This window comes from Citrobacter sp. On2M (assembly GCF_018035235.1).
In the GTDB taxonomy this organism is placed as follows: Bacteria; Pseudomonadota; Gammaproteobacteria; order Enterobacterales; family Enterobacteriaceae; genus Citrobacter; species Citrobacter meridianamericanus.
Map to the genome: position 1 here is coordinate 1 of NZ_WPCV01000003.1, position 115343 is coordinate 115343.

Consider the following 115343-nt stretch of genomic DNA (forward strand, 5'->3'; position numbering starts at 1 on the left):
AACAGAATTTGCCTGGCGGCTGTAGCGCGGTGGTCCCACCTGACCCCATGCCGAACTCAGAAGTGAAACGCCGTAGCGCCGATGGTAGTGTGGGGTCTCCCCATGCGAGAGTAGGGAACTGCCAGGCATCAAATTGCAGTAAACCGGGATGTATAATCCGGGTAGTGACAAAGAAATTCGGTGGAGCGGTAGTTCAGTTGGTTAGAATACCTGCCTGTCACGCAGGGGGTCGCGGGTTCGAGTCCCGTCCGTTCCGCCACTTATTAAAAGCCCTGAGCATTAGCTCAGGGCTTTTTCTTTTCCTGCAATTTAATTATTGCTACATCTGCAAAAATCTTCTGCATTTATCACTCTTTTCTATAAAGAGCTGAAGGCCATAATCTTTTTAATTAACGAACATAGTGATTATAAAGAGGAATTCTATGGCTATCCCTGCATTCGGTTTGGGCACTTTCCGCCTGAAAGATGACGTGGTTATCGCTTCTGTTAAAACGGCGCTTGAGCTGGGCTACCGTGCTGTCGACACTGCGCAAATCTATGATAATGAAGCGGCTGTGGGGTAGGCGATTGCCGAAAGCGGCGTACCGCGTAACGAGTTGTACCTCACCACCAAGATCTGGATTGAAAATCTTAGCAAAGACAAACTAATCCCAAGCCTGAAAGAAAGCCTGAAGAAACTGCGTACAGATTATGTTGATCTGACGCTGATCCACTGGCCATCTCCGGGCGATGCGGTATCCGTTAAGGAGTTCATGCTGGCGCTGGATCTGCATCTGGATGGCGAAGATAAAAAAGCGATCGTAGCACTGGACTGCAACGATCGCCTTGTCAGCCCGGAAGGACTGGCTCCTGCCTGGGATTAATTGCTCGATCCTTTGTACTCTTTAACCCTCTTTCACAGCTCCTTCGGGAGCTGTTTTTATATATTCACTTAAAAAGTCTATAAATGCCCGAATGCGTGTACTGACCGCACGATCGCTGTAATAAACGGCGCTGAAAGGCATTTTGACCGGCAGACGTTTATCGGCCAGCAGTTCCACCAGTTCTCCCCGCGCAATCTCTTTATCAATCATATAATCTGAAAGACATGCGATGCCGTTACCGCTCAGACAAAGCTGTTTTAACGTTTCCCCGCTGTTGGAAGAAATCCCGCACTCAACCTCATGGAGCTGTCCATCGCTACAGGCAATCGGCCAGGTATTGAGTGAAACGGGTTCGGAAAACCCCAGACACAGATGCTGTTTTAGCTGTTCGATGGTCTCGGGCTTGCCAAAACGGGCAATATAGTCAGGGGACGCGATAATCTTGCGATAGCTGCTAAATAACGGGCGCGCACGCAGGCTCGAGTCAGTCAGGGTACCTGCTCGTATCGCGACATCCACTTTTCTTTCAATAAGATTGATGAACGTTTCTGAGGAGACAAGAGACAACGTCATCTCAGGATATCGCTCACGGAACGGTTTGATTAGCGGCATCAGGAAATGCAGCATCACCGGCGTTGCCGCATCGATACGCAGCAGACCGCGCGGAGTATTACGCGACTCCATGATTTCCGTTTCTGCGGCTGCCATCTCTTGCAGTATCTGCTGCACACGTCTGAAGTAACGTTCTCCTTCTTCAGTGAGACTTAGCTGCCGAGTCGTGCGATTAAGCAAACTTACGCCCAGTTTCATCTCCAGTTTTTTTACTGCCCGACTGATCGCAGAATTAGCCTGTCCGAGCTGTTCTGCTGCCCGGCTGAAACTGCCGCTTTCCACAACGGCCACAAAAATCGCAAGTTCATCGGATGTCGCTTTCATTTTTGCACCTGAAGCAAAATTATATTGAGATTTTGAATATTTTTGTCATTAAAACATCCCGGCATACTGCGTGTCATCTGATTACTGATGTTATGGAGTTATTTATGCCTCTCGCTTTATTTGCACTCACAATTAGTGCCTTCGCTATTGGGACGACTGAGTTTGTGATTGTTGGCCTGGTACCGACTATCGCGCAACAGCTGGGGATCTCGTTACCTTCCGCCGGACTGCTGGTTTCAATTTACGCGCTGGGTGTGGCGATTGGCGCACCGGTGCTAACCGCTCTCACCGGACGTCTGCCGCGTAAACAGTTACTTGTAGCGCTGATGGTCCTGTTTACGGCAGGGAATTTGCTGGCATGGCAAGCTCCCGGGTATATGACACTCATTGTCGCCCGTTTGCTGACGGGACTAGCTCACGGTGTATTTTTCTCGATTGGCTCTACTATCGCGACCAGTCTGGTGCCAAAAGAGAAAGCGGCTTCCTCCATTGCCATTATGTTTGGCGGCTTAACGGTGGCGCTGGTAACGGGTGTGCCGCTGGGTACGTTTATCGGTCAGCACTTTGGCTGGCGTGAGACTTTCCTTGCAGTATCAATGTTAGGCGTGATTGCGCTGATCAGCAGTCAACTGCTGATCCCCGCCAACATTCCCGGTCGTGCAGCCGCCAGCATTCGCGACCAGTTGAAAGTGCTGACTCATCCCCGTCTGTTGCTGATTTACGCTGTTACGGCACTGGGCTACGGCGGCGTGTTCACAGCATTTACCTTCATGGCACCGATGATGCAGGATCTGGCGGGATTCTCTCCGGCAGCAGTAAGCTGGATCTTACTGGGTTACGGCGTATCAGTGGCTATCGGCAATATCTGGGGCGGTAAGCTGGCGGATAAGCATGGTGCGGTTCCTGCGTTGAAATTCATTTTCGCCGCGCTGTTTGTTCTGCTGATGGTTTTCCAACTGACGGCTTCCACGCAATACGCCGCGCTGGTTACCATTCTGGTGATGGGGATCTTTGCCTTTGGCAACGTACCAGGGTTGCAGGTCTACGTGGTACAGAAAGCGGAACAATTTACGCCTAATGCTGTTGATGTGGCGTCAGGGTTGAATATTGCGGCGTTTAACATTGGCATTGCACTGGGTTCAGTGATTGGTGGACAAACGGTCGAGCATTATGGTCTGGCGCAGACGCCGTGGATTGGCGCACTTATTGTCCTGGTTGCTTTCCTGCTAATTGGGTTCAGCGGTCGTCTTGATAAGCCCGCGCGTGTTGTTTTGGGGTAAATCATTGATGTAAGCGCCCACTTACAAAACAAACTGCAATTGTTCGTTGAAAGTGACTGCTAAAATCCCTATAACAGAAGAACCAGTCCGGCTGCGGACTGGTTGACGTTACAGAGGTTTGAAAGTCTAAAGTGCGAAAAAACACCTATGCCATGCGTTATGTTGCCGGACAACCCGCCGAGCGGATTTTACCGCCAGGGTCGTTTGCGCATATTGGCCAGGCATTACCCGCAGGCGTACCGTTGAGCAGTGAAGATCGCATTCGCGTGCTGGTATGGAATATTTTTAAACAGCAGCGAGCTGAATGGCAGTCGGTGTTGAAGAATTTTGGCAAAGACGCGCATCTGGTGTTATTGCAGGAAGCGCAAACCACGCCAGAACTGGTGCAGTTTGCGACCGCTAATTATCTTGCGGCCGATCAGGTTCCGGCCTTTGTGCTGCCTCAGCATCCCTCTGGCGTTATGACGCTTTCCTCCGCTCACCCAGTATACTGTTGCCCATTGCGCGAGCGTGAGCCTATTTTACGGCTGGCGAAATCGGCGCTGGTGACGGTGTACCCGTTGCCTGACACTCGGTTGTTAATGGTGGTGAATATCCACGCGGTTAACTTTAGCCTTGGCGTTGATGTCTATAGTAAGCAATTACTTCCCATTGGCGATCAGATTGCTCATCACAGCGGCCCGGTGATCATGGCTGGCGATTTTAATGCCTGGAGCCGTCGACGGATGAATGCGCTGTACCGCTTTGCGCGTGAAATGTCGCTGCGCCAGGTGCGCTTTACCGACGATCAGCGTCGCCGCGCGTTTGGTCGTCCTCTCGATTTTGTGTTCTATCGCGGTCTGAACGTGAGTGAAGCCTCAGTGCTGGTTACCCGCGCATCCGACCATAACCCGCTACTCGTTGAATTCAGTCCCGGCAAACCTGAACAATAACGGTGTGTCAGGTCTGCCGTAGGGCAGGCCTGTGATGGTTGCCCTTCATTTTTCACAACAACCGAAGGACAACACAATGACAACACGCTCTCATCATGACAACGTCGAAAAGCAGTTTGGCTCTCAGGCAAATGCCTATTTAACCAGTGCGGTGCATGCCTCTGGTCGTGACTTGCAACGTCTGGCAGAAAGGCTGTCGGCATTTCCGCTGGCCCGCGTACTGGATATGGGATGCGGAGCGGGGCACGCCAGCTTTGTGGCTGCGCAACACGTAAAGCAGGTCGTGGCTTATGATTTATCGTCACAGATGCTTGAAGTGGTCTCTGAAGCGGCAAAAGACAGAGGTCTGGAAAATATCGTCACACAGCAGGGGTATGCTGAAAGCCTGCCATTTGAAGATGACGTATTTGATGTAGTGATTAGCCGCTATTCCGCGCATCACTGGCATGATGTCGGGAGTGCGCTGCGGGAAGTGAATCGCGTTCTGAAGTCCGGCGGTGTGCTGATTGTGATGGATGTGATGTCGCCAGGCCATCCTGTACGTGATATCTGGTTGCAAACCGTGGAGGCGTTACGTGATACCTCGCACGTCCGCAACTATTCCAGCGGAGAGTGGCTGTCATTAATCAATAACGCCAATCTGATTGCCGATACCTTGTTAACCGATCGTCTGCCGCTGGAGTTCAGTTCGTGGGTGGCGCGGATGCGCACGCCTGCAGCGTTGAGTGACGCGATTCGTGTTTACCAACAGAGTGCTTCTGCCGAAGTGAAAACCTACTTTGCGTTGCAGGAAGATGGCTCGTTTACCAGCGACACGATCATGGTTGAGGCGCATAAAGCGGGATAAATAAAAAAGGCACTGGGGGGAAGCCAGTGCCTTTATTTCTACAATACTATCAGGAGTCCGGCATGCCGTTGTTTTTCACAAACAACGTTAGCTGATCGCCAGGCTGCAGATTGTCCGTATCGTTGTTCCAGCGCATCACATCCTTGATGTTAACCCCGTGACGCTTGGCAATGCTCGACAGTGAGTCGCCTTTACGCACACGATAGGTGATGCTATCGCTGTTATTAGCTAACCGTTGTGCGCTGGTACCCGCACCTACCGTCAGACTTTGGCCCACTTTCAGCGACGACCCACGCAGATTATTCCACTGCTGCAGATCCTTCGTGCTCACGCCAAGACGTGCAGCGACGCCGGAAAGCGTATCGCCAGAGCGAACTTTGTAGCTACGGCTGTTCAGCGGCGTGTTATCCGCAACCAGCGTTGACTGTACGGCCGCAATCTCGCCTGAAGCCAGAGACTCACGCAGCTTCTCTGCATGCTTCTTTGGCACCATCACATATTGCGGGCCGCTTGCACCCAACGTGGAGCCTTTCACGCCAGCATTGAAGGTCTTCAACTTGCTGACGGAGATACCCGCCATATCGGCAACCTGAGCCATTTCAACCGGGCTACTCAAGCGAACACGTGCCAACGCGCGGCTTTCGTCTGTTGTTGGCAGACGCACGCCATAGCGTTTGCTGTTTTTGAGTATATCGCTCAATGCCAGCATTTTAGGCACATACAGCTTTGTTTCCTGAGGCAATGGCAACGACCAAAAGTCAGTGGGTTTACCACGGGCTTTGTTCGTTTTAATCGCCTTCATGACACGTCCTTCACCGCTATTATAAGCAGCTACGGTCAGCAGCCAGTCGCCATCAAACATCTTGTTCAGACGCTGCATCATGTCCAGTGCGGCGGTGGTGGAAGCCACAACGTCGCGACGTGCATCATAATTGCGGGTCTGTTTTAAACCATAATTGCGCCCCGTGCTCGGAATGATCTGCCAAATACCTGCGGCATTGGCGCCAGACGTTGCGTGAGGATCAAAAGCGCTCTCCACTATGGGTAGTAGTACCAGTTCCATTGGCATGTTACGTTTCTTAACCTGCCCGGCTATCCAGTACATATACGGCTCTGCCCGTAAAGTTACATCGTGGAGATAGCTCTTATTGCGTAAATACTTCTGTTTCTGTTCGCGAATCCGGCTGTTTTCCGGAATTCCCATCTTTAGCTCGTCACCAATGAAAGCCCACAAATCTTGATCAGCAGCGATAGACGTTCCGTCGTCCATCCATCGCGCCTGACTTGTAAACTTTCCTGCTTCCCCTTGACCAGCTGCAGAAAGGCTCTGTGCGTGTTGTTGGACGTTACCAGTATTCTGGCACCCAACAAGCAGGACAGAGGCGAGTAATATCGCTTTTGCCTTCATGTGTGTGTCAATAGTTGCTTAAAAGACGACCGATCATAACGGCGAAGTTTTCAAAAGGCAACCCGGAATTGTCAGAACGTATCTTTCTTTGACCTTAACCAGGCAAAACGCTCTTCAGGTTGTTGCAATATTGTTTCTTTGTTTATTTCATTAATTAAATCAATATCTTCCGTTCTTAAGAAAAGATTATTTCGTCGCTCATTTTTCAGAATTACGGGTAGTGTCATTTGTTTTTTTACCCGTAACTCATTAACTTTACGATAATATTCATTAATAAACGAATCGTGAGGCAGAATGCTTAAGGCAAACTTCATGTTTGCTAATGTGTATTCATGTGCGCAACAAATTAACGTATCGTCAGGAAGTGAGTTTATTTTTTTAAGTGATTGATACATTTGAGATGCCGTTCCTTCGAACAGACGTCCGCAGCCGCCGGAAAAGAGCGTGTCGCCGCAAAATAAATAAGGGTGACTAAAATAACAGATATGTCCTAAAGTGTGACCCGGCGTAGCAATTACCGTAAATTCATGCCCCAAAACCAGTGCAATATCGCCATCTTCAACTACGTGCGTCGTTCCCTTATCTTGCGTTTCAGCCGGTCCATACACCACTATTTGTGGGAAGTGTTGTAAAAGTTCTTTCACGCCGCCCACGTGATCCTGATGATGGTGGGTCAGCAGAATGGCATCAGGAACCCAGTTATGTTCTGCAATAGCTTTCAAAACGGGAGCTGCTTCGCCCGGGTCCACAATCAGACAATGCTTGTCATTATTCGACAGGACCCAGATGTAATTGTCCTGAAATGCAGGAATACTGTTAAGATTCATAGATTACCTCTCAATGCGTAACGGAAGGTTGTGATGAAACCGGCAAGGATCCCTCAAACTGTCGTAGCGCCCGTTAGCTGGAATGATTTGCCATGGGGCGAATACTATCGTGAGGCGCTGGAGTATCAGCTTAACCCGTGGTTCGCAAAAATGTACGGTTTTCATCTGCTTAAGATTGGTAATTTAAGCGCAGAAATCGATTCCGAAGCGTGCGCGGTTTCTCATCAGGTTAATGTTTCTTTGCAAGGGTCTCCCATGCAGGTGACGGCCGATCCTTTGCATCTACCTTTTGCCGATAAGTCTGTGGATGTCTGTTTATTGGCCCATACGCTACCGTGGTGTTCCGATCCCCATCGCTTATTGCGTGAGGCCGATCGCGTGCTTATTGATGACGGCTGGTTGATTCTGAGCGGTTTTAACCCGGTAAGCCTGATGGGATTGCGTAAACTGGTGCCCGTATTGCGTAAAACATCACCCTACAACAGCCGGATGTTTACGCTCATGCGGCAATTGGACTGGCTTTCATTGCTGAATTTTGAAGTGCTGCACTACAGCCGTTTTCACGTCCTGCCCTGGAATAAGAAGGGCGGAAAAATGTTAAGCGCCCATATTCCCGCGCTGGGATGTTTGCAACTGGTGGTTGCGCGTAAGCGAACCATTCCGCTCACGCTCAACCCGATGAAACAAAATAAAAGCAAAACGCCTATCCGCCAGGCCGTCGGCGCGACCCGGCAATACCGCAAACCCGACGCTTAAGCCTCAGCCTGATACCCAATATCATCCTGAGTTGGACGCATGGCTGCGGCGCGCGCAAGCTCATCGCAGCGTTCGTTTTCCGGATGACCCGCATGGCCTTTCACCCACTCCCATTTGATTTGATGCGGCCCCAGCGCGGTATCCAGACGTTTCCATAGATCGACGTTCTTCACCGGCTTTTTATCTGCGGTTTTCCAGCCGCGCTTCTTCCAGTTGTGGATCCACTGCGTAATGCCCTGACGCACATACTGGCTGTCTGTGCTGAGTATCACTTCACACTGTTCTTTCAGGGCTTCCAGCGCAACGATTGCCGCCATTAGCTCCATGCGATTATTGGTGGTGAGGTTGTAGCCTTCGCTAAAGGTTTTTTCGCGCCCGCGATAGCGTAAAATCGCTCCGTAACCACCTGGCCCCGGATTTCCCAGGCAAGAACCGTCGGTGAAAATTTCTACCTGTTTAAGCATCTCTGGTAGACTTCCTGTTTTAGCAAATCGAAATCAAACGATAAGTCTGACATAAATGACCGTTATGAGCACTGGAATTACACGACAGGTAGTCCTCGATACCGAAACCACCGGTATGAACCAGATTGGTGCCCACTACGAAGGCCACAAGATCATTGAGATCGGTGCGGTTGAAGTGGTGAACCGCCGCCTGACCGGGAATAACTTCCACGTTTACCTGAAGCCGGATCGGCTGGTGGACCCGGAAGCATTTGGCGTGCATGGCATCGCTGACGAGTTCCTGCTCGATAAACCTACGTTTGCCGATGTGGCCGATGAGTTTCTCGACTACATTCGCGGCGCGGAGCTGGTCATCCATAACGCATCGTTTGATATTGGCTTTATGGATTACGAATTCGCTAAGCTCAAGCGGGATATTCCGAAGACCAACGAATTCTGCAAAATAACCGATAGCCTGGCGCTGGCGAGGAAAATGTTTCCTGGCAAGCGCAACAGCCTTGATGCATTGTGCTCACGCTATGAAATAGACAACAGTAAACGTACCTTGCACGGCGCATTGCTCGATGCTCAGATTCTGGCCGACGTTTATCTGATGATGACCGGTGGGCAGACAACGATGGCGTTCTCAATGGAAGGTGACAGCCAGCAGCAGAATGACACGGGGATCCAGCGCATTGTGCGACAGTCCAGCAAACTACGCGTTGTTTTCGCCACTGATGAAGAGTTAGCGGCCCATGAGTCGCGCCTTGACCTGGTGCAGAAGAAAGGCGGAAGTTGCCTCTGGCGGGCATAGTTTGTACGTTTTTCGTATGGAAATGACCATTCGGGTGATTTTTGCAGCAAACGATTAAAAATCGTGAGAAAAAGCGTTGACGAGGCGCGAGGCAATCCGTAATATTCGCTTCGTTCCCAAGCGGAACACAACGCGGAGTGGTAGTTCAGTTGGTTAGAATACCTGCCTGTCACGCAGGGGGTCGCGGGTTCGAGTCCCGTCCATTCCGCCAATATTCAGAAAGCCTGAGTCAGAAATGATTCAGGATTTCGTCGTTTTAACCCAGAAAAATAAAAGCCTGCAACCATGTGTTATTGCAGGCTTCGTTGTTACTCGCTCAGCGTCTGCGCGATATCTTTTTGTACCTGCTGGCGCTGTGCTGGAGTCAGCACTTTGTTCAGATCAAAATAGTATTTCACGCGGTAATAACGCGCTTGCTGTTCGATATTGCTGAACGCGGAAAGCTGTTTTTTGACGGCCGCTTCATCCCATTTCCCGGACTTGATGACGTCAATCAACGCGCCGTCTTTCACATCCTTCACCGAAATCTGCCCGACATTGGTTTCAAGCTGCTGGTGCAGTTTTTTAATCTGCGCAACCTGGTCAGTGCTCAGCTTAAGATGCTGTACTATCGGATCCTGGGCAGGAGCCGGAACATTAGATGTGGTTGCTGCAAACGTGCTAAAAGACGCGCCAGCCACGGTAACTGCCAGCAAAGTCATGCGTACGGAGTTCTTCATTATTGCAATCCTGAGAAGGGAATTATCGACAATATTTGCCACTTGTCGGTTACGAGTAATTATCCCTGGCAGGATACGTTGCCAGAAGCGTGTCGCCACGCGAATTTGTTTTGCGGTTGGTTACGGAGTGAAACAATCCCGCCACGGAAAATGTTCCGCAGCGGGAGGGGTGGCGATATTTATAGTGTGAACGGGTCGGCATCCTGCCAGGCGGGAAACTTTTCGCGATACTCACGCAGCGCCGAGAGAGACAGTTCAGCGTCAATACGCGCGGCCTGATGCGGTTCGGCGGTGGCAATAATCTCACCCTGCGGATTAATCACCCGGCTGTCGCCGCGATAATGATGTCCGTTACCGTCAGTGCCCACGCGGTTACATCCTGCTACATAAGCCTGGTTCTCAATCGCCCGGGCGGTGAGCAAAACCTGCCAGTGCAGCGAACGCGGCGCCGGCCAGTTGGCAACATACAATGCCAGGTCGTAGTCGCCGCGGTTGCGTGACCACACCGGAAAACGCAGGTCATAACAGACCAACGGCAGAATACGCCAGCCGCGCCATTCAATAATCACCCGCGCGTCACCGGCCTGATAATACTGATGCTCATCCGCCATACGGAACAGATGACGTTTGTCATAAAAATGGACATCACCTTCGGGGTCGACCAATAAAAAGCGGTTAACCGGGCCGCGTTCAGACTGGAGAGCCGCGCTACCCGCTATCAGGGCATTCGTCTGTTGCGCCTTAGCGCGCATCCAGCTTACGACCTCTTCCTGTGCCAGCGATTTGCCTGCCGCTTCCATGGCAAATCCGCTGGTAAACATCTCGGGCAACACAATGACATCACGTCCGTTGACGGTTTCCAGTTGGCGGTCGAAATGGCGCAGGTTGGCTGGGCCATCCATCCAGCTCAGTGGTTGTTGCAGCAGCGTAATTTTCAAACCAGGCACGATCGAGGCTCCTCGTTGAATAACATTTTGACACTGTAGCATGAGCTCTTACGAAAATGTGGCAATAAAAAGCCCCGCATTAAGCGGGGCTAAACGTTGTGCGTGTGTCGTTATGCGGCTTCGACTTTACGCACCTTCTCTGGCAGCTTTACCGGCTGAGTCGCCAGCTCCTCGGGTTCAAAGTCATCCACGTTGATGCTGCGCAGACGACTCGCCTCGGCTTTCACCAGAATTGCAGCTTCGTCTTTATCAATCAGTCCTTTAGCCAACGCATTGTGCGCCAGTTCATCCAGACGGGTAAACGGCAGGTTTTTACCCAATTCTTTGCAGATCCGCTGGTGGATAGGGTCGGCTGCAATCACATCCAGCAGAGCCTCTTCCAGCAAACCAACCGGGTTATGCTCGCTCGGCGTCAGGTATTGACCGCGACCAAGGCGAGAACGGGTGGCGCTCGGAACCTGCAAAATCTTCGCAACCTTATGATCCAGCTTGTCAGACGGTGCATGGTAGTGGCGACCGGTAGGGAAGATAACCACACTCAGCAGGCCTGCGACCAGACGGTTCGGGAAGTTTTTCAGCAGATCGTCCATCGCCTGTTCCGCTTTGTACAACGCATCCTGAACGCCCCAGTGAACCAACGGCAGGTCGGCTTCATTACGGCCTTCATCGTCATAACGCTTCAGCACCGCAGAGGCCAGATACAGCTGACTTAACACATCACCCAGACGCGCGGAGATGCGTTCGCGGCGCTTCAGGCTGCCACCCAGTACGGCCATGGACACATCTGAAAGCAGTGCCAGGTTGGCGCTAAGACGGTTCAGATGCTGATAGTAACGTTTGGTTGCATCGCCAGTTGGCGTGCTGCTGGTTAAACCACGCGTCAGGCCAAGCCAGAAGCTACGCACTTTGTTACTGCCGACGTGACCAATGTGTTTGAACAGCAGTTTGTCGAAGGCATTCACATCGTTACTCTGTGCCGCCGCCATTTCTTCCAAAACGTACGGATGGCAGCGAATCGCACCCTGACCGAAGATCATCATGCTACGGGTCAGAATGTTGGCGCCCTCAACGGTAATGGCGATCGGCGCGCCCTGATAAGCACGAGCGAGGAAGTTGCTTTCCCCAAGCATAATGCCTTTACCGCCAGTAATATCCATTGCATCGATGATTGATTGCTGCCCACGGTGGGTACAGTGATACTTCACGATGGCCGACAGCACAGCCGGTTTTTCACCCAGCATAATGCCGTAGGTAATCAGCGATGCCGCAGCATCCATCACGTAGGCGTTACCCGCAATACGTGCCAACGGTTCTTCAATACCTTCCATCTTACCGATAGAGATTTTGAACTGGCGACGAATGTGCGCATACGCACCGGTTGCCATCGCGACCGACTTCACGCCGCCCGTCGAGTTAGACGGCAGGGTAATACCGCGTCCTACGGACAGACATTCCACCAGCATACGCCAGCCCTGACCGGCCATTTTTGGGCCACCGATGATGTAATCAATCGGTACGAAGACATCTTTACCCAGCGTTGGGCCGTTCTGGAAAGGTACGTTCAGTGGGAAGTGACGACGTCCAATTTGTACACCCGGCGTTGAGGTTGGGATCAGCGCACAGGTAATGCCAAGATCTTCTTCGCCACCCAGCAGTTTTTCCGGGTCGGAGAGTTTAAATGCCAGACCCAGCACGGTAGCGATAGGCGCTAGCGTGATATACCGTTTGTTCCAGGTCAGGCGCATACCCAGCACCTGCTGCCCCTGCCAGTCACCCATACAAACCACGCCGGTATCCGGGATCGCGCCTGCGTCGGAACCCGCTTCCGGGCTGGTAAGGGCGAAGCATGGGATTTCCTGACCACGTGCCAGACGCGGCAGGTAATGATTCTTCTGCTCTTCGGTGCCGTAATGCTGCAGCAGTTCGCCAGGGCCTAATGAGTTAGGTACGCCAACGGTGATCGCCAGGATCCCGGAAACGCCGGAGAGTTTTTGCAGAACGCGAGCCTGAGCGTAGGCGGAGAATTCCAGCCCGCCGTACTCTTTCTTAATGATCATTGCGAAGAAGCGGTGTTCTTTTAGATATGCCCACAGCTCCGGCGGTAGATCCGCGAGTTCGTGGGTGATCTGGAAGTCGTTCGCCATGCGGCAGGCCTCTTCCACCGGGCCATCAAGAAACGCTTGTTCTTCAGCAGTCAGATGTGGCTGAGGATAGTTATGCAGTTTTTTCCAGTCTGGCTTGCCCTGGAAAAGGTCGCCTTCCCACCAGGTCGTACCGGCATCAATCGCTTCTTTCTCAGTGCGCGACATCGGTGGCATGACTTTGCGGAAACCGCGGAACACCGGCGCAGAGATCATGGATTTGCGCATAGGCGTAAAGTTAAACGGTACGAGGATAATGGCCAGAGGAACCAGCAGCCAGACTGACCACAGGCCAGCTACGCCAAGCGCAGCCGTCCAGGCGAGCAAAATTAAGCTGCTGAGGAATAAGCTCACGCGGTGATAAAACAGAACGCTGAGCAGGACAACCGTAGCGATAATACTCAAAATCATCATAACGAAAAGCTCCCTTGCTTGTAGGAGGTCTGACCACTTGTGATGATATGGTTGTAGTGGATGTGAATTCTTTTAGCAATATGTTTACAAAATAATTACAACAAAGCTCACATTGTTGTCGTTTTAACCGGCACAAAAAATCAAAAGCCGCCGCCATTCCTGTGGCTTGGACTTCTCGCTGGTAGCGCTATCCGGTACACTGCATCTTGTCATTTACATTCATGCTGAAGGATATCCTCATGTACCAGGATCTTATTCGTAACGAACTGAGCGAAGCGGCGGAAACGCTGGCTAATTTTCTTAAAGATGACGCCAATATTCACGCCATTCAGCGCGCGGCGGTCCTGTTGGCAGACAGCTTCAAAGCGGGCGGTAAGGTACTTTCTTGCGGTAACGGCGGCTCCCATTGTGACGCGATGCACTTCGCCGAAGAGCTGACCGGACGCTATCGCGAAAACCGCCCTGGCTACCCGGCGATCGCTATCTCTGACGTTAGCCATATCTCCTGCGTCAGCAACGATTTCGGTTACGATTATGTGTTCTCCCGTTATGTGGAAGCTGTGGGTCGCGAGGGCGATGTCCTGTTAGGCATCTCCACTTCGGGTAACTCCGGTAACGTGATTAAAGCGATTGCTGCGGCGCGTGAGAAGGGAATGAAAGTCATCACCCTGACCGGCAAAGATGGCGGTAAAATGGCAGGCAGCGCGGATATCGAAATTCGCGTGCCGCACTTTGGCTACGCTGACCGCATTCAGGAAATTCATATCAAAGTTATTCATATCCTGATCCAGTTGATCGAAAAAGAGATGGTTAAATAAGACTTCGCTGGGGGCTCGTCGCCCCCGCTGTTGTGGAGGTGATATATGTGCGAACTGCTCGGGATGAGCGCCAATGTGCCAACCGATATCTGCTTTAGCTTCACCGGGTTGGTTCAGCGCGGCGGAGGTACCGGTCCGCACAAAGACGGCTGGGGGATTACTTTTTATGAAGGTAAGGGCTGCCGTACGTTTAAAGATCCGCAACCCAGCTTTAATTCGCCTATCGCCAAACTGGTACAAGACTATCCCATCAAATCCTGTTCTGTGATTGCCCATATTCGTCAGGCGAACCGTGGCGAAGTGGCACTGGAAAATACCCATCCATTTACGCGAGAGCTGTGGGGACGTAACTGGACGTACGCTCATAACGGCCAGCTCAGCGGCTATAAATCGTTGGAAACCGGTAATTTCCGTCCGGTCGGGGAAACCGACAGCGAAAAAGCATTTTGCTGGCTACTGCATAAGCTGACTGAGCGCTATCCACGCACGCCTGGCAATATGACGGCAGTATTTAAGTATATCGCGGTGCTGGCAGGAGAACTGCGAGAGAAGGGGGTCTTCAACATGCTGCTGTCTGACGGGCGTTATGTGATGGCCTTCTGTTCGACCAACCTGTTTTGGATCACCCGGCGTGCGCCATTTGGTGTAGCGACGTTGCTGGATCAGGATGTGGAAATCGATTTTAGCTCAGAGACCACACCCAATGATGTGGTCACCGTGATTGCCACGCAGCCGTTAACCGGCAATGAAACCTGGCAAAAGATTATGCCAGGCGAGTGGGCATTATTTTGTCTCGGGGAGCGCGTAGTTTGATGCCAGCTGCGGCTGGACCACTTCGTGACTCAACGGCTTGCTGATAACGTAACGGCCATCTACGACGGAAACTGTTGGTGGCTTACGCGTTTGTTCGAAGTAATCGTATCCCGGTTTTAGCTGTGACCAGAACTCTTTGTAATACGAGAATTTATGGCGCTGCATGTTGGCGTCGGTCATACGGAACGGATAAATGCTGACCTGCACGCTGGACTGCCCAAACACCAGCGCACCGGTGACAAACTGGAAAATCTCATCAATGCCGTTATCGGTCATCGCGTAGCAGCCGACGGAAACGCAGGCACCGTGAATCATCAGGTATTTACCTTCATAACCGTGTGCGCGGTCGTAGGCGTTAGGGAAACCAATGTTAATCGCTTTGTAAAAGCGGCTATCCGGTTTCAGCTGTCCGCGCTGTACGCTGTAAAATCCTTCCGGACTTTTGAAATCACCCTGACGCTGTTTCGGCCCTAAGCCGCCGGAATAATTGCAGATCTTATAACTGTCGAGCAATTGATACTGTTCGCCCATCTTGACGTACAGATCCAACGTTCGCTCTTCTTTGAAGATCTGGATATAGACAGGGGAGCCCATTAATTGCTGCTTATATTCTTTGCTGACAGGCGTAGTCGGGCTGCTGCTGCTCAGCAAACCGGCAAACGAAACGCACGGCAATAAAAGCATCGCAAGAAAAAATGCGATTTTACGCATACTACATATTCCTTGATAAAACGATTACACACGCCAGGACGGCAAAAAGAGTCCCCAAATCGGATAAATCTGGATCTGGAGCGCTCACATTATCACCCAGAGAGTTTTTCGCAAGTCTCTCGTGCTGCGTTTACACTTTAGATTTTCTTTATACGGAAAATTGTGCTTAAAGTCTGTCAGGCGTGGCGTATTTTGTGGGTTAGCGAACTTTATGGTACACCGAACCTCATGAGTTAAATGAGACGCTGCGCGAGCGTGTGTACGCGACGGACAATTTGTGCGTTATCTGTGTGATGCGCGCTTTGTGATGAATGGACACGCACTGACGTTGCAGAGGAGCTGACTTCTCATGTCGCAAAAATACTGTATACTTAAACAGTGTTGTGAGAGGTGAGTCATGCGCAAAATCATACATGTCGATATGGACTGCTTTTTCGCGGCGGTGGAAATGCGTGATAATCCCGCCCTGCGTGACATTCCCATTGCCATTGGCGGCAGTCGTGAACGCCGCGGGGTTATCAGCACAGCCAATTATCCGGCGCGTAAATTTGGCGTGCGCAGCGCAATGCCAACCGGAATGGCGTTAAAGCTGTGCCCGCATCTTACCCTGTTACCCGGTCGTTATGAGGCATACAAAGAAGCGTCATGCCAGATTCAGGCGATCTTCTCCCGCTATACCTCGCTGATTGAACCGCTTTCGCTGGATGAAGCCTACCTGGATGTCACCGACAGCGTATACTGCCACGGCTCCGCGACGCTGATCGCCCAGGAGATCCGCCAGACGATCTTCAATGAACTACAGCTAACCGCCTCTGCGGGGATTGCGCCGGTTAAATTCCTGGCAAAAATCGCCTCCGATCTCAATAAACCCAACGGGCAATATGTGATAACCCCTGCTGATGTCCCTGAATTTCTCAAAACGTTACCGCTGGGGAAAATTCCCGGCGTCGGTAAAGTCTCCGCCGCTAAGCTGGAGTCGATGGGATTGCGTACCTGCGAAGATATTCAAAAATACGATCTGGCTACGCTGCTCAAACGTTTTGGTAAGTTTGGCCGCGTGTTGTGGGAGCGCAGTCAGGGAATTGACGAGCGGGACGTCAACAGCGACAGGCTGCGCAAATCCGTCGGCGTCGAGCGGACACTGGCGGAAGATATTCATCAGTGGTCAGAGTGTGAAGCGATTATTGAGCGGCTCTATCCCGAACTGGAACGGCGTCTGGCAAAGGTTAAGCCGGATCTCCTGATCGCCCGCCAGGGAATAAAACTCAAGTTTAATGATTTTCAGCAGACCACTCAGGAGCATGTCTGGCCGCGCTTAAATAAAGACGACTTAATTGCGACGGCACACAAAACCTGGGAAGCACGTCGGGGAGGGCGAGGTGTGAGGCTGGTGGGGTTACACGTCACGCTGCTGGATCCACAAATAGAAAGGCAGCTGTTATTGGGGTTGTGACATACATGTATTGCCGGATAAGCACAGCGCCATCCGGCATTTAACGCAGACTTACTTCGCCGGAATAGACTTCAGCAGTTCAGTCAGCAGCGTCCAGTAGTGGCCGACGCTTTCGATATGAACCTGCTCATCCGGGGAGTGCGGACCGGTGATGGTTGGCCCGATGGAAACCATGTCCATTTCCGGATACGGTTTTTTGAACAGGCCACATTCCAGACCAGCATGGATGATCTGAATGTTCGGCGTTTTATTGAACAGACGCTGATAGGTTTCACGAACCAGGTGCATAACCGGAGAGTTTGCATCCGGCTGCCAGCCTGGATACGCGCCTTTGGCTTCAGTTTTGGCGCCAGCCAGTTTACCCAGTGAATCCAGCATGCTCACCACGTAGTCTTTACCGCTGTCGATCAGCGAACGTACCAGGCAGTGGATCTGGACATTATCGTCAGTCATGGTTACCACACCGACGTTCAGGGAGGTTTCTACCACGCCTTTGGCGACGTCGGAGTTGCGGATCACACCGTTAGGGGTGGCGTTCAGCAGACGTACAAAGCTGTCGCGAGACTGCGCGGTTAGCGCGGCTTTGTCGTTAGTAACGGCATCCAGCAGCAGAGCCAGATTTTTCTCTTTAGCTTCCAGCTCGTTTTTCAGGATTTCCTGGTAGGTGCTGACCAGCGCTTTTAACGCATCAACTTTATCTGCAGCCACGGCGAGGGTAGCGAAGGCTTCACGCGGAATCGCATTGCGCAGCGTACCGCCGTTGAAATCAACCAGACGCAGATCCAACTCTTCAGCGTGACCCGCCAGGAAGCGTACCAGCAGCTTGTTCGCGTTGCCGAGACCCACGTGGATTTCACCGCCGGAGTGGCCACCTTTCAGACCTTTTAACGTCAGCTTAAAGCTCTGGAAGCCAGCCGGGATTGCTTCACGGGACAGCGGCAGGTTAGAGGTAAAGTCGATCCCACCTGCGCAACCCATATAGATCTCACCTTCTTCTTCTGAGTCGGTGTTGATCAGGATATCCGCCTGCAGCCAGTTAGCCTGCAGACCAAATGCGCCATCCATACCTGCTTCTTCGGTCATGGTCAGCAGGACTTCCAGCGGACCGTGTACCACATTGTCATCAGCCAGAACGGCCAGCGCGGACGCCATACCGATACCGTTATCCGCACCCAGCGTGGTGCCACGGGCTTTTACCCATTCGCCATCAATATAAGGCTGGATAGGATCTTTGGTGAAGTCGTGCACGGTGTCGTTGTTTTTCTGCGGGACCATATCCAGGTGCGCCTGCAGAACGACCGGCTTGCGGTTTTCCATTCCTGCGGTAGCGGGTTTGCGAATCAGGATATTACCGACTTGATCGCGCTCGACGTGGAAACCTTTCTCTTGGGCCCAGCTCAGAATGTGTTCAGCGAGCTGCTCTTCATGGTAGGACGGATGAGGAATAGAACAGATTTTGGCAAAAATATCCCACAGCGGTTGCGGGGATAACTGAGACAGTTCAGACACGTTGAGTCTCCTTGGCGATGTCCTGCAAAACTTGCTTGCAGGCCACAGGGTTAGCAGAATTAAAAACACCACAAGTCAGGCTTGCGCGATGCGATTGAGAATACCACTTTCTCCGCCGACGGCTAGCATAAAGCATGCAAAAAGAGGCGCGGATTCCGCGAAACACTGGTTTTTAGTGCGTCAGATCTCTATAATCTCGCGCAACCTATTTCCCCCTCGAACACTTTTTAAGCCGTAGATAAACAGGCTGGGACACTTCACATGAGCGAAAAATACGTCGTCACCTGGGACATGTTGCAGATCCATGCACGTAAACTGGCAAGCCGCCTGATGCCTTCTGAACAATGGAAAGGCATTATTGCCGTTAGCCGTGGTGGTCTGGTGCCGGGCGCATTGCTGGCGCGTGAATTGGGTATTCGTCATGTCGATACCGTATGCATCTCCAGCTACGATCACGACAACCAGCGCGAACTGAAAGTGCTGAAGCGTGCCGAAGGCGACGGTGAAGGTTTTATCGTAATTGATGACCTGGTTGATACCGGTGGTACCGCCGTTGCGATCCGCGAAATGTATCCTAAAGCGCATTTCGTCACGATCTTCGCTAAGCCGGCCGGTCGTCCGCTGGTGAATGGTTATGTTGTTGATATCCCTCAGGATACCTGGATTGAGCAGCCGTGGGATATGGGCGTTGTGTTTGTCCCGCCGATCTCTGGTCGCTAATCAATAACGTTTTCGACGCCTGGCAATGCCGGGCGTTGTTCTTTTTTTGCGGTGTCAGGTTACACTATGCCTTAGTGAGTATTCATGGAGGCTGCAATCATGTCACAGGCTAACCTCAGCGAAGTCCTGTTTAAACCCCGCTTCAAACACCCTGAAACGTCAACGCTGGTTCGTCGTTTTAATCGCGGCGCGCAGCCGTCCGTACAATCGGCTCTTGATGGCAAAACAGTTCCGCACTGGTATCGCATGGTGAATCGCCTGATGTGGATCTGGCGTGGCGTCGATCCGCGTGAAATTCTCGAAGTGCAGGCCCGCATCGTCATGAGTGAAGCCGAACGTACGGATAAAGAACTCTACGACACGGTCATCGGGTATCGCGGCGGGAACTGGATCTACGAGTGGGCGAAGCAGGCGATGGACTGGCAACAGAAAGCGTCTATGGAAGCGGATCCGCAGGTGAGCGGACGCCACTGGCTACATGCCTCCACGTTGTACAACATTGCCGCTTATCCCCACTTAAAAGGTGATGAGCTGGCAGAGCAGGCGCAGGCTCTGGCCAACCGTGCCTATGAAGAGGCCGCACAGCGTCTGCCGGGTACGCTGCGTGAGATGGAATTTGCCGTTACCGGCGGCGCGCCAATCACTGGCTTCCTGCATATGCCAAAAGGCGACGGTCCGTTCCCGACGGTGCTGATGTGCGGTGGCCTCGACTCTATGCAAACGGATTACTACAGTCTGTATGAGCGCTACTTTGCCCCGCGCGGTATCGCCATGCTGACGCTGGATATGCCGTCGGTCGGGTTCTCGTCAAAATGGAAACTGACCCAGGATTCCAGCCTGCTGCACCAGCACGTATTAAAAGCGTTGCCAAACGTTCCCTGGGTGGATCACACCCGCGTGGCGGCCTTCGGTTTTCGCTTTGGCGCTAACGTGGCGGTACGCCTGGCGTATCTGGAATCATCGCGTCTGAAAGCGGTGGCCTGTTTGGGGCCAGTGGTTCACGCGCTGCTTAGCGACCCGCAGCGCCAGGCAAGCGTTCCGGAAATGTATCTTGACGTTCTGGCAAGTCGTCTGGGGATGCATGACGCCTCCGATGAAGCGCTGCGTGTAGAGCTTAATCGCTATTCATTAAAAGTGCAGGGTCTGCTGGGCAGACGTTGTCCGACGCCAATGTTGTCGGGGTTCTGGAAAAACGATCCATTTAGCCCGGAAGAGGAGTCGCGTTTAATCACATCTTCATCTTCTGACGGTAAGTTGCTGGAGATTCCATTCAACCCGGTGTATCGCAATTTTGACAAAGGGCTGCAGGAAATAACCGGTTGGATCAATCAGAGATTGTGTTAAAAGTTTGCTAAATTTTATCGATTTGGTAAAACAGGTGCTTCACCTAAGGAGATCGTAATGACGTTACCGAGTGGGCATCCGAAAAGTAGATTGATCAAGAAATTCACCGCGCTGGGTCCGTATATCCGCGAAGGACAGTGCGAAGATAATCGATTTTTCTTCGATTGTCTGGCTGTTTGCGTCAACGTGAAACCCGCCCCCGAGAAACGCGAATTCTGGGGCTGGTGGATGGAACTGGAAGCGCAGGAAAAACGCTTTACCTACAGCTATCATTTTGGTTTGTTTGATAAAGATGGTAACTGGACTGCGGTGCCAGTGAAAGAGACCGAAGTGGTCGAGCGACTGGAATACACCTTGCGTGAGTTTCATGAAAAATTACATGGATTGTTAACGTCGCTGAATCTGGCGCTGGAGCCTGCTGATGATTTTAAGGATGAACCGGTTAAATTAACGGCATAACGAACAGCAAAATGCCGGATGGCGGCGCAACTCCATCCGGCATTTTTTATGCTAGACCCTAAATAATTCGCGTTGCAGGAAGGCCAACGCACATGCAGCTTGAAGTATGAAGGGTATAATCAAAACTGGTAGGTCATACCGACGGCAACGATATTATCGTCATTGATACCCAGCTTATTATCGCTATCAAGCTGGTTGATTTTATAATCAACAAACGCAGACATATTTTTGTTGAAATAGTACGTTGCACCCACGTCGATATAATTCACCAGGTCCTCATTCCCAACGCCTTCAATATCTTTACCTTTCGACAGCACATAACCCAGTGACGGACGCAGACCAAAGTCAAATTGGTACTGAACAACCGCCTCGAAGTTTTGTGTTTTATTGGCAAAGCCGCCGGAAATTGGCGTCATATTGCGTGTTTCGGAGTACATGGTCGCAATATAGATATCGTTAGCATCATATTTTAAACCGGTCGCCCAGGCTTCTGCCTTATCGCCCGTACCGCGCGTTTGCAGATTCTGCTGGTTGGTACGATCGGAGTTGGTATACGCGCCGCTTACCGCGAAATCGCTTCCGCCAAAGTCATAGGTCACGGAAGTACCAAAACCGTCTCCGTTCTGTTTTTTCACATCGCGGTCCTGGTTTTTACCCTGATACTGCAGGGTGAGATCCAGGCCATCCACAACACCGAAGAAGTCAGTGTTGCGGTAGGTCGCCAGGCCGCTGGCGCGTTTGGTCATAAAGTTATCGGTTTGCGCAGAGGAGTCGCCGCCGAATTCCGGGAACATATCGGTCCATGCTTCCACGTCGTACAACGCGCCCAGGTTACGACCATAATCAAATGAGCCAAGATTTTTTAATTTCAGACCAGCAAAAGCCAAACGCGTTTTTTGCTGGTTGGAGTCACTTTCGGCTTTATTACCGGCAAACTCCGCTTCCCAACGGCCATATCCCGTCAGTTCATCGTTAATTTGCGTTTCACCTTTAAAACCTAAACGGACATAGCTCTGGTCGCCGTCTTTGCTGTCATAATCCGTCATGTAATGCATGGCTTTTACTTTGCCATAGAGATCCAGTTTATTGCCGTTCTTGTTATACACTTCCGCTGCCTGTACGGATGCCGACGCAACAATTCCCATCACCACTAATGCCAGAGTGCTCTTTTTCATTTTCATTCCTGATTAAAAAGTACGCGCTAATATTTACTGGGTGTGATCCCCGCTAAAAGACAGGAAGGTTTTTAACGTCTGGCAATGAACGTTTTATGACAAAGTAAGAATAATTTTAAAAAAGGATGTTTTTTTGTTTCTGTAATAAAGGCGTCAAAATCAGCCGCTACGCTTGCTGATCCTGCGCAATAAAATTTCATGCTTTGTACGCTGGTTGTTGGCAACCGGGGCCAGTCCTGCTAAAACGTTCGTTTGATATCATTTTCCCCAATTTTGAATGGCAGAGAATCATGAGTGACAGCCAGACGCTGGTGGTAAAACTAGGCACCAGTGTGTTAACGGGCGGATCGCGCCGCCTGAACCGCGCCCATATCGTAGAACTGGTTCGCCAGTGCGCGCAGCTCCATGCCGCAGGGCATCGTATTGTTATCGTTACTTCGGGCGCGATTGCTGCCGGACGTGAGCATCTTGGTTACCCTGAGCTCCCGGCAACGATAGCTTCGAAACAGCTGTTGGCGGCGGTAGGGCAGAGCCGATTGATTCAACTGTGGGAACAGCTGTTCTCGATATACGGTATTCATATCGGGCAGATGCTGCTAACGCGTGCGGATATGGAAGACAGAGAGCGCTTCCTCAATGCCCGCGATACGCTGCGCGCGCTGCTCGATAACAACATTGTTCCGGTCATTAATGAGAACGATGCGGTGGCTACCGCCGAAATTAAAGTGGGTGACAACGACAACCTTTCGGCGCTGGCAGCGATTCTGGCCGGGGCCGATAAGCTGCTGTTGCTGACCGATCAGCAGGGACTGTTCACCGCCGATCCGCGTACTAATCCGCAGGCGGAGCTGATCAAAGACGTGCACGGTATTGATGATGCGCTGCGCGCTATTGCCGGGGACAGCGTCTCTGGCCTGGGAACCGGCGGCATGGGGACTAAACTACAGGCCGCCGATGTCGCGTGCCGCGCCGGGATCGACACCATTATTGCCGCAGGCAGCAAGCCAGGCGTGATTGGCGACGTGATGGAAGGCGTTTCCGTTGGGACGCGTTTTCATGCTCAGGCTTCTCCGTTGGAAAATCGTAAACGCTGGATTTTCGGCGCGCCACCTGCCGGTGAAATTACCGTCGATGAAGGCGCAACAGGAGCTATTCTGGAGCGCGGCAGCTCGTTGCTGCCAAAAGGTATTAAAAGCGTGACAGGTAACTTCTCTCGTGGTGAAGTGATCCGCATCTGCAATCTGGAAGGGCGCGATATTGCCCACGGCGTAACCCGCTATAACAGCGACGCGCTGCGCCGTATTGCCGGACACCACTCACAACAGATTGATACCATCCTGGGCTATGAATACGGCCCGGTTGCTGTCCATCGCGATGACATGATTACCCGTTAAGGAACAGGCATATGCTGGAAAAAATGGGCATTGCTGCCAAAGCCGCGTCATACAAGTTGGCGCTGCTCTCCAGTCGCGAAAAAAATCGCGTACTGGAAACAATCGCTGATGAGCTGGAAGCACAAACCGAAAGCATCCTCAGCGCAAATGTACAAGATGTTGAGCAGGCGCGAGCCAACGGCCTGAGCGATGCGATGCTCGACCGCCTGACCCTGACGCCGGCGCGTCTGAAAGCGATTGCTGACGATGTGCGCCAGGTGTGTCATCTCGCCGATCCGGTCGGGCAGGTGATTGACGGCGGTCTGCTGGACAGCGGCCTGCGTCTGGAGCGTCGTCGTGTCCCGCTGGGTGTGATTGGCGTGATTTATGAAGCGCGTCCAAACGTCACCGTCGACGTGGCTTCCCTGTGCCTGAAAACCGGCAATGCGGCGATCCTGCGCGGAGGAAAAGAGACGTACCGGACGAATGCCGCAACCGTGGCGGTGATCCAAAAGGCGCTGGAAGCCTGCGGTTTACCCGCCGCAGCCGTGCAGTCGATAGACAACCCGGACCGCGCACTGGTCGCTGAAATGCTGCGTATGGATAAGTACATCGACATGCTGATCCCTCGCGGTGGCGCGGGTCTGCACAAGTTATGTCGTGAGCAGTCGACCATTCCGGTGATCACCGGTGGTATTGGCGTATGTCATATCTATGTAGATGACACGGCAGAGATCGCCCCTGCGCTGAAGATTATCGTCAACGCCAAAACCCAGCGTCCGAGCACCTGTAACACTGTAGAAACTCTGTTAGTGCATCAGGACATCGCGCCACGTTTTCTGCCTGCACTGAGCGAGCAGATGGCGCAAAGTGGCGTCACGCTGCATGCCGATGAGATGGCGCTGGCTACATTGCAGTCAGGGCCCGCTAACGTGGTCGCGGTGAAAGCCGAAGAGTATGACGACGAGTTTCTGTCGCTGGATTTGAATGTGAAAGTCGTTACTGACCTGGACGATGCCATCGCCCACATTCGCGAGCATGGGACCCAACATTCCGATGCGATCCTGACGCGCACGCTGCGTAACGCCGATCGTTTCGTGAATGAAGTAGACTCTTCTGCCGTGTACGTTAACGCTTCTACGCGTTTCACCGATGGCGGCCAGTTCGGATTGGGTGCGGAAGTAGCGGTAAGTACGCAAAAACTGCACGCGCGTGGTCCAATGGGGCTGGAAGCACTGACCACATATAAGTGGGTTGGCTTCGGCGACGACACGATCCGAGCGTAATTGAAACCGGGTGATGCACAAGCAGGCGTTGATGCGCAAGGTTAATGCATCTCCCGGTTAGTTTTATCTGTTGCTTCTGGTACGTGGTTGTTTTCCGTTCTGCAATTTATTAATCATCTTTGCTCTCCTTCGTCGCGTCAGAAGTCTGCATATCGCAGAATTTTCCGTGCCCACATGAATTTTCCTGGACCGCAATTCACGTCTTGTTCCTGATGGTAGTACACCGGTCACAGATTACTCCGCGTCTGCCAGACGGCTACTGGACTGGGGATGTAAAAATACAGTTCAATGCAACCCTTATTCTTTCTGGTCAGGCCAAGGACGTTTTTCGCTTCTTTTATAAAAGTCCAGCAGATGATGTCGAGCGTTATTATCGTTTGCAATGGATAGATGAGCCGGTCACCGAAAGGGCGGAGACTCGGGCTAATAAAGTGGCTGTTGTGACAGCGTCAGCAGGGAATTGGCGCGATTTTGGTAGTCGCGCCGCGTAAAGAGCGCTTTGAATACAGCCGTAATGGCGACGTTATCAGCAATACCGGCAATGTTTCATTTCGTGTGATCGACTATGGCGCTTGCAAAGATAAAGCCCACGAGCAGGGACGGGGCTGTCGTGAACGTTATTACATTATGCCGGGTACGCGAATAAAACTGCCGTTCACGCATCGGAATCTGGCACGGTAAGCGGTCATAACAGTGAAATGATGGTTAATAGCAGCCATCTGTACGGGGTAAATAAAAATACCGGGTTGTAAGGATGCACAAGACAACAAAAAATATTGTCGGCGGTAGAATTTGTTTCTTTCTTGCACTGATATCAGGAACTTCACATGCTGGTCCCGTAAAAGTGGGTAATTACGTTATTCCCAGCGCTTTTGCTCGTTCACTGGAGCAGAAAATGACAGTGTAAATAGACCCATTTTAGTTCCATGCGTTTTTTGAGAACCCGGTCAAATTGACTCATTTCTGGGAGGAAATGGCAAAAATATGGCACAAGGCACTTTTGCTGAACATCGCGTGAAGTCGCGTAGATAATGGTGCCGATAATAGGAGTCGAACCTACGACCTTCGCATTACGAATGCGCTGCTCTACCAACTGAGCTATATCGGCCCTGAAAAGGACATGTCCACGAATGTGAGCACGGGGTAGAAGGTTAAAACTAACCGGGCGACGCGTCAATGGCCTTGCGAATCAAACGCCTATTTTTGCATCATCCGGTATCAATTAGGCACGAATCGTGTCGTCACAGGAATGCTTGTACGCGGTCGGGTAATTCTATAACCGGCGACAAACACGCAGCTCATAGTGTTCCCATTCCAGCCCAAAATGTATCCGCAGTTGCTCCTCTTCAAAATCAATATGCAATCTGGCAACCGCCAGCATAAACAGCGGTACAACCCGTATCCCAACCAGACTGACGTTCTTTGGGCGTGACATGGAATTTTGTTTTTTCACCGCGAAGAACCGTAACCAATGCACGAAGATTCATGGCGAACAGTGAAAGATAGGACGATTTGCCATCCCATGCGGATATCCCCCACATACCGAACATAAATGCTAGCTCGGAGAATAGAAAGAAGGGTAAAAAGTGGAGATAAAATGGCGTGGAGTAGGCCGAAACAGGAAGGATCCCGGTAAAAAGATACACCAGCGGCGAGATTAAAAAGACGGTATTCCACAAGCAAGCAAGGTACGACCAGAAGGTAGTACCGTACATTAACGTCTGCGCAATGCTCAGTTTAATCTTACTATTCCTGAATATCGTGTCGTGAAGGAGGATATCGAGGGAACCTGCCGCATATTTAAAACGCTGGATCATCCAGGTCAACAGATCCTGCGGCGATAACATTTTTGATTCAATCTCAGGATGCATGACCGAGCGCCAGCGATGTTCGCGATCCCCGTGCAGCAGAATAGAGGTATAGATATCTTCAGAGACATGGAATTTATAGGGGGTTAGCTCAGTGTCATAAGCCACATGCATTTTCATGGCCTGGCGTTGCTATTCCCGCAGCGCACTGTCCGGCACCTCCCGGGTGTAACGCGCGATTTCCGATTCCACTGTATGAGCATAATGACGTAACGCACTTTGCATGATGGCTTCCCGGCGATGAATGGACGCAGCTCCACAGCAAAATGCGGTATTAGCCCAGTTTCTGCGCCGCAGTATGACGTCGTAAAATATCTGCGGATCGTTAAAAAAGGGGGTCACGACCAATGGTGTGCAGACCCACCAATTTTTCCACAAACCTGCCAAATGCGTGGCCCGGTCGGCCTAACTTTTCTCGCAGTACTTTGGGCAGACGCCTCCCGGCAGGGAGATCATAAAACCACTGGGGAGTCTGAACCCAGGCGACGGCCGGGGCGCGAAAATAACCCAAGGTATTGGTTAGGATGGTGGAGAAAACGCGAGTGTCTGCATCGCATATGACGATAAAATCGCCGTAGGTGTGCTCCATACCGTTGCGTAGGTTATCGGCCTTAAAACCAACATTATATATTGTTGATATTGTCATTATTCTCACTATTCTTATTTTACGGCATTTTAGCTTTGTTGATACATTCGAGTTGACACATTTTACTGATCGCTATTCTGGCGTGGCTTACGCTATGTACCCGGTCAGTGAACAGGTAAAAGAAGCTTGGTATAATGAAATTAATTTTTTACAAATAGGCCCACATCAGTCACAGATCCTGGGGTTATATTTTTATCTACTCATTCTTAGGGTGAAAGCAGCATTCCGTGCCTGAGAATAGGGGTTCGCTAATAATTTCTGTGGGCTTTTTCTAAATGTGTTTCATTTTCACCTTTTAGAATGAATTAACCAAGTCTGGTTGATTCCCTGTTTAACATTTTTTAGTCTGGATTATATTATCCTCACTATCTTGAACTATTGGGGTACTAATGAGGATTTATGGGGCTCAATGAAAATAAATGCAATGATAACGAATATCATAATCGTTCTTTGATGGCGAAAAAAAGTACGATGGTGAGTGTGGTTGTTAATATATTCTTATCCTGCGCTCAGATTTTGCTGGGAATATTTTCTGGATCACAGGGGCTAATCGCTGACGGTATACATTCGTTTTCTGATTTGGTTTCGGATTTTGTCGTTTTGATTGCCAATAAAAAAAGTCGCAAACCTTCTGACGAAGATCACCATTATGGTCATGGACGCTATGAAAATGGGGCTTCGTTGATTATTGGCGCAATCCTGTTCCTTGTCGGATCCATTATGATTTGGTCCGCAAGCGGCAAGCTGTGGCACCCTGAAGCCATTTCAGAGGTGCATATTATTGCGTTGTGGGTAGCACTGTTCGCGCTGGTAACTAAGGAACTGCTATTCCGCTATATGCTGGCTGTCGCGACACGCATTCAGTCGTCTCTGCTCATTGCTAACGCCTGGCATGCACGATCTGATGCCGCATCATCAGTAGTCGTGTCTGTCGGGATTGTCGGCAATTTACTTGGTTTTCCATGGGTTGATCCGGTAGCAGCAATGGTGGTTGGTGTTCTGATTGCCCGTATGGGCTACACTTTTGCCGCCAGTGCACTTCATGACCTGATGGATCGTTCAGCAAGCACGGAGATGGAAACCGCAATTAAAGCAACTATTCTCGCTGTCTCTGACGTCCTCGGAGTACACGATCTGAAAACACGAAAAACGGGCGATCTCATACTGGTAGATGCACATATTGAAGTTGATGGAGGGCTTTCTGTCAGTGAAGGGCACAATATTGCCAGAGCAGTACGCAAGGCAGTGCTGGAAAATAAAAATGTGCTGGATGTCATGATCCACACAGACCCTTATCAGGGAAATGGATTGCCCGTTTGTTAATTATTCCAGGCTTATTGTTTCCTCCATAAACACGTAGTCAAGATGACATCTTGAAATATAGAGTGATCTGACTACGCTATTTTTCATGACCGCGCCGGATGTCCGTCAGCAACAGGTTGGCGGACGCCATACTCAGAGAAAGTCTGTCCTGCACTACAAGTACATCTGAATTGCGCTCTTTCCTGAACCGGAAATTATTCATACGACCTGTGCCATGACATAACGGCGAGTAGTTTTGCCATCCCGCACCAGCCTATCATTTCGGCAAGCATCAGACCCGTTCCCACAAATCTGGGATAACATACAGCACAGGGGGGGGCAGGAATAGTCCTGCCCAGTTGAGATGTTCATCTCGAGGATGCGGATGTTTTCATGGACGGTTTTATTGCGCGATGCTGAGTTGTCGTTGGTACATTTCCTGGCTGAGTGCTCCCAGCGATAACTTGATACGATGTTCGTTATACCATAGTATAATCATCTGAATTTAAAATTCCTATTAAATAGCATCATGGAATCATTGAGGTAACTCTTAAATATCCACTATACGGTCCTGCCGTAGTGTTTTTATTCGTAATTGATATATTTCGCATCAGTGTCACCGGTGAGTTTTTGACTCCTGGCGAAGTTATCGTGTCGGATAAGCCATCAATGCCAGTTGCATTTATTTTTAAATTCGCCTCCCCCACGTCATCAGTAAACTCATACTCAAGGTTTATTTTTGTATTGAGCACATTACTTTTTGTCGTTATGGTAACAGGAAGGGACTTAACCTCATCAAACAATACTTGACCAAAAGCAAGACTTGCAGGAGATATTTCAACAGAAACATCAGCTATTTCAGTGTAATTTACTGTACCAACGGCAATGCCAGCAGAATATGTACCCCACGGAGCGGTCCATAATATATTTCCGTCAGCATCCCGTATCTGAGGCGGCGGATGTCCGCCCTGGTTTCTGTCACTCAGATACACTTGAAAGGTATACGAAGTCCCGACAGGGACTGAGGGATGGCACATTCCATCCTCAATCCCGAAGTAACGCCCTGCGGTCATAGTTGTATCTACGATATAACCATATCCGATCTTTTTTCCTGAGAATCTTGAGTCTATCGGCACCTTAATTTCCGGTACGTTATTTCCCAGGCCCACACTCTCATATCCATACTCAGTCATCTTAACTATTGGTTCTAACCTGGCGGACTCATGACTATAGTTATTTATCTCATCCCAGGCAGTTTGCTTAACCGACATGGTAAATGGACCATCATGGCTGAGAATATTTTTCCAACCAGTTAAATAATAAGGGAGTTGATTATTATTGACGCTCGAAAACACCGGTCCGACAGCTCCCGCATTTAATACATAGACTAAACCCGGCACGGATAAATCAATATCTGGTGGGATAGTCCACCAGGAATCGGTAACTTCTTGTCTAGTGTTTGCCGGAAGTCCTGCTGTGACAACGACACCACACACAGCCTCGATATAGAAGGGGATAATTCCAGTAGCTATGAAAATAATAAAAGATAATTTGTTTTTGCTCATTCTGACATATCCAATCAGGGATTATTTATTGTAAATATGATAGCGGCTGTGAGTTTAGTGCCGGCCACAATTCCCGCTCCTGACCTCACCGTTGTTACCGGTGTGATAATACAGGTTCTGGTTGAATCACCGGGGCAAAATGGTTTACCCGTATCAGCTCCGGATATTGTGTTAAACTCAATAGCAGATGACTGACTATCCTTAAGAGAAAGATACACTGGGGTAACGTTACCTGTCATTTCATCCTGCATCTGAATTAATCTTTTGTCATCCACTGACAAGCTACCAGTGACCACCCCAGCATTTATCGAGGATCCCCTGCTGTATTTGCATTCAATTTTTAAGGAAAATGGCGCGTGTATTTTCTCCCCCAAAGTAATATCACCAAGGTTAACTTCCTGCGTGTTACTGCCATCAGAGAAACTTACATTGCAGGGTGGAGCAACAAAAGTAGCGGTGATGGGTATTAATTTTGTGGCTGATGAAGTAGCTGCACTGGAGCATAAAGGCATCACAGTAAAAAAAAGGGAAAGGAGGTTATAGTAATTTATTTTCATGACCACTTTACTCATTTTAATTTCAGAAATAGACACCCAGAACACTAGCCATTTACATAGAACACTGTGTTTATTTATTTCTTTTCATTATAAAAATATTCTTCTGTCAGTTCAGGGTCAGCGTGACCAGCACATTTGCTGCAGCCTGTCCGGCACGCGCTGTGGATGCGTCAAGAAACACAGTGAAATCCATATTCTTTCCCGTCAGTGCAAGGGGTTCGTTGAGTCTGGCAGACATCCCGTCACTGACCCGCTGAAAACTGACTCTCCCCCCATTCAGAACCAGTTTTCCATCATCTGAGTCCGCATGGCTGAAAGTCAGCGTGGCGGAGGGTAGAATGGCCGGTGCAGTCACAATACTGAAGCTGAGGGGGCGGGTAAGTATCTGGCTACTGCCTGTCGGCACATCGCCAAAATCAATGGTATCCGGCGTCAGTATAAATTTCACTGGCGTAGCCTTTCGCGTGCAGGTGACAGAGGGCCATGGCTGAGCTGACTCGGTTGTCAGGTCCCCCTGCAGGGAAAAACTTCCAGTATAACCCTGGATATAAGTCACCGGTCCGAGCGTCCAGGTGATAGTGTGGTCCTGAAATTCATCCGGAGGTGCTACCGGAAAATCCAGAGGCGTCGCCTTATTACTGGTCACTCCATTCAGTGCCAGCGTGCTGTAAACCAGGGTATTGAGTATCTGTGAATTACCTGTAGTCTCGGTAACTATCACATCATTGGTATAATTCACAGGACACTTGCTGCCAAAGCTGAGGGTTCCGGGTGTGCTGTAAACGCAGGCTGTAAGCACAGTCTGCCCTGTTCCTGTTGACATCCTGTCCGCATCAAACCAAATGCCAATGTAAGACACTCCTCCTTCCTGATTAACAAAAGCCCTCACAAAAGAATATCTGGTGTTATTTCTTATCACTTCATCATTAGCGTAAGCCGGAAGTCCGGGTGACTGTGAATCATTTGTCCGGATGATGCGGTTTTTATTGAGAGTGACTGTACCCATCCACAACGTCCCAGTGGCAGATGGCGGCAAAGTAAACGTTCTCCCCCTTATACTGATGTCTCCATTTTTGAGGGTACAGTCATATGTCCATGCCGCCCGGGCAAACGGAGAAGATAAAATCAGCAACGTCAGTACTGCGCAGCGTATCTGTTTATTCCTTTTCATTACCTTCCTGTCCAAAGCCTTTTGAAACACCATCATGGATACATCACGCTGAACCGTACGGTGGCCGTGGTCTGCCCCCGGGGCGTGTCTGGCATCACCCGTGTCGATGGCGTCACCGTGCAGCTGCGGTTGTCCGTCCCGGCACAAAATCCCAGTGTTCCATCGGTCGCCCCGCCACCTGTCAGGTCGATGTCCTTATTCCCCGCGCTCAGCCAGAACGCAGCCGGCGTGCCACTGCCTCCTGCCGGACCGGTCATCGCCATTTGTGTACTGCTCCCTGCGACCAGCACACTCCCCACCTGCTCACCGTAAATCACCGTGGAGACCGGGGCCGGGCAGCTGATATCGATCTTCACCGGATAATGGGTCTGTGTCCCGTTTAGCAGACTGCCAAGAAATACCGTGTCCGGCACCGTCAGCGTGCAGGGAGGTACCGTGAAGGTCGCCTTTATTGTCACTGTCGCCGAGGCCGTCGTCGCCGCCCGCACTGGATGCAGACCGGCTATCAGAAGCGCCAGCGAGGAGGACAGCGCCAGAAGTACGGCCTTACTTAACGTCATAACTCACCGCCCCGCCCCAGTCGTTGAGTGCATCCACGCTGACCCCGCTCAGGCCGCTGTGTCCCGTACTGGCTTCTGAATACGGTGCCAGCTGCGCCAGCGCCCGCTGGGCAACGCCGCTCAGCACCACCTCTTTCCCCTGGCTTTTCACCTTCGTCACCGCAAAGTAATAGGGTGTCGGATTCTTTATCCATACGCTGCCGTCCCGGTTCACCAGCGTCAGCTGTTTCTCCGCATCCTTTCTGCCCTCCACCAGAGCCTTTGGCCGGTAGAGCAGCTTCACCTGGGTGTTCATGGCTATCGCTATCACACTCCCGTCCGTCTCCTTCGGCTTCGGCGGGATTTCCTGCACGTTGAGGCGGAACAGGGATTCCCGGTCAGACGGCAGGGTGGGATTCACATTCATCAGGCGGACTATCTGCCTGCCTTTCGGACCCACTCTGAAAAAAGGCGGGGACGGCACCATGAACACATCCGCTTTATTCTGAGAGACATTATCAATCCACACCTGGCCCCCATAGGTCTCCTGCGAACTGCTGCTCACCTCAAAGGAGATGCTCTTCTTCCCCTCGTCATAGATAAAGCGCGTCCCGTTCAGGGTGAACGCCGCCATTGCGGAGCTGATCAGGGTCGTACCCAGTACGACTGCCAGCGCTGCCTGCAGTACCATTTTTTTTCTGTTATTCACAACGAATCTCCTGAACGGTTCCGGTATTTTCTTTTAAGCCTGCCGCGCTGAAGCGGCACTGTTTCCCGCTGCTCTGGCTGACGGTAATGGTTTTCGGGATGGACAGCAGGTTCATCAGCAGCACACCGTTGCGGGTGATAAAACCGGCATCCAGACCCTGCTCCGTGGTGGCACTTCCTCCGGTGAGCGTGTTGCCCTGCGCATCCCGTACGCGCACGATGTAACGCAGTACGTTCTGGAAGCCAAACTCCCGGTAAATAATTGCTTTCTCTGTCGGCACCACGTCATACGAGGTGTTAAGCAGCTCGGCGCTGTCCGGAACGTTTTCCGGATTGATGCTGATGGTTGTCGGGTTATACCCGGTCAGGTACAGTACCGTGCTGCCGCTGCTGTTGGTCGGCAGGGAGCCGTTAAAGGTCACCCCCGGGGTGTCCTTAATCCGCACCACCGCCACGGTATCGGATGCCTCTTTGGTCAGCAGCAGCCCGGTCTGTGCCGTGGCAATCGCCGACCCGGAAAGGTTGCCGGACAACGTGGTGGTCTCGCGGCTTTTTGACACCGCCAGGTTGGTCTGTACCCGGTCAAAGGCATAGCTGACCGACGCCCCGGCTGTATTGTTGCTGCGTTCATCCGTCCCGGCATTGACGCTGTAGTTCAGACGCTCGTTCAGGGTCGCTGATGTGCTGGTATTGAATGACGTGCCGCTGTAGCGGTTGTAGCCTACCGAGTTACTGCTGTAATGGCGCACCCCGCCCAGGGTGAACGGAATACTGACCCCCAGCGAACCGGAATATTCATCCGACGTGGACCAGGCGCTGCGGGAATAGTTGCCGCTGAGGTACAGCGAGATGCCGTCCAGAACCGTGGTGCTGGCGGACAAAGACGCCCCGATGGCATCCCTGTCCCGGTTCCAGTAGGACTGCTGCCAGAACGACCCGCTGAGATACACACTGTCCAGCCGGTGGGACAGACGGGCTTCATAGCGGGCCTTCTCCCGGCCATCAAACCAGATGTAGTGGTCATTGAGCCCCAGGCCGTCCGGGTCATATATCTTGCGCCCGTACCCGTACTTCGGGTTCCAGTTCGCAAACTCGGTATACCCGGGACTCTGGTAACGGTAGGTCAGCAGCTGGATGTCGGTTTTACTGGTGAAACTTTTGGCATACTTCACCGTGGCGCTCACCCCCTGGCGACGCGGGCCGTCATCATATTCTGCCCGGGAGCCATTCACACTGAACGCCAGCGCGCCCCACATGCCCATGGACTGCGTCACCCCGATGCCGGCAGCCTGATACCCGCTGTGCAGCAGGGTGGCCATATTCAGCGTGGTGGATGACAGCCCCCAGTCCAGACTGGCCAGCCCGAAAGTACCGTTCCCGGAACTGAACGCATCGCTCAGCCGGTTCGTGTCGTTACGCTGTCCCACGGCCAGGTTATAGTTATAGTCACCCGGTCGCAGCAGGGAAGGCAGGGTGGCTACCGGGTATTCGGTCACCGTTTTACGGCCACCATCGTCTTCCACCGTCACCACCAGATTCCCGTTACTGGTGGAGTTCAGGTCATCCAGACGATACGGCCCGGACGGCACCACCCGGGAATAGATGGTATAGCCTCCCTGGGCCACCGTGATGCGGGAGGTGGTGGAAGCCACCCCGGTAATCACCGGGGCGTAACCCCGGGTCTGCCAGGTGCGCATATTGTTGTTGGAGCGCAGGGCAGCACCGTAGAAGCCGAAATCGCTGAACAGTTCAGTCCGCGTCTGCGAACGGCCAATCAGCAGGTCGCCCTTCACCTGACTGATGGCCGTGGACAGGGTCAGGTTGTTGGTGGTGAATTCATTGCCCCACGCATTGCGGGTGGCATTCATGTCACTGGATAAAATCCAGCGCCCCACATTCAGGCTGGTATTGAAACTGCCATAAGCATTGAGGGTATCGTCCCCGTATCCATTATTATTCCGGGTCTGCACGTTCTGGTTAAAGTTGCCGTTATATTTCAGACGCAGACCGTTAATGCCGTAGTCCCAGCGGGCGGCATCGTTTTTTTCCGCCAGCCAGGCCTGGGGAATACCAAAATCCAGCGTCTGGCTGCCGGCGTCGTAACTGACTTTTGTGCTGTCCTTTTTCCCCGGCTGATAGCAGCCCCGGATGCTGTCAAAGGTGTCCTGGTAGGCCTGCGGCTTAAAGAAAATACCTGCATTCTGCAGCCACTCCGGGCTCAGGCAGAGCTGACCTGCCTGCTCATCCTCCAGGCTGATAACCAGCGTCGAACGCCCGGTCCGGGTGCCGTTGAGCGAGACATCGACATAGTACTGACCCGCAGGGTATTTCACACCGTCCTTCAGGACTGAGGGGACATCCGTGGTTCCCTGCAGGAATGCCGTGTTGAGTTCCGTGGCAGACGCAAAGGAAGAACAAATGCTCAGTGCCAGAAGTGACAGCGCAGGTTGTTTTATTATTGTGGAGGTTTTTGTATTCACACCGACCTGCCTTCAGAGCAAACAAGAAAGAACAAGACAAAAAAACAGCGAAAACCGGTAAAAGGCCCTGCCGGGCGCGCACGGAGTTGTGCGCGGGCAGGACCTGATTTATATCCGGTGGGGATTAGTTGTAAGCCACTACATAAGCCACAGCAGAGTTGTAATCACCCGCCTGAGCACCACCAATCAGCTGGGCGCTGAACTGGGCACCTTTGGCTGCGTCATTCAGGTCGGTCAGGGTTACCTGAGACACGCTCTGGGTCTTGTTAATGTCGTGAGCACCGCCCGTGGCGTTTACCGCGCTCAGTTTCACCATAGCGTCAGTGGCAGCACCACTCTGCGGCGCCAGGCCGGTTACTTCCAGCGGGCCGGCAAACGCAAAGGATGCGTTGGTCATACCCGCAGGGTTACAGGTGGTTCCCGCTTTCGGTTTCAGGGCAAAGTTCACGACAGCCCCCTGGTTGGATGTGTCACCTGCCGCTGCTGCAGCAGTGGAGGTGGCCACGTTGCCCAGCTGAACCACGTTGCTTACCGCCCCGTTGGCTTCAGGCACGATGTCACAGGTGGTGTCAGTAACAGTACCAATAAACTGAACATCTCCACCGTTTGCAGCCAGTGCAGAGCCAGACATCACAGCCAGAGCCAGGGCAGAAACAGTCAGTAAATGCTTTTTCATTTTATATTCCTTGTTTTGCGCCAAAATAAGCGCATTTGTTATCACTGATAATATTTTTCCGTTGATGGCAGAAACCATCATTAACACCGCCCGGACGGACAGCGTTAATGATGAATGCTGCGTTTTAATTAAGCCCGGCAGCAATTTTGATGACCTTATACAGCCTGTCATGTTTATATGCTGCTCATGTTTATATACTGCACTTATATGGCTTATTCAGCGCAGATTGCTTTTATATTCAGCTCGTTATTTTACTGTTCATTTCACGGAACTGTTCAGAACAGAGATAACAGACATAAAATTAATATCAGTCTCATGCCGGACCATGGCTACCGCACGAAAATAACAAGTGGTTAATTCCGTCATTACGAAAGATAAATATATAGAGGCGCCGCCCGAACAACAAAAAAATAGATTTAATCAGTCATTAAAATATAAGAAAAGCAGAGGCCGTATTCTCTCCCGGAAGTAAAGAGAAACCTATTACTCTGTCATTCGGATATCGCTCTCTATATACGGGTACATTCTCACCACGGTCTGATTCACCATCTGCAGTCGCCGGTATTTTACCGAGAAATGGCTCTGCGACACACCGTGACGCTCACAGGCCTCCCGCCGTGTCAGCCCCCTCACCAGCACCTCCTCCAGGGCGTCCTGCATGTTCTTTTTTCCTGTTATGCCCATGGCAATCAGGAGCCGGAAATGGCAGATATTCACCCGGCCAGGCTCCAGCGTTCCGGGGATAAAGTGCCTCCCGGACCGGGAGGCAGAATATTTTGATTGCTGTGGTCGCTGTATACACATCTTTGTACCTCCCGTTTGATAATTCAGTTTCCCGCGCACGCCCGCATCAAACACTCGGATGAACACCCCTCAGGCACCGGCCCCGCATTAACAGTGATGGAAGGGATAAATTCCAGCGCGGTGTTTCTTATCCCCAGTTCCCGCATAATCTGCCACCGGTAGTGATAAATCAGTTTGTCCGTTCGGGCGATGCTGGCCCCCATTTCACGGGCACTCCCGCCCATCTCCAGCCACTCCAGGGCCACACTAACCGCTTTACGTGAAGACACCCGGCCTCGCAATCGGTGAGCCAGCCAGAGCCGCAGGGGGTGAAGAATCTGCGACCCGTCTGTCCGGCCTGTGCAACACTGTCCGCAGGCTCCTGTACTTTCAGGACCGGACAGGCTGATATTACTGACACAGTCTGTGGGTGCCATGTCCTGTCGCTCTTCCATCAGGGCATCATAGTCCCTGAGCCAGATATTCCCGAACCATGCCGCCGTGATGTAATCCGAAAATAAATGACGCTTACGGGTAATTATCAGCGGCAGTGCCGGAAACTGCCGGCGAATGGCACATAATAAATAGGCATGGTTATGTGCGCTAATATCAAGAATAACGCTCTGTGTTTTCTTTTCTGTCACAAAAGAAAACAACTCCCCGATATTTTCAGCCATACAGGTTTCTTTTTCTTTTGTCTTTCTCTGGAGCCCCTCAAGAGCCCCCCTCATAATAAAATCGGGAGAATAAACTATTACCACTCCAGCCTCACCCTGAAGATTCTGATACTGCATTAATAAACTCCATCAGAGACAACGCTAATAATACTAATTTAAGTGCGGCTTTATGGGGTTAATCCTAAGACGTTAATAGTTATTACAACAACCAATAAAATCGATCGATAAGATCTTGAAAACTAATCAATATATTTCATTGATTGACTTCCTTTACAGATAACATCTCAATTTTCAGGATAATAATAAATTTATATAAAAATTATAAAACCACACAAAAACAATATGATTAATCGTGTAATTAAATATATTCTGTAATTTCACTCATGGAGTAAAAATCAAATTTTACATGTAGTTACCGGGGGATTGGGTAAAACATGCGCAATCCAACCGTTACAGGTGACACCAACATATTGATGAATTTTATGAATCAGTCATGAAGACAATTGCTTAAAGGAGAACAAAAATATAGGACTTAGTAAATTTCGTTAATTGTCGGTATTATCACAAAGCAGTGACTTATTGTGATCCCGATCGGTTCCGGATAGCATTTTAAAGAGAAATCTGTATTCACTGACACCTACAGAAAGAATGCCGGACATCCGCAGCCCGTCAGCATCATCAGGCCGTTTCTGAAATGGGCCGACTCTAAAACCCGCAGCATGAAGATACTGTTATCCGCGCTTCCCTCACCTAAGGAGGTGGACTGTCTGATTGAACCGTTCGCCGGCAGTGCATCTGTGTTTCTCAACACGCGCTACCGGCAGTAAGTGCTGGCTGACAGTAATGCCGACCTGGTTGATGCATAGCGCCATGTCACTTTTTTCCATGCCGGATTTGTGGTAACGCTGCGGACTGCAACTGAAGGGATGTTTTTGGGGTCCACTTGGAAAACGGAAAATATCCTACGCTAAACCTGTTTGTTGAGCTGGCATGACGGGCAGCTGTGAGTGAGGAGATGAAGTTGCCGCTAAAAAGCTGACTACCGATACTGTGTCGATTCACCGCCATCAACATCGATAACCTCAATAGGCTCAAGGAGTTCACTGACGATTTTATTCATCGGACTACGATTTCCCATCCTTGCCATCTTTGCGGTGTCTGATTGGGATAATCCTTCTTTCCCTGATTTCCTCATCGATATCGAATAAGCACTCGTCGCAAAATTCTTTATCGAGAGAGAGCCACCGCTCAAGAACGCTTCTTTTTTTGTTGCAACGTGCACATCTCTTCATCTTTCTGCGCCTTGGTGACTTCATTATGTGAGTTACATGGAAAATGGACGCAGCAAGCCTCGGCCAGATAACTAACCGTTATGAAAGGCTTTTCTGCGAGCAATATAAGACAAGGATAACCAGGCCTGACGCATGAAAGATAATCGTTTTGATAGATCAGTTTCTCGATATTGATCGTTAGTGCCGATCGATAAGAAGTGCGGGAACGTTAGACTCACCTCTGTTGCTTCATCATGATGATGGGACTGATGGCCCTCGAATCTATATGTCTATTAGCATCGGCATGACAAATACCAAGCATTAACAAAACAAAAGGCAATCAAAAAAATACATGTGTATAAAAATAAGTGCAATTTATTCTGTTAATTCAATACTTCCTTTCGCCTAAGATTGCCTGCAATACCCCCATTTTAATACTATTTATTACTACATAACTAAATGAATTATATAGAATAAATTGGCGATTGTCTCTACTGTTCCTTGTAAAAGTCATGGCTCCATACAACATTATTTTTAATTTTCTCCAGTTCAAAAAATCTACATACGTCACAAATGATTTTACATTTGATAATGTATAGTTGTCATATGACAAGTTGATTATCATTCTGTGTAGACAAGGAGAACTGTTATGACGGATTCGATTCCATCAGGTTACAAGCCGCTGACATGTGACACGCTGCCGGGTTATCTCTCATCCAGACTGACCCCTTCATGCGAACCGGGAGGTTTACCTGAAGAGTGGAAAGTTTCAGAAGTGGGGGACGGAAACCTGAACATGGTGTTTATCGTTGAAGGGACGCATAAAACCATCATTGTAAAACAAGCTTTGCCCTGGCTTCGTGCAGGAGGCGAAGGGTGGCCCTTATCTCTTAGCCGAGCAGGCTTTGAGTACAACGTCTTATGCCAGGAAGCAAAGTACGCAGGTCACAAACTGACACCGCAGGTCTATTTTTATGACCCGGAGATGGCACTGTTTGCCATGGAGTATCTGACACCTCACGTAATATTGCGTAAGGAGCTGATTAACGGCAAAAAATTCCCTAATCTTGCTGAGGATATCGGGACGTTTTTAGCCCAAACTCTCTTCAGTACCTCTGACATTGGCATGCCGGCCGATCAGAAAAAAGCACTTACCGCCGAGTTCGCGTTGAATCATGAGCTGTGCAAAATCACGGAAGACTTGATTTTCACTGAGCCCTATTACAACGCTGAACGGAATAACTGGACTTCTCCTGAGCTGGACGATGCCATCCATAAGGCCTGGGCTGATGTAGAGATGCTCCAGGTTGCCATGCGTTATAAGTACAAATTTATGACAGAGGCACAGGCATTGTTACATGGTGACCTTCATTCAGGGTCTATCATGGTTACCGATACGGATACAAAAGTGATTGATCCAGAATTTGGTTTCATGGGGCCAATGGCATTTGATATCGGCAACTATATCGGCAACCTTCTGATGGCTTTCTTCTCACGCCCTGGGTGGGATGTGAATGAACAACGTCGCATTGCCTATCAGGAATGGCTGCTTCAACAGATTGTTGAGACCTGGTCCGTTTTCACCCGGAAGTTCCGCCAGCTGTGGGACAACAAAACACAGGGGGACGCATGGCCGACAGAAATGTATCAACAGAACAGGGCCGCACTGAAGGACGCACAGGATCAGTTTTTTGCCACGCTGCTTGAAGATTCCCTGGTGAACGCCGGCATGGAGATAAATCGCCGAATTATTGGTTTTGCTGGCGTTGCTGAGCTGAAACTGATTGAAAATAAAGAGCTTCGCGCAGAATGTGAACGACGCGCTTTGACCATGGCACGCGATCTTATCGTCAATGCCCGCCAGTTTAAAAATATGGATTCCGTCATCCAGTCTGCAAAGGTTAAATAAGAGGTCATTATGAATATTAAAGGTAAACACTACCGTACGGTCTGGGTTTCCGGGGATGGAAAGGCGGTTGAAATCATCGATCAGACTAAGTTGCCTTTTAAGTTTGAGGTGGTGGCGCTTACCTCTGCAGAGATGGCCGCAGCGGCTATTCAGGAAATGTGGGTTCGGGGCGCTCCACTTATTGGTGTTGTTGCGGCATATGGTATTGCACTGGGAATGAACCACGACGCCAGTGACGTGGGTCTGCAGCGTTACTATGACCTTCTTATCAAAACCCGACCAACTGCAATTAACCTCAAATGGGCTCTCGACAGGATGATAGCTACATTGAAGGTTCTCTGTGTATCTGAGCGCAAGAATGCGGCCTGGGCGCTGGCGGCAGAAATTGCCGAAGAAGATGTCGCGTTATGTGAACAAATTGGATTACATGGCGCAGAACTCATTCGCGATATAGCCCAGAAAAAACCGGCCGGGAGAGTGGTAAATATCCTGACGCACTGCAACGCAGGATGGCTGGCGACTGTAGACTGGGGAACAGCGCTTTCTCCCATCTATAAAGCGCATGAAAACGGAATCCCTGTTCACGTCTGGGTGGATGAAACGCGGCCACGTAATCAGGGCGGACTCACGGCATTTGAACTGGGCTCACACGGTATTCCTCACACCCTGATCTCCGACAACGCGGGTGGCCACCTGATGCAACACGGTGACGTTGATCTCTGCATTGTGGGGACCGATCGCACCACGGCCAGAGGGGATGTCTGTAATAAAATAGGCACCTATCTTAAAGCGCTGGCGGCCCATGATAACCATGTTCCCTTCTACGTCGCGTTACCTTCTCCCACTATTGACTGGACTATCGAGGACGGAAAAACCATTCCGATTGAACAACGTGACGGAAAGGAACAGTCCCATGTCTACGGGATAAATCCTCATGGAGAGTTGAGCTGGGTGAATACCGCTCCTGAAGGAACACGTTGTGGAAACTATGCTTTCGACGTCACGCCTGCCAGGTATATCACCGGCCTCATTACTGAACGGGGAGTCTGTGCCGCCAGTGAGTCTGCGCTGGCGGGGATGTTTGCTGACCTGAAGAGTAAAGCACTCCAGGACGAGTAGCATTAAAACGACGACCACTGCTGTTAAGGAGCAGGAATGGAAAGGATTAAGTTAGCAGAAAATATCATTTCCACTTGTCGGGAAATGAATGCGTCAGGTCTTAATCAAGGAACATCAGGTAATGTGAGTGCCAGATATACCGGTGGCATGTTGATTACACCGAGTGGGATCGCTTATTCAAAGATGACGCCGGACATGATTGTCTTTGTAGACGATAAGGGAATACCAGAAGCGGGTAAAATACCATCAAGTGAATGGTTATTCCATCTGGCGTGTTATAAAGCCAGACCAGAATTGAATGCTGTCATACATACGCATGCGGTGAATTCCACGGCGGTGGCAATACATAATCATTCGATTCCGGCCATTCATTATATGGTGGCGGTGACGGGGACGGATCATATTCCCTGTATTCCTTACAATACCTTTGGCAGCCCTGAACTGGCCGACGGTGTATCTAAAGGGATCAAAGAAAGTAAGTCCTTGCTGATGCAGCATCACGGTATGCTGGCCATGGACGTCACGCTGGAAAAGACGTTGTGGCTGGCGGGTGAAACCGAGACGCTGGCTGATTTATACATCAAATGTGGCGGATTACATCACGATGTTCCCGTGCTGTCTGAAGCCGAAATGACTATCGTTTTTGAAAAATTCAAAACGTATGGTTTGAAAGCGTAATTACAGCTGTATTTTAATTAATAACATATAACAGCCATTCGCGGAATGGCTGCTATCCCCTCTGCCCACAACGATTGATTATAACTACCACAAGGAGTTATTTATGTTTATCGTGGAATCGTATGCTGTTGCTATAATAATGTGTTTTATTACCATGATTTGCTGGGGGTCATGGGCGAATACAACCAAACTTGTAAGTAATAAAAAATGGGAGTTTCCTCTATTTTATTGGGATTACTCAGTTGGATTATTGCTGTGCTCTTTGTTATTTGCCTTCACTTTGGGGTCTACGGGGGAAGCCGGTCGTAGCTTTATACCTGATATTCAGCAGGCGAGCAGTGGTAGTCTGATGTCGGCAATACTTGCAGGGATTATTTTTAATATTTCCAATATCCTTCTGGTCGCTTCTATTAATCTTGCCGGTATGGCGGTAGCTTTTCCTGTGGGTGTGGGGCTGGCACTGGCTCTGGGTGTGATCACCACTTATATCGGCAATCCGAAGGGCGATCCGCTCATTCTGTTCCTCGGTGTCGCCTGCGTTGTGATCGCCATTATTTTTACCGCGATAGCCTATGGTCGTGTCACTCAGGAGGCGGATAAATCCCGTCGTAACAAAGGTCTCATCACTGCTATTCTGGCGGGTATCATCATGGGATGGTTTTTCCGCTTCCTGGCTGACTCCATGTCAGACAATTTCAGTCAGCCTGCCAGCGGTCTGATGACGCCGTACTCAGCACTTGTCCTGTTTGCCATAGGGCTGTTTTTGTCGAACTTTATCCTTAACACGCTGGTTATGAAAAAGCCTATTTCAGGAGAACCTGTCAACGGGAAAATGTATTTTTCCGGAAGTTTACGGGATCATGTTTGTGGCTGGTTGGGCGGTATGATTTGGTGTGTCGGTCTGGCATTTAGTCTGATTGCGTCTGGTCAGGCGGGTTATGCTATTTCCTACGGTCTGGGACAGGGGGCAACAATGATTGCCGTGATCTGGGGGGTATTCATCTGGAGAGAATTTGCCAGTGCGCCAGCCGGAACCAATAAACTGCTGCTGACCATGTTTATTTCATACATTGTGGGTATTATTTTAATTATCGCCGCTAATCAATAAAATACTGCCCCAACTATGGGGCAGTTATTCATTCTTTTACTGCGGTAATTCACACGCCAGCAAAAACTCAGCCGTTCCTTCATCAACAATCAGGTCTGTGACATATCCCCCCAGCAGGGCACCCAGCGTCGCGTCATAGCCTCTTTCCCCACCAGCAAGAAAGATCTTCCGTTCAATCTGCCTTAACTGAGCCAGACTTATGCCAAGAATACGCTGGTCAACATCAGCCACGACGGGTACTCCTTCCTTGTCATAGAAGCGACCACAAATGACACCTACCGCACCTAAATCCCGATAGGTCTGCATTTCCTTCTTATTCAGCACACCCACTCGAATAAGGGGATTTTCATCAAGAGCATTACCTACGACGAAAAAGGCTTTCGTACAACGAGTCAGAACGTCAAAATTCGAGCGAATAATAGGTTCGGCCTGTAACTCCATTGCCAGTCTGGCACTTGATACCACGGCAGGAACATGAAGCGAAGCGACACGTCCTGAAAGCTTGTAAGCGATTTGTGATGAGGATTCAATAATCGTCAGGTCTGGTTGAGAGGGCATGGAACCGAGCATCTGAATAACGGTGACATTTTTACATGACTTCGGCGTCATGGTTTTGCTCATCTGATGGATTGTTCTTCCCCAGGCAACTCCCAGCACATCACCATTCTCAATTACCTGATTCAGATACATGCCACCGGCACGTGAAAGACGAGTACGCATCAGCTTTGTATCATCACGCTTTCCGGCATGTTCGCCATCAGGCACGATGATCACTCTCTGGAGATTGAATTTATCGCGAATTTGCAAAGCAGCGTCGATAGATCCAAAGACATTCACGTCCAGGTTGATATGAACCAGTCCATTTTCCCGGGCTGTTTGCAGGTATTTGACGACCGTGACGCGGGACACCCCCATGATAGCTGCAACTTCAGTCTGGCTTTTGCCTTCCTGATAGTACAGCCATGTTGCATGAAGTACGGGATCATCATTGAACAGGCTGCTGTTTGTTTGATCTCTATCCACTTTGTATACCTGTATTAAACCGGGGAAATGCTTATCTTAACCCTGTTTACCCGGAGAGTTGATGCAGATTGCCAGTGGCATGATTTTATACAGATATTTTATTCTTTTACATGAAATAAACCAGCATACCATTTGAGCGGTCGCCTTCTGTTCCTCTATGCTAAAAAGCCGGAGGCATGCTCCGGCTTTATCAGTATTACTGAGGGTAAACTCCTTCAGCACAATAAAACGGTTCAATATCACCCCTTTTTGATCGTCAGCGATTCGTCACCGCGCAGACAGTTACCGCCACTCACTAAATGATGAGGGCCAGTGAACCGACAGGTTGGCTCACTGGCGAGAACCTGATTATAAAACTAAGCTGGCGAACAGAATAAAAATCAGCCCACTGATGGATAAGAGTGTGGACATCAGCGTCCAGGATAACAGCGTTTCTTTGGTGGTAAGGCCAAAAAAGTCTTTAATCATCCAGAAACTGGCATCGTTAACGTGAGAACAAATACAGGATCCGGCACCGGTAGCCAGCGTAATCAAGGCCAGGTTGGTATTGGGATGTACTGCCAACAGCGGGATGACCAGACCGGCGGTAGAGATCGCCGCGACGGTGGCTGAACCCAGACAAATACGCAGGAATGCGGCCACGCCCCAGGCCATCAGGATCGGGTTAATATCCATACCCGAAACCAGGGTGGAAATATACTGACCGACGCCAGAATCGATGAGAACTTGCTTGAATGCACCACCACCACCGATAATCAGCAGCAGACCAGCAATACCCGCGATAGCTTTTCCGCAAGAATCCATCAGGTCAGGGATTGTTTTCCCGCGCCCCAGGCCCATGGTATAGATCGCGAACAGCAGTGAAATCAGCATGGCGATCGTCGAGTTACCTAAGAACAGTATCACGTTGTAGAATAAGCCTGAATCCGCAGCACTTTTGGCATGAGTCATCTGGATGATGGTGACAACCGCCATCAGGATCACCGGCAGCATTGCCGTGAGAAAACTTATCCCAAAGCCAGGCATTTCGCTTTCGCTGAATCGGCGGGTCGAGCCGAGAGAGGCAATATTCCCCTCTTTTTTAAAGGCGTCTGGAATAATGCGCTGGCAAAATTTATTCAATATCGGGCCGCAAAGAATAAAGGTTGGAATGCCGACAATGATACCGTATATCAGTACCAATCCTACATCAGCGCCATATTCTCTGGCGATAACTGTCGGGCCGGGGTGCGGCGGCAAAAAACCGTGCGCGACCAGCAAACCGGAAAGCATCGGCACACACATAAACATCGGTGATATTTTTGCTTCACGGGCAATAGCGAATAAAATAGGTACCAGAAGAATTAAACCGACTTCGAAAAAAAGTGCAATACCGACAATAAACGCCGAACAGACCACTGCCCAGTCAAGTTTATTTTTCCCGAAATAATTCAGCATGGTCAGCGCTATTCGCTGTGCACCACCCGCATCGGCCAGCAAGCGACCGAGCATAACACCGAAACCAAATATCAAGCCAATATGTCCCAACGTACCGCCAAGTCCGGATTCGACTGAGGTGACGACTTTACTCAAATCCATACCACTGGCGATGGCGACAGCAATCGATACAATAATTAACGAAACAAACGTATTAAGCTTAATTTTTATGGTTAAAAGCAGGAGTAAAGCAATCCCTGCCACAACGATAATTAGTGGCATAACGTCCTCTCATAACAGGGTAGCGACCCGTCATTATCCGACTGAGTAAATAACGAATGATGTGTAGCCGGATAATTCAGGTGTCTGGATGTTTTTATTTATGCTTTCAGTTTTTATTCATAAAATCGCGCAAAGCCGCGCCAATTTTGTTTACATCATAAATACAACCCGTCCATGTCCCGCCACTCACGGCCTGAAGCATTGCCCATAGCCGGGTATCATCTGGCAATTCAGGATCGGGAAGTAAATCCTGATGGCTGGGTCTGGCATTTAATATTGCAGTTGCCTCCTCCTGTGAAGGTAATTGTTCATCGCGACGGGTGCCGAGGAAATTGACTTCGCCGTGAAGCTCGCGACAATCAATTTTAATTTCAATGATATCCCCGGTGCGTAATTTACCGATGGGCCCTCCGGCCAGTGCTTCTGGCCCCACATGGCCGATGCATGCGCCAGTAGAAACGCCCGAGAAACGTGCATCGGTGATTAACGAAACATGCTTACCGTATGACAGATGCTTCAGGGCACTGGTAACCTGGTAGGTTTCTTCCATCCCGGTACCGGAAGGTCCAACGCCGATAATGACCAGAATATCGCCCGCCTTGATCTTGTCATGCTTGATATCGTAAATCGCACTTTTCTCGGACAGATAAACCTTCGCCACACCTTTATGGTAATAGATACCTCGTTCATCAATCACCGAGGGATCAATGGCGGTGGATTTGATCACCGATCCTTCTGGCGCAATATTGCCCACCGGGAACGTGATAGTTGAGGTCAACCCGCGCGCTTGTGCTTGCTGTGGCGACATGATCACGTCGTCAGCGTTGATTTGTTCCTGCTCGAGAAGGAGTTGCTTGAAGTGCTGACGCCGTTCGGAGTGCTCCCACCAGTCGAGGTTTTCCTTCAGCGTGCTGCCGGTAACCGTCATAACATCTTCATGCAGCAACCCGTGGCTTCGCAGATGCAACATGACTTCCGGCACACCGCCTGCCATGAAGGCATTGACCGTTGGATGATAAACCGGGCCATTAGGCAGTACGCTCACCAGTCGGGGCACGCGCTTGTTGATGCGGATCCAGTCGTCAACGGTCGGGATACGGCAACCTGCCTGGTGAGCGATTGCCGGGATGTGTAACAACAGGTTTGTTGAACCACCGAACGCGGCATGGACCGTCATCGCATTCTCTATTGCTTTATCGGTGAGAATTTCCCGGGTGGTGATGCCTTTTTGACACAGGTTCAGTGCCGCTCGTGCAGAAGCTCTGGCGATCTCCTGCCACACAGGCTCGCCGGAAGGAGCCAGTGCTGAGTGTGGGATTGCCAGCCCTAATCCTTCGGCCACCACCTGAGATGTTCCGGCGGTGCCTAAAAATTGACAACCGCCACCTGAAGAGGCACAGGCTTTACAGCCCGCACGGCGTGCGTCCTGTAGAGATAATTCGCCATTGGCGAAGCGTGCGCCAATAGTCTGCACCTTGCCGTTGTCTTCTCCGTCCTTTGCGGGTAGCGTCGCGCCACCGGGCACCAGCACCGTCGCTATGTTGTGCTGTGCGGCGAGCGCCATCATAGTGGCTGGCAGCCCCTTGTCACAACTCGCCACGCCAATGACAGCTTTCGCGCCGGGCAGAGAGCGAATAAGACGGCGCATCACCATTGAGGCGTCATTACGGTATGGTAGCGAATCAAACATCCCCGTTGTGCCCTGAGTGCGTCCGTCACAAGGGTCGGAGACGTACACGGCATAGGGCAGGGCATGGTTGGCTTTAATGACTTCGGCCGCCGCTTTCATCTGGATATCCAGCTCGTAGTGCCCCTGGTGTAGCGCCAGCGCCACGGGCTTACCCTCTGCGTCGCGTAATCCACCGAGTGTACTGAGCAGTAAAATACCGTCCCGATCCAGCTCGTCCGGAGACCAGCCCATTCCGGCATTCATGGTCATACCGAACAGATCCCCGCTCGGGCGATTGATAAGCATCTCTGCGGTTAATGGCAGTTCGCCGTCCGGGCCATCGGCGTGCGTTCTGACGGTGTAGATATCGTGACTCTCGTCAGCAAAAATATTGCGAACAGACATGAGTTTCTCCTCAGACTGGTAAAATGCCCTGCGCGGTAAGTAGCGCGCGGACTTTATCTTTTGCTTCTTCTGATGCTTCAAGAATCGGTGGCAAGCAATACGTCTCTACAGGCAACCCGACACACTGCATGCTGTATTTGATCAGTGAGACAAACGGTGTTTCCAGGGCGTAAATAGCGGGCAGTTGTAGTAGTTTTTTATTCAGCGTCGCGGCGGTAGCCAGATCGCCTTCACGCCAGGCGCGGTAGATGCCGACGGAGAGTTCCGGAGCAAAGTTAGCGCTGGCGGTTATCGCACCGTCGCCGCCCAGCAGCATCGTATTCAGCAAATGGTCGTCATAACCGCAGAATACAGAAAACGACGGGCGTATCGACTTAACTGTGTTGATCATCGTACGCAAGTGACCAACGCTGTCGATGGTGTCTTTGATGCCAACGATATTCTCGTTTTGCAGAGCCAGCCGTGTCACGGTCTCCGGGGTTAAGTCCTGACCCGTCAGATCCGGAAAGTTGTACAGGATCACCGGCAGAGTGACACTACGGGCGATCTGCTGGTAATAGTCGTCAAGATTGCGTGGTGCGACTTTCCAGTAGTAGGGGTTGATAGCGACGATACCATCAGCGCCGCAGGCTTGTGCATGCTGCGCAAGTTTCACCGCTTCGTCAGTGGAGGGCGAACCGACGCCAATCAATACCGGCACTCGCCCACCCACAACGGCCACGGCTTCTTCGGCGAGCGCCATGCGCTGGGCTGTATTCATCTGGCTAAATTCACCACCGGTACCCAGGTAAAACAGTCCGTCGACCCCTTTATTAATCAGGAAGTCGGCAACTTCGCGCATTGCCGTTTTATCAAGGGTTCCGTCACGATGAAACGTGCTGGATACCGGTGGAATAATGCCGCGGAATTTTTTCATTACCTCAGTTTCCTTTTCGTAAATGCTCATTTTCGTTTCTGTATCCCAGCCCATATGATATTTGCCCGGCGCATTTCCGGAGCAATTCCAGATAGCTGTCTATCTTATTTCCTGAATAAACCACTGGATCGCCAGAAAGAGAGATTGCATAGTTAACCCTGTTATACATATTGAATACCGGCATACTTAAACATACCGCTCCATAGGTTGATTCTTCGTTGTCTATGGCCCATCCCCGAAGTCGTGTTTTTTGTAATTCTTCCAGAAACAACTTTTTATCGGTAAATGTGTTGTGCGTATGCGGGGTTAACGTGAGTGCCTCTAAAAAATAATCCAGTTCTTCTCGTGTCTTCCAGGCTAATAACGCCTTACCTAACGCAGTAATATGCAATTCAAGTTTTTTACCAATCCAGCTTTTGCTCGTCGGTACCGAGTCCGGACTTTCGACCTTGTCGAGATAGATAGCTGAAATGCTCTCCATCGCCCCAAGATGACAAACCAGTCCACTTTTCAGCGACAACTCCTGCATTGGCCGCTTAGTCACCTCAAATATATTTTGACGGTGTAACGCCTGACAACCCAACTCGTAGTTTTTTATTCCCAGTGAATAGTAGCCGTTTTTGTTTTTAATTAAGAAACCGCATTCCACCATTACATTTAATAAATTAAGCAGGCTGCTTTTTGGATACTGGAATTTATTTAATAACTCCATATAACTGGCCATGCCAACCCATGCAATGTGGGTTAATATTTTTTCGGCACGGACTAATGAATTACATCCTTTGCGAACCATAATGGCTCCTCCTTGCTCATGGAATAAATGGTATCGACATTACATAATGGAAAATATGCTTTGTTCAGCATGCTGAACCGTAATGGAGTGATTAAATGTGATCTTGTACGCAGTTTGAATAATGAATCCAGTACAGTCACATTTAGTAAATGAGAATAAAAAGTAGATGGAGTGTTCTTGCAACATAGTTGAGTGTGGATCGCGTATAGGACTTCTTTATTCTTTCGAGTGCATCGTCAATATTTTTCAACGGGTGCCATTGAGCATTTTTGCTTGAAATCCCTCTCGAACGAACCTGCTTATCATTTTATTGAATGAGGCAAAAACAACTGACATCCGGCTCGCTGATAACGCCGTGCAATAGTCTCAGGTAACCCGCTGTCACTGATGATCGTTTTAATACATGAGAGTGTTGCTACAGCATGCGGCTCAACGGCATCAAATTTAGAGTGATCGGCCAGGAGAATAACTTCACGCGAGCGTTGAATAATCCGTGTTTTCACCCCGACTTCAAACATGGTGGCATTGGTGATACCCGTCTCCAGCGACAGCGCATCGCAGGAGATATACGCACGTTCTACGGAAAAGGCATTGATCATCTCCAGCGCCAGACTCTCTCCTACCGAAAAATAACCCGGGCGAATCAGTCCACCGATAATGTAGCTTTCCACATGGGGAAAACAGCCCAGCTCATTGGCGATTTTAATGTCGTTGCAGATGACCTTTACCCGCGCATCGGCCAGGCATTTCGCCAGTTCGAGGCAGGTTGAGCCGGAGTCGAGAAAAAAGCAGTCGCCATCTTTGATCATTGTTCGGGCAAGGGCGGCTATTTCTCTCTTCGCCACAGATTGCAATGTGCGTTTCACATCGAAGACGTACTCTTTGTCGTCGGTACTGTCGTCGAAGTCGAGACAACCGTGACCGCGGATCATGCCCGGGTACTGGTTGGCAATATACTGAAAATCACGGCGAACAGTCGCTTCCGCATAGCCAAAAAGTTCCATGGCCTGCTGTGTGGAGAGGTGACGATGTTGCCACAGGTAATGCAGCATCTGTTTGATACGGTCAGGTCTCTGTTGGCTCATCAGAAACAATCTCCTCTTACAGGGGGGCGAATTGGGCTAAGGTCGCGCGATAGTCAGATGAAGAGAACAGGGCGCGCCCAATCACCATATGTTGCGCCCCAACTGCTGCCAGTTGCTGTGCCGCCGCCAGCGTAATTCCACCGTCGGCCCAGCACTCGGTTTCAGGAAAAGCCGTGCGTACTTTTTGGATTTTCTCGCACATGGAGGGAATAAACCGCTGTCCCTGCCCATCGGGCTCACTGGTCATCACCATCACCCCGTCCAGTTCAGACGCCAGATATCGCCAGGCGTCGATCGGGGTTGCCGGATTAAATGCCAGCCCGGCTCGTGCGCCGGTATGGCGGATCTCTGCTAATGTTTCCGAGGGATAGTCCAGCGTTTCCGCATGAACGAAGATCCACGCGGGTCTGATTTCAGCCAGCGCGTTAAACCAGAACTGTGGCCGGGCAACCATAAAATGAAAGGAAAGTGGATGAGGCGTCTGTCTGGCAACGGCCTGCACCGTTTTCATCCCAAACGTAATGTTGTTAATGAAGCTGCTGTCCTCAATATCCAGATGCAGGGACCCAAAATCCAGGTTGTCTAATGCCGTTAACTCGCGACCATAGTGCAGAGGATTTGCGCTGGCGAGAGAAGGGTGCAGGATCATAAGCGCCTCCGTTAACCTGATACCAGCGCAAAAAGTGCATCGTCGGTGCTGGCATTTCGCACTGCCGCTAACCATTGTGGCGAATCAATAAACTGGCTGATGCGCTGAATGGTCAAAATATGTGCGTTGGCATCCGTGGCACTGACGCAGAGAAGCAACCAGACGGGGTCGCACTCTTCGTTACCAAAGGCGACCGGAGTGCGTAGCGTGGTGATGCTGACCTGATTATAGTTTGCGCCTTGCTCTGGTCGGGCGTGAGGCAACGCAACGCCCGGGGCTATCAAATAATAAGGCCCCCAGTTAAGGGTATTTTCGATGATCCCATCAACGTAGCATGGCTGCGCGGCACCATAGGCTACCAGCGGGCGGGCGGCGATTTCTACGGCCTGACGCCAGTCTGTGGCTTCAAGTTGTGACTGTACCCATTTAATATCGTTAATCATCCGTCGTTGACTCCATGCCGATTCGGGTTACTCTGGTAGCGATCCCCGTCGATACTTTTGACGAAGGCGGCAGGGATCGCAGAAGGGTTATTGCTCTCTGCCGGGGATAAGCGCTCTGCTTATCCCCATCTTATCGGCGTATATGATGCACTTTCTCCATAAACTGACTGACTCGCGCCTGGTCAACGAAATTGGCAAAAACGCCGTCCTTTTTAAAGGTGGTTGCGGTCACACAGCCATCGGCGATACTGAGTTGTTCCTCCACGTTTTCCAGGCAGACGCCCGTGTTGGCCAACACGACGGTGTCAGGCACCGTTTCTTTGACCCGTTTTAACAGCGCGCTGTCGGTACGTGCCCCGGCGGTCAGGCCTGAAACGCAGAGCGCATCGGGATGGTTGTTAAATACCGTCGATTTAGCAATGGAACAGATATCGCGATTGCCCAGATAGACGGCAGCTTCAGGGACGATATTGAATAACGTTTTCACTCCGCCTGCGCCAATGCGGTGCTGATGGCGAATGGTTTCACCGACGTTAGTGTCCCAAACGCCAAAGTCGCTGGCATAGGCTCCGGTAAAGATCTCGCGGATAAACTTAGCGCCGGTAGCCATCGCCAGGTCGAATGAGGCGACCGGATCCCACAGTACATTCACGCCAAATGGGATGCGGATATCGTTCATCAATTGCCCGATGATTCGTGCCATTGCCGCAGTCGTTTCCGGACGCACCTTCGTGAGATAGGGAAGACTAAATTCGTTGGAGAACATGACTGCATCTACCCCACCATTTTGCAGCGCCATCAGATCGTCCCAGGCTCTGTCGATAACCCAATTCATCCCCAGTTGCGCATCAAAACTCGGGTCGCCGGGCAATGCACGTAGATGGCACATGGCGATGACCGCTTTTTCCGTCCCAATAACCTCTTTCAGCCAACTCATTGAAAGTACTCCTTATTCCGATAATTCACGTTTACGTAAGAACAGAACGACGCTGGCGACAATACCGACCGCCACGACAACGCCAATAATGCCAAGCGACATCAGTTCAGAAATCGACCAACCGAACATATTGCCCACGGACAACGCTGAGATTTGCGCACTTTCACCGGCAAAACTGAAACCGCCTTTGAGCGCCATTTCGGTGAAGTAAGGCGCGAACTGGGTGGCGATCAGCAGGACGGTAATCATCACGATGATCCCGCTTATCAACGTCCTGATCAGGTCTCCGCGGTGGATAACCGTAGCCATACAGATAAAGAACGGCGCTACCGGCAGGTCTGCGAGGGGTAATACTTTGTTGCCCGGTAAAATGCTGGCCAGAATTAACATAATGGGAATCAGTAGTAGGCCAACGGCAATGGTGGTTGGATGGCCCAGCGTCACCGCGGTATCCAGACCGATATACACTTCACGTCCTTTGAAATACTTCTGGAAGAATTTTCTTGCGCCGTCGGAGATGGGCATTAAGCCCTCAACAATCAGGCGGATCATGCGTGGGAACAGCACCATGATTGCCGCAACGGTAATCATCAGACTGGCGCAACCTTTAAAGCCTTCGCCAGCTGCCAGGCCAAAAATCAGACCGAGCACTACGCCGATGATCACCGGATCGCCGACCATGCCGTAGCGTTTCTGGATCTCCTGAGCATCGATATTGCGTCCCTTCATGAAAGGGATTTTTTCATAGATAGCATCAAGTAGAACGAAAAGCGGTACTGAACTGGAACCGTAGCCTTGCGGTATCGAAATACCTTCCAGCCCGACGATGTTCTGTACCCGTTTTGCCGTCCAGTCGGCCATTTTTAACGATAGCGCCGCATGGCAGATTGCCCCCAACACACCATAAATCAGGCTACCGGTCATAAGCTGGACCACCGTACCCGTAATGGCGTAGTGCCAGTAATTGTAAATATCGACGTTCATCGTTTTGGTCAGACGGGTGACCAGCATGGCGACATTGAGAAGAAAAATAACCGGGATAATCATGGCGCCAATGGCAGTCGCATAACCAACGCCGGAGGCGGGGCCTGCACCAACGTCAAAGACATGCAGGGTCAGGCCGAAGCGTTCAATCATCACTTTAATAGGGGGACTGAGGCTGTCGATCGCCATGACGATCACCAGTCCCATACCGACAAAACCGATCCCGACCGTTACCCCTGCCTTAATCGCTTGCAGCCAGGGGATGCGGAAGATAAGGCCAATCACGATCATGATGATAGGGACGAAAACGGTACCGCCGAGAGACAGGATGTAATCAAACATAATGCCTCCTTTTATTGGGTTAACAGAGCCTTGATTTGTTGTTTTAACGCGTCGTCGTTGATCCCTGTGAGCAGGGCGGCGCCATTAAGCGTAGGGATGCCGTAATCACTGTTGGTTCGCATGGAGGTAACAATAAGGTCCATACCGTTACAGTTAAGAGGGATCTCATTCAGACAGCATTGGGCGGTAGTGGCTGCAATGCCCTGTTCAGTCAGGAACTCTTGCAGCTTGTGTGCAATCATGGTTGAAGTCGACATGCCGGTACCGCATGCCACAAGGATCTTTTTCATAATGGATGTGCCTCTTGTGTAGCGCCTGAATCAGGCTCAATGGGGAAATGTGCTGCTGGCATACCTGCCAGAGCAGTCAATAAGCGGATGCAGTCAGTCAAATCACGCAGGCTGGCAACCTCCGCCGGAGAATGGGTATAGCGACAAGGAATAGAGAGACTGGCGCAGGGAATACCATCCTGCTCAACCTGGATATAACCGGTTTCTGTTATCACGCCGGGAGCCACTTCTCGCTGCACCGGAATGTTGTGTTCAAGAGCCGTCTGTTCCAACATCCGTATCAGGCGAGGAGGCGTGATTAATCCTGCCAGCGTTCCCCGACCATGGTAGTTCAGGCAGGTGATCCCAACGCCCTGATTAATCCTGACTTCGGAATAATCGTGTAAATCAGGGGTATCACACGATGGCGTGATATCAATACCAATCGCCAGATCTGGTTTTACACGGCGTAATACGGGAACAATGCCACGGATATTAAATTCTTCCTGTACCGAAGCCACCAGATAAACAGCGATATCAAGCTCCGTAGTACTGATAGCATCCGCTACACCGAGCAGCGCAGTACAGCCCAGACGATCGTCAAGCGCTTTACTGCACACCAGATCGTTTGCCAGGAGTTGGGGCGGGTTATACAGAGTGACAGGCGTACCGACCTGAATGCCCATCCGTAAGGCGTCGTCTTTGTCTTTGGCGCCAATATCAATCCACAATTTATCGACGGAAGGTGACTGCGTGCGCTCGTCGCCTTTGGCAAAGTGGTATGACTTAATCCCGATACATCCCATCACCGGCCCATTGTCCCCGGCGAGGGTGACGACGGAACCAGCCATAGTGACTTGCGCAGGACCGCCTACGCGTTCAAAACGTAAAAATCCAGACGACTCTATTTTGCGCACCATAAAACCGACTTCATCCATATGCGCAAAAATCATCAGTCTCAGTGCATCAGGTTTATCACTACCGTAGCGTGCGACGACATTCCCAAGCCTGTCTCCCCAGACCTCTTTTGCATGACGCCTGAATTCGCGCAGCATGACATCAGCGACTGCGTTTTCGTGTCCTGAGATCGCATTATGCTGCAAAAGCGAGAACAGGGTTTCCTGAACAGAAAATGACATAGCTATCTCCGTAGAACGTAAAACAATCACTCGTTGAGCGTTTTATAGGCGCTCACTGGTCGAATAATTGTGAGAACGCTCACGTGAAAACGCGCAAAGCTGCACAAATAAAAAATAATGTGAACCGGGTGGAATAAAAACGCTCAACGTTTGTGAAAGTTACGGGCTGGAGAGACCAGTATTTATGCTTGAAATAATGAGGATGAATAAAACGCGGTAACTGTTATCGCCCACTTTGTTGCAGGACGCTCCCTCTTTATGCCTGTGTATATCCAGGTTTTCTACCAAGGGAGCGTAGAACTTAATGGCATGTGGTAAATCGTTAGTATCCTGGTGATAAAAGAAAATATAGCAGTACTTATTGCGCTGAATGAATTGTAGCGAGCCAGTGAGAGATATTGTCCGTCAGAGCATCGTTCCTGAAGAGTGCGCTGCCGGATACTACACGATCCACTCCGCTGGCGATGATCTCTGGAAGTTCTTCCAGGTTTAGCGAACCATCAACTGCCAGCAGAATGGCGTCTCGCTTGCCGGCTGCATTGAGTAATGCGACAACCTGCGCGATGCGTCTCAGTAACGCTGACTTGCTGAGTTTGCTACCGTAGCCGGGATTTACCGCCAGAATTTGTATTATTTCAACGTCTTCAATGACCGGTAGAATATATTCCAGTGGTGTTGCAGGGCACAGGCTAATCCCTCGCAAAAGCGGCATAGTGCCACCGGAAACTTCAGCATTTTGCTCACCAAGCCAATGAAGCATATGGTGTAGATGCGGCGTGTTTTCCACCTGCAACGTGACGCAGTGTGCTCCTGCCTTTACGCTTGCCTGCACAACGGGCCAGGGATTATCCACCATAAGGTGGACATCCTTAATCATCTGCTGTGGCAACTGTGCGATAGCCCAGGGGCCAACGGTGAACTGAGGGCAAAAATGTCCGTCCATCAGATCCAGGTGAATAACGGGTTGTTCAAGCGCGCGAAGATTTTGCTGATACTCCCCGAGTTTGAGCCACTGACCGGCAAGAATGCCGATGCTTAACGGGTAGTGCTTCATTAACGATACGCACTCTGTGCGATTCAAACCGGAAAAGGAACGGTTCATTTTTAGATCCTTATGGCATCAATCCATTGAAGACGCGTTTTTTTCGTGGGCAGCTCATCAGTGATTCCAGTTTTTCCACACAGGCAAGGTAGTGGGGTGTAGTTTTATGGAACGCAACGGCGGCTTCATCCTTATAGGCTTCATAAATATAAAAGCGGCTCTCAACTTCCGGATCCTGCAACACATCGAAGCGGAGATTCCCCTCTTCACGCACCGACCCCAAATGATTGAGGCGAAATACCTCGATAAACTCGTCGACTTTATCTTCGTGGACGTTAATTTCCACCAGAGTGACATGCATACTTTTCTCCTTAAAACGCATGGGCCCACCAGGGCAGGCCCATACCCTTTTTAGTTTTTTTCGCTCAGATAGAGTTCGTACGCGCGTTCAGCGGTTTCATTACGATGCACCACCGCGTGGACGGCCTTCATCATGGCGACTGGGTGCTCGGACTGGAAGATGTTACGCCCCATATCGACGCCGGATGCGCCCTGATCGATGGCCTGCCAGCACATCTCAAGCGCTTCACGTTCAGGTAATTTTTTACCACCCGCGATAACAATCGGAACCGGACAACCCGCGGCGATGCGCTCAAAACCTTTATCGACATAGTAGGTCTTGATGATCTGCGCCCCCATCTCTGCGGCGATACGGGTAGCGAGTGAGAAGTAGCGCTGATCGCGAACCATGTCTTTCCCCACGCCGGTCACCGCCATTGTTGGCATGCCGACTTTAATGCCGGCATCGATCAACTGAATGATATTTTTGATCGACTGATGTTCATACTCACTGCCGATATACACCTGTGCCGCTACGGCGCAACTGTTGAGACGAACGGCATCATCCATGGAGAGCGCGACCGCCTCGTTGCTTAACTCGGTGAGAATTGAGTTAGCGCCTGAGGCGCGCAGGACTACCGGTTTGTTGGTGGCGGGGGGGACCACACTGCGCAGGATGCCGCGTGTGCACATCAGTACATCAGCGAGAGAGAACAGGGGAGCGATATTGATATCAATACGCTCCAGTCCTGTTGTTGGTCCCTGAAAATAGCCATGGTCAAACGCGAGCATAACCGTTCTTCCGGTCTCAGGATTAAAAATGCGCGACAGTCGGGACTGCATCCCCCAGTCAAGTGCGCCGCATCCCTTAAGTGTGAACGGGGTATTGCGTTGCGGCGTATCGGTATGGAAATCCTTACCATCTTTGATGTCATCTAAATCAGCCATTTTTTACTCCACGGTTACGGAATGAAAATCAGAAATCGTATTTATCGATGTTATCTTTAGTGAACACCACGCGTTCAGGCAGAAGCACAATGCCATTTCCCTTCGCCTCGTAGCTGTAGCCCTGCACGCTGTTCGGCGAGACTTCAACTTGCCCAACACCCGGAATCTCCAGCTTGTCCCCAATGTTCATGTCGCCTTTTTTCAGCAAGGCATCAGCCACGTATATGGAAATCTTGCCCTGCTGGACCACGTCCCAGAGGCCAAATTCTTTTACCGTGCCGCGTTCAACATAAGGACGCATTACGTTTGGTGTGCTGAAACCGACAATCGCCACGCTGGTATTCTTCAGGTTCTCAGCGGCCTGAGCTGCAGCAGGAAGGGCGTTGGCATCCGGCGCAATGATGGCGTCGAGATCGGCATAAGCTTTAATAATGCCTTCTGCGGTTTGCAGCGATTTGGTGGCGTCGTTATAGCCAAACTGAGTGGTGACAACTTCCCAGCCCGGATGATCTTTGGAGATCTTATCTTTGGCCTCTTTCACCCACTGATTCTGATCGGTTACGGTCGGGCTGGAGTAGAAGAAGGCCACTTTGGCTTTCTCTTTTTTGACCTGGTTTGCGGCCATATCAACCAGCATGCCGCCTAACTGCGCTGGTGTACCCTGGTTGATGTAGTACGAGCGACATTCCGGTTTGGTGTCAGAATCCCATGTCAGGACTTTCACACCGCGTTGCATGGCGCGCTTTAACGCCGGGCATAACCCATCAGGTGAAACAGCGGAAACCACAATGGCGTTATACCCCTGGTTAACAAAGTTATTGATGAGTTGAACCTGACCAGAGACGCTGGGCTCTGTCGGACCGTCATAGGTAACATCGACACCAAGCTCTTTACCGGCCTCCAGGGCACCGTTACCACCACTGGTAAAGAACCCCACCCCAACCAGTTTCGGGATAAATGCGATTCGCTCTGCGGCATAAGCGTTGAGGGTGAACGCCGCTAGGCTAAGGGTACTGATTACGGCAATTTTTTTAATGCTCTGAATAGTCATGTACTTTTCCTTTAGGGCAATGGGTTTCAGGCCTGCCGAACAGCGCGACGACGTGCCATCCAGTCTTTAATTTGCTGACGATGCAGGCTGACGGAACGACCTACGACAACGACAATAAGTAATGCACCAGAGAGGGCGCTGGATATCTGGTTAGGCACGCCAGCCATCTGCAACCCCTGCTGCAGATAGCCCACTAACAGCGCGGCGATGGCTGTGCCGAGAATTGACCCGGAACCGCCATAGATGTTGGCACCGCCCAGGACGACCGCCGTAATGGCCGGCATCAGGAAGGAGGCCCCCAGATCGGAGCGAGCAGAGCCAAAGTAAGAAACCAGCAGCACCGCTGCGACTGCCGATGCAAAGCCGGTCATCGCGTACAATGCGTATAGCGTCTGATTCACCGGGATAGCGCTATACAGCGCCACGCGGGGGCTTTGCCCAATCAGGAAGACATTTCGTCCGGCGTGGGTTCGGTGCATCAACAGCCAGAAAAAGAGCACGCTGACGAGAAAGAAGATCAGTGGCACGGGTAGGCCCAGCACATCAAGGTTGGCAAAATCGGTGAAGCCCTGTGGGAAGCCGCCAATACCTTCATAACCGGTCGCCCCTGCCATCCCCGACAGCAACAATGCGCTGCCGCCAAACAGGTACAACGTTCCCAGCGTGATAACCAGAGGATTCACGCCCGTGTAGATAATCAGCCCGGCGTTGATCAATCCGCACAGCGCGCCCAGCGCGAGCGTCAGGATAATGGCCAGCGGCAACGGTACGCCCCCCTGGAACATCACGCCCAGCGCGATAGCGCACAGCCCCATCGTGGAGCCAAAAGAGATATCGATCCCGCCGCTGACGATCACCATGGTTAAGGGGAGGGCAACAATACCAATGCAGATAAAGTCGCTGGTGCTGAACAGCAGTACGTTCAGATCCAGCAGTCGAGGGTTCAGAGCGCCAAATCCCAGAATTTCAATCACCAGTAGCGCGGCGAGCGCCAGTTCCCAGCCGTAACGATGTAAACGAGTCATCAGGCAACCTCACGTTTTTTAGCGGTGCGCACAGTATCCGCGGCGCTTTTTGTCGACGGACACGGCTGAGGCTGCGGAGTGAAGCGGGCATATTTTTGTCGGCGGATATTACGTTCCAGCGCGCAGCGCAGTCGGCCGTCAAATACCAGCACCGCCAGCAGGACCAGACCGGCAATAAAGTCATTCCACCAGGCCGGAATGCGCAGCAGGACCAGTACGCTATCGATTTGAGTCAGGAAATAGGCACCAAGCACGGCGCCAATGATTGTCCCGGAACCGCCCAGCAGACTGATTCCACCCAGTACGCAGGCAGCAATGGCTTTCATTTCCAGCCCGGTTCCGGTCTGATTAGGGATGAAGCCAATCTGAGAAGCAAAGACGATCCCAGCCAGCGCCGCCATGCAACCGTTGAGCGAGAAGGCCAGAATACGGATGGCTTCGGTACGTACTCCCAGTTGCCGTGCGCCCTGCAAATTATCCCCGGTGGCATAAAAACAGCGACCAAAGGCGGTTTTTGCCAGTAGCCAGGCCATCAGCAGCATCAGGAGTAGGGTCAGCCAGCCGATGGCGGAGATCCCGAGGAAAACCGGGGCGGAGAGTTGCTTAAGCTGTGCAGGCAGTCCTTCAATCCATTTACCGCCCGTCCAGAGCAGCATGACGCCGCGATACAGACCCAGCGTTCCTAACGTGGCAACAATTGCCGGGATTTTCAGCCAGGCGACCAGCACGCCATTAATAACCCCCGCCAGCAATCCCAGTAGCAGCGTCGCTACGCAGGCCACGGGCAAGGGATATCCCGCGTTCAGCAGCAGCCCCAGCAGCACGGCGCACATCCCGGTTATCGAGCCGACCGATACGTCGATGTTGCGGGTCAGCATCACCAGCGTCGCCCCCATCGCCAGCAGCATGAGAATTTGGGCGCTGCTGAAGATCATCGTCAGCGTCTGAACACTGAGGTACTGGCTGTCAAGCATCCCCGGCAGAACGAACAGCAACAGCACTGCCAACAGTGCGGTTGCCTCGCGATTATTCTGAATAAATTTCAGCATGGCGCCTCCCCGGTATGTGGCGTAGTCCCTGACGGGCGGTCGCCAAACGCAACGTGCATGATGGTGTCGACATTAATCTCGTCGCCCTGCAGGGCATCGTTGCCTGTTTCCCCCTGGTGCATGACGTAAACGCGATCGGCCATCTGTTCGATCTCCTCCAGATCGGACGAGATGAACAGCACCGCGACATTCTGAGCCGCAATACTGCGGAGCAACTGGTAGATGTCGTTACGGGCAGAGACGTCCACTCCGCGCGTCGGCTCATCCACGATCAGCACTTGCGGCGAGGCTTCGAGGCATTTGGCGATCAAAATTTTTTGCTGATTACCACCGGAGAGCGTGCGGGCAGGTTGTTCGGGATCGTTCAGCTTGATATTGAGCGCGCGGCGATAACGTTCGAGCGTGGCGCTGTCTTTTGCCGGATTTGCCCAGAAACCGCTGTGGTTATGGGTTAATGCGCAAACATTCCACGCCAGCGAGGCATCCAGATTCAGTCCTGATGATTGCCGATCCTCCGGTAGATATACCAGACCATGCTGCAGACGCTCGCGTGTGGAAAGCGTGGAGATATCCTTGCCGCCGAGTACGACGCGTCCGGCCCGCAGAGGTCGTAGCCCGTAAAGCGTTTCTGCAAGTTCGGTGCGCCCGGCGCCGACCAGGCCAGCCAGACCTAAAATTTCCCCGGCACGAACCTCGAAACTGACGTTCATGAATCCTTCACCGGTGACATTTTCGAGGCTCAATACTGGTGTGCCTGCATCGTGCTGCGGACGGTTGCCAGGCAATTCCAGCCACAGTTTCTGGGTCGCGCTCAGCGTGTTAGTACGTGACGCTGGCGTAATGGCCTGGATAATTTCGTCTGTGCTCAGGTCCGCCGTTTTACCGGAGAGCGCAATGGTTCCGTCCCGCATCACGCTAATGTAATCCGCAATCTGGCGTATCTCAGGCAGCTTGTGGGAGATGAAAACGATCCCTACGCCGGCACTCAGCAACTCACGCAGACGACTGAACAACCGATCTGTTTCTGCTGGTGTGAGTGAGGCTGTGGGTTCATCAAGGATCAAAATTCGCGAATCGCGCATCAGCCCGCGCAGGATTTCGACCATTTGCCGGTCGGCGACATCCAGTGAACCGGCCTGGCTGTTGATATCAAACTGGCAGCCCAGCGCGGCGAGCATCGCGCTCATTTTTTGCGCCGAGCTTTGGTGTTTGGGCAGACCAAACAGGACATTCTCTTTTACCGTCAGGCTGGGGAAGAGCAGTGGCTCCTGTGGTACAAGGTAGATCCCCAACTGATGCGCCAGGATCGGCGTCAGTTTTGTACAGCGGGATCCTTCAATCTCAATGCTTCCGCTGTCCGCCGGAGTAATACCGGCGATAATTTTCATCAGCGTGGATTTCCCGGCACCATTCCCTCCCAGCAGCGCATGGACTTCGCCTTTACGCAAGGTAAAGTTAATACCTTTCAGTACCTTAACGCCGGAGTACTGCTTACAGACAGACTGTGCGCTGAGTAGCGGAGCGATTTTTTCGTGACTCATTTACGTGCCACCTCCGTTCGGCCTGGGTAGAATCAGGTTGAACAAATGTATTGAGCGATTCGAATTGTTCATAACCTTATGACCTAACTGCTCATAAAACCGACGAATAGATCACGTTTTATGCTAAAATGATCGGAGTAATTAAATTTGTTCAATAAAAAGCCACCGAAATGTGGGTTTAATCACAGTTATTAACTACCAATGAATGAACAATTGCGTTCAGAAATTCGATATGTTCAAAGTGAAGACAGAATGATGACTATTAACGACCCGATGATTTCCGGGCAAGGGATGTGTGAAGAAGAGCTGGTGGCACGCATTGCGTGGTTCTATTACCACGACGGTATGACGCAGAGCGACATCAGCAACAGGCTGGGGCTGACGCGGCTTAAAGTGTCGCGCCTGCTGGAGAAGGGGCATCAGTCCGGGATTATTCGTGTACAGATTAATTCTCGCTTTGAAGGCTGTCTGGAATATGAAACTGAATTACGTCGTCGCTTTGAGCTGAACAATGTACGGGTCATCCCGGGACTTCCCGGAGCAGATGCCTGCGTTCGCCTGGGGATTGGCGCCGCGCATATGCTGATGGAGTCACTCCAGCCACAGCAGATTCTGGCGGCCGGTTTCGGCGAAGCGACCATGAACACGTTAAAGCGACTGAGCGGATTTATCTCTGCTCAACAAATTCGCCTGGTGACGCTCTCGGGTGGCGTGGGGCCTTACATGACTGGGATTGGACAACTCAACGCGGCCTGTCCGGTCAGTATTATTCCGGCTCCGCTTCGCGCCTCCTCAGCAGAGATTGCCCGGACGTTAAAAAATGAAAACAGCGTCCAGGATGTCCTGCTGGCTGCCCAGGCTGCCGACGCGGCCATTGTCGGTATCGGCGCAATCAACCAGAAAGATGAGGCCACCATTATTCGCTCAGGCTATATCACTCAGGGTGAACAGCTGATGATTGGCCGCAAAGGCGCTGTGGGCGACATTCTGGGCTACTTCTTTGATGGCGAAGGGCAGGTGATTCCGGATATGAAGATCCACGATGAACTTATCGGGTTAACCCTCAATACCCTGAAGACGATCCCGACGGTGATCGGTGTTGCCGGAGGCGTGAATAAAGCGGAAGCGATCGCTGCGGCGATGAAAGGGGGTTATATCAACGCATTGGTCACTGACCAGGAAACTGCCGCCGCCATTGTCAGCGGGCAGTAATGCGTATCTGCCGTGCAGTCGCGCGGCAGGGAAGTAACAGAATTTCCGTTTGTACTGTGGAGAAAGCATTGACGACCTGACAAATATAATAAGCCGAGGACAAAAACGATGGCCCGACTCTGTACCCTCTCTGAATCAGCACATTACCTGATGGCACTGGACGCCGGAACCGGAAGCGTTCGCGCCGTGATTTTCGACCTGGAAGGTAAACAAATCGCGGTGGGGCAAGCGGAATGGCGGCATCTCGCCGTACCGGATGTGCCCGGCTCGATGGAGTTTGATCTGGGGAAAAACTGGCAACTGGCCTGTGAGTGTATTCGTCAGGCGCTGCATAACGCCGGGATTGCGCCAGAAGCGATTGCTGCCGTTTCAGCCTGTTCGATGCGTGAAGGCATTGTGGTCTATGATGCAGAGGGGACGCCTGTCTGGGCCTGCGCAAACGTGGATGCCAGAGCGGCACGGGAAGTCAGCGAACTTAAGGAGATCCACGATTACACCTTCGAAAGTGAGGTCTATCGCAGCACGGGACAGACGCTGGCGCTGAGCGCCATCCCACGCCTGCTCTGGTTGGCGCATCATCGTTCGGATATCTATCGTCGCGCCTCAACGGTCACGATGATCAGCGACTGGATGGCCTACATGCTCAGCGGTGAGCTGGCGGTGGATCCTTCCAATGCCGGAACAACGGGCCTGTTGGACCTCAAAACGCGAGACTGGAAACCGTCATTGTTGCAGATGGCAGGATTGCGGTCGGATATTCTCTCACCGGTTAAAGAGACAGGAACGCTCCTGGGAAGGGTGACGGCCCAGGCCGCTGCACAGTGCGGGTTGAAAGCAGGTACGCCAGTGGTAGTAGGCGGCGGAGATGTTCAGTTGGGCTGCCTTGGCCTTGGGGTCGTACGTCCGGCGCAAACCGCCGTGCTGGGCGGCACATTCTGGCAGCAGGTGGTGAATTTACCCGCTCCGATTGTTGATCCGGAGATGAATGTGCGCATTAATCCGCACGTCATTCCGGGAATGGTGCAAACCGAATCCATCAGCTTTTTTACTGGCCTGACGATGCGCTGGTTTCGTGACGCTTTCTGTGCAGAAGAAAAGCTGATCGCTGAGCGTCTGGGGGTAGATACCTACACCCTTCTGGAGGAGATGGCTTCCCGGGTACCGGCAGGTGCATGGGGAGTGATGCCAATTTTCTCTGACCGGATGCGTTTCAAGAGCTGGTATCACGCCGCTCCTTCGTTTATCAACCTGTCCATCGATCCGGAAAAATGCAATAAAGCTACGCTGTTTCGTGCGCTGGAAGAGAATGCGGCCATTGTATCGACCTGTAATTTGCAGCAAATCGCCGATTTTACCGGCATCCATCCTACTTCACTGGTATTTGCTGGGGGGGGCTCGAAGGGCAAACTCTGGAGCCAGATTCTGGCGGATGTATCAGGGCTGACGGTTAATGTGCCGGTCGTCAAAGAGGCAACGGCGCTCGGCTGCGCCATTGCTGCCGGTGTCGGGGCAGGGATCTGGTCATCTATGGCCGAGACCGGTGAACGACTGGTACGCTGGGAGCGGGAACATGTGCCGGATAAAGAGAAGCACGAGCTTTATCGGGAATCACGTGAGAAATGGCAGGCGGTATATCAGGAGCAGTTAGGTCTGGTCGATCACGGGTTGACGACCTCTTTGTGGAAAGCGCCGGGTTTATAACAGGAGATCGCAATGATTAAATCGAACGAAGCGCAGCATGAGTACCGTTTTGGTGATAGCGGCCCGAAATATCTCATTCGCGGTCCGGTATGTGACATGGGCGTCGTCATGCTCCAGCCCGGTCAGTCTTTTCCCAACCATCGTCACATCGAAGCCTGCGAGATTTTTTATACCCTGGCAGGTGAAGTGACGTTATATCTGAACGGTGAGCCCTACACGTTAGGCTCGGGGGATGTTTTGCACTGCGATCCCGGTGAAGCACATTTTCTGGTGAACAGAGGTGAGGTTCCGTGGAAAGGCGTCTTTGTTAAATCTCCGCATATTCCGGGAGACAGTCATCCGGTTGAGCCGACGACGTATTAGCCACTGGTATTTTAAGTAAATCGACTCCATTAGATGAAGGCTGGGGCGGGTGATGTTACTCGCCTTGCTCCATTTATCGAATGTAGACATGGTCGAATCCTACCAACTTGCCGGGCCTCTGGCATATTGCTACCGCGCTATTGTCTATACCTAATCGCGACCGCGGGGCTTTTCTTGCCGCCGTAATAATACAAAGTAAATTTAAAGAAAGTCTTAATTATGAAAATCAGCCTCTTCTCCAGCTTGATTTTCACCAATACATCCTCTGAGTATATCTACTCAGAGGCTAATCTTTGATTTTAAGTACTGAATAATTAAAGTTTGCTCAGAGTATCATTTCCCTCACATACGATATTCGATCATCCCGCTCTTTTTAGCAACCCAGTCATACAAGCGTTGTCCACGCAGATTGGTTTCATGTGTATGCCAATATAATCTTGACGCGTGGTGTTTTTGAGCCTCTTGTTGAACATACTCGATAAGCTGTTTACCGATGTGTTGTCCGCGTACATCTTCGCTAACAAATAAATCTTCAAGATAGCAATAATTTGAATCTGTCCAGGTTGAACGGTGAAAGAGATAATGCACCAGACCTACTATTTTTCCATCATATTTAGCGACAGCACAATAAACAGGCTCGCACGGCGTAAGGAAACGCTCCCATGTTAATTTTGTTACTTCCTCGGAAATTTTAGTGCGATAAAATGTTTGGTAGTTTAGCCATAAAGGAAGCCAGTTGGTGTAGTCTTGTTGTTCTGCGGTTACTATAGTAATAGTCTTTTTGTCGTTCATATATTTATCCTGATATTATAAGAATAATGTGCCCGGATGATTATCCTGGATTTTTTATAACTTCTTGTAAAGTGACACTTTTCATCAATTGATAGGATCCACTTTTAGCATAAAGGTTAATAAAATGAAGAAAAACAATGCACCTTTATTTCAAGGATTTGTTTTAGGCAACGGCATCGTGAAGGAACAGATCTATCACACACTCCGTGATCACATTCTTACAGGCCGATTACCCGCAGGAACAAAAATGCCTTCAACCCGGGCGTTGTCCGAGATGATGTCAATTTCACGCAACTCGGTGATTGCCGGTTATGACCGGTTATTAGATGAAGGGTATATCCTGACCCGAAAAGGGTCTGGTACGTATGTAGCGCACAATATTCCGGATCTAAGTATCAGCAATAGTTATCCGAAGATAGAGTTAGGGGAAGTCGTCGCGCCAGATGAACAAGTAAACAACCGAAATGACCCGGTTCTGGATTTATGGTCGAATGAGTATGAAGGGCGCGGCATGAACCGTCTGTTTGCGGTTGGCGTTGGGTGCACGGATCTCTTCCCACATGCGTTATGGGGAAAACTACTGCAGCGGGTCTGGAGACAATCCAGGTATCAACTGGGCGCTCACACTCATCCTTGCGGCTATCTTCCTCTGAGAAAAGCGGTTTGCCGTTATATCAAAACAACGCGTGGAGTGAACTGTAACGAAGATCAGATCATTATCGTAAATGGCATCCAACAGGCATTGAACATTACTGCGCGAGCGCTACTTTCAACGGGAAGTGATGTTTGGCTGGACAACCCGGGTTACAAAGGTGCGCGAGGGGTTTTTATGTCAGTTGGCGCTATGGTTAGGCCAGTCCAGGTAGATAGCGAAGGAATGAACGTCCGCTATGGCATTGAGAATTTTCCAAACGCTAATCTCGCCTATGTTGTTCCGTCGGATCAATATCCATTAAGCGGATCGTTGAGTTTAACCCGGCGTTTTGAATTGCTGGAATGGGCGAAGTCAAACCAGGCATGGATATTTGAAGATGATTATAATAGCGAATTCCGGTATGCCGATCGTTCTTTACAAGCATTACAGGGATTAGATCAGAATCAACGGGTAATCTATGCTGGAACATTTTCTAAAATGATGTATCCAGAATTCCGTTTAGGTTTTTTAGTTGTCCCTCCTGGTTTAAAAGAACAGATTATGGTGACGAAATATTTTACCGATCTCGGCACCAGCTATCTTGAGCAGGCAGTGATGACGAGTTTTATTGAGGATGGGCATTATGCCAGTCATGTGCGTCGAATCCGCAAGGCGTGCTATGAAAGAAGAACGACGCTGGTCAATGCCATTCAGGATTATCTCGCTGATAAAATGATCGTTCAGCCTTCTGACTCCGGCGTTCATATTGTGTGTTGGCTACAAAATGGCTTAACCGGAAATGAAGTTGAAGAGAAAGCCAGATTACTTGGCATGGGAATACTCTCCCTAAGCCGTTATTACCACGGGGATGTCTTACGACAGGGAATTTTGATTGGCTTTGCCAATCATCCGTCAGAGGAAATTGTTGATGGGATACGTCGCCTTGCTCAGGTTATTTAAATTGTAACTTATTCAATTTTTATCATTAATACAGTGGATCCGTAAAAAACACGCATTGTGGTTCTTTTGGCCTGGTCAGTTTGATCATACTCTGCGCGGGTTTAATCCTGTTTTGTAAGAGGTACGGATATGTCAGACATCTTTAATCAATTCCATCAACCCATTGGTATGTCTTTGTCTGACTGGCGTGGAGCCCCTTTTCCCGAGGCTCAACAAATTACAGGTCGCTATTGCCAGCTTGAACGTATTAACGCCGCTCGCCATGCAAAGGGTCTTTACGAAGCGTACTGTGAAGCGAGTGATTTTCGCGACTGGACTTACTTGCCGGTAGGACCCTTTGAGACCTTTGATGCCTTCTTCGTTTATTTAAAAAAGATTGAAGAACAAACAGATCCCATGCATTTTGCCGTGATCGATTTAGCCAGTATGAAACCTGTGGGTACGTTTGCGCTTATGCGTATTGATCCCTCCAATGGTGTGATTGAGGTTGGGCACATTTCTTACTCCCCTCTGATGAAACGCACGCGAGCGTCAACGGAAGTCATGTCATTGGTTTTAAAGTACGTTTTTGAGGACCTGGGCTATCGTCGTTTTGAATGGAAATGTGATGCTTTAAATGCGCCTTCCCGTGAAGCGGCAGAGCGCTTTGGCTTCAGTTTTGAAGGCATATTTCGTCAGGCTATCGTTACCCGTGGACGTAATCGTGATACTGCATGGTACTCAATCATTGACGGGGAGTACCCGACGCTCAGACCCGCCTACGATATGTGGCTCGATGAGGGTAATTTCGATAACCAGGGACGGCAGATTAAGCGTCTTGCAGAGCTGATGAAAAGGGCATAATTAAATTACATTTCCAGCTACCATCCTAGTGAGAAATTAAAACCGACCTGCGTGCTGCCTTTATTGCTGCTATTTTTCTGATACCCCGCCTGTAACGTGTAGGCGGTATTCGCGGTCACGTTACCCGTCAGGCCTATCGCCATGAATGGTCTTAATCTATGATTTTCATGAGGTTTGTTGCTGAATCCCCCGGCATATTCAATATCCCCTTGAAAGCCATTAGAACGGCTGGAGAGATTGGTGCTGACGCCGAATTGCGAATTGAGCCTGAGCGTTTTGGCGAGCTGATACTGAGTTTTGAGCCCGGTCTGTAATTCTGTTGTGGCTATTTCAAGTCGCTCAAAATGTGCAGGGAAGGCTATATCTCTGTTCTCCTGATAGCCATCGCGGGTTAAGGATGAATACCGAAGCCCGGTAAATGGGCTGAAAAAAAACGGTTCCGAGACGACAAAGGTATAACTTGCCTCGGCCGATGCAGTATAACCCTTAATGGTCGAGTGACCTTTTCCTGCCTCGGTGTTAGCTCGTGTATTACGTTGGATAGTAACGTTATCCCGGATCCCTGCCATTGAGAGAGCGACAGTCAATCCTGCGGGTTGTGTTCCCCGGTGGTATTGCAGATATCCGGCGATACCAGGGTGTAGGTTGTTACGAAAACGATAATTATCGTTGATCCTGCCTCCGAGCGGAAAACTCAATGCGATCCCCGATACCAGTGAACCATCCGCGAGAAGTGACATACTGGCATTGAAGCCCGCACTATCCCGGCGATTGCCTTGCATCGCGTCGGCCTGGAAAAAAGACTTCAGGCAGTAACGGTTGCCAGGGGTACTATAGCAACGTTGGTCCGACAGTGATGTTAATGCCTGCTGGTATAAATCCAATACCTGGTAGCTTCTCTTTGCTGTGTCGGCCATTGCCTGGCGGCTATTGATAACATCAATGATAGTGATCTCCGGTTTTTCCTGAGGGATGTCCTGTGGCGGCGTCACGGGCGGATTAACCGCTGGCGGCGTCACGGGCGGATTAACCGCTGGCGGTGTCACGGGCGGATTAACCGCTGGCGGTGTCACGGGCGGATTAACCGGCGGTGGTGTCACGGGCGGATTAACCGGCGGTGGTGTCACGGGCGGATTAACCGGCGGTGGTGTCACGGGCGGATTAACCGGTGGTGGTGCCACGGGGGGATTTACCGGAGGAACAGGCGCGGGGTATTTTATTCTCCAGAGAGTGGCGTGAGTTTCTCCTGCATCAGTGTCAGCACTGCCTGCAATAAGGGTTCCATCGTGATTAACAACCCGCGCCACAGAACTGCCGCTGTTGTCCCGGCGTAAAGTCCCGAGTCCCGTCATCTTCGCGTTTCCCTGACGGTACAGGTATGCCTGGGAATCGCCTGAATCGGTATGCGCGCTACCGACAACAACCTGACCATCAGCAGAAATGGCATAAGCGTAGGAAGGACCGTTATTATCTGTTTGCAGCGATCCAAGATTGGTCATGCGCCGATCGCCTGCATTATACAAAAATGCTTGTATCCCGCCACTGTCGCTGGCGGCGTTCCCCACAATAACGTTACCATCGGCCGAAGTGGCCAGGGCCAGCGAAGAACCGCTATTATCAGCGCGCAGCGACCCTAATCCTGTCATCTGTAATTCATCGATAGAATAGCGGAATGCCTGGCTGACACCTCTGTCGGTTTGTGCGGAGCCGACGATGATTTTTCCATCGGCAGAAATGGCTGTCGCCTGTGAACTGCCCTTATTGTCACTGCGTAGCGTCCCTATCCCTGTCAGGTGAGTACTTCCATCACGATAGAAAAAGGCCTGACTGCTACCGTAGTCGGTATCTGAATTTCCAGTAAGAATGCTGCCATCATCTGAAACCGCGGTGGCCGAAGAATAACCCTGATTTTTAGCGCGAAGTGTGCCCAGATCGCTCAGGCTGCCACTGCTCACCAGATAACGAAAAGCGTGAGAATAACGAGCGTCGACATCAGCCTCTCCAACAACCACCTGACCGTCACCCGATAAGGCATGAGCGCTGGAATAACCGATATTATTCGCCCTGAAAGTACCGATTGGCGTCAGATGCGTATCGCCAATGCGGAAAACAAAGGCCTGGCTTCTGCTGGTATTGGTATCCGCCCAACCTGCAATAACGCTCCCGTCATTGGAAATGGAGGTTGCTTCTGAATACCCTTGGTTATCACTTTGCAACGTACCTAAATCATGCGCAATAAGATTATCCAGATTGATAATAAACGCCTGGCTGTTTTGCTTGATGGTGACCGTTCCCACCGCATGAGAACCATTTTTGGCAATGGCGGTAATTTTGGAGGTGGCGTTATCGGGAAAATTGCCAGCAATATCTTGGGGATCAATAGTCAAAGGCTGCGCTGACGCGCCTGAGTTGATTAACAGCCAGGAATATAACAATGTTTTTACTTTCATAACTAACTATATACCGTGAAAATTTTTGTCTGTGTTATATGAATTCGGAGGGGAGTTGATGAGATTTATCAACTAAATAATGATTGTGGTATTAATGGCTAAATAAAATTATCTTATTTTGTGATAATTGAGATAACAATTGGATATCCATTACTAAAAGTGCAGTTGTACGCTGAAAATAACAATCCCAGGTAATATCACCCCACCTTCAACACTGGCAGATTTATTAATGTTATATTGCAAAGCATGATAGATGTAAGGTGCAAATCCTATGCCGGTAACATCCTTAATGTTTTTATAGACTCCTTCATCGCCACAATGGCTAAAGGTGTTGAGGAAAAACTCCCCGGCATAGGCATATCCACCTTTAAAGATCCAGCGTCCCTCGGTAATCCAGTCTTTGCGTACGCCTAGCAGTAAACATCTGTCAGCAAAACTATTTTTCAGTGAACCGATGGCCAAACTATAGTCAGAATCCGGGCTAAGCCTTCTCTCAAAAGCAACATACTGATTCTGAAAATATTGGGTATAGCTTTTGGCTGGATTATAGGCATGATAAACGAATGCGGTCGGATTGATCGCATACAACGTTTTCTCGCTACACATCGCAAATGTTGAATAAGAAAGGATTAACACTGCTACTAAATACTTCATGGACAACCTTGTTCATTAGCTGGAAATTATACTGGATGGTGAGTCACCAGATTAGCGATCCTGATTTATAAATCAGGTTGTGTAAACTGGCAGGAGTATAATTAAATCTTAGGTGTAGCATAAACCTGCATGGTTTTAGGAAAATAATATTTAAATACGGTATGGCTTGCAGCAATCAAAAATAAACCGGAGACAGTCCATCGCTCCCTCCGGTTTCAGGATTATTTCAGCCGGGGCTCAAGCCAGACCAGCGCCAGTGTGGAGAGGGCGCACATCAGCAGAATGCCGACAAACCAAAATAGATACCACATCGTACACTCCTCCCTAATAAAGTTCGTGGTTGTCGCGGCGGATCGTTTCTACATTTATGCGCCCCAGCATCTTGTAATAACTCCACACGGTATAAAGCAGAACGATCGGTAAAAAAATCAGCACAATAATCAGCATGATGCTGAGCGTCATCTGGCTGGAGGTACTGTCCCACACCGTCAGGCTGGAGAGCGGATACGCGCTTGAAGGCATCACAAATGGAAACAGGGTAATGCCGGCGGTGAAGATCACGCAGGCCTGAGTCAACGAAGCAAACAAAAATCCCCACACGGCCCGATGCTGGTCGCAGGTATAGAGTGTCAGCATCGGGAAAATCATGCCCAATAGCGGGATCAACAGCAGTGAAGGTGAGTTTTCAAAGTGCCCCATCCACGCGCCCGGTGCGATCGTTACGACTTTTAATAGCGGGTTGGAAGGACCATTAGGATCCTGGTTAAGCAGCACAAAGCCGTCAATCCCCGTCCACAGCCAGTATCCGGCTAGCAGGAAACAGAGCACTACCAGCATCGCGCTGCGGCGGGTGGCAGATAACGCACGCTGGCGAAGTATGCCGTCGGTTTTCAACTGTAACCACACGCCTCCCTGCAGAATAACCAGCATCAGGCTTAATGCGCCGCACAGCAGGGCAAAAGGAGAAAGTAGCTGCCAGAAGGTACCCAGATAGTGCACATGAAGCTGTGGCGTGAAGAGAAAAGGTACCCCTAAAAACAGATTACCGAACGCCACGCCGAAGATAACCGGCGGCACCAGACTGCCGATCACCAACCCTGTGTCCCACATGGCTCGCCAGCGTGCATTGGCTATTTTTCCACGGTAATCAAAGGCCAGCGGGCGAAAAAAGAGCGCGCACAACACCAGAATCATCGCCACATAAAACCCCGAAAATGCGGCGGCATAGACCCGCGGCCAGGCTGCGAATAATGCGCCGCCCGCCAGAATGAGCCACACCTGATTACCTTCCCAGTGCGCCCCGACGCTATTGATTAGTACCCGACGTTCCTCGTCGTTGCGCGCGATCAGCGGCAACAGGCAACCAACCCCCATATCAAACCCGTCGGTGACCATAAATGCCACCAGGATGATGCCAATCAGCAGCCACCAGATGAGCCGCAACGTTTCATAATCCAACATGATTATCTCCTTTATCCCTGTTGTTGCGCCGGTTGCTGACGTTGCATCGTATCCGGGCCCAGACGCGCGTATTTCTGCATCAGGTAGACCTCTGCAATTAAGAACAAAGTGTAAAGCGTCAGGATTAGCCCCATGGAGAAGGCCAACTGGCCTGCGGTCAGCGCGGAGTGGGCGTACCAGGTTGGCAAAATATCCTGAATCGCCCACGGCTGACGGCCAAACTCCGTCATAAACCAGCCAGCTTCAATGGCAATCCACGGTAGCGGCAAGCTCCACAGCGTCATGCGCAGCACCCAGCGATGCTGGTCGATGCGCCTGCGTAAGGTTTGTATTAGCGCAATCGCCATTACCAGCAACAGCAGCGAACCGCATGCAATCATGATGCGAAAGCTCCAGAATACCGGCGCAACTTGCGGGATTGCGCCGCGTTGCGCTGCCTGATATTGCTCAGGAGTGACATGGTTCATATCAGGCGCGTAGTTTGCCAGCAGAATGCCGTAACCCAGATCTTTTTCCACGTCGTAAAACGCCTTGAGCACCTGTGGCGTACGGTTACCTTTGGCGATTTCCTGCATTAGCAGCCACGCTTCCCGACCTCGTTGCAGGCGGGGGAGAGCATCCGCCATCAGGTTTTTCAGCCCGGGAACAGGCGTGTCTAAAGAGTGCGTCGCCAGGATGCCCAGCAGAGCCGGTATCTTCACGGCAAAGGCGTTACGTTCTTGTTCTTGCTGCGGCCAGGCGATCAGATGAAAGGGGGCTGGTGCTGGCTCGGTCTGCCATTCACCTTCCATTGCTGCCAGTTTTACCGGCTGGCGTTGTGCCACCTCATAGGCTGAGCTGTCACCCAGTTGCAGGGTGCCGAGAATCGCCAACGTGCCAAAGACGGAGCCCACTGCGAAGGAGCGTTGGGCGAACTCGCGATTGCGACCTTGCAGTAGATACCAGGCGCTGATGGACATCACAAACATAGCGCCTGTGACATAACCGGACATCACGGTATGTACAAATTTCACCTGGCTGATGGGGTTAAAGACCAGCTCGCTAAAGCTGCTCATCTCCATACGCAAGGTATCAATATTAAAGTGAGCGCCGGTGGGATATTGCATCCAGCCGTTGGCGTTGAGGATCCACAGGGCCGAGATATTAGAACCAAACGCGACCAGCCAGGTGACCATCAGGTGTTGGTATTTGGTTAAGCGTTGCCAGCCGAAGAAGAACAGACCAACGAACGTCGATTCGAGGAAGAAGGCCAGCAGGGCTTCCATTGCCAGAGGCGCGCCGAAAATATCACCCACGTAGTTGGAATACAGCGACCAGTTAGTACCGAACTGAAACTCCATGGTCAGGCCGGTCGCCACGCCGAGCGCAAAGTTAATCCCAAATAACTTACCCCAGAAACGTGTCATGTCGCGGTAGACTGTTTTGCCGGTCACCACATAAATGGTTTCCATGATGGCCAGCATAAAAATCAGCCCCAACGTCAGGGGAACAAACAGAAAATGGTATAGCGCGGTCAGCGCAAACTGCCAACGCGATAAGTCAATGACGTCCCACATGCGAACTCCATCAGGCATTAGAGAGAGAATAGGTAAGGAAGAAAACGTCAGACCCGCTGCAAAAAATACGCGGGTCCGAAGAGAATGTTCAGGCCGGTGGGCCGGATGCCAGCCAGCCGCAGACTTCATCCAGGCGCTGGAGCGAGTCGCGAAGATCTTCCGGCGCAGCCTGCACCAGCTCTGGTAATGGGCAGATCTCATAACTTTCGAGCAGAAGCCCTTTCAGGGTATCCAGACAGCGCACATGCCAGACATGGCGCAGCGCCGTGGCGTCGATTTGGCTCTCGCCGTAACCGATAGTGCGGATCTGGATGCGTCCTTCGCCACATAATCGAGCAAGAAACAGGCGATCCGCATCGCTAATCGGCAGTTGGGTGAGGTTAATGCTATGGGGTTGCAAAGCCGGATCGCGCACGTGCGCCAGCAGTTCCTGTGCCAGCGTCAGGCCATTCATTAGCCCGTCCACCGGCGGGGGCAACAAGCTGTCGTCCGGCAGTGTATTGAATGTTGCCGCCAGCCACAGCGCCCGCGGCGCGCTACCTGCTTCCAGATGCTCCTCCCACAGTCCCTTGTCATTCTGACTACGTACCCGCCAGATACCGCAGAAAATCGACTCCTGAATTTCGCTCGTTCTGCCGTCAGCATGCTGGATGCGCACTGAAACTTCGCCTTCGCCGAGTAGCGTATTTAAAAACGTGAGATCGTCTGCGTTGAGCGCGGATAATTCCCACCCCAGCACGTCCTGTTTGGCCGGAATACACCTCCTGAGCTGGTGGCGCACATCGGCTAACAATCCCATTACCGCCGGACTGTGCGGGCAGTTTTCCAGGGACGCCATGCTGGGGTCGCTGTTAACCTGGCAGGTAAGGGGCAAAGGATTCATGCTGAAGCTGTCATCATTTGGCTGCGTCCCCGGCCCCAGAAGATGAAAAAAAGTGTCGCTCATCGTACGGACTCCGGCGGCATGTGTGGTTCAACTAACGGGCGCATCAGGTTAAGCAGATCGGCCCACGGGTGGATACCGCTGAGAATGCCGCGCAGTTCGCCGTGTATAAACACCAGTGTGGCTGGAAAGCGGAATACGCCAAAACGATCGCCAATCGCCTCACTGTGCTCAAGATCCGTCATGGCGATATGCCAGTCAAACTGGGGAAACTCGCGGAGCAACTCAGCAATCATCACCGGGTTATCGCTGACTTCGGGGGTCCGGCGGGGATCGCTACTGAGCAGCACCACACCGTCGCGAACGTGGGTTACCCAGTCATCCAGTTCGGAGGCGTTTAGCGGCTGCCAGCCTCGCGCTATCATACGTTGCCATAGAGTAGAAAACGGGTTGTCATTCAACATCTTGCTTATCTCTCCAGCGTTACGCGATACTGGCGAATACGCACGCCTTCATAGTTTTCCATCGACAGACATTCATAGTTCAGGCAACGCGTGTCATCGTTGGTCTGTGGCACAATCCCCCACGCAGCCAGTTGCGTAAGTGCGGCCTGCTCCGCCGCCGGAAGCTGAGCGCGGGCGATGTCGGTCAGGCTGCCGCCATAGTCGTCCAGCTGTACCGGTTGAAGTCCTACAAGGGCGATGTGCGGGGGCAAATGACCGCGAATGTCCGCCAGCGCCAGCACTTCGGAGAAACTGTTCTGGTGCAGACTCATTTTTTTGGCGCTGAGGTAACTGGGGACTTTTTCACCGGCGTAGGTTTGCAGGGTACCCGGCATGAGTCCGTAGTCGATGGCGTCCAACAGTAGCAAATGACTGGCCTGCTCAACGTAGCCCAGCAGATTCAGTCCCTGCGTGCCGCCGTCGACGATTTCAACGTATTCCGGCCAGTGATAATGGGCGTACAGGCGCTCGGCGACGCGAATGCCAAATCCTTCGTCTGCCCACAGCAGGTTGCCTAGACCCATCACGATGACGTGTGGTTCACTCATAACGCCTCCTTGTCGTGCTGACGACGGTTAAATTTGTGGCTACGGTAGCCGTTGACCATGGTGGAGATGACGGTATCGTCAGACATGATGTCCTCGCGAATCGCCATGTAGACATGACCAACAATGAAGGCCGCAATGAACCACATTCCCAGCCGATGCCAGCTGTGGATGTCGAGAGAGTTCCCGCCGGTCCAGTAGAAAAACTCCGTCACATAGCGAAAAGGGGTAAAAATGGCGTACTGGCTGTGCTCGCTGTATAAGGCGAAGCCGGTGAGGATCATAAAAACGGAGAGCAGGAAATAGCCGAACATTGCCGCCTGTGCGACGGGGTTATGGCCGATATCATTTCCCGGTTTTTTCTCCAGAAACAGATACCAGCGCACCACCGAATACGCGCCCTGCCACCAGCTACGACGCCAGACCGGCACGATAAACAGCTCGCGCGAATAGCGGTTCCCGACGAAGGCCCAGTAAATTCGACCCAGCAGGATCACCGTGAACACCATGGCGGCGGCGAAATGCACCAACCGGATGTCGCCCATATAGAACAGATATGTGGCCTCGCCGCTGACCGACGGCAGTGGTCGGCCAATGAAGTAGCCGGTCACCATCAACACCAACATGCAGCCGACCGTCAGCCAATGCCACAGGCGCACAGGTGCTTCAAACACATAGTGGCTGATAGCGGTATCACGCGCCTCCCCGGCGCGGGGGGATGTCTTTCCAGTCATCGTTCCTTTCCTCAGCGATTAGCGAACCTGGACGGCGATGAGTTCGCTGCCGTCGTCGCCGAGCACGTGTGTTGAACATGCCAGGCAGGGGTCGAAGCTGTGCAAAGTGCGCAGGATCTCCAATGGCTGATCGGGAATCGCCATTTGAGTACCCATCAATGCCGCCTCGTAAGCGCCAATTTGTCCTTTTGGATCGCGTGGGCTGGCATTCCAGGTGGTCGGCACCACGCACTGATAGAGATCGATTTTCCCGTCGCGAATCGATGCCCAGTGACCTAACGCGCCGCGCGGTGCTTCGGTAAAACCGATCCCGCGGCACTGCTGCGGCCAGCTCTCTGGCTCCCATTTTTCGGTGTTTGCGGTTGCCAGATTGCCGTTTTTCAGGTTAGTCATCAGCTTGTCGAAGAAATATTGCAGTTTGCTCACGGCCCACTGGGCTTCGTGTGCGCGACACAGAATACGCCCCAGCGTTGACTGCATACCTGACAGCGGCAGCTTGAGGGCAGACATCATGCGATCGACGGATTCAATCGTGGCGGCATCCCCTTTGTGATAGGCAATCAGCGTGCGCGCCAGTGGGCCAACTTCCATGGCATGTCCGCGCCAGCGCGGAGCTTTAATCCACGAATAGCGTTCCTGTTCGTTGAGCTGCTGAATATCAATATCGCTGCCTTTGACATCACCCGGGTTATACCAGGGTTCAGTGATCCCTTCGAACGGGTGACGGCCTAATTGATCGTCCGGATAACGGTACCAAGCATGATCGACAAACTCCTGAATTTGCTGTTGATCGGCCAGATCCACTGGCAGCACGTTTTTAAAATCACCGTTAATCACCGCACCGCCCGGCATTAGCAGACTCTTTTGGCTGAAGTCGTTAGCGATATCCGGGAACGCGCCATAGCTCAAAACGCACTTATCAGAAAGCCCGGTGCCAATCTGGCTCCAGGACTTATTGAACTGGCCAATAGCCAGTGCGTCCGGAACCATGACGTTGTTGATGAAGTCGGCGGTGCGGGTGATTATCGACTGCACCAGGTTCAGGCGTTCCATATCAACCGCACCTACCGCGCCGCGCTGATCGATATTAATCGCGCACGGCATACCGCCGACAATCCAGTTAGGATGCGGGTTCTTACCGCCGAACACCGTATGGATTTTTATGATCTCGCGCTGAAAATCGAGTGCCTCCAGATAATGGGCAAAACCCATCAGGTTAGCCTCAGGCGACAGTTTGTACTGCGGGTGACCCCAATAACCGTTGCGGAAAATCCCCAACTGACCGCCGTCGACAAATTTCTTCAGGCGATTTTGGACGTCAAAGAAGTAGCCTGGGGAGGACTTTGGCCAGGCGGAAAGGCTTTGGGCAAGTTGTGATGTGGCGCGCGGGTCTGCGTTCAGGGCATTCAGAACGTCAATCCAGTCCATTCCGGCTAACTGGTAAAAGTGTACCAGGTGATCGTGGCACCAGAGTGTGGCCAGCATAATATTGCGAATGATGTTGGCGTTGTCGGGTACCTTGATGCCAATAGCATCTTCAATGGCATACACCGATGCCAGGGCATGTACGCCGGTGCATACTCCGCAAATACGTTCGACAAACGCCCAGGCGTCACGTGGGTCGCGCCCCTGCAGAATGATTTCCAGTCCGCGGAACATGGTGCCGCAGGAAACCGCGTTGGTGATGATGTTCTGCTCATCAATGTTCACTTCACAACGCATGTGTCCTTCAATGCGGGTTATTGGGTCCACAACCAGACGGCGACCCGCATTGTTTAACGTGTATCCCTGGGTTTGATACGAATTGCTCATGCCTGGTTATCCTCTTTGTCCGGCTGCGGTTGTTCGGCTTCAGTTAATTGCTGTTTGTGGCGGTTATGTTGATTGACGGCGCTGGCAACCGCATGGACGCCGACGCTGGCCGCCACCACGCCGAGCGCGGTGAGGCCCACTGTGTCGGCGGTTGAATGGGTGCCCATCTGTGGAATATCGACCACACGGCTGTAGAACGAACCGCGATCCCAGAAGCCGTTCTCCGAACACCCCAGACAACCGTGACCGGACTGGATGGGGAAAGAAACACCGCCATTCCAGCGGGTAGTGGAGCAGGCGTTATAGGTGGTTGGCCCTTTGCAGCCCATTTTGTACAGGCAATAGCCTTTGCGGGCAGCGTCATCGTCCCAACTTTCAACGAACTCTCCAGCGTCAAAGTGGGCGCGGCGATAACATTTGTCGTGAATACGCTGACCGTAGAACATCAGCGGACGCCCCAGACGGTCGAGTTCAGGCAGTCTGTCAAACGTCACCATGTAGGTGATTATGGCGCTCATGACGTCCGGAATCGGCGGGCAGCCGGGCACTTTCACGATCGGCTTATCGGTAATCACTTTATCGATCGGAGTGGCCTGGGTTGGGTTAGGCCTCGCAGCCTGTACGCAGCCCCAGGAGGCGCAGGTGCCCCAGGCGATGATCGCGCTGGCTCCGGCGGCGGCTCTTTTCAGTTTTTCAATAAACGGTCGCCCGCCGCTAATGCAGAACATCCCTTGTTCTCCCAGCGGAGGATTACCTTCGACTGCCAGAATGTATCGGCCGTGGTAGCGGCTTAGAATATCTTCAAAAACCTCTTCGGCCTGTGTTCCGGCGGCTGCCATCAGGGTGTCGTCGTAATCAAGGGAAATCAGAGAGAGGATGACGTCTTTGGCGAGTGGATGAGAGGAGCGGATAAATGATTCGGTACAGCAGGTGCATTCCAGACCGTGGATCCAGACGACCGGGATCCGGGGTTTGTTTTCCAGCGCCCAGGCGATTCTGGGCGTCATTCCGGCTCCCAACCCTAGCGATGTTGCCGCGAGACTACAATATTTAAGAAAACTGCGTCTGCTCACGCCCTTGCGGCGCATCGCCTGATAAAAGGTCTCCTCGTTATTCGTATTCATAACACGCGTTTCTTCCCCCGTTGAGTTCTGGCGTACGCCGCCAGCGATAATCTAAAAAAGCCTATCCGATTAGCGGGGAGAAACAATGCAAAGCATGTGGTTATGTCCTATTGCGATATTTTCGTGCCTGTTATCTGTTTTTCGCTTTTTGGCAATAAAAAAACGCACAGGGGGGACCACCCTGTGCGTCGGGTTTATCGCGGAAGAACTTAAACCCCAAGGCGATCGCGTAAGCTGTAATATGCCGCTCCCATGGCGGTAAACGGAATGCGCAGGCTGCGGCCTCCCGGGAACGGGTAGTGCGGCAGTTTGGCGAACGCGTCAAAACGCTCGGCATCCCCGCGCAGTAGTTCGGAAATCAGGCGTCCGGCCAGGTGAGTACAGGTCACGCCGTGGCCGCTGTAGCCCTGCATATAGTAAATGTTGCTATCAAGACGACCGAACTGCGGCATGCGCGACAGGGTTAACAGAAAATTACCGGTCCAGCGGTAATCAATCTTTACCCCCTGCAATTGCGGGAAGGTCTTCAGCAGTTTCGGCATCACCAGACGCTCAATATCGTCCGGATCGCGGGCGCCGTAGACTACGCCACCGCCGTACAGCAGGCGGTTATCGCCGGTCAGACGGTAGTAATCCAGCAGGTAGTTACAATCTTCCACACAGTAGTTTTTCGGGATCAGCGAGCGCGCCATCTCCGCCGACAGCGGTTCGGTGGTTAACACCTGCGTGCCGCATGGCATGCTGCTTTTTGCCAGCGCAGGTTCCAGTTTGTCGCCGAGGTAGGCGTTGCCCGCGACAATCACAAAACGTGCCGTAACCTGACCTTTTTCGGTGCTAACTACCGCCGGGGTGGTGTGCTGAATACGCGTCACAGGCGATTGTTCGAAGACGCGCCCACCGTTCAGACGAATGGCGTTAGCCTCGCCAATCGCCAGGTTGAGCGGATGAATATGACCACCGCTGTGGTCGAGCAGTGCCCCGACATAACGATCGCTGCTGACTTCGCGGCGAATTTCGCTGTTGTCTAACAGTTCAAGCTGCGTATTGCCGTAGCGTTCCCAGTTCGATTTCTGCTCCTCCAGCGTTTCCATCTGCTTGTGGTTCAGAGCCACAAACAGCCCGCCAGGACGATAGTCGCAGTCGATCTGATAACGTTTGATACGTTCGCGAATGATATTGCCGCCTTCAAACATCATACTGCCAAGCATTTTAGCGGCGTCCGGGCCGTAGGTGCGTTCAATGACGTCGATATCGCGACTGTAGGAGTTTACCAACTGGCCGCCGTTGCGCCCGCTGGCCCCGAAGCCAATTCGTGCGGATTCCAGTAGCACTACGTCGTAACCCATCTCTGATAAATGTAGGGCAGAGGAGAGTCCGGTATAACCGCCGCCGACAACGCAAACATCACAGCTCACCGATTCGCTAAGGGTAGGAAACGGTTCGTACTGATTGGCGCTTGCGGCGTAATAACTGCTGGTATGTTCAGTCATGATTAAGACTCCAGGGAGATCCAGATGGTTTTTAATTCGCTAAATTTTTCCAGCGCATGCAGGGATTTATCGCGTCCGTTACCGCTTTGTTTATAGCCGCCGAATGGCACGGTCATATCACCGTCGTTATAGTTGTTCACGAAGACGGAACCGGCCTTCAGGCGGCGACTCATGCGGTGCGCGCGCGACAAATCACGGGTCCAGACTGCGGCGCCCAGACCGTAGTCGCTGTCGTTGGCCAGCGCCAGAGCTTCGGCTTCACTGCTAAAACGGGTGATGACCAGTACCGGCCCAAAGATCTCATCGCGACTGACGTGGGCTTGCGGCGCGGTGTCGACAAAAATAGTCGGGCCGATGGCCGCCGGGTGTACGTGGCTGCGGCCATCCAGCGCCAGCGTGCCTTGCGCTTCACCGTCGCGAATAAAACTGTGTACGGTGTCGGCATGCGTGTTGTCGATAAGCGTGCCCATCGTGGTTTCCGGGTCCAGCGGGTTGCCCGGCTGCCAGTTTTTCGCCTGTTCTTTTAAAAGCGCGATGAACTCGTCGGCAATACTCTCTTCCAGCAGCAGACGCGTACCGGCAATACAAACCTGGCCCTGGTTATAGAAAATACCTGCCGCGGCATTGGCGGCGGCTTTCGGCAGATCCGGGCAGTCAGCGAACACGATGTTGGCGCTTTTACCGCCGGCTTCCAGCCAGACGCGTTTCATATTGCTGTCGCCAGCGTCCTTGAGTAGTTGTTTGCCGGTGCGAGTCGATCCGGTAAAAGTGATCACATCGACATCCGGGTGCTGAGACAGCGCCTGGCCTGCTTCATGACCGTATCCGCTCACAACGCTGAGCACGCCATCGGGCAAACCTGCTTTTTTAGCCAGTGCGGCCAGGCGAATCGCGGTCAGCGGTGATTTCTCCGAAGGCTTGAGGATCACGCTGTTGCCCGCAGCCAATGCCGGACCTAGCTTCCAGCAGGCCAGCAGCAGGGGAAAATTCCACGGCACGATAGCCGCAATTACACCCACCGGCTCGCGCACAATCAGCGCCAGATCGTTTACCGAGGTGGTGGCTACTTCGCCATAGACTTTATCTATCGCTTCGGCGTACCAACGGATGGCGCGCGCTGCGCCTGGAATATCATCACGCAGGCTATGGCGGATAGGTTTACCGGTGTCGAGTGTTTCCAGTAGCGCCAGCTCCTCGTGATGCTGCTCCATTAAATCCGCGAGCGTGTGCAGTACTGCTTTGCGCTCTGCGGGTGATGCTTGCGACCAGTCCCCACGTTCAAAGACGCTGCGGGCTGCGGTGACCGCGCGGTCTACATCCGCTTTTTTGCCGCGGGCGACTTTCGCCAGTGGGCGCTGTCCTGCTGGATCCTGCGTAATAAAGGTTTCGTTATCGGCGGCTGCGCAATATTCGCCGTTGATAAATAAACGGGTTTCTGGCGAATAATGGCTGGCTTTCTCACGCCAATATTTAAGATTCTGAAAGTTCATAGCTACTCCTTTTATATCAATAAGATAAAGTTCGTTGCTGATCTATTCAGGCAAAATCAGGCTGCACGATGCCCCAGGGATGTACCCTGTTAATGCGCGTTATTTAAGAAGGCCTGAGAAACTCAGGCCGGTACTAATTAGAATGTGGTGGGAGTGTGGGCACTGATGATGCGGCAGATCCCTGCCGAGGTGTTGCTGAAGCTATGGGGTATGCCGGTGTTAATGGCATAACTTTGTCCTGCAACAAGATGATACGTTTGACCGTTGATGGTCAGTATCACTTCACCTTCCAGTATTGTGCCAATCTCTTCACCCTGATGTTTAATTCTCTCCCCGGTTGTCGTGCCTGGCTGATAGGTCTCAAACATCATTGCCAGCGTACGATTCGGATTTCCGTTGTGTACCAGCTTCATGGATACTCCCTGACTTCCGATCTCAATCAAATCCTCCTGATTGATAACCACCTGCGGTTCGTCAGGCTTTTCCGGTTCCGCGAAGAACTCGGAGAGCGACAGCCCATAGACTTTCAATAGCTTTTGCAGCGTACTGATGGCAGGACTAACTTTATCCTGCTCTATGGTGCTGATGGCGCTATGCGTTAACCCAGACAGTTCGGCGGCACGACGCTGCGAAAGACCCAATTGCTGGCGGATCTCTGACAAACGTTTACCCGGCGCCAGGCCGTCATCGCTCATAATTGCATTTCCTTAACTGTAGTAGTCAGAGTCGCTGTTTTTCAGCGAGGTGGTTCTGACAAGCGGTGATAAAACCTTCAAGTAACATACGCGACAGGGCGTATTCGCTACTGTTCCATTCCGGATGCCACTGCACGCCGAGCGCGAAAGGATGGTCTTGAACGCTGGCTGCTTCCACTAATCCGTCCTGCGAGCGTGCTTCCACGCGCAACTGCGGGCCAAGGGTTTTTGCACCCTGACCATGCAAGGAGTTAACCCAAAACGTGCTGCAACCTGGTATTAGCTGAGATAGCAATCCTCCCTGTTGAACCTGAACTTCATGAGATGGCGCATATTGCTGCTCCACCGGGAGTTCCGCATCTTCACGATGTTCCAGAAACTGTGAGTGATCGCACAGGCGACGATACAGAGTCCCGCCAGTGGCGACAACTAATTCCTGTAAGCCCCGGCAGATGGCGAAAATGGGAATGCGCCTTTCGAGCCCGGCGGTAATTAGCGCCATGCTCAGAAGATCACGCCCGGGATCGGCGTCAGACTCATCGCCATTTTCACCATAGAGGTGCGGCTGCACGTTGCTTGGGCTTCCAGGCAGGAAGATACCATCCAGTTTTGGTAACAGTGCGTTCAGTAATTCGGGTTCCGCGAGTGCATGAGGCAGCGCTATCGGTAATCCACCGGCATGTAATACCGCATTCAGGTACTTTTCTTGCAGAGTCTGGGTCTCATGACCCTTAAGCCTGTTTCTACACATCACTACACCAATAACTGGCTTGTCAAATATATTGCCCATGATCGACCTCACGTTTTGGAATAAATTATTGCCAAACGGTTCCATGTTGTGCCATTCCGTTCATTATTTTCTCAATCTAGCAGTGGAATAACCTTCTAGCAAACTTAATTTAACATTTGACAAACAATTTATTTGCATCCAGAGTCGAAGGGTGGACATTATATTTAACAGTCAAATCACAGAACAGCTTACAGGCCAACGGCGGTGAATCATGGAAACCAATATCGTAGAAGTTGAGAATTTTGTGCAGCATTCTGAAGAGAGACGAAGTAGCGCGTTTGCGCGTGAGGTTAAGCAGTATCTGGAACGCTATCCCAATACGCAGTATGTGGATGTGCTGTTAACCGATCTTAATGGGTGTTTTCGCGGTAAGCGCCTTCCGGTTGCGGGATTACATAAGTTAGAGAAAGGCTGCTATTTTCCGGCATCCGTTTTCGCGATGGATATTCTCGGCAATGTGGTCGAAGAGGCGGGATTAGGTCAGGAGCTTGGCGAGCCGGATCGGACCTGTGTACCGGTACCAGGCACATTAACCCCTTCGGCTGCCGATCCGGAATTTATTGCGCAGATGATGCTGACGATGCTGGATGAAGATGGCGCTCCCTTTGACGTTGAGCCGCGGAACGTTCTGAACCGACTCTGGCAGAAACTTCGCCAGCGCGGTCTGTTCCCCGTCGTAGCGGTAGAGCTGGAGTTCTATTTACTCGATCGTAAGCGCGATCCTGAAGGTTATCTGCAGCCGCCGTGCGCGCCGGGTACGGACGATCGTAATACTCAAAGCCAGGTTTACTCCGTTGATAACCTGAACCACTTTGCAGATGTCCTGAACGATATTGATGAACTGGCCCGTTTACAATTGATCCCGGCTGACGGTGCAGTGGCTGAAGCCTCTCCCGGGCAGTTTGAAATCAACCTCTACCATACCGATAACGTGCTCGACGCCTGCGACGACGCGCTGGCACTGAAACGCCTGGTACGGCTGGTGGCGGAGAAACACAAGATGCATGCCACGTTTATGGCAAAACCTTATGAGGAGCATGCAGGGAGCGGGATGCATATCCACATCAGCATTATGAATAATAAAGGCGAGAACGTACTGGCCGATGCGAATGGCGATGATTCTGCGTTACTTAAGCGTGCGCTTGCCGGGATGATTGATCTGATGCCTGCGTCAATGGCGCTGTTGGCGCCGAATGTGAACTCTTATCGCCGCTTCCAGCCGGGGATGTATGTTCCAACCCAGGCTTCCTGGGGGCATAACAATCGTACGGTGGCGCTGCGCATTCCTTGCGGCGATCGTGATAACCATCGGGTTGAATATCGCGTGGCGGGGGCGGATGCCAATCCGTATCTGGTAATGTCGACCATTCTGGCCGGGATCCTTCACGGTCTGGATAACGATCTGCCGTTGCAGGAAGAGGTGGAAGGTAACGGCCTGGAACAGGAAGGGTTACCGTTTCCTATCCGTCAGAGCGATGCGCTGTGGGAGTTTATGCAAAACGATCGCTTGCGCGAATTACTTGGTGAACGTTTTAGCCACGTATACCACGCCTGTAAAAACGATGAGCTGATCCAGTTTGAACGCCTGATTACCGACACGGAAATTGAGTGGATGTTGAAAAACGCCTGACTACCCTGCAGGCCATTTAAAAAGAAGTCGCATCATGCGGGCTGAGCGGAGCCAGCCCGTCAAAATTGCAGGACTACCTGCCATTTCCCGGATGTCGCGTAATGGAGCGCGGGCGACAACGGGTCTTCAGATAACCGACAGAGTTTGTGACGAGGAAATGTGATGATGCCAATGTTTAAAAACCCGCCCCGCGTGAGCATCCATGGCTCCCGCAGTAATTACGGACCACTTTTGTACCGTATGACATTAACATCTTATTTTTGGCGGTTCGCCCCGACACGACCCCGATCTGCTGTACCCACGTTTCGAACGCAGATCTGGGCGCGTAGCGGGGAGGAAAGCTATGTCGACTAATTCTTCTGCGGATCTCGCAGCCCAGCCAGGCAAAGCACAGCTGCGCAAATCTCTCAAGCTGTGGCAGGTGGTGGTGATGGGGCTGGCTTACCTCACGCCGATGACGGTGTTTGATACCTTTGGCATTGTTTCAGGTATCAGTAATGGTCATGTTCCGGCGTCCTACCTGCTGGCTCTGGCGGGTGTACTGTTTACCGCCATCAGTTACGGCAAGCTGGTACGCCAGTTTCCACAAGCCGGTTCGGCTTACACCTATGCGCAAAAAGCGATCAACCCGCATGTAGGGTTTATGGTTGGCTGGTCGTCACTGCTTGATTATCTTTTCCTGCCGATGATTAACGTTCTGCTGGCGAAAATTTACCTTTCCGCGCTGTTCCCGGGGGTTGCGCCATGGATTTGGGTGGTGGTGTTCGTGGCGATCCTCACCGCGGCAAATTTGAAAAGCGTTAATTTGGTGGCGAACTTTAATGCACTGTTTGTACTGGTGCAGGTCGCGATAATTGTGGTATTCATTTTCCTTGTGGTGCAGGGGCTGCATAAAGGCGAAGGGGTCGGCACCGTCTGGTCGCTGCAACCGTTTGTCAGTCAGAATGCGCATCTGATCCCGATTATTACCGGGGCGACCATCGTCTGCTTTTCGTTTCTCGGTTTTGATGCGGTGACGACGCTTTCAGAAGAGACGCCAGATGCCGCACGCACTATCCCGAAAGCCATTTTTCTCACCGCGCTGTACGGCGGACTGATCTTCATTGCCGCCTCGTTCTTTATGCAGTTGTTCTTCCCGGACATTAGTCGATTTAAAGATCCGGATGCAGCGCTGCCGGAGATTGCGTTGTACGTCGGCGGCAAACTGTTCCAGTCTATTTTTCTGTGTACCACCTTTGTGAATACGCTGGCATCCGGTCTGGCGTCGCATGCCAGCGTTTCGCGTCTGCTGTACGTGATGGGCCGCGATAATGTCTTTCCGGAGAAGTACTTCGGTTATGTCCATCCTAAATGGCGCACGCCTGCGCTGAACGTCATTATGGTCGGGATTGTGGCACTCTCGGCGCTGTTTTTTGACCTGGTGACCGCCACGGCGTTGATTAACTTTGGCGCGCTGGTGGCCTTTACGTTCGTTAATCTTTCCGTGTTTAACCACTTCTGGCGTCGTGAAGGACGTAAGCATACCTGGCAGGAAAAGTTGCACTATCTGGTACTGCCGATGGTCGGCGCTGCTACCGTTGCCGTACTGTGGGTGAACCTGGAGGTGACATCGCTGACGCTTGGGCTGGTGTGGGCCGGGCTAGGGCTGATTTATCTCGCGTACCTGACCGGACGCTTTCGCAAACCGCCGCCGCAGTTTGACGCTGCGAAATCTGAGCGCGCCTGGGAGTGATAGAAATAACATTCAGCTAAATGTCCCTTCGGGCGTAAACCACAGGGCGTGCCGTCAGGGACGCCCTCAGCTGTAAAAAGAGTTCGGGCCTCGTAAATTCTTCGTAGAGAGGTATGGCACCAGGTTGGATAAGCTTTTAATGCCACCCTTTTTCTCTTCGAGGTTCATATGCCAAAGCATATTGATTTAGCACAAGTCAAAGCGATGAAAGTGGTTAATTATGCCACGTTGCGTGAAACGCTAAAATCAGGTGACCTTTTTTTCGCCTCCGGAGACTACCTGGTATCAAAAGCAATTGAAAAGGTGACGGATTCGCCATGGAGCCATGTGGGGATTGTTTTTGTTTTACCGCAAATAGATCGCGTGTTGCTCCTGGAAAGCGTGGAAGATATGGGGGTACGACTCGCTCCATTATCAAAATATCTATCTGATTATGATGATATTGGAAAACCTTATAAAGGCCGGGCTGTTCTTGCTCGATATGATACGTTGGCTAAATCTGCCGTTGAGCAAATAGCCGCTTTTGGTCTTAATGAGCTAACCCGCCCATATGATAAAGAAGAAATAGCACGCATCCTTGCGAGGATCGCACTTGGGAAAGGAAAAGCGAAAAAGGACAGGGAGTACATTTGCTCTGAACTCGTCTACGCTTGCTTCAACAATGCCGGAGTTAACATTGCATATAATCCGAAAGGATTTATTAGCCCTGAGGATGTATGGCAGGATTCTCATATTTCTTTGATAAATAGAATATTGTAAAGGCCGCCATTATTCAGAATAGTATCTAATAGTGGTGCAATCACGGCATCATTACAGAGATTAAAATGGGTTCAGCCGGCGGTGAATCATCACATGCCTATATCGGAGGGACAAGGATAACTACTTTCAGACGTCGGGTGACGGTGTTTTCTGCTGTATTTATTAATGCCGTGAGACGTGTGGGCTATAGTAAAGGAGGCCGTTATTTCTCATCATTAATAACCGGGAGTAGGGGATACGAATGAAGAAGATACTGATGCTGGTCGGGGATTATGTCGAAGATTATGAAACGATGGTGCCTTTTCAGGCGTTGCAAATGCTGGGCCATCGTGTTGATGCCGTCTGTCCGGATAAAAGTCAGGGTGATTACGTTCAAACTGCTATTCATGATTTTGATGGGGCGCAGACCTACAGTGAAAAGCCCGGGCATCGTTTCACGTTGAACGCGAATTTCTCTGACGCGCGGGCGGTAGATTACGACGCGCTGCTAATCCCCGGTGGGCGAGCACCAGAATATCTCCGACTCAATCCGGATGTCATTAAACTGGTGCAAGATTTCAATGCTGCTGATAAACCCATCGCTGCGGTTTGTCATGGACCTCAGCTGTTAGCTGCTGCGGGGGTGTTAGAAAATCGGACCTGTAGCGCCTATCCGGCTTGTGCGCCAGAAGTTCGTTTGAGCGGCGGACATTACGCAGATATTGGCATTGATCAGGCCCACGTTGATGGCAATCTGATTACCGCACCTGCATGGCCAGCGCATCCGCAATGGCTGGCTAAATTTGTGGAAGTATTAATGAAGTAAGCGATGAGAACGTCGGTATAACCCGTCCGGCTATACCGACTGCGCATATTACCTCTGCATGAGGGCGAACACGCCCCAACCAATGTATTCCCGGGTGAAGGCAACGTGGCGTTCTGGTGAACTTCTCAGTTGCTCTGTAACTTCTGGGGCAAATTCATCCTCCGGGTTTGCCTCCAGCCACCGGCGCATCGTCAGCCACTTTGCCGCCTCGTATCTGTCCCAACCTTCCTGGTCAGCCAGTACCATTTCAACCATGTCGTAACCGAGCAGGCCGAAAGACGAAACGAGTTCAGGCAGAGAAAGAAAATCAGCCATCGCAGTAGCGCCGCAGGCCTGGGCAATCTTCTCCGTTGCGGGGATCTGACGCCAGTACGGTTCGCCGATGAGCATGATCCCGCCTGGTTTGAGGCTCTGCTTCAATTGTTGGACCGTTCCGGCGACGCCACCGCCAATCCAGGTCGCGCCAATGCAGGCGGCGATATCAAATTTTTCTTCGGCAATATACCCCGTTGCATCGGCATGAATAAAACGCACGTGCTCAGTGACGCCCAACTCCCTGGAGCGCAGGGTAGCTTGCTCACTGAACAGCAGACTCATGTCGATACCCAAGCCGGAAATACCGTGATCGCGTGCCCAGGTGCACAACATCTCACCCGAACCGCTACCGAGATCCAGAATGCGGGTGCCCGGGGGCATCCGTAAAACCCGACCTAACGTAGCGTATTTCTGCGCGGTAAACGGGTTATGGATGCGATGTGCGCTTTCGCTGATAGTAAAAATCTTCGGGATATCCATTTCTCTCTCCTTAGCGATTATCCAGTTGGGCGCGAACGTTATTCAGCCCGGTAGTATTGATACGGTAGGGCTGACCATTGACGGATTTGATCAGTTTTTTGGTTCTGAGCTTTTTGAATACGTCAAGGGTACAGTCGCAGAGCAGCAGCCCTTCGCGGCTATAGCATTCGACAGAAGTTACGCGGCCTGAGGCATCACGGACGTGAGCAATACGGCCACCTTTGGCGAGAACGTGTAAAGTACGTTGTTCCTGACGGGATAAATTCATACTGGAAAACCTGTTTAATCATCATGTGCAAAACGTGCAAACACACAACGGTGTCCGCATTCGAATTCGGCGCATTGATAACCAGTCCGGCCTGAAAAGGTCGGGAAGCTGATTATCAGATGATTACATTCTCCAGCATCAAAGCCTCGGGTTGAGTTGAAAGGTATTTACCTGCTGAATCATACCAGCAAGGAACTTCAGGGGAAAACCCCTTTTGGAGTAAGTGTGATCTGTAACGAGAAATTGTATTTCTTTTATTTACTAACTTTTTAATTTTCGTTAAGTGAAAACGCATTGATTCATTAAAGTAATTTAATGTTCCATTATCACCAGTAACGTTATCGGTAGCCATGCAGCATTGTTGCTTTTATCCGTATTACATCATTGATTAGTTTGATTTAATCTTCTTGTTGGTTGTTTAAACACTTTGATAAATACTCCTGTATTATAATTGTAGCTTTAAATCAAATTTTCAATTTGATGGTTTTGGGAATTTTCTTAACGTGGCTAAGTGTGTATACTCGATCCTGCAAGAAGCTCTTCTGTTATCATTAAAACTATAAGTATGTCCTTGACACCCGTATTGCCTCTGCCCTGAATCTCTTCTCAGGGGAGAGGTTTTTTTTGCCTGGGTGTTATTTGGTTAATTACCATAAATAGAAACCTAAATATTAATGTTATTAATATTTAAGTTTTGTTTTCTTAATTATGACGATGCTGTTTTGTCGAAGTCTACGGCTGTGTTGTAATCGTATTACTCTGAAGCTATTTCGTACTGAAATAGTATAAATGTAACTATGTTTGTATGGGTATTATATAGTTTTTCTTATAACTGCCTTTTTTTCAGTGTGATAGAAGTTTTTTGCTTTTGAGGTAATTGTGATTTTGTTCACGGATTTTAGTGTGCTAAGTGGCTATTTGTAGAGAGGTGCAAACGGTTGCATGTAGCTGATACAGTATTTGTTCATTAAAAAAATATAGCGATAGTATGTCTTGTGCCAATACAGAACACAGTAATCTAAATGATTTCTATTATCTCTTAGGTTAGGCATACTGTTTATGACTTCTGTTAGCTTCACGCCATGGGAAATAGCAGTAAAAACAGACAGGGAATATGATTTTATCAATCAGAAAGGAGTTTTATAATCACAGGTATAATTACTGGCCTTTTTTATCTTCCTTTACATAAATCGTTGTCGTAATGCCCATAAAATCAGCGTTCCAGGATGAACGCTGATTTTATTTGGTTTCAGATAATTCAACCCGCGCTGCATGCCGAACACCTCTCGCAGTACCTCGTAAATGACAAATTAAAGGATCTCCAGGAATGGATATTGTTGAACGTTTTATTAACTACACGAAAATCAATACCACGACGTCACGGGAAAACGGCGCTAATGGGATAATGCCTTCTTCTCCCGGTCAAATGGAACTGGCAAAACTGCTTGCAGCAGAACTTGAAGCATTAGGAATGGAAAACATTAAGGTCAGGGATACCGCTATTGTGACGGCAACCCTACCAGCAAATACCGACGACACAATTCCGGTCGTCTCCTTTTTTGGTCATCTGGATACCAGTGCGGAACAAACCGCAGACACCAAAGCACAGCGCCTGCATTATCTCGGTGGGGATTTATGCCTGAACAAAGCGCTGAATATTTACCTGCGCGAAAGTGAATTCCCGGAACTGAAAAATTATATCGGTGATGACCTGCTGGTGACCGACGGGACCAGTCTGTTAGGTGCTGATGATAAAGCCGCCATCGCTGCGATCATGAATGCTCTTGCGTATCTGGTCGCTCACCCGGAGATTAAACATGGGCCGGTAAAAGTGGGGTTTGTCCCGGATGAGGAGCAGGGCTTGCGTGGCGCAAAAGCGTTTGATGTTGCCACGTTTGGCGCTGATTTTGGCTATACCCTGGACTGCTGCGGTATCGGTGAGTTTGTTTACGAGAACTGGAATGCGGGTGATGCGGAAATCATCTTTACCGGCCAGTCCGCACACCCAATGTCGGCCAAAGGTAAGCTGAAGAACTCGCTGCTGATGGCGCATAAGTTTATTTCCATGCTACCCGGGGGAGAAGCGCCTGAGTATACGGAAGGGCGCGAAGGTTATTACTGGGTAAAACAGCTGCAGGGGAACAGTGCCCGCACGGTACTTAAGCTGGATATCCGCGATTTCAGTGAAGAAGGTTATAAGGCACGGATGGCGTTTATCCGCCAGCTTGCCGTCAGCACCTGTGCGCTGTGGGGAGAAAACAGCGTGGTCTGTCATTTAGCCGATCGTTATCAGAATGTGTTTAATAGCCTACAGGGTGATGCGCGTTATCCGATTGATATTGCATTACGCGCTTATCAGAAATGCGGCATAACGCCAGCCCCTGTCGCCATGCGTGGCGGATATGATGGTGCCGTGTTGTCGCAGAAAGGGTTGCCATGCCCAAATATTTTCACCGGTGCTCATAACTTCCATTCAATTTATGAGTATTTGCCGGTGCGTTCCCTTCGGGCTGCCAGTGATGTTGTGGTGGCTGTCATTGAGGAAACTTATGCTGAGTTCGCGCAGCGGGGAACCCAGCCATGATTCAGGTGTTAATAGCGCTACTGGTTATCGTGGTGGTCGCGCGTCTGATTCTGAAAGGTTATCGCGCTGAGCCCGTACTATTCATTGCAGGCTTAGTCCTGATGATTTGCACCGCGTTAACCGGATGGGGTTCCGTATTACCGAAGGGCGTTGCCAGTACGGGAATTTCATTTCTCGATCCTTTTGAGGTGATGCGCGATCTCTTCAGCACGCGCGCCGCCGATCTCGGTCTGATGATCATGGCGTTAATGGGATTTGCGCATTACATGGATCATATCGGCGCAAATGAAGCGGTCGTGCGTGTCGTCACGAAACCCTTACGGGCGCTGCGTTCACCCTATGTGCTGCTCTTTTTCTCCTACCTGCTCGCCAGCCTTCTGCAACTGGCCATTCCTTCAGCAACCGGGCTTGCCGTATTGCTGATGGGGACGATGTTCCCCATTATGCTGGGATTAGGCCTCTCAGCAGCCTCAGCTGCCGGGGTCATTGCGACTTCGCTTGGCGTGGCATACACCCCGACGGCAATCGATGCTATCAGGGGGTCTAAAGCGGTGAACATGGATGTGGTGGAATATGTTGTCTACCACCAGGGACCCGCCGCGCTGGCTACGGTTCTGGTCGTCGGGGTATGTCATTTTTTCTGGCAGCGGCATTGCGACCGTAAAGCAGGGACGTTACCGCGGGAAATAGGGAGCGCTGAGGTGACTGACTCAGGAAAAGCCCCTGCTTTTTACGCACTGCTCCCCATGCTTCCGATACTGATGGCTGTGGGATCATCCGAAATGTTCGTCAGGGGGATTAACCTGAATATCATCACTATTGTCCTTATTTCAATGACCATTTGTATGCTGATTGAATGGATTCGAGTGCGTGATTTAAAGTCGGTATGCGAAGGGTTCAGCCATTTCCTCAAAGGAATGGGGACCGCGTTTACCGGTGTGGTTGGACTGCTAGTTGCTGCAGGGGTTTTTGCTCACGGCATCAAAGTAATCGGTGCGATCGATCAACTCATTCTGATGGCAGAACACGTGGGATTACCGCCGTTTGCTATGGCGGTGGTGTTTGCGCTGGTGACGCTGGCCGCGGCTATCATTATGGGCTCGGGGAATGCACCATTCCTCGCCTTTGTTGAGCTCATTCCGCAAATCGCCGCCAGCATGGGCGCTAACGCCGTTGCTATGATCCTGCCGATGCAGCAGGCGTCGCATATGGGCCGGGCAATTTCGCCGGTTTCCGGCGTGGTGATTGCCGTTTCCAGTGGGGCGAAAATAACCCCATTCGATGTGGTGAAGCGTACTGCCGTACCGTTGATTGTGGGGTTTGTGACTCACACCCTGATCATCGGTATTTTCTATTAACGGTATCTGAGACAAGCCAACCTCCTGTGCATCGACTCGGGGGGGGGCTTTTTTGTATTGGACGAAATTAAAAGCGTTAATATTACTGATACCTCTTTAAAAAAAACGGCCTGTGGCCGCGAGGCTATCCGTTGCGTTGCGTAGGCAAAAATGTGATTTCATCAGGATATTTAAAGTCTGTTTTGTGTTGAAAGGGGGGATTTCCTGGAATGTCAGGCGGAACATGCCAGGATATTTCCTCAAATCAGCAATTTTTGAAATTTTATGATAATCATATTGCTAACGAAAGGCGGAGTTGATAACTGGTAAGTATTATTAGTTTTTGTCTTTATTATATAATTCTTATTATTTATTGCTGAACCACACTGTCATCAATGATTAATAAGAATAATGTATTGAAATTGCATTTTTATTACATAGTGATAATTTAATCTGGATCATATTTTGATGTTTTTAGTTGTAGTAATTTTTCAAATGGAATAATGCAATGTTTACATGTATCAATGATTTATTTGGGCAGGTTTAAGTGGTAAGGGATTCAGGAAAAGTTAGTACGTTACGACACCATTATCAGGATGATCTTGAAGCATTTACCTGGAGTGCATTAGTCGCAATTGGTATCGCAATACAGGACCGCAAGATTCACTCTAAAATGTCAGAGCATCTTTTTATTATGCAATGGCTGGCGATCGCTAAAAAAAGAAAGCTCTTCTCAAGGAACGTCGTCAATGAACTTCAATGGTTAATTGATGAAGGAAAGAAAAAAAGTCTCAATGCGCAACTTAAATTTAAAATAGAATATCTATACTCAACGTCGAGTGGTGATGTATCGATGCAAAATGACTACTTTAAGTTTACTCATTCGATTGAGGTATTGAGAAATAATGGCTGGGAAAGCTTTCTGCTTACGCCAGAGAAGTGGCGTGATCTGCATGAAAAGATTAAAGTAAGAGCAGGTGATTTTATTTTTATGGATGACACACGGCTTCAGGAGTGTTTTGGCGTACAGGGTGAGATTGTCAAACCATTCTGTATCCGGGTATATGGTGATGTTGAGTTTGCCAAGTTAACTTTCATTAAACATAACCTTCCGGCTGAGTTTGTAAAGCACATTTCAAATGAATTTTATCACTTCCATTTTCTTTTGGTAAGTAATGCTTAACTGAAGAAATGAGCAGTGTGCTGTTAATTAAAACATTGTGTTGATCAACATGTGAGATTATCGGATATAAACCACGTTCCAGGGATAGCGAATGTTTACTCGAAAGTTAGTGATTACCAGCGAATGGATAAGGTTATCTGATATTCCAGACAGCGTGTCCATTTCTTTTCGCGGAGTTCTCGAGATAGCTGAAAGCACAGGCGCGCCAGAAGCCAGTACACCTTTGTTACGTTTAGAAAATGAAATGGCGCAGATCGTTGTTGATTCGTTGTCCTGGGTGCGGGCGCCCGTCGATTATCAGGAAGAGGTTACCGTTCATATCTATAAGTAATATTAATGTTGAATGGTTTTGGCCTTATTATTGCCGATACAAAAGGGTGGCTGTTAATCGCAGTATGTACACCTGTGTAATTAATTTATTACGTGAGAATGAATGCGGAAACTTTCTAATAATTAACCATTTTACAGGTTAAGATATTGCGTGATGTGTCGATAACTATTAAGTCGCAGATGACTTTATTGTTATGGAGATGTTTAAATGTTAAAGGATATGAGAATTAAAACCAGCCTGTTATTATTGCTGTTGCTATTTACTTTCATGCAGTTTTTTTCCAATGGATTTGAGTTGGTAGATCTCAAAGGAAATCAAAAAAACACCTTGTTACTACATAATATCATTAAGGAGCAGGATACACTGCATAATGTCGTTGAGGCTGTTTATAAAGTAAGAAGCGTGCTTGATAATATTCAACAACATAATCCGACTGATGTCCAACAGACATTACAACAGGTGCAAGATCAGCTGGCGTATGCCAGAAAACAGTTCGATGTTTTCTGGGGGATTCCTGGCTTGACTGCTGACGATCCGCAAATCGGTAAAATTATCAGAACGGCTTTTGAGCAACAAATGGATGCTGAACAAAAGTCTGTTGATAAATTAAACGTGACGCTTTCCAGCAATAGTGTGATTAATACACAAGAAAATGCTAATGCAGAACTGCTCGCGGCCCGCAAAAATTTTGATAACGAAGTGACGAATTATTACCAGTCAACAATGCTGATTGGTGAGAAGATCGTTGCACAAACACACGTTCAGTTTAATAACTCAATCCTGAAGGTATCGGTGATCCTGGTCATTACGGTGCTTATCTTCTTTATTTGTAACTTCTGGTTGAACCGGACCATCATTCAGCCTTTAAAAATCGTATCTGAGCATTTTGAGCGGATTGGTAAAGGTGATCTAAGCCATCCTGTCAAGGTGTCGGGTAACAATGAAATCGGGGTATTGTGCTTAAATTTGCATAATATGCAAAACGGCCTGCGGGAGACTGTCAGCACTATTCGTGATGGTGTTGAATCGATTAATGTCGGTATGCAGGAAATTGCTTCCGGTAATTCCGATTTATCAACCCGTACGGAACAACAGGCTGCGGCAGTGGTGGAAACGGCAGCCAGTATGGAGCAGATTTCAGTTACCACAAAAAATAATACGGATAAGTCACATCAGGCATCCGTCATGACCAGTGAAAGTACGGAAATGGCATTGCGTGGTGAGCGTTTAATGAGCGATATGGTTGAGAAAATTCACCTGATCAGCCGAAATGCGCAAGGCGTGAACGAAATATCCAATGTTATTGATAGTATTGCTTTTCAAACCAATATCCTGGCATTAAACGCGGCGGTGGAAGCTGCACGCGCGGGTGAGTCCGGGCGTGGGTTTGCCGTAGTGGCGAGTGAAGTCCGAACCCTTGCGCAGCGCAGCGCCTCCTCGGCGAAAGAGATCAGTGAACTGGTTGCCAAAGCGGCAATTAGCGTCAAAGAAGGGGTGGAAATAGCCGAAAATAGTGGCGCCATGATGGCGGATATTGCGAAGGCAATACGCAACATTAATGTACTAATGGAAGATATATCCGGAGCATCAGGGGAACAAAGTCGCGGCATAGAGCAGATCCGTGTTGCCGTGACTCAAATGGAGCAGGTGACCCAGCAAAATGCCTCGTTAGTGGAAGAAATTGCTGCGACGACTGGCAGCGTGGAAGAACAATCGGCAATGTTATCTGAGGCGGTGGCTGTGTTCCAGGTGGAAGAAAAATCGTAGCATAGTATTCAAGACGTTAACCAGGCGCTGCTCATCTCATCAGTGGGTTATTCAGCCTGATGAGATGGCTGGCTACTGAGAAACTTTTTATCACTTAATTGATAATGGTTCTCATTATTATTGTTGTGTTCTGCGCGGAATGGTAATGTTGCTATCAGTCATAAACCATTAATCCCATTTTCTGTGCAGAAGAGAGCATGAACAACACCACCGGCCAAAATACATCCGCACGCCTGACACGTACCTACTCCGTCAGTGAATTTATGGATTTTGGTGAGCGCTACGGAATTGATTACCGCTTTCCGCAACTGTCGCAAAAGCCAGCTTTACTTCACTCCAGTCCCGTACTGCAGGGGAATGTCGAAGAGATGACATTACCCTGCGGGATGTGCGTCACCCACTCTGATGTCCAGGTGCTGCAACCCTACGAAACCACCTCCCGTCATAGTAGCCCTCTGTATATGCTGGTGGTGCTGGAAGGCTGTGTGATCCTGACGATCAACGGGCTGGAACACGTGGTGCGCTCCGGGATGGCGTTTAGCTCGCGCCTTAGCGAACACCAGACCATGAATGCCCGTCACGCTGCGCACTGCAAACTGCGTACGTTATCGCTGGGGCTGTATCCTGATGGCGCGTGGCGTACGGGGTTGCTGGAGGCGTTGATGCGCGAGTGGGAAAGATGCCTGACGCCGACGCTTATCTGGCAGGTGCCGGGTTTTTTGCTTAGCGGATTACAGTATGCCCAGCAAAGTACGCTCAGCTATGTTTCTCGCCAACTGATGCTGGAAGGGCTAATTCTGCAGTTGTTTGGCCACGGCCTCAGCATTTGTCAGCTGGAGAGCGGTAAGCGCCAGGCCGCCAGCAGCGAACAGCAGCGCCTCGAGATCGTGCGCCGACTGCTGGAGCTGAGTCCCGAGAATGACTACACCCTCAGTGCACTGGCCCAACGCGCAGCGATGAGTCCCAGCAGCCTGCGCAGCAAGTTCCGTGCGGCGTATGGCTGTTCCGTCTTTGACTACCTGCGCGATTGCCGTCTGGAACGTGCGCGCGGATATTTACTGGAAGGATACAGCGTACAGCAGGCGGCCTGGATGTCGGGTTATCAGCACGCGACTAACTTCTCTACCGCTTTTCGTCGTCGTTACGGCTTTTCGCCGGGCGATATGCTCAAACTTTGCTAATCCATTTTTGCGTTTTGCGCACGTTTCTGCCTGACAATTTGGCACTGCGCATAGGCAACCTGGCATCCGGCATAGCTATCTCTGCCAGCAAAAGGGTAATAATTCTCACTTACAATTAGACATGCCTTGGGAGATATTCATGTTCGCGAAGACTCGGTTGGCGCTGATGGTGGGATGGGTGACCGGTAGCGTAGCTTTTCCTCTGCTGGCGCAGGAAACAACAAAAAACGATACGGTCGTTGTCACCTCGCAAATGCAGAGCGGGGCTACTAAGCTTGCCACGCCGGATATTGAAACCCCGCAATCGGTATCCATCATTACCCGCGAACAGTTTGAAGAGCAGGGCGCAACCAGCGTGCGTCAGGCCGTTAGCTATACGCCGGGGGTATACAGCAACCAGATTGGCGCCTCCAACCGCTTTGACTACATTGTGTTGCGCGGCTTCTCCGATGGCAGCCTGGACAACGTCTATCTCGATGGTCTGAAGATGATGGGCGACACCAACTCACACATCTCGCTGGTGGTCGATCCGTGGTTCCTTGAAGATATCGAAGTGGTGCGCGGCCCGGCTTCCGTGCTGTATGGCCGTTCCTCTCCGGGCGGTATTGTGGCGCTGACATCACGTAAGCCGTCGTTTGATGCGGGCGGAGAAGTGAAGCTGTTTGCTGGCAACAACAACCAGCGCGGCGCGGCGTTTGACGTTACCGGGGCGCTGGATGATAACGATCGCGTCGCCGCACGACTGAGTGGAATGACGCGTTATGCGGACTCGCAGTTTGGTCCCTTGAAGGAAGAACGTTACGCGCTGATGCCGAGCCTCACCTGGCGCATCACCGATCAAACGCGTCTGGATCTGATGGCCTATCTGCACCGTGACCCCGAAGGTGGTAGCCACTCCGGTTTGCCGTATGACGGTACCGTGGTTCCACATTACGGCCAAAAGATCTCCAACACCTTTTATGAAGGCGAGGATGATTACGATAAATACGATCGTCGCGAAAACATGGTGGGCTACAACATTGAGCACTTGTTCGACAGCGGCTGGTCGGTACGGCAAAAGCTGCGCTATCTGCATACCGACGTTGAACTGAACCAGGTGTATGCGGCAGGCTGGCTGAATGAAGCCGAGCTTAATCGCGGCTACTCCGGTTCTGATGAAAAAATGTCGGCGATTACGCTGGATAACCAGCTCGATGGCAGCTTTGATACCTGGCAGGTTAACCACCGTCTGCTGGTGGGGATCGACTATCAGGATCGCAGTAACAATACCACCGGCTACTACGGGGCGTTTCCGCCGATTGATGCCTTTAATCCGGTGTATGGTGCAAAGCCTGAGTACATCAACATGTATGCGCGTGAGAAGCACAAACTACGTCAGACGGGCTACTATTTGCAGGATCAGATGTCATGGGATCGCTGGCGTATTACGCTCGGTGGTCGTTACGATCAAGTCAGCGTATCTAACATTGATAAGCAAAACGATACCCGCAGCGACCTGGATAAAAACAACTTCAGCACCCGCGCCGCGCTGCTTTATCTGTTCGATAATGGTTTTGCACCGTACGTGAGTTATTCCACTGCCTTTACGCCAACCAGCTTTGCTGATGAGAACGGGAATCTGCTGGACCCGATGAAAGGTAAGCAGTGGGAAGCCGGCCTGAAATATGAGCCGGAGGGACTCAACAGCCAGTTTAGCGCGTCGGTGTTCCGTATCAATCAAACCAATATCGCCACCAAAGAAGAACCGACCGATCCGTATCGCTCGATTGGGGAAATTGAGTCTGAAGGGATAGAACTGGAGGCGATTAGCCAACTGACGGAGAGTTTCCGTCTGCAGGCGGCATATACCTATACCGATATTCGTTATAAGAAAAGCAGCCCGGCAGAGCAGGGCAAGCGCGCGGTATACGCGCCGCGTAATCAGGCCAGTACCTGGCTGAGTTACGATGTAAAAAGCGGCCCGCTGAACGGTTTGACGCTGGGCACTGGTGTGCGTTACGTCAACGGTATTACCAGCGACCGCCTGAATACTCACACCCTGCCTTCCTACACGCTGGTGGATATGGCGGTTGGCTACGACTTAACGAGTATTGGTATTAAAGGTTGGAGCGCGCAGTTGAACGTCAACAATCTGACCGACAAGCGTTACGTTGCGGCCTGTAATTCGCTCTCATACTGTTATTTCGGCGCCGAGCGTAGCATTGTCGGTAGCGTGTCCTGGAAATTCTGATGCTTCAGCCGGATAGCGGCGCTGACACGTTATCCGGCCTAAGGGGGGCACACTTATCCAGGCCGGATAAGCGAAGCGCCATCCGGCTGGGTGGCGCGGTTATTGCGTAAAACCGTTTTGCATACAAATCTGCGCGCTGGTTCTCAGAGTAAAGGCGACTTTATCTGGGTACTGGCTGTAATAGTTATGTTCTTCTTCCAACCCTTTCGCCTGCGCCAGACGTACCGTTTCCAGCGAGCAGGTACGGTAGATAAGGTCTTTATTCATATTGCTTTGCTTCTCGCGCTGTTTATCTGCAGACAGCGCCAGCCAGCTCTCGGACAGCGAGTAATCGTAGACCACTCGATTTCCTTTTGCCTGCACGTTCTCAATGGTAATGAATTCGTCGATCTTTAGTCTTGGCTGCCCACGCATTTTTTTCTTATCTTCTGCGGCGGCATATTGCGCCAGCGCATTAATATCCATCCCGGCTATTTTCTGCTTATAGATATCGACATACGCGGCGGGTTGCTGATAATGCTGAGTATAAGCATTTCTTAATTCTCCGTCGCTCATCGTACAACCCGCCAGAAACAGAGGTAATAGCAGCGCCAGTTTTATTTTAGTCATGATGTTATCCCGTTCATTATTGTGGTCCCGGTCACCCATAACAGCTATTACGGGCGATATTTAAGGTTGTATAAACGGGGAGGCGGGGGGACAAGTTCAAAAGTCTTAAAATGGCGTATCAGGCGGCAAACCCTGCCAGAATTGGCAGGGTTTTTGAGCATACGGTAAAGAATTAATGGCCGATCATTTTGGCCTTCGGGATCAACTGGAAATACATATGATCCGGCACCGGCGTCTGCCAGACATTGGCATACATCGCATAGCCTACGGCGGCAAACAGAATACCGAGCAGCAGTAGCGTCATTGTCCACCCTGATAACCTACCTTGTCGCCACCATGGTTTAGACGCTGCACTGTGCCCTGATTGCGCGCCAGGTGGTGTTTTCAGTGACATGGTCAGTGTCGAGGCCACCGGGCAGGATTCAACACAGGTCATGCATCCCGTGCATTCTACGGTACGCACCTGAATCAGCTTGTCGACCGGGATATTCGACGGGCAGTTTTTCGCGCATTTCCCGCAGTCGATGCAACTGTCAGCGTTGCGGCGGATTTTAAACGGCGAGAGCAGCGAAAACAGACCAAGCAGCGCGCCATAAGGGCACAGATAACGACACCAGGCGTTGCGAATAAACAGGCTCAGGACGCTGATACCTCCTACGAAGATGAGCGTGGCGGAGCCAATATGGCGAAAGAAATCGAGCATCTTCACATCGATAATGATGCCATAGGCCGACGTCAGAAAATATTGGATCCCCTGAGCAGGCATCGACAGGGCGATATACAGGAAGAAACTCAGCAGCAGATACTTCAGGCTGAGCAGCGGGATATCCAGCCAGCGCGGTAGCGTGAATTGACGACCAAATACTTTTTTTCCCAGATTCCCGAGCAATTCGGAAAGCGTGCCCACTGGGCACAACCACGAACAAAAAGCTTTTTTTAACAACAGGCTAATCAGGATAAACGCAACTAACAGCAGCATAGAGGCGGCATGGATGGGCGGAAGAAAACCAGTCTCCAGCGTGTAACGGATATTCATCAAGCCCGCTATCGGCAGCCATCCCTCAATACCGCCGGGTCTTGATATATAGACGCTGTTACCGGCGGTTTCAAAATAGCGAACCCAGTACCAGAACGTTACACCTATATAAATATTGATAGCCAGCAGCAGAAACTGGGTGGCTTTTCGCCAGCTGCTGGCGTTGCGCCAGTCATTCCACGGCAGTTTGCCCCCGCTAGTGCCTGGACGGCGCTGCCAGCGCATTCTCTTCTTCCCGTTCATGGTCTTCTACATTCCCTCATATTTTCCCACTTACATTCAGCGGGGTTAGCTCAGGGATATGCTAACGCGACTTAGATATGATGTATTTGATTTGCATCTTATTAAGCGAATGATAACGGTCATTCATGGTAAACCTCAACGCGGTCGCGGCCATTACTTTTTGCCAGATATAGTGCACGATCGGCTTTATCAACCAACTGTTTATAGTCGGGATGATAGTCATATTCGGCAATACCAATACTGACGGTAATAGAAAATGACTCTGTTGCTGAGGTTGTCATGCGCATCTCGGCAATCTTCATGCGCAGTGTTTCCAGAATAATACTGGCCTGCGATTTGTCAGACTCGACGAGCAGAATCATAAATTCTTCGCCACCGTAGCGGAATACGTAATCGCTGCTGCGGATATGATCATATATGATCGCTGCAACGTTTTTGAGCGTCTGATCGCCGGTGTTATGTCCGTAGCTGTCGTTGATTTGCTTAAAGTAGTCAATATCCAGCATTGCCAGGGTAAAAGGCTTACGCGTATGCAACGCCAGCGAAATCTCACGGCGCATAATCGTTGGAATAAAACGCCGGTTAAGCAACTGAGTCAGTGAGTCCTTACCATTTTCCTGCTTAACCAGCGCGTCAAACATTGAGGCGAGCAGGAAATGGATTTGTGCCGATAGCTGGCGAATATCCTGCAATAAGCTCATCCGCTCAGATTCTGTCGGCTGATGCTGATGCGACAGGGTGGTTGTCAGACGGCTGTCGATCTCTGTAATCAGTGACTCCATCTTTTTCAACAAATTGCTGCTGCCGAGAATGTGTTTTCCCTTGTGTGAGAACCACATACCGAAATCAGAATTCGCCAGAAGCACCATCTCACCGAAAGGCATTCCGGTGGCGATGTTATAGATAAACTGGTTTTCCCAGTCGGTAAATGAACGGATTTGCCGCTCGCGCTCGACGTTAACGTCATCGTAAATAGTCTGCAGGCGGTACTGCTCCTGCGTATGCATTGAGTTTTGAAAACTGGGGGAATAGGAGACCGTCATGGCCTCCAGCGCCGTGTCCATTGCCAGGCTGCTGAAACAGATGGCATCGCTCAGCAGGGCGGATGAGTCATGCGCTTTGTTTTTCAGGACCCGATACAATTCATCTTTCAGTTTACGCGCGCCGCGGTTCACCAGATCGATGGGCAGACCAATACGGGCATGCACCACGCCAATTTTGCGCTGTTTGGCCAGGAGTTGTGAGAGATCTTCATGCGCGCTACCAAGGACACTGCGCAGCCAGTCAAACATGCTGCCGCTGAGGCGGGTGCTGACCTGCTCTGTATTGAGGAACAATGCGCTCTCCGCGTGGGAGAGCATATAGTCATAAAAAACGGTTACTAAATGACGAATCTCCTCATCGCTTAATGACATCAGGAGCGAATGAACTTCTGGAGATGTTTGACGTAACAGCGCCTGCCATTCTGTAAGGAGTAATGTGTCGTTTACCGGATCAACTTGTTCCATCTCACAACCACTCAAAATACGATTAAAAAATTCAGGCGGTATTACGGACAATTACCTCACGATGGTCAAGTTAAACTCTCTTATCGATGGCTAATACCTTCATAAATAAGCCTGAGCGCGAAGATACCAATAATTGCGCCAATCACCCGACTGGCAACGCGTTGGATTCGGCCATATGCACGGCGTACAGCGGGTAACGAAAATGCCTGGCTGAGAAAAATACGCCAGATAATGGAAGACAACACAATACCAGCCCAGGCCATCAGCCTGGCCCACGTTGGCGTGTCTGCGCTTAAGGTGACCGAGAAGATACTAATAAAAAACAGTACGGTTTGCGGATTAGATAAATCCGTTAATAACCCACGGCGGAAAAACACATACCACGGGGCGGAAAGCGGCTGCTGTAACGTTGGCATTTGCGGTGTCGCCTGATGGCGAATGCTATTCCAGGCAAACCATAGTAGATAGGCTCCGCCAACAATCTTTATCAACGAAAAAATCTCTTCACACTGGGTGATAAGCGTCGCCATGCCAAACAGCCCAAGGCCGGAGTAGAATGCATCGCCCAGGGCCACACCCATACCGGTCATCACCCCCGCACGCCGCCCTGACGCCAGGCTGGTTTGCACCACCACAAACAGGTTCGCGCCGGGATTAAAAAAGGTTAAAACAAACAGGCTGACGGTGAGCACGACGGCATGTAGCGGTTCCATAGACAACCATTCCTCAAATATTCATAAAGTTAACACTATAATTTCAGCGAGCGGGCTGTTCTGAGGATCAACTCACACTGGCTATTGAAACTTTGAACAAGTTGATGTGCTGATACTCGATGGCGCAGTTTTATCTGCGCCACAAAATTTCTATATATTTCTGCTGAGTGTGGATTTTTTATCCAGTTTGGACTAGTTATTAATCATCCTTGAATCGCGTTATCTCATGTTCAGGGATGGATGATGGCATCATAACAAAACCTGGAGCTCGTCTATGAAAACTGGAATTAAAGTACTTATTGGTGCATTAGCTTTTGTCGTGACCAACGCATATGCCGCAGAATTTATGACAAAACTTGAGTTTGAAAAGGTTGAGTCGCAGTACACAAAAATCGGTGATATCTCAACGAGTAATGAAGTTTCTGTCGCAGATGCCAAAGAAGAACTGCTGAAGAAAGCCGAACAGAAAGGTGCCGATGTTGTGGTATTAACTTCCGGTCAAACGGATAATAAAATCCATGGCACAGCCAATATCTACAAGAAAAAATAATACGCTGCTGTAAAAATCACGACTCCCGTCGGTCATTGTGCTGGCGGGTTTTCTTTTAATCTACGCCAGAATGTGGTTCGGCTTACCCCGAGATATCGCGCGGCCGCAGTTTTATCACCATTAAATTGCGCCAGTACCTGCTGCGGCGTTAGCGCTGAGGATACCTGTGGCGTGTCAGCCGCAGCGGCCAGTTCCGGTAACAGCTGCTGCAAAAATTGTATGTTTAGTTCCGGCTGTGGCTCGACGCTTAAGAACAACGCAAGGCGCTCCATCATATTACGCAGTTCGCGGATATTTCCCGGCCAGCCATAATTCAGTAACGTCGGCTGACTCAGACTCAGCCCCTTGCGCACAGACTCAGAAAACGGCACGTCCAGATCCGCCAGCGACTGTTTTAAAAAACCTTCCGCCAACGGCAGGATATCGGGTAAGCGCTCGCGTAGCGGCGGCAGCGTGAGGCGTAATATGCTCAGGCGATAAAACAGATCGGTGCGAAACTCACCCTGTTTCATCTCCTGCTCCAGGTTGCAGTGCGTGGCGCTGATCACCCGTACATCGACCGGAATCGGCTGATGTCCCCCGACCCGGGTAACCTCTTTTTCTTCCAACACGCGCAGCAGCCGGGTTTGTAACGGCAGCGGCATTTCGCCTATCTCATCAAGAAACAGCGTTCCGCCGTGGGCGATTTCAAACAGGCCCGCGCGTCCTCCCCGACGGGAGCCGGTAAAGGCGCCATCCTCATAGCCGAACAGTTCCGCTTCCAGTAGTGATTCGGTGATGGCCCCGCAGTTGACGGCGACAAACGGCGGCGAAGGTTTACCGCGCCGATTCTCCTGACGGGTGAAAAACTCACGATGAATGGCCTGCGCCGCCAGCTCTTTACCGGTGCCGGTTTCGCCCTGAATCAGCACCGGGGCGCGGGAGCGGGCGTAAAGCATAATAGTGTGCCGCACCTGTTCCATTTGCGCAGAGTGGCCGCGCATATCCCCCAGCGCATAGCGGGTACGTAGCGTATCGCCGGACGCGTACTGACCGTTTCTGTGCAGCGTCAGACGCGTCATATCGAGTGCATCAACAAAGGCCTGGCGCACGGTGGCCGCCGAATAGATAAAGATGCCGGTCATGCCTGCTTCTTCAGCCAGGTCAGTAATCAACCCCGCGCCGACTACCGCTTGTGTACCGCTGGCCTTTAGTTCGTTGATTTGTCCACGAGCATCTTCTTCGGTGATATAGCTGCGCTGTTCAAGTTGCAAATTGAAGGTCTTTTGAAAGGCGAGAAGCGCAGGGATAGTTTCCTGATAGGTAATGACACCAATCGACGAGGTGAGCTTACCTGCTTTTGCCAGCGCCTGTAGCACGTCAAACCCGCTGGGTTTAATCAGAATAACCGGGATCGATAGACGGCTTTTCAGATACGCCCCGTTGGAGCCTGCCGCAATGATGGCATCGCAACGCTCGGTGGCCAGCTTCTTTCGGATATACGTCACCGCTTTTTCAAAACCCAACTGAATAGGGGTGATGGTTGCCAGGTGGTCGAACTCCAGGCTGATGTCGCGAAACAGTTCGAACAGACGGGTGACAGAAACCGTCCAGATAACCGGTTTGTCGTCGTTCACCCGCGGCGGAAGATGCCTATCAGCCATAACCAACCCAAAAAAGTAAGGAACCGAATAATGGGTTTAGTCGTGTTTCATAAATGTTGCAATGAAACGTTAAGGTCGGTTTCATGAAACGATAGCTGACACGCTTTTGTACAACAAAGATACAGGAATTTATTTTAATCTATTGTTTTTGAAGGTGAATATATAAATTAATTAAAAATTAAGGTCTTTGGCATATCCCTTGCTTTAGGTAAATCAACGAATGCTAACAAGTTGATAACAAGAGGACGGGATATGTCTCAACACTCCCCAGGGCTGGCGTTTCGCGCTGCGCTCACTAAAGAAAATCCATTACAAATCGTTGGCACCATCAACGCCAATCACGCTCTGCTGGCCCAACGCGCCGGGTATCAGGCGATTTATCTTTCCGGCGGCGGTGTGGCGGCAGGGTCGTTAGGGCTGCCGGATCTCGGTATTTCTACCCTTGATGATGTGCTGACCGATATTCGTCGCATTACTGATGTTTGTCCGCTGCCCTTGCTGGTGGATGCGGATATCGGGTTTGGATCGTCAGCGTTCAATGTGGCGCGTACCGTGAAGTCGATTTCCAAAGCTGGGGCTGCCGCGCTGCATATTGAAGATCAGATCGGCGCCAAGCGCTGCGGCCATCGCCCGAACAAAGCGATCGTCTCTAAAGAAGAGATGGTCGACAGGATCCGCGCTGCGGTGGATGCACGTACCGACCCCAACTTTGTCATCATGGCGCGGACCGATGCGTTGGCAGTGGAAGGGTTAGAGGCGGCCATCGATCGTGCCCAGGCGTACGTCGAAGCCGGCGCGGACATGCTGTTTCCGGAAGCCATCACCGAGCTTGCGATGTACCGCCAGTTTGCCGACGCGGTGCAGGTGCCGATCCTCGCCAACATTACCGAATTTGGTGCTACGCCGCTGTTCACCACCGATGAATTGCGTAGCGCGAACGTTGCGATGGTGTTGTATCCGTTATCGGCCTTTCGCGCCATGAACCGCGCTGCGGAAAAGGTTTACAACGTGCTGCGCCAGGAAGGAACGCAGAAGAGCGTGATCGACATTATGCAGACGCGCAACGAACTGTACGAAAGCATCAATTACTACCAGTTCGAAGAGAAACTCGACGCGTTGTATAGCAAAAAGTAACCGTCGTAGGCCGGATAAGGCACAGCCGCCATCCGGCAATAAATTTGTACCCTACATATTATAAAAATGACGAGGACAACATGAGCGACACAACGATCCTGCAAAATAGTACCCATGTCATTAAACCTAAAAAATCGGTTGCGCTGTCAGGCGTTGCCGCCGGAAATACCGCGCTGTGTACCGTAGGCAAAAGCGGTAACGACCTGCACTATCGCGGTTACGATATTCTCGACCTGGCGCAGCAGTGCGAATTTGAAGAAGTCGCACATCTGCTGATCCACGGGAAATTACCCACCCGCGATGAACTCACCGCCTATAAAAGCAAACTCAAAGCGCTGCGCGGACTGCCGGCTAACGTGCGCACCGTGCTGGAAGCGCTGCCTGCCGCCTCGCATCCGATGGATGTGATGCGCACCGGCGTCTCCGCGCAGGGCTGTACGCTGCCGGAAAAAGAAGGTCATACCGTCTCCGGTGCGCGCGATATCGCCGACAAGCTACTGGCGTCGCTCAGTTCAATCCTTTTGTACTGGTATCACTACAGCCATAACGGCGAGCGTATTCAGCCAGAAACTGACGATGATTCTATTGGCGGTCACTTCTTGCACCTGCTGCATGGCGAAAAGCCGTCGCGAAGCTGGGAAAAAGCGATGCATATTTCGCTGGTGCTGTACGCCGAGCACGAATTTAACGCCTCCACCTTTACCAGCCGCGTGATTGCCGGGACCGGCTCCGATATGTATTCCGCGATTATCGGCGCGATTGGCGCACTGCGTGGTCCGAAACACGGCGGAGCGAATGAAGTGTCGCTGGAGATCCAACAGCGCTACGAAACGCCGGACGAAGCCGAAGCGGATATCCGTAAACGCGTGGAAAACAAAGAAGTGGTGATTGGTTTTGGTCATCCGGTTTACACCATCGCTGACCCGCGCCATCAGGTGATCAAGCGCGTGGCGAAACAGCTTTCTCAGGAAGGCGGTTCGCTGAAAATGTACAACATTGCCGACCGTCTGGAAGACGTGATGTGGGAAACGAAAAAGATGTTCCCCAACCTCGACTGGTTCTCGGCGGTCTCCTACAACATGATGGGCGTCCCCACTGAAATGTTCACCCCGCTGTTTGTCATCGCCCGCGTCACCGGCTGGGCGGCGCACATCATCGAACAGCGTCAGGACAACAAAATTATCCGTCCTTCCGCCAATTACACCGGCCCGGAAGATCGCGAATTTGTCCCGATTGAAAAACGTTGCTAATTCAAAAACCTCTAAAGATAAAAAACAGGAAATGTACCCTATGTCCGCACATATTTCGAACGTCCGCCCGGAATTTGACCGTGAAATCGTTGATATCGTTGATTACGTCATGAACTACGAGATCACCTCGAAGGTGGCGTATGACACCGCGCATTATTGCCTGCTTGATACATTAGGCTGCGGCCTGGAAGCGCTGGAATATCCGGCCTGTAAAAAACTGCTGGGACCGGTCGTCCCAGGTACAGTGGTGCCGAACGGCGTACGCGTACCTGGCACCCAGTTCCAGCTCGACCCGGTGCAGGCGGCGTTTAACATCGGCGCGATGATCCGCTGGCTGGATTTTAACGATACCTGGCTTGCCGCTGAGTGGGGTCATCCTTCCGATAACCTCGGCGGTATTTTGGCCACGGCTGACTGGCTGTCACGCAATGCGGTGGCGGTGGGGAAAGCGCCGTTGACCATGAAAAAAGTGCTGACCGGCATGATCAAAGCTCATGAGATTCAGGGCTGTATCGCGCTGGAAAACTCGTTTAATCGCGTTGGTCTCGATCACGTCCTGCTGGTAAAAGTGGCCTCCACGGCGGTGGTCGCTGAGATGCTCGGGCTGAACCGGGATGAAATTCTCAACGCCGTGTCGCTGGCGTGGGTCGACGGGCAGTCGCTGCGTACTTATCGCCATGCGCCAAATACCGGTACGCGTAAATCCTGGGCAGCAGGCGATGCGACCTCACGCGCGGTACGTCTGGCATTGATGGCGAAAACCGGTGAGATGGGGTATCCGTCCGCGCTGACGGCGAAAACCTGGGGCTTTTACGATGTCTCTTTCAAAGGCGAATCGTTCCGCTTCCAGCGCCCGTACGGCTCTTATGTGATGGAAAACGTGCTGTTTAAAATCTCCTTCCCGGCAGAGTTCCACTCGCAGACCGCGGTAGAAGCGGCAATGACGTTGTACGAGCAGCTACAGGCCGCAGGTAAAACGGCGGCGGATATCGAAAAAGTCACTATTCGCACGCATGAAGCCTGTATCCGCATCATCGACAAAAAAGGCCCGCTGAATAATCCGGCGGACAGGGATCACTGTATCCAGTATATGGTTGCCATTCCGCTGCTGTTCGGGCGCTTAACGGCGGCAGATTACGAAGATGGCGTGGCGCAGGACAAACGCATTGATGCCCTGCGCGAGAAGATCAACTGCTTCGAAGATCCGGCTTTTACCGCTGATTACCACGATCCGGAAAAACGCGCCATCGCCAACGCCATCACTCTGGAGTTCACCGACGGTTCACGCTTTGAAGAAGTGGTGGTGGAGTACCCAATCGGCCACGCGCGTCGTCGTACTGACGGCATGCCGAAGCTGGTCGAGAAGTTCAAAATCAACCTGGCGCGTCAGTTCCCGACCCGACAGCAGCAGCGCATCCTGGATGTCTCCCTGGACAGAACTCGCCTGGAGCAGATGCCGGTCAATGAGTATATGGATCTCTTCATTATTTAAACCAGCGTGCAGCAAGGCGTAAGTTCAACAGGAGAGCATTATGTCTTATAGCGAGTTTTATCAACGTTCTATAACACAACCGGAGTCGTTCTGGGCCGAGCAGGCCCAGCGTATTGACTGGCAGCAGCCGTATACGCAGGTACTGGATCACAGCAACCCGCCGTTTGCCCGCTGGTTTTGCGGCGGCATGACCAATCTGTGCCATAACGCCATCGACCGTTGGCTGGAGAAACAGCCCGAGGCGCTGGCGCTGATTGCGGTGTCATCCGAAACCGAAGAAGAGCGCACGTTTACCTTTCGTCAGCTGTATGACGAAGTGAACGTCGCGGCGGCAATGCTGCTGTCGCTGGGCGTACAGCGTGGCGATCGGGTGCTGGTGTATATGCCGATGATCGCCGAGGCGCACATTACGCTGCTGGCCTGCGCGCGCATTGGGGCAATTCATTCGGTAGTGTTCGGTGGGTTTGCTTCACACAGCGTGGCAGCGCGCATCGACGACGCCCGGCCGGTGGTTATCGTCTCGGCGGATGCCGGGGCGCGTGGGGGCAAGATCCTGCCGTATAAAAAGCTGCTTGATGATGCGATCGCACAGGCGCATCACCAGCCGCGTCATGTGGTGCTGGTCGATCGTGGTCTGGCGAAAATGGCGCGGGTCGAGGGGCGTGACCTCGACTTTGCTAGCCTGCATCAACAGCATCTCGGGGCGCGGGTGCCGGTGACCTGGCTGGAATCGAACGAAACCTCCTGCATTCTCTATACCTCCGGGACAACCGGTAAACCGAAAGGCGTGCAACGCGATGTTGGCGGTTACGCGGTGGCGCTGGCGACCTCGATGGATACCATTTTCGGTGGTAAAGCGGGCGGCGTGTTCTTTTGCGCGTCGGATATCGGTTGGGTAGTTGGACATTCCTATATCGTGTATGCCCCGCTGCTGGCGGGAATGGCGACGGTAGTTTATGAAGGGCTGCCAACGTACCCGGACTGCGGCGTGTGGTGGAAAATTGTTGAGAAGTATCAGGTTAGTAGGATGTTCTCGGCCCCGACAGCTATCCGCGTGCTGAAGAAATTCCCGACCGCGCAAATCCGCAATCACGATCTCTCCTCGCTGGAGGTGCTGTATCTGGCCGGGGAACCGCTGGACGAACCAACTGCCAGTTGGGTAACAGAAACGCTGGGTGTCCCGGTTATCGACAACTACTGGCAGACCGAATCCGGCTGGCCAATTATGGCGATTGCCCGCGGGCTGGACGACAGGCCGTCGCGTCTGGGCAGTCCCGGGGTGCCGATGTACGGCTACAACGTACAACTGCTCAATGAAGTCACTGGTGAACCCTGTGCGGCGAACGAAAAGGGCATGTTGGTGATTGAAGGCCCGCTGCCGCCGGGCTGTATCCAGACCATCTGGGGCGATGACGCGCGGTTTGTGAATACCTACTGGTCGCTGTTTTCTCGCCAGGTGTACGCCACCTTTGACTGGGGCATTCGCGACGCCGATGGCTATTACTTCATTCTGGGACGTACGGATGACGTAATAAATGTGGCTGGACACCGACTCGGTACGCGAGAGATCGAGGAGAGTATTTCCAGCTATCCGAACGTTGCGGAAGTGGCGGTGGTCGGCGTGAAGGATGCGCTTAAAGGGCAGGTGGCGGTGGCGTTTGTCATTCCAAAACAGGGCGACAGCCTGGAAGACAGCGACATCGCGCATTCCGAAGAGAAGGCGATTATGGCGCTGGTGGACAGCCAGATTGGCAATTTTGGCCGCCCGGCGCACGTCTGGTTTGTATCGCAACTGCCGAAAACACGTTCCGGTAAAATGCTCAGACGGACGATCCAGGCGATCTGCGAAGGCCGCGATCCTGGCGATCTGACGACCATTGACGATCCCGCGTCGTTGCAGCAAATCCGTCAGGCTATCGAGGAATAGCTGTTTTGACCAGGCCCGGTGGCGCGAAGCTCACCGGGCCTACAAACGGCACAACTGGTAGCCGGATGAGTCGCAATGCGGCACCATTCGGCTCTTATGCCCGGTATCAAAGAGCATGTTCTAATTTATAGTTTTTATAATAATATTGCTTATCTCTGTCATTTATCTCGCGGATAACCCGACAAGGAACCCCCACGGCCACGACATTTGCCGGAATGTCTTTTGTGACGACGCTCCCCGCGCCAATCACGGAATTATCGCCAATCGTTATGCCTGGATTAATGACCACATTACTGCCAATCCATACGTTATTGCCGATGGTGACCGGAAAGGAAAACATCTCTCCGGATTGCCTTAATTCATGATGAACAGGGTGACTTGTTACTGAGATGGTGACGTTTGGCGCAATTAATACGTTATCGCCAATGCTGACCGTGTAATCATCCACAATGGTAAAGTTAAAATTGGCGTAGAAGTTTTTGCCAATGTGAATATTGCTGCCGTAAGAGAAATAAATCGGGGGCTCGATCCACGCATTCTCTCCCACGGTGG

103 protein-coding genes, 3 tRNA genes, 1 rRNA gene and 3 pseudogenes (1 of these 110 running past the window's edge) are annotated in these 115343 nt (G+C 51.1%); 45 read left to right on the forward strand and 65 right to left on the reverse strand.

Annotated features, from left to right (window positions below; genetic code table 11):
- Positions 1 to 11: 11 nt before the first annotated feature.
- From rrf to On2M_RS08605, 3 genes and pseudogenes are all read left to right on the forward strand, one after another.
- A 5S ribosomal RNA gene (gene rrf / locus On2M_RS08595) occupies positions 12 to 127 on the forward strand.
- Positions 128 to 182: 55 nt separating this feature from the next.
- Positions 183 to 259: transfer RNA gene (locus On2M_RS08600), tRNA-Asp, on the forward strand.
- A 163-nt stretch (positions 260 to 422) separates the two neighbouring features.
- A pseudogene (locus On2M_RS08605) lies at positions 423 to 863 on the forward strand (aldo/keto reductase).
- 21 nt (positions 864 to 884) lie between these two features.
- On the opposite strand, the gene yafC reads toward On2M_RS08605, so the two are convergent.
- On the reverse strand, positions 885 to 1799 hold the full coding sequence (gene yafC / locus On2M_RS08610; protein ID WP_151224173.1) for a DNA-binding transcriptional regulator YafC: 915 nt from the start codon (positions 1797 to 1799) through the stop codon (positions 885 to 887).
- 104 nt (positions 1800 to 1903) lie between these two features.
- On the opposite strand from yafC, the gene On2M_RS08615 reads away from it, so the two are divergent.
- From On2M_RS08615 to On2M_RS08625, 3 genes are all read left to right on the forward strand, one after another.
- Positions 1904 to 3079: an MFS transporter gene (locus On2M_RS08615; protein WP_210904666.1), complete on the forward strand. Its 1176-nt coding sequence runs from the start codon at positions 1904 to 1906 to the stop codon at positions 3077 to 3079.
- A gap of 131 nt (positions 3080 to 3210) precedes the next feature.
- Positions 3211 to 4011, forward strand: a complete 801-nt coding sequence (locus On2M_RS08620; protein WP_151218483.1) for an endonuclease/exonuclease/phosphatase family protein — start codon at positions 3211 to 3213, stop codon at positions 4009 to 4011.
- Between the two features lie 76 nt (positions 4012 to 4087).
- On the forward strand, positions 4088 to 4858 hold the full coding sequence (locus On2M_RS08625; protein ID WP_151218484.1) for a class I SAM-dependent methyltransferase: 771 nt from the start codon (positions 4088 to 4090) through the stop codon (positions 4856 to 4858).
- A gap of 49 nt (positions 4859 to 4907) precedes the next feature.
- On the opposite strand, the gene mltD is transcribed toward On2M_RS08625, so the two are convergent.
- Positions 4908 to 6266, reverse strand: a complete 1359-nt coding sequence (mltD, locus tag On2M_RS08630; RefSeq protein WP_187252998.1) for a murein transglycosylase D — start codon at positions 6264 to 6266, stop codon at positions 4908 to 4910.
- A gap of 71 nt (positions 6267 to 6337) precedes the next feature.
- A complete protein-coding gene (gloB, locus tag On2M_RS08635) occupies positions 6338 to 7093 on the reverse strand; it encodes a hydroxyacylglutathione hydrolase (RefSeq protein ID WP_151224176.1) in 756 nt (251 codons plus the stop codon).
- A 33-nt stretch (positions 7094 to 7126) separates the two neighbouring features.
- Here gloB and On2M_RS08640 point away from each other — a divergent pair, with 33 nt between their 5' ends.
- Positions 7127 to 7849, forward strand: coding sequence for a class I SAM-dependent methyltransferase (locus tag On2M_RS08640; RefSeq protein ID WP_151224177.1), 723 nt, complete (start codon positions 7127 to 7129; stop codon positions 7847 to 7849).
- Here the strand turns inward: On2M_RS08640 and rnhA are convergent.
- Positions 7846 to 8313, reverse strand: coding sequence for a ribonuclease HI (gene rnhA / locus On2M_RS08645; RefSeq protein WP_016151805.1), 468 nt, complete (start codon positions 8311 to 8313; stop codon positions 7846 to 7848). The two genes, On2M_RS08640 and rnhA, sit on opposite strands and share 4 nt — an antisense overlap.
- 64 nt (positions 8314 to 8377) lie before the next feature.
- On the opposite strand from rnhA, the gene dnaQ reads away from it, so the two are divergent.
- Positions 8378 to 9106, forward strand: a complete 729-nt coding sequence (dnaQ, locus tag On2M_RS08650; protein ID WP_187252996.1) for a DNA polymerase III subunit epsilon — start codon at positions 8378 to 8380, stop codon at positions 9104 to 9106.
- 134 nt (positions 9107 to 9240) lie between these two features.
- Positions 9241 to 9317: transfer RNA gene (locus On2M_RS08655), tRNA-Asp, on the forward strand.
- A 97-nt stretch (positions 9318 to 9414) separates the two neighbouring features.
- On the opposite strand, the gene On2M_RS08660 is transcribed toward On2M_RS08655, so the two are convergent.
- The 3 genes from On2M_RS08660 to fadE form a co-directional block, all read right to left on the reverse strand.
- Positions 9415 to 9825, reverse strand: coding sequence for a Spy/CpxP family protein refolding chaperone (locus On2M_RS08660; protein WP_151218488.1), 411 nt, complete (start codon positions 9823 to 9825; stop codon positions 9415 to 9417).
- 179 nt (positions 9826 to 10004) lie between these two features.
- On the reverse strand, positions 10005 to 10772 hold the full coding sequence (locus On2M_RS08665; protein ID WP_210904667.1) for an amidohydrolase: 768 nt from the start codon (positions 10770 to 10772) through the stop codon (positions 10005 to 10007).
- Positions 10773 to 10882: 110 nt separating this feature from the next.
- Complete coding sequence (gene fadE / locus On2M_RS08670) at positions 10883 to 13327, reverse strand: acyl-CoA dehydrogenase FadE (protein ID WP_151224179.1); 2445 nt, start codon at positions 13325 to 13327, stop codon at positions 10883 to 10885.
- 239 nt (positions 13328 to 13566) lie between these two features.
- Between fadE and lpcA the strand changes: the two genes are divergently transcribed.
- Both lpcA and On2M_RS08680 read left to right on the forward strand, forming a co-directional pair.
- A complete protein-coding gene (lpcA, locus tag On2M_RS08675; RefSeq protein WP_016151815.1) occupies positions 13567 to 14145 on the forward strand; it encodes a D-sedoheptulose 7-phosphate isomerase in 579 nt (192 codons plus the stop codon).
- A 45-nt stretch (positions 14146 to 14190) separates the two neighbouring features.
- Positions 14191 to 14958, forward strand: a complete 768-nt coding sequence (locus On2M_RS08680) for a class II glutamine amidotransferase (protein WP_038637544.1) — start codon at positions 14191 to 14193, stop codon at positions 14956 to 14958.
- Here the strand turns inward: On2M_RS08680 and dpaA are convergent.
- Positions 14929 to 15669, reverse strand: a complete 741-nt coding sequence (dpaA, locus tag On2M_RS08685) for a peptidoglycan meso-diaminopimelic acid protein amidase (RefSeq protein WP_003843847.1) — start codon at positions 15667 to 15669, stop codon at positions 14929 to 14931. The two genes, On2M_RS08680 and dpaA, sit on opposite strands and share 30 nt — an antisense overlap.
- A gap of 397 nt (positions 15670 to 16066) precedes the next feature.
- Here dpaA and dinB point away from each other — a divergent pair, with 397 nt between their 5' ends.
- Positions 16067 to 17122, forward strand: coding sequence for a DNA polymerase IV (gene dinB, locus On2M_RS08690; protein ID WP_151218490.1), 1056 nt, complete (start codon positions 16067 to 16069; stop codon positions 17120 to 17122).
- 51 nt (positions 17123 to 17173) lie between these two features.
- Here the strand turns inward: dinB and pepD are convergent, their stop codons facing one another.
- A complete protein-coding gene (gene pepD, locus On2M_RS08695) occupies positions 17174 to 18631 on the reverse strand; it encodes a cytosol nonspecific dipeptidase (protein ID WP_151218491.1) in 1458 nt (485 codons plus the stop codon).
- 261 nt (positions 18632 to 18892) lie between these two features.
- On the opposite strand from pepD, the gene gpt reads away from it, so the two are divergent.
- From gpt to crl, 3 genes are all read left to right on the forward strand, one after another.
- On the forward strand, positions 18893 to 19351 hold the full coding sequence (gene gpt, locus On2M_RS08700) for a xanthine phosphoribosyltransferase (protein WP_210904668.1): 459 nt from the start codon (positions 18893 to 18895) through the stop codon (positions 19349 to 19351).
- A gap of 99 nt (positions 19352 to 19450) precedes the next feature.
- On the forward strand, positions 19451 to 20695 hold the full coding sequence (gene frsA, locus On2M_RS08705) for an esterase FrsA (protein ID WP_151218492.1): 1245 nt from the start codon (positions 19451 to 19453) through the stop codon (positions 20693 to 20695).
- Between the two features lie 57 nt (positions 20696 to 20752).
- Positions 20753 to 21154 (forward strand): sigma factor-binding protein Crl, encoded by a 402-nt coding sequence (gene crl, locus On2M_RS08710; RefSeq protein ID WP_151218493.1) that lies wholly within the window; start codon positions 20753 to 20755, stop codon positions 21152 to 21154.
- A gap of 119 nt (positions 21155 to 21273) precedes the next feature.
- Here crl and phoE read toward each other — a convergent pair whose 3' ends face one another.
- Positions 21274 to 22329 (reverse strand): phosphoporin PhoE, encoded by a 1056-nt coding sequence (gene phoE, locus On2M_RS08715; protein WP_187259303.1) that lies wholly within the window; start codon positions 22327 to 22329, stop codon positions 21274 to 21276.
- 290 nt (positions 22330 to 22619) lie between these two features.
- Here phoE and proB point away from each other — a divergent pair, with 290 nt between their 5' ends.
- From proB to On2M_RS08730, 3 genes and pseudogenes are all read left to right on the forward strand, one after another.
- Positions 22620 to 23723, forward strand: a complete 1104-nt coding sequence (proB, locus tag On2M_RS08720; protein ID WP_005133587.1) for a glutamate 5-kinase — start codon at positions 22620 to 22622, stop codon at positions 23721 to 23723.
- 11 nt (positions 23724 to 23734) lie between these two features.
- Positions 23735 to 24988, forward strand: coding sequence for a glutamate-5-semialdehyde dehydrogenase (gene proA / locus On2M_RS08725; protein ID WP_210904669.1), 1254 nt, complete (start codon positions 23735 to 23737; stop codon positions 24986 to 24988).
- 296 nt (positions 24989 to 25284) lie between these two features.
- Positions 25285 to 25679 (forward strand): annotated as a pseudogene (locus tag On2M_RS08730) (hypothetical protein); the annotation flags it as partial.
- A gap of 341 nt (positions 25680 to 26020) precedes the next feature.
- Here the strand turns inward: On2M_RS08730 and On2M_RS08735 are convergent.
- Positions 26021 to 26096 (reverse strand) — tRNA-Thr (locus On2M_RS08735).
- 244 nt (positions 26097 to 26340) lie between these two features.
- Positions 26341 to 27481 (reverse strand): annotated as a pseudogene (locus On2M_RS08740) (cellulose synthase); the annotation flags it as partial.
- Between the two features lie 420 nt (positions 27482 to 27901).
- Between On2M_RS08740 and On2M_RS08745 the strand changes: the two are divergent.
- A complete protein-coding gene (locus On2M_RS08745; RefSeq protein WP_210904670.1) occupies positions 27902 to 28825 on the forward strand; it encodes a cation diffusion facilitator family transporter in 924 nt (307 codons plus the stop codon).
- 506 nt (positions 28826 to 29331) lie between these two features.
- Here On2M_RS08745 and On2M_RS08750 read toward each other — a convergent pair.
- From On2M_RS08750 to On2M_RS08790, 9 genes are all read right to left on the reverse strand, one after another.
- On the reverse strand, positions 29332 to 30369 hold the full coding sequence (locus tag On2M_RS08750) for a hypothetical protein (RefSeq protein ID WP_210904671.1): 1038 nt from the start codon (positions 30367 to 30369) through the stop codon (positions 29332 to 29334).
- 14 nt (positions 30370 to 30383) lie between these two features.
- Positions 30384 to 30941, reverse strand: coding sequence for a hypothetical protein (locus tag On2M_RS08755; RefSeq protein ID WP_187259307.1), 558 nt, complete (start codon positions 30939 to 30941; stop codon positions 30384 to 30386).
- A 91-nt stretch (positions 30942 to 31032) separates the two neighbouring features.
- The gene (locus On2M_RS08760) at positions 31033 to 31665 is read right to left on the reverse strand and encodes a hypothetical protein (RefSeq protein WP_210904672.1); all 633 of its coding nucleotides are present in this window, start codon (positions 31663 to 31665) and stop codon (positions 31033 to 31035) included.
- Positions 31666 to 32129: 464 nt separating this feature from the next.
- Positions 32130 to 32555 (reverse strand): fimbrial protein, encoded by a 426-nt coding sequence (locus tag On2M_RS08765; RefSeq protein ID WP_278238086.1) that lies wholly within the window; start codon positions 32553 to 32555, stop codon positions 32130 to 32132.
- A gap of 88 nt (positions 32556 to 32643) precedes the next feature.
- A complete protein-coding gene (locus tag On2M_RS08770; protein ID WP_304522381.1) occupies positions 32644 to 33345 on the reverse strand; it encodes a fimbrial chaperone in 702 nt (233 codons plus the stop codon).
- Positions 33338 to 35824 (reverse strand): PefC/AfrB family outer membrane usher protein, encoded by a 2487-nt coding sequence (gene pefC, locus On2M_RS08775; RefSeq protein ID WP_210904674.1) that lies wholly within the window; start codon positions 35822 to 35824, stop codon positions 33338 to 33340. The genes On2M_RS08770 and pefC overlap by 8 nt, the downstream gene beginning before the upstream one ends.
- A gap of 124 nt (positions 35825 to 35948) precedes the next feature.
- Positions 35949 to 36500 carry a fimbrial protein PefA gene (locus On2M_RS08780; RefSeq protein ID WP_151218501.1) on the reverse strand — a complete coding sequence of 184 codons (552 nt, stop codon included), beginning with the start codon at positions 36498 to 36500 and terminating at the stop codon, positions 35949 to 35951.
- Between the two features lie 483 nt (positions 36501 to 36983).
- The gene (locus tag On2M_RS24370) at positions 36984 to 37304 is read right to left on the reverse strand and encodes a PapB/FocB family fimbrial expression transcriptional regulator (protein WP_210904675.1); all 321 of its coding nucleotides are present in this window, start codon (positions 37302 to 37304) and stop codon (positions 36984 to 36986) included.
- A gap of 23 nt (positions 37305 to 37327) precedes the next feature.
- The gene (locus On2M_RS08790) at positions 37328 to 38077 is read right to left on the reverse strand and encodes a hypothetical protein (protein ID WP_187259311.1); all 750 of its coding nucleotides are present in this window, start codon (positions 38075 to 38077) and stop codon (positions 37328 to 37330) included.
- A gap of 572 nt (positions 38078 to 38649) precedes the next feature.
- Between On2M_RS08790 and On2M_RS24410 the strand changes: the two genes are divergently transcribed.
- The 5 genes from On2M_RS24410 (at position 38650) to On2M_RS08810 (ending at position 44045) form a co-directional block, all read left to right on the forward strand.
- Positions 38650 to 38787, forward strand: a complete 138-nt coding sequence (locus tag On2M_RS24410; protein ID WP_338076175.1) for a DNA adenine methylase — start codon at positions 38650 to 38652, stop codon at positions 38785 to 38787.
- Between the two features lie 1093 nt (positions 38788 to 39880).
- Positions 39881 to 41140, forward strand: coding sequence for an S-methyl-5-thioribose kinase (gene mtnK / locus On2M_RS08795; RefSeq protein WP_187259312.1), 1260 nt, complete (start codon positions 39881 to 39883; stop codon positions 41138 to 41140).
- A 9-nt stretch (positions 41141 to 41149) separates the two neighbouring features.
- Entirely contained in the window at positions 41150 to 42259 is a 1110-nt protein-coding gene (mtnA, locus tag On2M_RS08800) for an S-methyl-5-thioribose-1-phosphate isomerase (protein ID WP_187259313.1), read from the forward strand.
- 36 nt (positions 42260 to 42295) lie between these two features.
- Positions 42296 to 42937: an L-fuculose-phosphate aldolase gene (locus On2M_RS08805; RefSeq protein WP_187259314.1), complete on the forward strand. Its 642-nt coding sequence runs from the start codon at positions 42296 to 42298 to the stop codon at positions 42935 to 42937.
- Positions 42938 to 43040: 103 nt separating this feature from the next.
- The gene (locus tag On2M_RS08810; protein ID WP_210904676.1) at positions 43041 to 44045 is read left to right on the forward strand and encodes a GRP family sugar transporter; all 1005 of its coding nucleotides are present in this window, start codon (positions 43041 to 43043) and stop codon (positions 44043 to 44045) included.
- 36 nt (positions 44046 to 44081) lie between these two features.
- Here the strand turns inward: On2M_RS08810 and On2M_RS08815 are convergent, their stop codons facing one another.
- From On2M_RS08815 to lsrA, 19 genes are all read right to left on the reverse strand, one after another.
- Positions 44082 to 45068 (reverse strand): sugar-binding transcriptional regulator, encoded by a 987-nt coding sequence (locus On2M_RS08815; protein WP_151218507.1) that lies wholly within the window; start codon positions 45066 to 45068, stop codon positions 44082 to 44084.
- A 348-nt stretch (positions 45069 to 45416) separates the two neighbouring features.
- Positions 45417 to 46766 carry a GntP family permease gene (locus tag On2M_RS08820; RefSeq protein ID WP_210904677.1) on the reverse strand — a complete coding sequence of 450 codons (1350 nt, stop codon included), beginning with the start codon at positions 46764 to 46766 and terminating at the stop codon, positions 45417 to 45419.
- Between the two features lie 106 nt (positions 46767 to 46872).
- A complete protein-coding gene (gene yjhG, locus On2M_RS08825; RefSeq protein ID WP_210904678.1) occupies positions 46873 to 48840 on the reverse strand; it encodes a YjhG/YagF family D-xylonate dehydratase in 1968 nt (655 codons plus the stop codon).
- A gap of 10 nt (positions 48841 to 48850) precedes the next feature.
- Positions 48851 to 49756, reverse strand: a complete 906-nt coding sequence (locus On2M_RS08830; protein WP_151218509.1) for a dihydrodipicolinate synthase family protein — start codon at positions 49754 to 49756, stop codon at positions 48851 to 48853.
- A gap of 4 nt (positions 49757 to 49760) precedes the next feature.
- Positions 49761 to 50549: an IclR family transcriptional regulator gene (locus On2M_RS08835; protein WP_151218510.1), complete on the reverse strand. Its 789-nt coding sequence runs from the start codon at positions 50547 to 50549 to the stop codon at positions 49761 to 49763.
- Positions 50550 to 50851: 302 nt separating this feature from the next.
- A complete protein-coding gene (locus tag On2M_RS08840; protein ID WP_151218511.1) occupies positions 50852 to 51634 on the reverse strand; it encodes a DeoR/GlpR family DNA-binding transcription regulator in 783 nt (260 codons plus the stop codon).
- A gap of 16 nt (positions 51635 to 51650) precedes the next feature.
- Positions 51651 to 52283 carry a ribulose-phosphate 3 epimerase family protein gene (locus On2M_RS08845; protein WP_151218512.1) on the reverse strand — a complete coding sequence of 211 codons (633 nt, stop codon included), beginning with the start codon at positions 52281 to 52283 and terminating at the stop codon, positions 51651 to 51653.
- A gap of 11 nt (positions 52284 to 52294) precedes the next feature.
- Positions 52295 to 52726 (reverse strand): SgcA family PTS sugar transporter subunit IIA, encoded by a 432-nt coding sequence (sgcA, locus tag On2M_RS08850; RefSeq protein WP_151224194.1) that lies wholly within the window; start codon positions 52724 to 52726, stop codon positions 52295 to 52297.
- A 130-nt stretch (positions 52727 to 52856) separates the two neighbouring features.
- Entirely contained in the window at positions 52857 to 53663 is an 807-nt protein-coding gene (sgcQ, locus tag On2M_RS08855; protein WP_151218514.1) for a BtpA family protein SgcQ, read from the reverse strand.
- Positions 53664 to 53675: 12 nt separating this feature from the next.
- A complete protein-coding gene (sgcC, locus tag On2M_RS08860; protein WP_151218515.1) occupies positions 53676 to 54989 on the reverse strand; it encodes a PTS sugar transporter subunit IIC SgcC in 1314 nt (437 codons plus the stop codon).
- A gap of 11 nt (positions 54990 to 55000) precedes the next feature.
- On the reverse strand, positions 55001 to 55279 hold the full coding sequence (sgcB, locus tag On2M_RS08865) for a PTS sugar transporter subunit IIB SgcB (RefSeq protein ID WP_103768556.1): 279 nt from the start codon (positions 55277 to 55279) through the stop codon (positions 55001 to 55003).
- Positions 55276 to 56397, reverse strand: a complete 1122-nt coding sequence (locus On2M_RS08870) for a M42 family metallopeptidase (protein WP_210904679.1) — start codon at positions 56395 to 56397, stop codon at positions 55276 to 55278. Before On2M_RS08870 ends, sgcB begins: the two co-directional genes overlap by 4 nt.
- 358 nt (positions 56398 to 56755) lie before the next feature.
- The gene (locus On2M_RS08875; protein ID WP_187259321.1) at positions 56756 to 57499 is read right to left on the reverse strand and encodes an epimerase; all 744 of its coding nucleotides are present in this window, start codon (positions 57497 to 57499) and stop codon (positions 56756 to 56758) included.
- 10 nt (positions 57500 to 57509) lie between these two features.
- The gene (gene lsrG / locus On2M_RS08880) at positions 57510 to 57800 is read right to left on the reverse strand and encodes a (4S)-4-hydroxy-5-phosphonooxypentane-2,3-dione isomerase (RefSeq protein ID WP_103768553.1); all 291 of its coding nucleotides are present in this window, start codon (positions 57798 to 57800) and stop codon (positions 57510 to 57512) included.
- 50 nt (positions 57801 to 57850) lie between these two features.
- Positions 57851 to 58726 (reverse strand): 3-hydroxy-5-phosphonooxypentane-2,4-dione thiolase, encoded by an 876-nt coding sequence (lsrF, locus tag On2M_RS08885; protein WP_151218519.1) that lies wholly within the window; start codon positions 58724 to 58726, stop codon positions 57851 to 57853.
- A gap of 28 nt (positions 58727 to 58754) precedes the next feature.
- The gene (gene lsrB, locus On2M_RS08890; RefSeq protein WP_187252977.1) at positions 58755 to 59777 is read right to left on the reverse strand and encodes an autoinducer 2 ABC transporter substrate-binding protein LsrB; all 1023 of its coding nucleotides are present in this window, start codon (positions 59775 to 59777) and stop codon (positions 58755 to 58757) included.
- 26 nt (positions 59778 to 59803) lie between these two features.
- Positions 59804 to 60802 carry an autoinducer 2 ABC transporter permease LsrD gene (gene lsrD / locus On2M_RS08895; RefSeq protein WP_151224198.1) on the reverse strand — a complete coding sequence of 333 codons (999 nt, stop codon included), beginning with the start codon at positions 60800 to 60802 and terminating at the stop codon, positions 59804 to 59806.
- Positions 60802 to 61851 carry an autoinducer 2 ABC transporter permease LsrC gene (gene lsrC, locus On2M_RS08900; protein ID WP_187259322.1) on the reverse strand — a complete coding sequence of 350 codons (1050 nt, stop codon included), beginning with the start codon at positions 61849 to 61851 and terminating at the stop codon, positions 60802 to 60804. Before lsrC ends, lsrD begins: the two co-directional genes overlap by 1 nt.
- Positions 61845 to 63392: an autoinducer 2 ABC transporter ATP-binding protein LsrA gene (gene lsrA / locus On2M_RS08905; protein WP_151224200.1), complete on the reverse strand. Its 1548-nt coding sequence runs from the start codon at positions 63390 to 63392 to the stop codon at positions 61845 to 61847. Before lsrA ends, lsrC begins: the two co-directional genes overlap by 7 nt.
- A 255-nt stretch (positions 63393 to 63647) precedes the next feature.
- Between lsrA and lsrR the strand changes: the two genes are divergently transcribed.
- The 3 genes from lsrR (at position 63648) to On2M_RS08920 (ending at position 66668) form a co-directional block, all read left to right on the forward strand.
- Complete coding sequence (gene lsrR / locus On2M_RS08910; RefSeq protein ID WP_151218769.1) at positions 63648 to 64604, forward strand: transcriptional regulator LsrR; 957 nt, start codon at positions 63648 to 63650, stop codon at positions 64602 to 64604.
- 108 nt (positions 64605 to 64712) lie between these two features.
- Positions 64713 to 66305 carry an autoinducer-2 kinase gene (gene lsrK / locus On2M_RS08915; protein ID WP_151218524.1) on the forward strand — a complete coding sequence of 531 codons (1593 nt, stop codon included), beginning with the start codon at positions 64713 to 64715 and terminating at the stop codon, positions 66303 to 66305.
- Positions 66306 to 66317: 12 nt separating this feature from the next.
- Positions 66318 to 66668, forward strand: a complete 351-nt coding sequence (locus On2M_RS08920; protein ID WP_151218525.1) for a cupin domain-containing protein — start codon at positions 66318 to 66320, stop codon at positions 66666 to 66668.
- Positions 66669 to 67010: 342 nt separating this feature from the next.
- Here On2M_RS08920 and On2M_RS08925 read toward each other — a convergent pair whose 3' ends face one another.
- A complete protein-coding gene (locus On2M_RS08925; RefSeq protein WP_151224201.1) occupies positions 67011 to 67460 on the reverse strand; it encodes a GNAT family N-acetyltransferase in 450 nt (149 codons plus the stop codon).
- Positions 67461 to 67584: 124 nt separating this feature from the next.
- Between On2M_RS08925 and On2M_RS08930 the strand changes: the two genes are divergently transcribed.
- Complete coding sequence (locus tag On2M_RS08930; RefSeq protein WP_187252974.1) at positions 67585 to 69054, forward strand: PLP-dependent aminotransferase family protein; 1470 nt, start codon at positions 67585 to 67587, stop codon at positions 69052 to 69054.
- A 129-nt stretch (positions 69055 to 69183) separates the two neighbouring features.
- Positions 69184 to 69897 (forward strand): GNAT family protein, encoded by a 714-nt coding sequence (locus tag On2M_RS08935; RefSeq protein WP_151224203.1) that lies wholly within the window; start codon positions 69184 to 69186, stop codon positions 69895 to 69897.
- A gap of 17 nt (positions 69898 to 69914) precedes the next feature.
- Here On2M_RS08935 and On2M_RS08940 read toward each other — a convergent pair whose 3' ends face one another.
- The 15 genes from On2M_RS08940 to puuD form a co-directional block, all read right to left on the reverse strand.
- Complete coding sequence (locus tag On2M_RS08940; protein WP_210904680.1) at positions 69915 to 72284, reverse strand: autotransporter domain-containing protein; 2370 nt, start codon at positions 72282 to 72284, stop codon at positions 69915 to 69917.
- Positions 72285 to 72500: 216 nt separating this feature from the next.
- On the reverse strand, positions 72501 to 73001 hold the full coding sequence (locus On2M_RS08945; RefSeq protein WP_151218530.1) for a hypothetical protein: 501 nt from the start codon (positions 72999 to 73001) through the stop codon (positions 72501 to 72503).
- Between the two features lie 221 nt (positions 73002 to 73222).
- Positions 73223 to 73312 carry a cytochrome bd-II oxidase subunit CbdX gene (gene cbdX, locus On2M_RS08950; RefSeq protein WP_151218531.1) on the reverse strand — a complete coding sequence of 30 codons (90 nt, stop codon included), beginning with the start codon at positions 73310 to 73312 and terminating at the stop codon, positions 73223 to 73225.
- 13 nt (positions 73313 to 73325) lie between these two features.
- On the reverse strand, positions 73326 to 74462 hold the full coding sequence (gene appB, locus On2M_RS08955) for a cytochrome d ubiquinol oxidase subunit II (RefSeq protein ID WP_151224807.1): 1137 nt from the start codon (positions 74460 to 74462) through the stop codon (positions 73326 to 73328).
- An 11-nt stretch (positions 74463 to 74473) separates the two neighbouring features.
- Complete coding sequence (gene appC, locus On2M_RS08960) at positions 74474 to 76018, reverse strand: cytochrome bd-II oxidase subunit 1 (protein ID WP_210904681.1); 1545 nt, start codon at positions 76016 to 76018, stop codon at positions 74474 to 74476.
- Positions 76019 to 76106: 88 nt separating this feature from the next.
- Positions 76107 to 76964: a hydrogenase expression/formation protein gene (locus tag On2M_RS08965; protein ID WP_210904682.1), complete on the reverse strand. Its 858-nt coding sequence runs from the start codon at positions 76962 to 76964 to the stop codon at positions 76107 to 76109.
- The gene (gene hyaE / locus On2M_RS08970; protein ID WP_151224810.1) at positions 76961 to 77365 is read right to left on the reverse strand and encodes a hydrogenase-1 operon protein HyaE; all 405 of its coding nucleotides are present in this window, start codon (positions 77363 to 77365) and stop codon (positions 76961 to 76963) included. The genes On2M_RS08965 and hyaE overlap by 4 nt, the downstream gene beginning before the upstream one ends.
- Before the next feature lie 5 nt (positions 77366 to 77370).
- Positions 77371 to 77952, reverse strand: a complete 582-nt coding sequence (gene hyaD / locus On2M_RS08975) for a hydrogenase 1 maturation protease (RefSeq protein WP_151218535.1) — start codon at positions 77950 to 77952, stop codon at positions 77371 to 77373.
- Positions 77949 to 78683, reverse strand: a complete 735-nt coding sequence (gene hyaC, locus On2M_RS08980) for a Ni/Fe-hydrogenase b-type cytochrome subunit (protein ID WP_151218536.1) — start codon at positions 78681 to 78683, stop codon at positions 77949 to 77951. The genes hyaD and hyaC overlap by 4 nt, the downstream gene beginning before the upstream one ends.
- Positions 78684 to 78701: 18 nt before the next feature.
- Positions 78702 to 80495 (reverse strand): Ni/Fe-hydrogenase large subunit, encoded by a 1794-nt coding sequence (gene hyaB / locus On2M_RS08985; RefSeq protein WP_151224812.1) that lies wholly within the window; start codon positions 80493 to 80495, stop codon positions 78702 to 78704.
- Complete coding sequence (gene hyaA, locus On2M_RS08990) at positions 80492 to 81619, reverse strand: hydrogenase 1 small subunit (protein WP_151218537.1); 1128 nt, start codon at positions 81617 to 81619, stop codon at positions 80492 to 80494. Before hyaA ends, hyaB begins: the two co-directional genes overlap by 4 nt.
- Before the next feature lie 209 nt (positions 81620 to 81828).
- Entirely contained in the window at positions 81829 to 83109 is a 1281-nt protein-coding gene (locus On2M_RS08995) for an FAD-binding oxidoreductase (protein ID WP_210904683.1), read from the reverse strand.
- Between the two features lie 2 nt (positions 83110 to 83111).
- Positions 83112 to 84599 carry an aldehyde dehydrogenase PuuC gene (gene puuC / locus On2M_RS09000; protein ID WP_210904684.1) on the reverse strand — a complete coding sequence of 496 codons (1488 nt, stop codon included), beginning with the start codon at positions 84597 to 84599 and terminating at the stop codon, positions 83112 to 83114.
- Between the two features lie 137 nt (positions 84600 to 84736).
- Positions 84737 to 85294 (reverse strand): HTH-type transcriptional regulator PuuR, encoded by a 558-nt coding sequence (gene puuR, locus On2M_RS09005; RefSeq protein ID WP_006685847.1) that lies wholly within the window; start codon positions 85292 to 85294, stop codon positions 84737 to 84739.
- Positions 85295 to 85319: 25 nt separating this feature from the next.
- Positions 85320 to 86084 carry a gamma-glutamyl-gamma-aminobutyrate hydrolase gene (gene puuD, locus On2M_RS09010; protein ID WP_151218540.1) on the reverse strand — a complete coding sequence of 255 codons (765 nt, stop codon included), beginning with the start codon at positions 86082 to 86084 and terminating at the stop codon, positions 85320 to 85322.
- A 211-nt stretch (positions 86085 to 86295) separates the two neighbouring features.
- Here puuD and On2M_RS09015 point away from each other — a divergent pair, with 211 nt between their 5' ends.
- From On2M_RS09015 to On2M_RS09030, 4 genes are all read left to right on the forward strand, one after another.
- Entirely contained in the window at positions 86296 to 87714 is a 1419-nt protein-coding gene (locus On2M_RS09015) for a glutamine synthetase family protein (RefSeq protein WP_151218541.1), read from the forward strand.
- A gap of 343 nt (positions 87715 to 88057) precedes the next feature.
- Positions 88058 to 89446 (forward strand): APC family permease, encoded by a 1389-nt coding sequence (locus On2M_RS09020; protein WP_151224814.1) that lies wholly within the window; start codon positions 88058 to 88060, stop codon positions 89444 to 89446.
- Between the two features lie 168 nt (positions 89447 to 89614).
- Complete coding sequence (locus On2M_RS09025) at positions 89615 to 90205, forward strand: YiiX/YebB-like N1pC/P60 family cysteine hydrolase (protein ID WP_151218543.1); 591 nt, start codon at positions 89615 to 89617, stop codon at positions 90203 to 90205.
- A gap of 241 nt (positions 90206 to 90446) precedes the next feature.
- Positions 90447 to 91010 carry a DJ-1/PfpI family protein gene (locus On2M_RS09030; protein WP_151218544.1) on the forward strand — a complete coding sequence of 188 codons (564 nt, stop codon included), beginning with the start codon at positions 90447 to 90449 and terminating at the stop codon, positions 91008 to 91010.
- 48 nt (positions 91011 to 91058) lie between these two features.
- On the opposite strand, the gene On2M_RS09035 is transcribed toward On2M_RS09030, so the two are convergent.
- The 3 genes from On2M_RS09035 to On2M_RS09045 all read right to left on the reverse strand — a co-directional run bounded on the left by On2M_RS09035 (position 91059) and on the right by On2M_RS09045 (position 92425).
- The gene (locus On2M_RS09035) at positions 91059 to 91805 is read right to left on the reverse strand and encodes a class I SAM-dependent methyltransferase (protein WP_210904685.1); all 747 of its coding nucleotides are present in this window, start codon (positions 91803 to 91805) and stop codon (positions 91059 to 91061) included.
- A 10-nt stretch (positions 91806 to 91815) separates the two neighbouring features.
- A complete protein-coding gene (locus On2M_RS09040) occupies positions 91816 to 92073 on the reverse strand; it encodes a YjhX family toxin (protein ID WP_003021255.1) in 258 nt (85 codons plus the stop codon).
- A gap of 115 nt (positions 92074 to 92188) precedes the next feature.
- Entirely contained in the window at positions 92189 to 92425 is a 237-nt protein-coding gene (locus On2M_RS09045; protein WP_210904686.1) for a hypothetical protein, read from the reverse strand.
- 975 nt (positions 92426 to 93400) lie between these two features.
- Between On2M_RS09045 and pepT the strand changes: the two genes are divergently transcribed.
- The 7 genes from pepT to foxA all read left to right on the forward strand — a co-directional run bounded on the left by pepT (position 93401) and on the right by foxA (position 102686).
- A complete protein-coding gene (gene pepT, locus On2M_RS09050) occupies positions 93401 to 94657 on the forward strand; it encodes a peptidase T (RefSeq protein ID WP_210904687.1) in 1257 nt (418 codons plus the stop codon).
- Complete coding sequence (gene dcuC, locus On2M_RS09055; protein ID WP_151218547.1) at positions 94654 to 96015, forward strand: C4-dicarboxylate transporter DcuC; 1362 nt, start codon at positions 94654 to 94656, stop codon at positions 96013 to 96015. The genes pepT and dcuC overlap by 4 nt, the downstream gene beginning before the upstream one ends.
- A gap of 526 nt (positions 96016 to 96541) precedes the next feature.
- Positions 96542 to 97177: a DUF2913 family protein gene (locus tag On2M_RS09060; protein ID WP_187252964.1), complete on the forward strand. Its 636-nt coding sequence runs from the start codon at positions 96542 to 96544 to the stop codon at positions 97175 to 97177.
- Positions 97178 to 97268: 91 nt separating this feature from the next.
- Entirely contained in the window at positions 97269 to 97508 is a 240-nt protein-coding gene (locus tag On2M_RS09065; RefSeq protein WP_151218548.1) for a hypothetical protein, read from the forward strand.
- Positions 97509 to 97715: 207 nt separating this feature from the next.
- A complete protein-coding gene (locus On2M_RS09070) occupies positions 97716 to 99275 on the forward strand; it encodes a methyl-accepting chemotaxis protein (protein ID WP_151218549.1) in 1560 nt (519 codons plus the stop codon).
- A gap of 197 nt (positions 99276 to 99472) precedes the next feature.
- Complete coding sequence (locus On2M_RS09075) at positions 99473 to 100456, forward strand: AraC family transcriptional regulator (RefSeq protein WP_151224818.1); 984 nt, start codon at positions 99473 to 99475, stop codon at positions 100454 to 100456.
- Between the two features lie 121 nt (positions 100457 to 100577).
- Positions 100578 to 102686 (forward strand): TonB-dependent siderophore receptor, encoded by a 2109-nt coding sequence (gene foxA / locus On2M_RS09080; protein WP_210904688.1) that lies wholly within the window; start codon positions 100578 to 100580, stop codon positions 102684 to 102686.
- Positions 102687 to 102785: 99 nt separating this feature from the next.
- On the opposite strand, the gene On2M_RS09085 is transcribed toward foxA, so the two are convergent.
- The 4 genes from On2M_RS09085 to On2M_RS09100 form a co-directional block, all read right to left on the reverse strand.
- Positions 102786 to 103334, reverse strand: a complete 549-nt coding sequence (locus On2M_RS09085; protein ID WP_210904689.1) for a hypothetical protein — start codon at positions 103332 to 103334, stop codon at positions 102786 to 102788.
- A 133-nt stretch (positions 103335 to 103467) separates the two neighbouring features.
- Positions 103468 to 104574, reverse strand: a complete 1107-nt coding sequence (locus On2M_RS09090) for a 4Fe-4S binding protein (protein WP_210904690.1) — start codon at positions 104572 to 104574, stop codon at positions 103468 to 103470.
- A gap of 119 nt (positions 104575 to 104693) precedes the next feature.
- Positions 104694 to 106082: a diguanylate cyclase gene (locus On2M_RS09095; protein ID WP_187252958.1), complete on the reverse strand. Its 1389-nt coding sequence runs from the start codon at positions 106080 to 106082 to the stop codon at positions 104694 to 104696.
- Positions 106083 to 106162: 80 nt separating this feature from the next.
- Positions 106163 to 106795 (reverse strand): LysE family transporter, encoded by a 633-nt coding sequence (locus On2M_RS09100; protein WP_210904691.1) that lies wholly within the window; start codon positions 106793 to 106795, stop codon positions 106163 to 106165.
- Between the two features lie 274 nt (positions 106796 to 107069).
- On the opposite strand from On2M_RS09100, the gene yahO reads away from it, so the two are divergent.
- Complete coding sequence (gene yahO, locus On2M_RS09105) at positions 107070 to 107345, forward strand: DUF1471 family periplasmic protein YahO (protein WP_151218555.1); 276 nt, start codon at positions 107070 to 107072, stop codon at positions 107343 to 107345.
- Between the two features lie 32 nt (positions 107346 to 107377).
- Here yahO and prpR read toward each other — a convergent pair whose 3' ends face one another.
- Positions 107378 to 108988: a propionate catabolism operon regulatory protein PrpR gene (prpR, locus tag On2M_RS09110; RefSeq protein WP_151224820.1), complete on the reverse strand. Its 1611-nt coding sequence runs from the start codon at positions 108986 to 108988 to the stop codon at positions 107378 to 107380.
- A gap of 252 nt (positions 108989 to 109240) precedes the next feature.
- Between prpR and prpB the strand changes: the two genes are divergently transcribed.
- The 4 genes from prpB to prpE all read left to right on the forward strand — a co-directional run bounded on the left by prpB (position 109241) and on the right by prpE (position 114791).
- Positions 109241 to 110122, forward strand: a complete 882-nt coding sequence (prpB, locus tag On2M_RS09115) for a methylisocitrate lyase (RefSeq protein WP_210904692.1) — start codon at positions 109241 to 109243, stop codon at positions 110120 to 110122.
- 80 nt (positions 110123 to 110202) lie between these two features.
- On the forward strand, positions 110203 to 111372 hold the full coding sequence (gene prpC, locus On2M_RS09120) for a 2-methylcitrate synthase (protein ID WP_210904693.1): 1170 nt from the start codon (positions 110203 to 110205) through the stop codon (positions 111370 to 111372).
- A gap of 40 nt (positions 111373 to 111412) precedes the next feature.
- On the forward strand, positions 111413 to 112864 hold the full coding sequence (locus On2M_RS09125) for a bifunctional 2-methylcitrate dehydratase/aconitate hydratase (protein ID WP_210904694.1): 1452 nt from the start codon (positions 111413 to 111415) through the stop codon (positions 112862 to 112864).
- A 40-nt stretch (positions 112865 to 112904) separates the two neighbouring features.
- Positions 112905 to 114791, forward strand: a complete 1887-nt coding sequence (gene prpE, locus On2M_RS09130; protein ID WP_151218560.1) for a propionate--CoA ligase — start codon at positions 112905 to 112907, stop codon at positions 114789 to 114791.
- Positions 114792 to 114897: 106 nt separating this feature from the next.
- On the opposite strand, the gene lacA is transcribed toward prpE, so the two are convergent.
- Positions 114898 to 115343: the 3' portion of a galactoside O-acetyltransferase gene (gene lacA / locus On2M_RS09135; RefSeq protein ID WP_210904695.1), read on the reverse strand. The gene runs 166 nt beyond the window's last position; only the last 446 of its 612 coding nucleotides appear in the window; its start codon lies beyond the right edge, outside the window; it ends in the stop codon at positions 114898 to 114900.

Bases quoted from the DNA above. Each gene is read 5' to 3' on its own strand.
- yafC (WP_151224173.1), bottom strand. From the start codon at position 1,799: ATGAAAGCGACATCCGATGAACTTGCGATTTTTGTGGCCGTTGTGGAA.
- On2M_RS08615 (WP_210904666.1), top strand. From the start codon at position 1,904: ATGCCTCTCGCTTTATTTGCACTCACAATTAGTGCCTTCGCTATTGGG.
- On2M_RS08625 (WP_151218484.1), top strand. From the start codon at position 4,088: ATGACAACACGCTCTCATCATGACAACGTCGAAAAGCAGTTTGGCTCT.
- mltD (WP_187252998.1), bottom strand. From the start codon at position 6,266: ATGAAGGCAAAAGCGATATTACTCGCCTCTGTCCTGCTTGTTGGGTGC.
- gloB (WP_151224176.1), bottom strand. From the start codon at position 7,093: ATGAATCTTAACAGTATTCCTGCATTTCAGGACAATTACATCTGGGTC.
- On2M_RS08640 (WP_151224177.1), top strand. From the start codon at position 7,127: ATGAAACCGGCAAGGATCCCTCAAACTGTCGTAGCGCCCGTTAGCTGG.
- rnhA (WP_016151805.1), bottom strand. From the start codon at position 8,313: ATGCTTAAACAGGTAGAAATTTTCACCGACGGTTCTTGCCTGGGAAAT.
- dnaQ (WP_187252996.1), top strand. From the start codon at position 8,378: ATGAGCACTGGAATTACACGACAGGTAGTCCTCGATACCGAAACCACC.
- On2M_RS08660 (WP_151218488.1), bottom strand. From the start codon at position 9,825: ATGAAGAACTCCGTACGCATGACTTTGCTGGCAGTTACCGTGGCTGGC.
- fadE (WP_151224179.1), bottom strand. From the start codon at position 13,327: ATGATGATTTTGAGTATTATCGCTACGGTTGTCCTGCTCAGCGTTCTG.
- lpcA (WP_016151815.1), top strand. From the start codon at position 13,567: ATGTACCAGGATCTTATTCGTAACGAACTGAGCGAAGCGGCGGAAACG.
- On2M_RS08680 (WP_038637544.1), top strand. From the start codon at position 14,191: ATGTGCGAACTGCTCGGGATGAGCGCCAATGTGCCAACCGATATCTGC.
- dpaA (WP_003843847.1), bottom strand. From the start codon at position 15,669: ATGCGTAAAATCGCATTTTTTCTTGCGATGCTTTTATTGCCGTGCGTT.
- dinB (WP_151218490.1), top strand. From the start codon at position 16,067: ATGCGCAAAATCATACATGTCGATATGGACTGCTTTTTCGCGGCGGTG.
- gpt (WP_210904668.1), top strand. From the start codon at position 18,893: ATGAGCGAAAAATACGTCGTCACCTGGGACATGTTGCAGATCCATGCA.
- frsA (WP_151218492.1), top strand. From the start codon at position 19,451: ATGTCACAGGCTAACCTCAGCGAAGTCCTGTTTAAACCCCGCTTCAAA.
- crl (WP_151218493.1), top strand. From the start codon at position 20,753: ATGACGTTACCGAGTGGGCATCCGAAAAGTAGATTGATCAAGAAATTC.
- phoE (WP_187259303.1), bottom strand. From the start codon at position 22,329: ATGAAAAAGAGCACTCTGGCATTAGTGGTGATGGGAATTGTTGCGTCG.
- proB (WP_005133587.1), top strand. From the start codon at position 22,620: ATGAGTGACAGCCAGACGCTGGTGGTAAAACTAGGCACCAGTGTGTTA.
- proA (WP_210904669.1), top strand. From the start codon at position 23,735: ATGCTGGAAAAAATGGGCATTGCTGCCAAAGCCGCGTCATACAAGTTG.
- On2M_RS08745 (WP_210904670.1), top strand. From the start codon at position 27,902: ATGGGGCTCAATGAAAATAAATGCAATGATAACGAATATCATAATCGT.
- On2M_RS08750 (WP_210904671.1), bottom strand. From the start codon at position 30,369: ATGAGCAAAAACAAATTATCTTTTATTATTTTCATAGCTACTGGAATT.
- On2M_RS08755 (WP_187259307.1), bottom strand. From the start codon at position 30,941: ATGAGTAAAGTGGTCATGAAAATAAATTACTATAACCTCCTTTCCCTT.
- On2M_RS08780 (WP_151218501.1), bottom strand. From the start codon at position 36,500: ATGAAAAAGCATTTACTGACTGTTTCTGCCCTGGCTCTGGCTGTGATG.
- On2M_RS24370 (WP_210904675.1), bottom strand. From the start codon at position 37,304: ATGTGTATACAGCGACCACAGCAATCAAAATATTCTGCCTCCCGGTCC.
- On2M_RS08790 (WP_187259311.1), bottom strand. From the start codon at position 38,077: ATGCAGTATCAGAATCTTCAGGGTGAGGCTGGAGTGGTAATAGTTTAT.
- mtnK (WP_187259312.1), top strand. From the start codon at position 39,881: ATGACGGATTCGATTCCATCAGGTTACAAGCCGCTGACATGTGACACG.
- mtnA (WP_187259313.1), top strand. From the start codon at position 41,150: ATGAATATTAAAGGTAAACACTACCGTACGGTCTGGGTTTCCGGGGAT.
- On2M_RS08805 (WP_187259314.1), top strand. From the start codon at position 42,296: ATGGAAAGGATTAAGTTAGCAGAAAATATCATTTCCACTTGTCGGGAA.
- On2M_RS08810 (WP_210904676.1), top strand. From the start codon at position 43,041: ATGTTTATCGTGGAATCGTATGCTGTTGCTATAATAATGTGTTTTATT.
- On2M_RS08820 (WP_210904677.1), bottom strand. From the start codon at position 46,766: ATGCCACTAATTATCGTTGTGGCAGGGATTGCTTTACTCCTGCTTTTA.
- yjhG (WP_210904678.1), bottom strand. From the start codon at position 48,840: ATGTCTGTTCGCAATATTTTTGCTGACGAGAGTCACGATATCTACACC.
- On2M_RS08830 (WP_151218509.1), bottom strand. From the start codon at position 49,756: ATGAAAAAATTCCGCGGCATTATTCCACCGGTATCCAGCACGTTTCAT.
- On2M_RS08835 (WP_151218510.1), bottom strand. From the start codon at position 50,549: ATGGTTCGCAAAGGATGTAATTCATTAGTCCGTGCCGAAAAAATATTA.
- On2M_RS08840 (WP_151218511.1), bottom strand. From the start codon at position 51,634: ATGAGCCAACAGAGACCTGACCGTATCAAACAGATGCTGCATTACCTG.
- On2M_RS08845 (WP_151218512.1), bottom strand. From the start codon at position 52,283: ATGATCCTGCACCCTTCTCTCGCCAGCGCAAATCCTCTGCACTATGGT.
- sgcA (WP_151224194.1), bottom strand. From the start codon at position 52,726: ATGATTAACGATATTAAATGGGTACAGTCACAACTTGAAGCCACAGAC.
- sgcQ (WP_151218514.1), bottom strand. From the start codon at position 53,663: ATGAGTTGGCTGAAAGAGGTTATTGGGACGGAAAAAGCGGTCATCGCC.
- sgcC (WP_151218515.1), bottom strand. From the start codon at position 54,989: ATGTTTGATTACATCCTGTCTCTCGGCGGTACCGTTTTCGTCCCTATC.
- sgcB (WP_103768556.1), bottom strand. From the start codon at position 55,279: ATGAAAAAGATCCTTGTGGCATGCGGTACCGGCATGTCGACTTCAACC.
- On2M_RS08870 (WP_210904679.1), bottom strand. From the start codon at position 56,397: ATGTCATTTTCTGTTCAGGAAACCCTGTTCTCGCTTTTGCAGCATAAT.
- On2M_RS08875 (WP_187259321.1), bottom strand. From the start codon at position 57,499: ATGAACCGTTCCTTTTCCGGTTTGAATCGCACAGAGTGCGTATCGTTA.
- lsrG (WP_103768553.1), bottom strand. From the start codon at position 57,800: ATGCATGTCACTCTGGTGGAAATTAACGTCCACGAAGATAAAGTCGAC.
- lsrF (WP_151218519.1), bottom strand. From the start codon at position 58,726: ATGGCTGATTTAGATGACATCAAAGATGGTAAGGATTTCCATACCGAT.
- lsrB (WP_187252977.1), bottom strand. From the start codon at position 59,777: ATGACTATTCAGAGCATTAAAAAAATTGCCGTAATCAGTACCCTTAGC.
- lsrD (WP_151224198.1), bottom strand. From the start codon at position 60,802: ATGACTCGTTTACATCGTTACGGCTGGGAACTGGCGCTCGCCGCGCTA.
- lsrC (WP_187259322.1), bottom strand. From the start codon at position 61,851: ATGCTGAAATTTATTCAGAATAATCGCGAGGCAACCGCACTGTTGGCA.
- lsrA (WP_151224200.1), bottom strand. From the start codon at position 63,392: ATGAGTCACGAAAAAATCGCTCCGCTACTCAGCGCACAGTCTGTCTGT.
- lsrR (WP_151218769.1), top strand. From the start codon at position 63,648: ATGACTATTAACGACCCGATGATTTCCGGGCAAGGGATGTGTGAAGAA.
- lsrK (WP_151218524.1), top strand. From the start codon at position 64,713: ATGGCCCGACTCTGTACCCTCTCTGAATCAGCACATTACCTGATGGCA.
- On2M_RS08920 (WP_151218525.1), top strand. From the start codon at position 66,318: ATGATTAAATCGAACGAAGCGCAGCATGAGTACCGTTTTGGTGATAGC.
- On2M_RS08925 (WP_151224201.1), bottom strand. From the start codon at position 67,460: ATGAACGACAAAAAGACTATTACTATAGTAACCGCAGAACAACAAGAC.
- On2M_RS08930 (WP_187252974.1), top strand. From the start codon at position 67,585: ATGAAGAAAAACAATGCACCTTTATTTCAAGGATTTGTTTTAGGCAAC.
- On2M_RS08935 (WP_151224203.1), top strand. From the start codon at position 69,184: ATGTCAGACATCTTTAATCAATTCCATCAACCCATTGGTATGTCTTTG.
- On2M_RS08945 (WP_151218530.1), bottom strand. From the start codon at position 73,001: ATGAAGTATTTAGTAGCAGTGTTAATCCTTTCTTATTCAACATTTGCG.
- cbdX (WP_151218531.1), bottom strand. From the start codon at position 73,312: ATGTGGTATCTATTTTGGTTTGTCGGCATTCTGCTGATGTGCGCCCTC.
- appB (WP_151224807.1), bottom strand. From the start codon at position 74,462: ATGTTGGATTATGAAACGTTGCGGCTCATCTGGTGGCTGCTGATTGGC.
- appC (WP_210904681.1), bottom strand. From the start codon at position 76,018: ATGTGGGACGTCATTGACTTATCGCGTTGGCAGTTTGCGCTGACCGCG.
- On2M_RS08965 (WP_210904682.1), bottom strand. From the start codon at position 76,964: ATGAGCGACACTTTTTTTCATCTTCTGGGGCCGGGGACGCAGCCAAAT.
- hyaE (WP_151224810.1), bottom strand. From the start codon at position 77,365: ATGTTGAATGACAACCCGTTTTCTACTCTATGGCAACGTATGATAGCG.
- hyaD (WP_151218535.1), bottom strand. From the start codon at position 77,952: ATGAGTGAACCACACGTCATCGTGATGGGTCTAGGCAACCTGCTGTGG.
- hyaC (WP_151218536.1), bottom strand. From the start codon at position 78,683: ATGACTGGAAAGACATCCCCCCGCGCCGGGGAGGCGCGTGATACCGCT.
- hyaB (WP_151224812.1), bottom strand. From the start codon at position 80,495: ATGAGCAATTCGTATCAAACCCAGGGATACACGTTAAACAATGCGGGT.
- hyaA (WP_151218537.1), bottom strand. From the start codon at position 81,619: ATGAATACGAATAACGAGGAGACCTTTTATCAGGCGATGCGCCGCAAG.
- On2M_RS08995 (WP_210904683.1), bottom strand. From the start codon at position 83,109: ATGACTGAACATACCAGCAGTTATTACGCCGCAAGCGCCAATCAGTAC.
- puuC (WP_210904684.1), bottom strand. From the start codon at position 84,599: ATGAACTTTCAGAATCTTAAATATTGGCGTGAGAAAGCCAGCCATTAT.
- puuR (WP_006685847.1), bottom strand. From the start codon at position 85,294: ATGAGCGATGACGGCCTGGCGCCGGGTAAACGTTTGTCAGAGATCCGC.
- puuD (WP_151218540.1), bottom strand. From the start codon at position 86,084: ATGGGCAATATATTTGACAAGCCAGTTATTGGTGTAGTGATGTGTAGA.
- On2M_RS09015 (WP_151218541.1), top strand. From the start codon at position 86,296: ATGGAAACCAATATCGTAGAAGTTGAGAATTTTGTGCAGCATTCTGAA.
- On2M_RS09020 (WP_151224814.1), top strand. From the start codon at position 88,058: ATGTCGACTAATTCTTCTGCGGATCTCGCAGCCCAGCCAGGCAAAGCA.
- On2M_RS09025 (WP_151218543.1), top strand. From the start codon at position 89,615: ATGCCAAAGCATATTGATTTAGCACAAGTCAAAGCGATGAAAGTGGTT.
- On2M_RS09030 (WP_151218544.1), top strand. From the start codon at position 90,447: ATGAAGAAGATACTGATGCTGGTCGGGGATTATGTCGAAGATTATGAA.
- On2M_RS09035 (WP_210904685.1), bottom strand. From the start codon at position 91,805: ATGGATATCCCGAAGATTTTTACTATCAGCGAAAGCGCACATCGCATC.
- On2M_RS09040 (WP_003021255.1), bottom strand. From the start codon at position 92,073: ATGAATTTATCCCGTCAGGAACAACGTACTTTACACGTTCTCGCCAAA.
- On2M_RS09045 (WP_210904686.1), bottom strand. From the start codon at position 92,425: ATGGCTACCGATAACGTTACTGGTGATAATGGAACATTAAATTACTTT.
- pepT (WP_210904687.1), top strand. From the start codon at position 93,401: ATGGATATTGTTGAACGTTTTATTAACTACACGAAAATCAATACCACG.
- dcuC (WP_151218547.1), top strand. From the start codon at position 94,654: ATGATTCAGGTGTTAATAGCGCTACTGGTTATCGTGGTGGTCGCGCGT.
- On2M_RS09065 (WP_151218548.1), top strand. From the start codon at position 97,269: ATGTTTACTCGAAAGTTAGTGATTACCAGCGAATGGATAAGGTTATCT.
- On2M_RS09070 (WP_151218549.1), top strand. From the start codon at position 97,716: ATGTTAAAGGATATGAGAATTAAAACCAGCCTGTTATTATTGCTGTTG.
- On2M_RS09075 (WP_151224818.1), top strand. From the start codon at position 99,473: ATGAACAACACCACCGGCCAAAATACATCCGCACGCCTGACACGTACC.
- foxA (WP_210904688.1), top strand. From the start codon at position 100,578: ATGCCTTGGGAGATATTCATGTTCGCGAAGACTCGGTTGGCGCTGATG.
- On2M_RS09085 (WP_210904689.1), bottom strand. From the start codon at position 103,334: ATGGGTGACCGGGACCACAATAATGAACGGGATAACATCATGACTAAA.
- On2M_RS09090 (WP_210904690.1), bottom strand. From the start codon at position 104,574: ATGAACGGGAAGAAGAGAATGCGCTGGCAGCGCCGTCCAGGCACTAGC.
- On2M_RS09095 (WP_187252958.1), bottom strand. From the start codon at position 106,082: ATGGAACAAGTTGATCCGGTAAACGACACATTACTCCTTACAGAATGG.
- On2M_RS09100 (WP_210904691.1), bottom strand. From the start codon at position 106,795: ATGGAACCGCTACATGCCGTCGTGCTCACCGTCAGCCTGTTTGTTTTA.
- yahO (WP_151218555.1), top strand. From the start codon at position 107,070: ATGAAAACTGGAATTAAAGTACTTATTGGTGCATTAGCTTTTGTCGTG.
- prpR (WP_151224820.1), bottom strand. From the start codon at position 108,988: ATGGCTGATAGGCATCTTCCGCCGCGGGTGAACGACGACAAACCGGTT.
- prpB (WP_210904692.1), top strand. From the start codon at position 109,241: ATGTCTCAACACTCCCCAGGGCTGGCGTTTCGCGCTGCGCTCACTAAA.
- prpC (WP_210904693.1), top strand. From the start codon at position 110,203: ATGAGCGACACAACGATCCTGCAAAATAGTACCCATGTCATTAAACCT.
- On2M_RS09125 (WP_210904694.1), top strand. From the start codon at position 111,413: ATGTCCGCACATATTTCGAACGTCCGCCCGGAATTTGACCGTGAAATC.
- prpE (WP_151218560.1), top strand. From the start codon at position 112,905: ATGTCTTATAGCGAGTTTTATCAACGTTCTATAACACAACCGGAGTCG.